Annotated in this window: 97 protein-coding genes and 2 pseudogenes (1 of these 99 running past the window's edge); 48 read left to right on the top strand and 51 right to left on the bottom strand. The window is 60.6% G+C overall.

What is annotated here, in order from left to right; genetic code table 11:
- Nucleotides 1-1,316 carry the 5' portion of a thiamine pyrophosphate-binding protein gene (locus P775_RS01200; protein WP_218967599.1) on the bottom strand. Its footprint begins 388 nt before the window's first position, so only the first 1,316 of its 1,704 coding nucleotides appear in the window; the start codon lies at nt 1,314-1,316; the stop codon falls past the left edge of the window.
- A 999-nt stretch (nt 1,317-2,315) separates the two neighbouring features.
- Between P775_RS01200 and P775_RS01195 the strand changes: the two genes are divergently transcribed.
- The 8 genes from P775_RS01195 (at nt 2,316) to P775_RS01160 (ending at nt 11,435) form a co-directional block, all read left to right on the top strand.
- Complete coding sequence (locus tag P775_RS01195) at nt 2,316-3,164, top strand: PAS domain-containing protein (RefSeq protein WP_099909244.1); 849 nt, start codon at nt 2,316-2,318, stop codon at nt 3,162-3,164.
- The gene (locus P775_RS01190) at nt 3,161-4,591 is read left to right on the top strand and encodes a sigma 54-interacting transcriptional regulator (protein ID WP_180287273.1); all 1,431 of its coding nucleotides are present in this window, start codon (nt 3,161-3,163) and stop codon (nt 4,589-4,591) included. Before P775_RS01195 ends, P775_RS01190 begins: the two co-directional genes overlap by 4 nt.
- A complete protein-coding gene (locus P775_RS01185; RefSeq protein ID WP_099909242.1) occupies nt 4,588-5,643 on the top strand; it encodes an ABC transporter substrate-binding protein in 1,056 nt (351 codons plus the stop codon). The genes P775_RS01190 and P775_RS01185 overlap by 4 nt, the downstream gene beginning before the upstream one ends.
- Before the next feature lie 70 nt (nt 5,644-5,713).
- Nucleotides 5,714-6,790, top strand: a complete 1,077-nt coding sequence (locus tag P775_RS01180; protein WP_099909241.1) for an ABC transporter ATP-binding protein — start codon at nt 5,714-5,716, stop codon at nt 6,788-6,790.
- Nucleotides 6,787-7,650: an ABC transporter permease gene (locus tag P775_RS01175; protein ID WP_099909240.1), complete on the top strand. Its 864-nt coding sequence runs from the start codon at nt 6,787-6,789 to the stop codon at nt 7,648-7,650. The genes P775_RS01180 and P775_RS01175 overlap by 4 nt, the downstream gene beginning before the upstream one ends.
- The gene (locus P775_RS01170) at nt 7,647-8,435 is read left to right on the top strand and encodes an ABC transporter permease (RefSeq protein ID WP_099909239.1); all 789 of its coding nucleotides are present in this window, start codon (nt 7,647-7,649) and stop codon (nt 8,433-8,435) included. The genes P775_RS01175 and P775_RS01170 overlap by 4 nt, the downstream gene beginning before the upstream one ends.
- A 28-nt stretch (nt 8,436-8,463) precedes the next feature.
- The gene (locus tag P775_RS01165) at nt 8,464-9,951 is read left to right on the top strand and encodes an aldehyde dehydrogenase family protein (RefSeq protein ID WP_099909238.1); all 1,488 of its coding nucleotides are present in this window, start codon (nt 8,464-8,466) and stop codon (nt 9,949-9,951) included.
- 62 nt (nt 9,952-10,013) lie between these two features.
- Nucleotides 10,014-11,435 carry a gamma-aminobutyraldehyde dehydrogenase gene (locus P775_RS01160; protein WP_099909237.1) on the top strand — a complete coding sequence of 474 codons (1,422 nt, stop codon included), beginning with the start codon at nt 10,014-10,016 and terminating at the stop codon, nt 11,433-11,435.
- A 230-nt stretch (nt 11,436-11,665) separates the two neighbouring features.
- On the opposite strand, the gene P775_RS01155 is transcribed toward P775_RS01160, so the two are convergent.
- Nucleotides 11,666-12,877, bottom strand: coding sequence for a polyhydroxyalkanoate depolymerase (locus tag P775_RS01155; protein ID WP_180287272.1), 1,212 nt, complete (start codon nt 12,875-12,877; stop codon nt 11,666-11,668).
- Between the two features lie 104 nt (nt 12,878-12,981).
- Between P775_RS01155 and P775_RS01150 the strand changes: the two genes are divergently transcribed.
- Nucleotides 12,982-13,638 (top strand): glutathione S-transferase family protein, encoded by a 657-nt coding sequence (locus P775_RS01150; protein ID WP_099909236.1) that lies wholly within the window; start codon nt 12,982-12,984, stop codon nt 13,636-13,638.
- Between the two features lie 188 nt (nt 13,639-13,826).
- Here P775_RS01150 and P775_RS01145 read toward each other — a convergent pair whose 3' ends face one another.
- Genes P775_RS01145 through P775_RS01120 form a run of 6 tightly spaced genes read right to left on the bottom strand, consistent with a single transcriptional unit; the run spans nt 13,827 to nt 20,984 of the window.
- Nucleotides 13,827-15,191: an FAD-dependent oxidoreductase gene (locus tag P775_RS01145; protein ID WP_099909235.1), complete on the bottom strand. Its 1,365-nt coding sequence runs from the start codon at nt 15,189-15,191 to the stop codon at nt 13,827-13,829.
- Nucleotides 15,184-16,050, bottom strand: a complete 867-nt coding sequence (locus P775_RS01140) for an isocitrate lyase/PEP mutase family protein (RefSeq protein ID WP_099909234.1) — start codon at nt 16,048-16,050, stop codon at nt 15,184-15,186. Before P775_RS01140 ends, P775_RS01145 begins: the two co-directional genes overlap by 8 nt.
- Nucleotides 16,047-16,664 (bottom strand): cysteine hydrolase family protein, encoded by a 618-nt coding sequence (locus tag P775_RS01135; protein ID WP_180287271.1) that lies wholly within the window; start codon nt 16,662-16,664, stop codon nt 16,047-16,049. Before P775_RS01135 ends, P775_RS01140 begins: the two co-directional genes overlap by 4 nt.
- Nucleotides 16,664-18,727, bottom strand: coding sequence for a hydantoinase/oxoprolinase family protein (locus tag P775_RS01130; protein WP_099909233.1), 2,064 nt, complete (start codon nt 18,725-18,727; stop codon nt 16,664-16,666). The genes P775_RS01135 and P775_RS01130 overlap by 1 nt, the downstream gene beginning before the upstream one ends.
- Nucleotides 18,724-20,373: a hydantoinase B/oxoprolinase family protein gene (locus tag P775_RS01125; protein WP_099909263.1), complete on the bottom strand. Its 1,650-nt coding sequence runs from the start codon at nt 20,371-20,373 to the stop codon at nt 18,724-18,726. The genes P775_RS01130 and P775_RS01125 overlap by 4 nt, the downstream gene beginning before the upstream one ends.
- Nucleotides 20,374-20,423: 50 nt before the next feature.
- Nucleotides 20,424-20,984, bottom strand: coding sequence for a nuclear transport factor 2 family protein (locus P775_RS01120; protein ID WP_099909262.1), 561 nt, complete (start codon nt 20,982-20,984; stop codon nt 20,424-20,426).
- A gap of 127 nt (nt 20,985-21,111) precedes the next feature.
- On the opposite strand from P775_RS01120, the gene P775_RS01115 reads away from it, so the two are divergent.
- From P775_RS01115 to P775_RS01090, 6 genes are all read left to right on the top strand, one after another.
- On the top strand, nt 21,112-21,924 hold the full coding sequence (locus tag P775_RS01115; RefSeq protein WP_245875515.1) for a GntR family transcriptional regulator: 813 nt from the start codon (nt 21,112-21,114) through the stop codon (nt 21,922-21,924).
- Nucleotides 21,921-23,318, top strand: a complete 1,398-nt coding sequence (leuC, locus tag P775_RS01110) for a 3-isopropylmalate dehydratase large subunit (protein ID WP_099909232.1) — start codon at nt 21,921-21,923, stop codon at nt 23,316-23,318. The genes P775_RS01115 and leuC overlap by 4 nt, the downstream gene beginning before the upstream one ends.
- Complete coding sequence (gene leuD / locus P775_RS01105; RefSeq protein ID WP_099909231.1) at nt 23,318-23,917, top strand: 3-isopropylmalate dehydratase small subunit; 600 nt, start codon at nt 23,318-23,320, stop codon at nt 23,915-23,917. Before leuC ends, leuD begins: the two co-directional genes overlap by 1 nt.
- A gap of 85 nt (nt 23,918-24,002) precedes the next feature.
- Nucleotides 24,003-25,031: a TRAP transporter substrate-binding protein DctP gene (gene dctP / locus P775_RS01100; protein WP_099909230.1), complete on the top strand. Its 1,029-nt coding sequence runs from the start codon at nt 24,003-24,005 to the stop codon at nt 25,029-25,031.
- A 59-nt stretch (nt 25,032-25,090) separates the two neighbouring features.
- A complete protein-coding gene (locus P775_RS01095) occupies nt 25,091-25,597 on the top strand; it encodes a TRAP transporter small permease (RefSeq protein ID WP_099909229.1) in 507 nt (168 codons plus the stop codon).
- A complete protein-coding gene (locus P775_RS01090; protein WP_099909228.1) occupies nt 25,597-26,901 on the top strand; it encodes a TRAP transporter large permease in 1,305 nt (434 codons plus the stop codon). The genes P775_RS01095 and P775_RS01090 overlap by 1 nt, the downstream gene beginning before the upstream one ends.
- Before the next feature lie 256 nt (nt 26,902-27,157).
- Here P775_RS01090 and P775_RS01085 read toward each other — a convergent pair whose 3' ends face one another.
- The 6 genes from P775_RS01085 to P775_RS01060 all read right to left on the bottom strand — a co-directional run bounded on the left by P775_RS01085 (nt 27,158) and on the right by P775_RS01060 (nt 33,341).
- Nucleotides 27,158-28,135 carry an endonuclease/exonuclease/phosphatase family protein gene (locus tag P775_RS01085; protein WP_099909227.1) on the bottom strand — a complete coding sequence of 326 codons (978 nt, stop codon included), beginning with the start codon at nt 28,133-28,135 and terminating at the stop codon, nt 27,158-27,160.
- On the bottom strand, nt 28,132-29,205 hold the full coding sequence (ugpC, locus tag P775_RS01080; RefSeq protein ID WP_099909226.1) for a sn-glycerol-3-phosphate ABC transporter ATP-binding protein UgpC: 1,074 nt from the start codon (nt 29,203-29,205) through the stop codon (nt 28,132-28,134). The genes P775_RS01085 and ugpC overlap by 4 nt, the downstream gene beginning before the upstream one ends.
- Entirely contained in the window at nt 29,205-30,047 is an 843-nt protein-coding gene (gene ugpE, locus P775_RS01075) for a sn-glycerol-3-phosphate ABC transporter permease UgpE (protein WP_099909260.1), read from the bottom strand. The genes ugpC and ugpE overlap by 1 nt, the downstream gene beginning before the upstream one ends.
- A gap of 4 nt (nt 30,048-30,051) precedes the next feature.
- Entirely contained in the window at nt 30,052-30,969 is a 918-nt protein-coding gene (locus P775_RS01070) for an ABC transporter permease subunit (RefSeq protein WP_425439869.1), read from the bottom strand.
- Nucleotides 30,970-31,153: 184 nt separating this feature from the next.
- Complete coding sequence (locus P775_RS01065) at nt 31,154-32,449, bottom strand: extracellular solute-binding protein (protein ID WP_099909224.1); 1,296 nt, start codon at nt 32,447-32,449, stop codon at nt 31,154-31,156.
- Between the two features lie 316 nt (nt 32,450-32,765).
- Nucleotides 32,766-33,341, bottom strand: coding sequence for a GNAT family N-acetyltransferase (locus P775_RS01060; RefSeq protein WP_180287270.1), 576 nt, complete (start codon nt 33,339-33,341; stop codon nt 32,766-32,768).
- A gap of 229 nt (nt 33,342-33,570) precedes the next feature.
- On the opposite strand from P775_RS01060, the gene P775_RS01055 reads away from it, so the two are divergent.
- From P775_RS01055 to P775_RS01040, 4 genes are all read left to right on the top strand, one after another.
- Entirely contained in the window at nt 33,571-33,924 is a 354-nt protein-coding gene (locus tag P775_RS01055) for a cupin domain-containing protein (protein ID WP_099909222.1), read from the top strand.
- Between the two features lie 643 nt (nt 33,925-34,567).
- Nucleotides 34,568-36,181, top strand: a complete 1,614-nt coding sequence (locus P775_RS01050; RefSeq protein WP_099909221.1) for a hypothetical protein — start codon at nt 34,568-34,570, stop codon at nt 36,179-36,181.
- A gap of 4 nt (nt 36,182-36,185) precedes the next feature.
- On the top strand, nt 36,186-37,655 hold the full coding sequence (locus P775_RS01045; protein WP_099909220.1) for a hypothetical protein: 1,470 nt from the start codon (nt 36,186-36,188) through the stop codon (nt 37,653-37,655).
- Nucleotides 37,656-37,678: 23 nt separating this feature from the next.
- Nucleotides 37,679-39,034: a caspase family protein gene (locus tag P775_RS01040; protein ID WP_099909219.1), complete on the top strand. Its 1,356-nt coding sequence runs from the start codon at nt 37,679-37,681 to the stop codon at nt 39,032-39,034.
- A gap of 174 nt (nt 39,035-39,208) precedes the next feature.
- Here the strand turns inward: P775_RS01040 and P775_RS01035 are convergent, their stop codons facing one another.
- Genes P775_RS01035 through P775_RS01025 form a run of 3 tightly spaced genes read right to left on the bottom strand, consistent with a single transcriptional unit; the run spans nt 39,209 to nt 43,980 of the window.
- Nucleotides 39,209-41,191, bottom strand: coding sequence for a S8/S53 family peptidase (locus tag P775_RS01035; RefSeq protein ID WP_099909218.1), 1,983 nt, complete (start codon nt 41,189-41,191; stop codon nt 39,209-39,211).
- Nucleotides 41,191-42,312, bottom strand: a complete 1,122-nt coding sequence (locus P775_RS01030) for a phosphatase PAP2 family protein (RefSeq protein WP_218967598.1) — start codon at nt 42,310-42,312, stop codon at nt 41,191-41,193. The genes P775_RS01035 and P775_RS01030 overlap by 1 nt, the downstream gene beginning before the upstream one ends.
- Nucleotides 42,313-42,339: 27 nt before the next feature.
- Nucleotides 42,340-43,980, bottom strand: coding sequence for a hypothetical protein (locus tag P775_RS01025; RefSeq protein WP_143520756.1), 1,641 nt, complete (start codon nt 43,978-43,980; stop codon nt 42,340-42,342).
- 138 nt (nt 43,981-44,118) lie between these two features.
- On the opposite strand from P775_RS01025, the gene P775_RS01020 reads away from it, so the two are divergent.
- The 4 genes from P775_RS01020 to P775_RS01005 all read left to right on the top strand — a co-directional run bounded on the left by P775_RS01020 (nt 44,119) and on the right by P775_RS01005 (nt 48,450).
- Nucleotides 44,119-44,304, top strand: a complete 186-nt coding sequence (locus tag P775_RS01020) for a hypothetical protein (protein WP_099909216.1) — start codon at nt 44,119-44,121, stop codon at nt 44,302-44,304.
- A gap of 207 nt (nt 44,305-44,511) precedes the next feature.
- Nucleotides 44,512-46,815: an FdhF/YdeP family oxidoreductase gene (locus P775_RS01015; protein WP_099909215.1), complete on the top strand. Its 2,304-nt coding sequence runs from the start codon at nt 44,512-44,514 to the stop codon at nt 46,813-46,815.
- 390 nt (nt 46,816-47,205) lie between these two features.
- Nucleotides 47,206-47,928 carry a sensor histidine kinase gene (locus tag P775_RS01010; protein WP_099909214.1) on the top strand — a complete coding sequence of 241 codons (723 nt, stop codon included), beginning with the start codon at nt 47,206-47,208 and terminating at the stop codon, nt 47,926-47,928.
- A gap of 93 nt (nt 47,929-48,021) precedes the next feature.
- Nucleotides 48,022-48,450: a thioredoxin family protein gene (locus tag P775_RS01005; RefSeq protein WP_099909213.1), complete on the top strand. Its 429-nt coding sequence runs from the start codon at nt 48,022-48,024 to the stop codon at nt 48,448-48,450.
- A gap of 100 nt (nt 48,451-48,550) precedes the next feature.
- Here P775_RS01005 and P775_RS01000 read toward each other — a convergent pair whose 3' ends face one another.
- From P775_RS01000 to P775_RS00945, 12 genes are all read right to left on the bottom strand, one after another.
- Nucleotides 48,551-49,939: a GntP family permease gene (locus tag P775_RS01000; protein ID WP_099909212.1), complete on the bottom strand. Its 1,389-nt coding sequence runs from the start codon at nt 49,937-49,939 to the stop codon at nt 48,551-48,553.
- 119 nt (nt 49,940-50,058) lie between these two features.
- Entirely contained in the window at nt 50,059-51,000 is a 942-nt protein-coding gene (gene denD / locus P775_RS00995; RefSeq protein WP_099909211.1) for a D-erythronate dehydrogenase, read from the bottom strand.
- An 11-nt stretch (nt 51,001-51,011) separates the two neighbouring features.
- Nucleotides 51,012-51,794 carry a DeoR/GlpR family DNA-binding transcription regulator gene (locus tag P775_RS00990; protein ID WP_099909210.1) on the bottom strand — a complete coding sequence of 261 codons (783 nt, stop codon included), beginning with the start codon at nt 51,792-51,794 and terminating at the stop codon, nt 51,012-51,014.
- Nucleotides 51,791-52,588: a 2-oxo-tetronate isomerase gene (otnI, locus tag P775_RS00985; RefSeq protein WP_099909209.1), complete on the bottom strand. Its 798-nt coding sequence runs from the start codon at nt 52,586-52,588 to the stop codon at nt 51,791-51,793. Before otnI ends, P775_RS00990 begins: the two co-directional genes overlap by 4 nt.
- A 1-nt stretch (nt 52,589) precedes the next feature.
- A complete protein-coding gene (gene otnC, locus P775_RS00980; RefSeq protein ID WP_099909208.1) occupies nt 52,590-53,225 on the bottom strand; it encodes a 3-oxo-tetronate 4-phosphate decarboxylase in 636 nt (211 codons plus the stop codon).
- Nucleotides 53,222-54,496 carry a 3-oxo-tetronate kinase gene (otnK, locus tag P775_RS00975; RefSeq protein ID WP_099909207.1) on the bottom strand — a complete coding sequence of 425 codons (1,275 nt, stop codon included), beginning with the start codon at nt 54,494-54,496 and terminating at the stop codon, nt 53,222-53,224. Before otnK ends, otnC begins: the two co-directional genes overlap by 4 nt.
- Nucleotides 54,493-55,407, bottom strand: coding sequence for an L-threonate dehydrogenase (ltnD, locus tag P775_RS00970; RefSeq protein ID WP_099909258.1), 915 nt, complete (start codon nt 55,405-55,407; stop codon nt 54,493-54,495). The genes otnK and ltnD overlap by 4 nt, the downstream gene beginning before the upstream one ends.
- A gap of 214 nt (nt 55,408-55,621) precedes the next feature.
- Nucleotides 55,622-57,457 (bottom strand): type II toxin-antitoxin system HipA family toxin, encoded by a 1,836-nt coding sequence (locus P775_RS00965; protein WP_218967597.1) that lies wholly within the window; start codon nt 57,455-57,457, stop codon nt 55,622-55,624.
- 141 nt (nt 57,458-57,598) lie between these two features.
- Nucleotides 57,599-58,189 (bottom strand): SMC-Scp complex subunit ScpB, encoded by a 591-nt coding sequence (scpB, locus tag P775_RS00960; protein ID WP_099909206.1) that lies wholly within the window; start codon nt 58,187-58,189, stop codon nt 57,599-57,601.
- Between the two features lie 2 nt (nt 58,190-58,191).
- Nucleotides 58,192-59,082 carry a DUF1403 family protein gene (locus tag P775_RS00955; RefSeq protein WP_245875514.1) on the bottom strand — a complete coding sequence of 297 codons (891 nt, stop codon included), beginning with the start codon at nt 59,080-59,082 and terminating at the stop codon, nt 58,192-58,194.
- A 338-nt stretch (nt 59,083-59,420) separates the two neighbouring features.
- Nucleotides 59,421-60,509 carry a ParB/RepB/Spo0J family partition protein gene (locus P775_RS00950; protein ID WP_099909204.1) on the bottom strand — a complete coding sequence of 363 codons (1,089 nt, stop codon included), beginning with the start codon at nt 60,507-60,509 and terminating at the stop codon, nt 59,421-59,423.
- Nucleotides 60,496-61,890, bottom strand: coding sequence for an AAA family ATPase (locus tag P775_RS00945; RefSeq protein WP_099909256.1), 1,395 nt, complete (start codon nt 61,888-61,890; stop codon nt 60,496-60,498). Before P775_RS00945 ends, P775_RS00950 begins: the two co-directional genes overlap by 14 nt.
- 593 nt (nt 61,891-62,483) lie before the next feature.
- Between P775_RS00945 and P775_RS00940 the strand changes: the two genes are divergently transcribed.
- Entirely contained in the window at nt 62,484-63,710 is a 1,227-nt protein-coding gene (locus tag P775_RS00940; RefSeq protein ID WP_099909203.1) for a replication initiation protein, read from the top strand.
- A gap of 129 nt (nt 63,711-63,839) precedes the next feature.
- On the opposite strand, the gene cynS is transcribed toward P775_RS00940, so the two are convergent.
- The 4 genes from cynS to P775_RS00920 are packed head-to-tail and all read right to left on the bottom strand — an operon-like array spanning nt 63,840 to nt 67,486.
- On the bottom strand, nt 63,840-64,310 hold the full coding sequence (cynS, locus tag P775_RS00935; protein ID WP_245875513.1) for a cyanase: 471 nt from the start codon (nt 64,308-64,310) through the stop codon (nt 63,840-63,842).
- A 36-nt stretch (nt 64,311-64,346) separates the two neighbouring features.
- On the bottom strand, nt 64,347-65,255 hold the full coding sequence (locus P775_RS00930) for an ABC transporter ATP-binding protein (protein ID WP_099909202.1): 909 nt from the start codon (nt 65,253-65,255) through the stop codon (nt 64,347-64,349).
- A gap of 11 nt (nt 65,256-65,266) precedes the next feature.
- The gene (ntrB, locus tag P775_RS00925; RefSeq protein WP_099909201.1) at nt 65,267-66,100 is read right to left on the bottom strand and encodes a nitrate ABC transporter permease; all 834 of its coding nucleotides are present in this window, start codon (nt 66,098-66,100) and stop codon (nt 65,267-65,269) included.
- A gap of 3 nt (nt 66,101-66,103) precedes the next feature.
- The gene (locus P775_RS00920) at nt 66,104-67,486 is read right to left on the bottom strand and encodes a CmpA/NrtA family ABC transporter substrate-binding protein (protein WP_099909200.1); all 1,383 of its coding nucleotides are present in this window, start codon (nt 67,484-67,486) and stop codon (nt 66,104-66,106) included.
- Between the two features lie 234 nt (nt 67,487-67,720).
- On the opposite strand from P775_RS00920, the gene P775_RS00915 reads away from it, so the two are divergent.
- From P775_RS00915 to P775_RS00860, 13 genes are all read left to right on the top strand, one after another.
- On the top strand, nt 67,721-69,544 hold the full coding sequence (locus tag P775_RS00915; RefSeq protein ID WP_245875512.1) for a sigma-54 interaction domain-containing protein: 1,824 nt from the start codon (nt 67,721-67,723) through the stop codon (nt 69,542-69,544).
- Between the two features lie 353 nt (nt 69,545-69,897).
- A complete protein-coding gene (locus tag P775_RS27435) occupies nt 69,898-70,098 on the top strand; it encodes a hypothetical protein (RefSeq protein ID WP_143520754.1) in 201 nt (66 codons plus the stop codon).
- Between the two features lie 49 nt (nt 70,099-70,147).
- Nucleotides 70,148-70,657, top strand: a complete 510-nt coding sequence (locus P775_RS00910; RefSeq protein ID WP_099909198.1) for a DedA family protein — start codon at nt 70,148-70,150, stop codon at nt 70,655-70,657.
- 518 nt (nt 70,658-71,175) lie between these two features.
- Nucleotides 71,176-71,625, top strand: coding sequence for a hypothetical protein (locus P775_RS00905; protein ID WP_143520753.1), 450 nt, complete (start codon nt 71,176-71,178; stop codon nt 71,623-71,625).
- 2 nt (nt 71,626-71,627) lie between these two features.
- Nucleotides 71,628-72,011: a hypothetical protein gene (locus tag P775_RS00900; protein ID WP_099909196.1), complete on the top strand. Its 384-nt coding sequence runs from the start codon at nt 71,628-71,630 to the stop codon at nt 72,009-72,011.
- A 43-nt stretch (nt 72,012-72,054) separates the two neighbouring features.
- Nucleotides 72,055-72,426, top strand: a complete 372-nt coding sequence (locus P775_RS00895; RefSeq protein WP_099909195.1) for a hypothetical protein — start codon at nt 72,055-72,057, stop codon at nt 72,424-72,426.
- A 67-nt stretch (nt 72,427-72,493) separates the two neighbouring features.
- Nucleotides 72,494-76,207: a hypothetical protein gene (locus tag P775_RS00890; protein WP_099909194.1), complete on the top strand. Its 3,714-nt coding sequence runs from the start codon at nt 72,494-72,496 to the stop codon at nt 76,205-76,207.
- The gene (locus tag P775_RS00885; RefSeq protein WP_099909193.1) at nt 76,191-76,475 is read left to right on the top strand and encodes a hypothetical protein; all 285 of its coding nucleotides are present in this window, start codon (nt 76,191-76,193) and stop codon (nt 76,473-76,475) included. Before P775_RS00890 ends, P775_RS00885 begins: the two co-directional genes overlap by 17 nt.
- A 15-nt stretch (nt 76,476-76,490) precedes the next feature.
- Nucleotides 76,491-76,952: a hypothetical protein gene (locus P775_RS00880; RefSeq protein WP_099909192.1), complete on the top strand. Its 462-nt coding sequence runs from the start codon at nt 76,491-76,493 to the stop codon at nt 76,950-76,952.
- Between the two features lie 42 nt (nt 76,953-76,994).
- Nucleotides 76,995-84,179 carry a hypothetical protein gene (locus tag P775_RS00875; RefSeq protein ID WP_099909191.1) on the top strand — a complete coding sequence of 2,395 codons (7,185 nt, stop codon included), beginning with the start codon at nt 76,995-76,997 and terminating at the stop codon, nt 84,177-84,179.
- Nucleotides 84,180-84,725: 546 nt separating this feature from the next.
- On the top strand, nt 84,726-85,589 hold the full coding sequence (locus tag P775_RS00870) for an ABC transporter permease (protein WP_099909190.1): 864 nt from the start codon (nt 84,726-84,728) through the stop codon (nt 85,587-85,589).
- Between the two features lie 25 nt (nt 85,590-85,614).
- Nucleotides 85,615-86,640 (top strand): ABC transporter substrate-binding protein, encoded by a 1,026-nt coding sequence (locus P775_RS00865; protein WP_099909189.1) that lies wholly within the window; start codon nt 85,615-85,617, stop codon nt 86,638-86,640.
- Nucleotides 86,637-87,383: an ABC transporter ATP-binding protein gene (locus tag P775_RS00860; RefSeq protein ID WP_180287269.1), complete on the top strand. Its 747-nt coding sequence runs from the start codon at nt 86,637-86,639 to the stop codon at nt 87,381-87,383. The genes P775_RS00865 and P775_RS00860 overlap by 4 nt, the downstream gene beginning before the upstream one ends.
- Nucleotides 87,384-87,463: 80 nt before the next feature.
- Here P775_RS00860 and P775_RS00855 read toward each other — a convergent pair whose 3' ends face one another.
- From P775_RS00855 to P775_RS00830, 6 genes are all read right to left on the bottom strand, one after another.
- Nucleotides 87,464-89,896, bottom strand: a complete 2,433-nt coding sequence (locus P775_RS00855) for a membrane-bound PQQ-dependent dehydrogenase, glucose/quinate/shikimate family (RefSeq protein WP_099909187.1) — start codon at nt 89,894-89,896, stop codon at nt 87,464-87,466.
- 471 nt (nt 89,897-90,367) lie between these two features.
- A complete protein-coding gene (locus P775_RS00850) occupies nt 90,368-91,117 on the bottom strand; it encodes an SDR family oxidoreductase (RefSeq protein ID WP_099909186.1) in 750 nt (249 codons plus the stop codon).
- Nucleotides 91,117-92,043 carry a dihydrodipicolinate synthase family protein gene (locus P775_RS00845; protein ID WP_099909185.1) on the bottom strand — a complete coding sequence of 309 codons (927 nt, stop codon included), beginning with the start codon at nt 92,041-92,043 and terminating at the stop codon, nt 91,117-91,119. The genes P775_RS00850 and P775_RS00845 overlap by 1 nt, the downstream gene beginning before the upstream one ends.
- A gap of 93 nt (nt 92,044-92,136) precedes the next feature.
- Nucleotides 92,137-93,351, bottom strand: coding sequence for a pyridoxal phosphate-dependent aminotransferase (locus tag P775_RS00840; protein ID WP_099909184.1), 1,215 nt, complete (start codon nt 93,349-93,351; stop codon nt 92,137-92,139).
- A 19-nt stretch (nt 93,352-93,370) separates the two neighbouring features.
- Entirely contained in the window at nt 93,371-94,237 is an 867-nt protein-coding gene (locus P775_RS00835; protein WP_099909183.1) for a D-amino-acid transaminase, read from the bottom strand.
- 3 nt (nt 94,238-94,240) lie between these two features.
- Nucleotides 94,241-95,020, bottom strand: a complete 780-nt coding sequence (locus tag P775_RS00830; RefSeq protein WP_099909182.1) for a LamB/YcsF family protein — start codon at nt 95,018-95,020, stop codon at nt 94,241-94,243.
- A gap of 128 nt (nt 95,021-95,148) precedes the next feature.
- Between P775_RS00830 and pxpB the strand changes: the two genes are divergently transcribed.
- Genes pxpB through P775_RS00790 form a run of 8 tightly spaced genes read left to right on the top strand, consistent with a single transcriptional unit; the run spans nt 95,149 to nt 102,120 of the window.
- Complete coding sequence (pxpB, locus tag P775_RS00825) at nt 95,149-95,907, top strand: 5-oxoprolinase subunit PxpB (RefSeq protein ID WP_099909181.1); 759 nt, start codon at nt 95,149-95,151, stop codon at nt 95,905-95,907.
- Complete coding sequence (locus P775_RS00820; protein ID WP_099909180.1) at nt 95,904-96,968, top strand: 5-oxoprolinase subunit C family protein; 1,065 nt, start codon at nt 95,904-95,906, stop codon at nt 96,966-96,968. The genes pxpB and P775_RS00820 overlap by 4 nt, the downstream gene beginning before the upstream one ends.
- Entirely contained in the window at nt 96,965-97,630 is a 666-nt protein-coding gene (locus tag P775_RS00815; protein WP_099909179.1) for a GntR family transcriptional regulator, read from the top strand. The genes P775_RS00820 and P775_RS00815 overlap by 4 nt, the downstream gene beginning before the upstream one ends.
- On the top strand, nt 97,627-98,589 hold the full coding sequence (locus P775_RS00810) for an NAD(P)-dependent oxidoreductase (RefSeq protein WP_099909178.1): 963 nt from the start codon (nt 97,627-97,629) through the stop codon (nt 98,587-98,589). Before P775_RS00815 ends, P775_RS00810 begins: the two co-directional genes overlap by 4 nt.
- Nucleotides 98,586-99,863 (top strand): hydantoinase/carbamoylase family amidase, encoded by a 1,278-nt coding sequence (locus tag P775_RS00805; RefSeq protein WP_099909177.1) that lies wholly within the window; start codon nt 98,586-98,588, stop codon nt 99,861-99,863. Before P775_RS00810 ends, P775_RS00805 begins: the two co-directional genes overlap by 4 nt.
- On the top strand, nt 99,860-100,495 hold the full coding sequence (locus tag P775_RS00800) for a GntR family transcriptional regulator (RefSeq protein ID WP_099909176.1): 636 nt from the start codon (nt 99,860-99,862) through the stop codon (nt 100,493-100,495). Before P775_RS00805 ends, P775_RS00800 begins: the two co-directional genes overlap by 4 nt.
- A gap of 8 nt (nt 100,496-100,503) precedes the next feature.
- Nucleotides 100,504-101,682, top strand: coding sequence for a M24 family metallopeptidase (locus P775_RS00795; RefSeq protein WP_099909175.1), 1,179 nt, complete (start codon nt 100,504-100,506; stop codon nt 101,680-101,682).
- Between the two features lie 24 nt (nt 101,683-101,706).
- Nucleotides 101,707-102,120: a VOC family protein gene (locus tag P775_RS00790; protein ID WP_099909174.1), complete on the top strand. Its 414-nt coding sequence runs from the start codon at nt 101,707-101,709 to the stop codon at nt 102,118-102,120.
- An 82-nt stretch (nt 102,121-102,202) separates the two neighbouring features.
- On the opposite strand, the gene P775_RS00785 is transcribed toward P775_RS00790, so the two are convergent.
- From P775_RS00785 to P775_RS00775, 3 genes are all read right to left on the bottom strand, one after another.
- Nucleotides 102,203-103,501, bottom strand: coding sequence for a TRAP transporter large permease (locus tag P775_RS00785; RefSeq protein WP_099909173.1), 1,299 nt, complete (start codon nt 103,499-103,501; stop codon nt 102,203-102,205).
- Nucleotides 103,502-103,541: 40 nt separating this feature from the next.
- A complete protein-coding gene (locus tag P775_RS00780; RefSeq protein WP_099909172.1) occupies nt 103,542-104,099 on the bottom strand; it encodes a TRAP transporter small permease subunit in 558 nt (185 codons plus the stop codon).
- Between the two features lie 68 nt (nt 104,100-104,167).
- Nucleotides 104,168-105,151 carry a TRAP transporter substrate-binding protein gene (locus P775_RS00775; RefSeq protein ID WP_099909171.1) on the bottom strand — a complete coding sequence of 328 codons (984 nt, stop codon included), beginning with the start codon at nt 105,149-105,151 and terminating at the stop codon, nt 104,168-104,170.
- Nucleotides 105,152-105,462: 311 nt separating this feature from the next.
- Between P775_RS00775 and P775_RS28690 the strand changes: the two are divergent.
- Nucleotides 105,463-105,743: pseudogene (locus tag P775_RS28690) on the top strand (IS3 family transposase); the annotation flags it as partial.
- 69 nt (nt 105,744-105,812) lie between these two features.
- Here the strand turns inward: P775_RS28690 and P775_RS00765 are convergent.
- From P775_RS00765 to P775_RS00725, 9 genes are all read right to left on the bottom strand, one after another.
- Nucleotides 105,813-106,574 (bottom strand): SDR family NAD(P)-dependent oxidoreductase, encoded by a 762-nt coding sequence (locus P775_RS00765; RefSeq protein WP_099909169.1) that lies wholly within the window; start codon nt 106,572-106,574, stop codon nt 105,813-105,815.
- An 18-nt stretch (nt 106,575-106,592) separates the two neighbouring features.
- Nucleotides 106,593-107,579: an acetamidase/formamidase family protein gene (locus P775_RS00760; protein ID WP_099909168.1), complete on the bottom strand. Its 987-nt coding sequence runs from the start codon at nt 107,577-107,579 to the stop codon at nt 106,593-106,595.
- 44 nt (nt 107,580-107,623) lie between these two features.
- Nucleotides 107,624-108,337: an ABC transporter ATP-binding protein gene (locus tag P775_RS00755; RefSeq protein ID WP_099909167.1), complete on the bottom strand. Its 714-nt coding sequence runs from the start codon at nt 108,335-108,337 to the stop codon at nt 107,624-107,626.
- Nucleotides 108,330-109,049 (bottom strand): ABC transporter ATP-binding protein, encoded by a 720-nt coding sequence (locus P775_RS00750; RefSeq protein WP_099909166.1) that lies wholly within the window; start codon nt 109,047-109,049, stop codon nt 108,330-108,332. Before P775_RS00750 ends, P775_RS00755 begins: the two co-directional genes overlap by 8 nt.
- Complete coding sequence (locus tag P775_RS00745) at nt 109,046-110,131, bottom strand: ABC transporter permease subunit (protein ID WP_099909165.1); 1,086 nt, start codon at nt 110,129-110,131, stop codon at nt 109,046-109,048. The genes P775_RS00750 and P775_RS00745 overlap by 4 nt, the downstream gene beginning before the upstream one ends.
- Nucleotides 110,128-111,000 (bottom strand): ABC transporter permease subunit, encoded by an 873-nt coding sequence (locus tag P775_RS00740; protein WP_099909164.1) that lies wholly within the window; start codon nt 110,998-111,000, stop codon nt 110,128-110,130. The genes P775_RS00745 and P775_RS00740 overlap by 4 nt, the downstream gene beginning before the upstream one ends.
- 75 nt (nt 111,001-111,075) lie before the next feature.
- The gene (locus P775_RS00735; RefSeq protein WP_099909163.1) at nt 111,076-112,317 is read right to left on the bottom strand and encodes an urea ABC transporter substrate-binding protein; all 1,242 of its coding nucleotides are present in this window, start codon (nt 112,315-112,317) and stop codon (nt 111,076-111,078) included.
- A gap of 49 nt (nt 112,318-112,366) precedes the next feature.
- Nucleotides 112,367-112,981, bottom strand: coding sequence for an ANTAR domain-containing response regulator (locus tag P775_RS00730; RefSeq protein WP_099909162.1), 615 nt, complete (start codon nt 112,979-112,981; stop codon nt 112,367-112,369).
- Nucleotides 112,978-114,132, bottom strand: a complete 1,155-nt coding sequence (locus P775_RS00725) for a transporter substrate-binding domain-containing protein (protein ID WP_099909254.1) — start codon at nt 114,130-114,132, stop codon at nt 112,978-112,980. Before P775_RS00725 ends, P775_RS00730 begins: the two co-directional genes overlap by 4 nt.
- A 466-nt stretch (nt 114,133-114,598) precedes the next feature.
- Here P775_RS00725 and P775_RS29655 point away from each other — a divergent pair, with 466 nt between their 5' ends.
- The gene (locus P775_RS29655) at nt 114,599-114,925 is read left to right on the top strand and encodes a transposase (protein WP_143520752.1); all 327 of its coding nucleotides are present in this window, start codon (nt 114,599-114,601) and stop codon (nt 114,923-114,925) included.
- A 153-nt stretch (nt 114,926-115,078) separates the two neighbouring features.
- A pseudogene (locus P775_RS00720) lies at nt 115,079-115,343 on the top strand (transposase); the annotation flags it as partial.

Here is a 115,343-nt window from a genome sequence, read left to right as displayed (position 1 = left end):
GAGGCTGACATTGAATATCCCAACGCGCCATGCGCTCGGTTGGTGATGAAATGCCGACCCGCCTTCGGCAGAGTGTAATACGCCGAAAAGTATGGGCAGGATGTACCGGGATCGGACACGACCGTTGCATCCTCGGGCAGCACCTTCTGCAGCGTGGCGATGATGCGTTCGGGACGAATGGGCGCCTCGTTGCTGTCTGCCAGTTCCGCGAAACGGTCGAACTTGCGCTTGCGAATATCGGCCACAGCTGCCGCCCCGCCAAAACTTTCTTTCCCCTGTCCACGCCGGTCCAGCTCGGCATTCAGCGCCGCCAAGGACAGTTTCAGATCACCCGGAACGCCAACTTCGATCTGATAGACAGCGCCCAAAACCATGGGATCCACGTCGAACTGCACAACGCGCGTGCCCGCCGTTGGCGCCTCCCATCGTGACGTTGTCGTGGACCCGGCACGGCACCCCATGAAGATCACGAGGTCAGCGTTCGCCATCGCCTCCCACGTCTCGTCCGTACCACCGTTAGAGCCTACGACACCGACGCAGTTTGGATGGGTTTCCGCCAAGGACCCCTGGCCTGAAATAGAGGTCGCGACCGGAATATCAAGCCGTGTCGCCAGCCGGTCAAGTTCGTCCATCGCGCAGGAAATGACCACACCGCCACCGCAGACGATGATCGCCTGTTTGGCCGACAGGATGGCATCCGCCGCCGCACGGATCGCGCTATCATCCGGTCCCATACGATAGGCAGGGTAACTTGAGAAAGAGGGATCAGCCCAGATATCGGCCTCGGGTACCGCGTCATACTGAATGTCGTAGGGCAGCCCCAGGTGCGCCGCCCCCGAGCGACCGGTTGTCATGGCGCGGAACGCCTGCCGCACCATGCGAGGAATGTGATCGGCACGGCGGATCACGGTGTTCCACTTGGTCAGGGGCCGCATCAGCGCCTCCTGATCCACCTCAGTCAGCGGGTAACGCCCATAGGAGGCAACAGAGACATCTGTCGTGATGCCCAGCACGGCATAAGAGCTTTCCGAAGCCTCAATCAGTCCCGGCAGGATATAGGTGGCACCGCCCCCCGACGGCCCTTCGGCCACGCCGACGCGGCCGGTGACACGGGAATAACCATCGGCCATATAGGTGGCGCTGCGTTCATCGCGGGTCAGCACATGGGTCATGCCGTGGTTCAGCTCCCGCATGGCATCGTAGAACGGCAACGTCGTGTCACCGCATAGGCCAAAGATGTGCTTCACGCCATGCGCCTCCAGCATGCGCACCATTGCCTGTGCACCGTTCTGTGCGTTCCCCGTCTGCTCGTTCATCTTCTGTCTATCCCTGCGGCTGTCGCCCCGAACGGAGACGATCCGATCGATACGCAATACTGTGTTTTATTCTGTATACAGAGCATCATTCAAAATTATGCGCAATGCATTTTCTGTTTCGTCAAAATAGATACAGGAACAAAAGGTCTTCGCGCGCCCGTCGGTTTTTTTTCAAGGCGCTATAAAAATGACGAAAAAATCAGCCGTTCAGACAGGATCTATCGCGAGGTCAAGGAGATGGCCGCCCACTTCGATTTCAACCCGATACGCGCATCAATGAAAGCGAACTTCCGCTTCGCCTCAACGTCTCTCGCCCCCCCGGAGCTAGGTCACAAACAACGTCAAACGCGCCTTCTCCCTCATCTACCTCCCACAAGCGTCTTGAGACAGGTAGACGCGATCTTAAGGTCTTTCATCTCTCCCGTTTGGCCGGGTCATTCCCTGAGGTTAGAATCGACATAACGTGCACGTTCAGTCCCTGCCGCACAGACATTTCTGCTCACCGGGCTGTGCTTAACTTCACTCTCACTTTGGTTGTGTCGCGGTCCGACTTGGAAACAATCGGCTCTGAGCGCGTCCGCGCTTTTCAGAGAGGCGGCGCGCAAATCTTTCGGCTCGTCTCCAAAACCCGTGACACGCCAGCCGCGTATGGATGCGCTGCTGCCATCGGGCCAATCAAGCTGCTGGTACTTAATATTGTAAGCCTGGCCCAATGCCTGGCCAACCCAGCATCGTGCAGCTGCTTTCGGTCTAGAAAATCACTCACACCTAATGAAGACCCAAAGGGGCGACCCGGTGGGTTTGACGCGTGGATGGTTGACGTGGGATCACCTCTTGAGTCCGTTCGTCGACTGCACCGCTTCCGAACTTCAATCATTTCCGTCACAGCGTGATGCAAATGCACATTGCTTGGGCGCCGCATACCCTCAATAAACGTGTACTATGCGTGCAGCATAGTTAATTATTGCATCATGCGATGCGGAATATCAGCATTCGATCATGACTGAAACATTGCCCCCTCTTTCAAACCTTCAACCAAGCGATGGCGATGCCCGCAGGTTTTCGGATGTCGACGTTCTGCACGGGATGCTGGGCGCGTCAAACGATGCCTGTTGGTGCATGGAGTTCAGGACGCCAGTCGATCTTACGGCGTCCGATGAAGCGGTGATGCGCCAGATATTTGACAACGATCCGGTCTGGCGGCTCTGCAATCCCGCAATGGAGCGGTTGTATCATCTGCCTGCAGGGCAGAGCATGAATGATCGTCCCGTGAACGAGATCTTTCCAGAAAACGCCAGCAATCGGGATTTCGTGCGCACCCTTATTGCCAATGGATTCGAGGTCGATGCGGCCCCGGCGCTGGACCGGGGTTATGACGGGGTCGAGATCTATGTCGAAAATGACGTCCGCGCGCATATCGCCGAAGGAACGCTTTACCGGATGTTTGGAACGGTGCGCAATGTTGCCAAACACCGGCGTCGCGAGCTGGCGTTAGAAATGCAGCTGGTAGCCCTCACGTGCATGATTTCAGCCATTCCGACCCCCTTTATCGCCGTCGATGCTGTCGGCGTGATTGAGACAGTAAATGACGCCGGAGCAGCCTGGCTGCGCGGTAACGCAGAGGCATTTGTCGGGCAGTCGCTCGAGTCAGTGCTTCAAAACGATGCACTGCAGGCCGATGTGCTGCGGGCCATGCGCAAGGTGCGGGCTTTGGCCATCCCGATCACCGAACGGCTTTACAACGCAGAAGTGTCGAGCCTATGGCAGTTTGCCCCGCGCGAGACACCTGGTGGCACCGGCTGCATTGTCATGATCCTCCCGGACCCGATCAAAGCAGGCGCGTCATGAAGCACAGCATCTGGCCCGAACATCCGCTTTTTTCGGTAAAGGCCCGGCGGGACGCCGCAGCGCGCCTGGAACTCTTCGACGACGGCCTACTGCTGCTGTCTCCGGATGGACAGATAACGCAGATGACGTCGGAGGCAGAGCGCCAGCTTGGCCAGAGATTCGATCCGTCAAAGGCGGTGCAGCTGCCGGATCTTATCCCCGGAGTGAGCGGCTGGGAGGCGCTCTTGGCCGCAGTGGCCGATCAACGCAGCGCTGACTGTCTGTTGCAGCGTGACGATGGGCGCGAAATTCTTGCCGTGTTGCGGCAGATGCCGGGCCAGAGCGAAACCGCGCCGGTGCGCATGATCGTGCTGCGCGATCTGAGCGCGCTTGACTACCGCCGGGACCGTGCGGGCGGGCAAAGTCCGGCGCGCAGCCCCGTCATGGCGGAAAAGCGGACCAGACCCGACTTTGTCACCCAGCGGCGCCTTGCACCCGAATTGCACAAGGTTCTATCGCGCGGCGAGCGCGCGATGCAGCAGGGCGCGCGCATTTTGATCACCGGTGAATCCGGGGTTGGCAAGACCGAGATCGCCAAATTTCTGCACGGCACAGTGGCGGATGCCGACGCGCCTTTTGTCGTGGCAAACTGCGCCTCATCTTCTGACGCGCTGTTTGCAAAGGCCATGTTCGGCGGTGACGGCATGCCCGGGCTGATCGAACAATCCGAAGGCGGAACGCTGTTTCTGGACGAGGTGGCAGAGATTCCGCTGAGCGCGCAGGCGCTGCTTCTGCGCTTTCTCGAAGATGGGCTGGTCACCCGCCCGACGGGTGGGGCGCAGCGTGTGATGGATGTGCGGGTGATCGCTGCGACCAACCGCGATCTGCGCCAGATGATCCGCGAACGCGCCTTTCGCGCCGATCTCTATTACCGCCTGGCAGTGGTGCCTTTGCGCGTACCGCCGCTGCGCGACATGCCGACGCTGACCGATTACCTGATCAGCCGTTTTTTGCAGACCATCAACCAGCGCCGCAAGACACCTGTACTGATCTCGCTAGGGATGCGTGAGATTCTGGGCGATTACAGCTATCCGGGCAATATCCGCGAACTTCTGAACATCGTGCAAAAGCTTGCGATCTTTCTGGAGGAAGCTGACGACATGGCAGAATTGATGGAGGATCTGTTGTCCCCCATCGACATCCCGGACGTAGAACGCGCCGGGGCTGACACGGGACCCGTCTCAGCAACCTACGACCTCAAATCAGAAGTCCGCCGCTACGAGCGAACACTGATTGACCGCGCGATCCGCATCCACGGCAGCAAACGCAAGGCAGCGCAGGCGCTTGGCGTGGATATCGGAACCATCGTGCGGAAGACGGCCGATCCAGTGGCCGCCAATATAGATGACACCAACAGAACACCCAACAGCGGAGAAACAAAACAATGACAAACAGACTGACCTTGCTGGCGCGCACCAGCCTCACGGCCCTGTGCGCGACCTCCCTCGCCTCAAGCGCCCTTGCCGGTGAGCTGAATATCCTGACTTGGGAAGGGTATGCTGACCCCAGCGTGATCGCCCCTTTCACCGCCGCCACGGGCTGCGAAGTGTCGGCCACTTACGTTGGATCAAACGACGATTTCGCTCCCAAACTGGCGGCAGGCGGAGGGGTATTCGACATCGTGACGCCGTCGATCGACACCACCTATTCCCTGATCGAGGCAGGGTTCGTTGATCCCATCGACATCTCGCGTGTGCCTGCATTTAACGACATCTATGAACAGTTCCGCACCGCCGATGGCATTCTCAAGGATGGCGAGGTTTACGGCATTCCCTACGCTTGGGGTGCTGTGCCCTTCATGTATCGCAAGGACAAATTCGACACGCCGCCAACTTCAATCAACGCGCTGTGGGACCCTGCGCTGAAGGGGAGGATTTCTCTGTGGGATGACAAGAGCGCGCTCTATGTGGCTGCGCGTCTGAATGGTGACATGAACATCTACAGCCTCTCTGACGACGAACTTGCCGCCGCAGAGGAAAAGCTGATCGAGCAGCGCCCGCTGGTGCGCAAATACTGGGCCACGGCAGGCGAACTTGTAGATCTGTATAAATCTGATGAAGTCTGGATCTCGAACACATGGGGCGGCTATCAGTCCGGCCTGCTGGCGGCTGACGGCATCGAAGTGGTCGAGTTCATTCCAGATGAAGGCGCCGAGGGCTGGATGGACAGCAACATGATCGTCGCGGGCACCCCGAACGAGGAATGTGCCTATCAGTTCCTGAACATGGCAATCAGCGCCAAGGGGCAGGAAGGCGTTTTCAAGGTAAACGGCTATTCCTCTACTAATCCGGTCGCTGCAAAAGAGTTCATGACGGACGAGGAATTTTCCGCTCTGCATCAGGACGATCCCGACTATCTGAACAGCCTGCTACTTTGGGAAAACCTGGGCGCGCGTCTGCCTGTGTACACCAATGCCTGGAACGCAGTGAAGTCTCAGTAAGTCCTTCTTTTCGTGCAAAAGGGTCCGCAGGTCACGCTGCGGCCCCTCCTCTGACGGCGGAGTCGTGGAAATGCGCAATATTATCGAGATCGAAAACCTGACAAAGACCTTCGGTCACGTGACCGGAGTGGATGACATATCGCTGAACGTCAGGCAGGGCGAATTTGTGACCCTGCTGGGGCCGTCGGGCTGTGGCAAGTCAACGCTGCTGCGGATGATCGGCGGGTTCGAAGAGCCCACAAAGGGGCGCATCGTTCTGGACGGGCAGGATGTGACCCATGTGCCGCCCAACAAACGCGCGGTGAACATGGTGTTTCAGGACTATGCCCTCTTCCCGCATCTGTCGGTGGGCAAGAACGTTGGCTATGGCCTGCGCGTCGCCGGTCTGCCGCGCCTCAAGGTTCGCGAAAAAGCTCTGGAGGCTTTGGCGCTGGTCGGGCTTGAGGACCGGTTCGATGCCGCGCCGCATACCCTGTCTGGTGGTCAACGGCAGCGCGTCGCACTCGCCCGGGCCATCGTGCGCCGCCCCAAGGTGCTGCTGCTGGACGAACCTCTTTCGGCGCTGGATGCCAATCTGCGCGAACAGATGCAGATGGAACTGAAGGCGCTGCACACAAAAATGGGGCTGACATTTATCCTTGTCACCCATGATCAGACCGAGGCGCTGACCATGTCCGACCGTATCGTGGTGATGCGGGGGGGAAAGATCGTGCAAATGGGCAGCCCGGTCGACCTGTATGAACGCCCCGCAACAGGCTATGTCGCCGGTTTCATCGGCTCGACGAACCAGTTCCGTTCGAGCGTTTTGGCGGGTGTCACGGGGCCGGTGGTGCATTGCTTTGGCCAATCCCTCAGCGCGCCCGCAGGCGTGCGCCCGGGCCAGCAGGCGCTGTTCGGCTTTCGCCCCGAAAAGGCGCTGGTGCAGTTCGGGGAAGACGTTGGGGGACCTGATACGCTGCGCGGCAAGGTGGCCGACAGCCTGTATCACGGTCAAAGTGTTCGGCTGATGATCGACCTTGGCGCAGGGCAGGTCATGGTTGATCTGCCGATGTCGGGGACCGCGGCCCTGCCGCAGATCGGACAGGCGGTCAGCCTGCAGGTTGATTCGGACAAGATCATGATTCTGGCGGATGAGGTCGCGGCATGAGGCGGGCACTGCGCCTGAAACGCGCGCTGGTCCTCTCGCCGCCGTTGCTGTGGACCTTCCTTTTCATGTTCGTGCCTTATGCGATCCTGCTGGTCTATAGCTTCTGGAGCCAGAATTACCCAACCTTCGTGCCTGATTTCCAGCTCGGAAACTACGTGCTGATCTTCACCGATCCACAGTATTTCCGGGTCATCCTGCGCACCCTCAAGATCGCTTTCTTTGTCTCGCTCGGGGCGGCACTCATCGCCTATCCCTACGCCTATTTCCTTGTCTTCCGGGTACGCACTCCCAGCCTGCGGCTGGCGCTGTACATGGCCGTGGTCGCTCCGCTCTGGGTGTCCTATCTGCTACGCGCCTACACTTGGAAGACGATTCTGGGGACGACGGGGATTCTCAATTCCTTCCTGATGTCCACTGGCATCACGTCCGAACCGTCGTCGGTTTTCCTTTACAATCAGACAGCGATGATCGTGACGCTGATCTATGTGTTCATCCCTTTCATGGTGATGCCGATCTACGCCGTGCTGGAAAAGATCCCGCGCAGCCTGAAAGAAGCATCGTCGGATCTGGGAATCGGGCGCGTGCAAACCTTCCTGAACGTGACGCTGCCGCTTTCAATTCCCGGCATCGTTGCAGGGTTCACCATGACCTTCTGCCTGACCTTTGGGGATTTTATCGCGCCTTTCCTTGTGGGCGGACCGGACGGTCAGATGATTGCCAACGTCATCGCCTCGCAGTTCGGTGCATCACTCAACTGGCCGCTCGGTGCCGCGCTTGCGCTGATCATGCTGATGATCGTGCTGTCCATCATCACTGTCTCTGAGAGATTTGAGCGTCTTGGACAGGGGAAATTCGCATGAGCCGACCGCAGTACGAGCGCGCGGCATGGGTTGTCGGCATCACGCTGATCCTGCTTTTCCTTTATCTGCCCATTGCGGTGCTGGTCGCCTACAGCTTCAATGAGTCCCGCTCGCTCACCTGGCCGATGACCGGATTTACGATGCAGTGGTATCAGAAGTTGGCGGACAATAGCGCGCTGATCAAGGCGTTCTACAACAGCCTCTATGTCGCTGTCTGTGCTACGACCCTCACTCTGATGATCGGCATTCCCGCGGCCATCGCGCTTGACCGGATCGACTTTCCCGGCAAGGGGTTGTTTCGCAAGCTGATCCTGCTGCCCATCGCCCTGCCGGGGATCATCACCGGAATTTCCATGCTGATCCTGTTCCGCCAGCTTGGCTTTCGTCTTAGTCTGGAGACGGTGATCATCGGTCATGCCACGGCCTTGCTCGCCGTGGTGGTGACGCAGGTCTATGCCCGCTTGCAACGCCTGCCCGCCAGCCTGCAGGAGGCATCGGCGGATCTGGGCGCGTCAGGATTGCAGACATTTTTCCTGATCACCCTGCCCAATATCAGGACGGCGGTGATCGGCGCGGCCATGCTGGCCTTCACGCTGTCATTTGATGAAATCCCGGTGACTTTTTTCCTGACTGGCCGCGACAACACTTTGCCAATGTTCATCTGGTCGACCATGCGCCGGGGCCTCACACCCGAAATCAACGCCATCGGAAGCCTGATCGTGCTGATGTCCATCGTGCTGATCTTTATCTCGGTCCGTTTGCAGCGCGACACAAAGATAAAATGAAATCAATGAAATACGACGGGAGGCTGCTATGAACGCATATCCAAAGATCAAAACCGACGTGACAAAAGCCGCACTTATCGGCGGCGAATGGGTGGACGGGTCCGCCGGCACATTTGCGGTGCAGACACCCCATGACGGATCGATCCTGCACGAGGTCGGCAGATGCAGCGCAGCTGACGCCGCCCGCGCCGTTGCCGCGGCCCGTGCCGCACAGCCGGCCTGGGCCGCCTTGTCGGTGATCGAACGCGCGCAGATCATGCGGCGCATCCACGCTCTGTTTCTGGAACGGGCCGAACCCATCGCGCAGATGCTGAGCGCAGAGATAGGCAAGCCGATCACCGATGCCCGCGAAGAGGTGTTCGAATACTCGGTGCCGTCCTGGTCAAAATCAGCAGAAGAGATACTGCGCCACCGCGGGCTCTCCTTTCCATCGACGCAGGAACGCACCACAAATAAGCGGCTGGTGATGAACCACCGCCCCCTTGGCGTGGTGGCCGCGATCACGCCCTATAATTTTCCGACCGACATCTCCTCGATCGCGCTCGCGCATATCGTGGCAGCGGGCAACACGGTGATTTGGAAGCCATCAGAATATGCCGCCGTCTGCTGCGCCATGCTGGCCGATGTATTCAAGGATGCTGGCCTGCCCGACGGTGTGATAAACGTGGTGCAGGGCCATGGCGATGTCGGCGCGGCGCTGGTCGAAAGTAAAGGCGTGGACGGCGTGTTCTTTACCGGATCCACCGCGACGGGCCGAGGCATTGCCGAGAAATGCGCGCTGCGCCCGCATCTGCTGGAATTGGGTGGCGACGGGCCCTTCATCATCCTTGCGGATGCCAATATAGACGCTGCGGTCGATGGTGCGATGAACGGCTGTTTCTACTACGCGGGGCAGGTCTGCACCTCGGCCGAGCGCCTGTTGGTACATGAGGCGGTGTATGACGAATTCCTGGAAAAGTTTCGTGCCAAGGCGGCATTGCTGAAGATCGGCAATCCGGCGGATGAAGAGACCGAAATGGGACCGCTCTGCAATGCGGCCACGCTCAGCCGGGTCAAGGCACATGTGGAGGATGCGATAGCCAAGGGAGCACAGATCGAACAATTCGGCCGCGAAGAGGGGCTGTATTTCCCCGCCACCATTCTGACCGGTGTTACCACCGACATGCTGATCGCTCAGGAGGAAACCTTTGGCCCCGTCGCGCCGATCATCAAGATCTCGTCAGCGCAGGAAGCAATTAAGATCGCGCATCAGTCCGGCCTGGGCCTCATCGCTTCGCTCTGGACACAGGACCTTGCCACCGCCTGGCGAGTCGGCGAGGCGCTGCCGCATGGCACGGTGAACATCAACGAAACCTCGAACTACTGGGACCAGCTGGCACCTTTTGGCGGTGCGGGTCAGTCCGGTGTGGGCCGCGAGTTGTCACAATGGTTTCTGGAAACCTTCACCGAACGCAAGCTGCTGGTCTTCAACCTCAGCGGCGAAAAATACGACCGGCGTGCCGAGGGCGGCTGGTAGCCACTCTTTCCGGCGGGGGTGATGGCACCCCCGCTGAAACCATCCACAGGAAAGTCATCAACATGGATACACACCTCTTGATTGGCGACCGGTTAGAATCCGGCGCGGCCCCCGGCGACACAGTGCTCAATCCCCGCACCGGCCTGGTGATCCAGGACCAGCCCGAGGCATCGCCGCAACAGGTTGATGCAGCTGTCGCCGCAGCACAGGCCGCCTTTGCCACATGGTCACGCACAACCCCGGCTCAGCGGTCGGGCTATCTGCTCAGAATCGCTGATCGGATCGAAGCCGAGGCGGAGGACTTTGCAAAGCTTGAGGCGCTGAACTGCGGCAAGCCGATCAATTGCGCGCTGAACGACGAAATGCCTGCCATCGTGGACACTTACAGATTCTTTGCCGGGGCTGTGCGGACCATGACGGGGATGCTGGCGGGCGAATACCTCGAAGGCTATACTTCGATGGTGCGGCGCGATCCGGTCGGGGTCGTGGCGTCGATTGCGCCTTGGAACTACCCGCTGATGATGATGGCCTGGAAACTGGCCCCGGCGCTTGCGGGCGGCAACACCATTGTCTTCAAACCGTCCGAGATGACGCCGTTGAGCGCCCTCAAGATGGCAAAGATCCTTGCCGACGTCCTGCCGAGCGGCGTGGTCAATATAGTGACCGGTCGCGGTCAGACCGTGGGCAGCCATCTGGTGAACCATGCCGGGATCGACATGATCTCGCTGACCGGCGACATCGGAACCGGATCCAAGATGATCCAGGCGGCGGCCAGCAGCATCAAGCGCACCCATCTTGAGCTGGGCGGCAAGGCGCCGGTGATCGTGCTGGACGATGCCGATATCGCAGAGGTGGTCGAAGGGCTGGCAGCCTTCGGATTTTACAATTCAGGTCAGGATTGCACCGCCGCCTGTCGCGTCTATGCCAGCGATTCCGTCTATGAAAACCTTGTCGCGGATCTGTCGGGCGCAGTGGACGCGATCAAGTACGATCTGGCCGATGACACCGAAAACGAGATGGGACCACTGATTTCAGGCCGTCAGCTGGACCGCGTGTCAGGCTTTGTGGAACGCGCACGCGAGTGCGGCCATATCGAGATTGCCACGGGCGGAGCGGTCCATGGCACCGGATTCTATTACAAACCAACGGTGGTCGCGAACGCCGAGCAGAGCGATGAGATCGTGCAACGAGAGGTGTTCGGTCCCGTCGTGTCGGTGACCCGCTTCAACGATTTGGAACAGGCGGTTGGCTGGGCCAATGACAGCGGCTATGGCCTTGCCTCCTCGGTATGGACAAAGGATATCGGGCGCGGGATGCAGATCGCATCGCGCCTGCGCTATGGTTGCACCTGGGTGAACACACATTTCATGCTGACCAACGAGATGCCACATGGCGGGTTGAAACGGTCGGGTTATGGCAAGGATATGTCGATCTATTCCCTTGAGGATTACACCACCGTCCGGCATGTGATGGTAAAGAACTGAAGCGTTTCCGGTTTTACCCGGTACAAACAGCATCGGATTTCGCGCTCGACCAAACGGGAAGGCCGTGATTATCCGATGCAAGGTTGCCGCAAAATCCTTAAGGCTGCGCGGCGACAAACCCTTTGGCCGCTCAAAAAACCAGATATAGCTCAGGAGCAGTGGTCTTGGATCAATTCAGGAGGGACCTATGCCATTCGGTGGGGTCGATTGATGCCCGCATTTCGCAATCTCTATTCCATGGCAAGGATCATGTTGCGCACCACAGGATAGATCTCATTTTCCCACCTGCGTCCGTTGAAAACGCCGTAGTGCCCAACATTGGCTTGCAGATGATGCCGCTTCAGGTGGGGACGCAGTGATGTGCACAGATCATGGGCCGCAGCGGTCTGCCCCAAACCGCATATGTCGTCCCGCCCACCCTCGACGGTCAGAAGCGCTGTCTTGCGTATTGCTTCAGGGCGCACCTTTTCCCCGTGAAAATGGAAATCGCCGGTGGCCAGTTCAGCACGCTGGAATACCCTGTCGATGGTTTCGATGTAGAATTCCTCGGTCATGTCGAGCACCGCGAAATACTCGTCATAGAAATCCTTGATCTTTGCGGCTTCGCTCTCTTCGCCGGCCGCCAGATGTGCGTACATCTTGCTGTGCTGCGTCTTGTGACGATCCATGTTCATCATCAGGAAAGCCGTGAGCTGCAGGAAGCCCGGATAAACCCGACGCCCGCCCCCCGGATAGCGCCCCGGCACAGTGGCAATCACATTGCGCTTGAACCACTCCAGCGGCTTTTCATCGGCCAGTTCGTTCACCGCCGTCGGACTTTCGCGAACATCCACCGGGCCCGCCATCAGCACCATACTGCGCGGGGTTGCGGGGTTGTTCTGCTCGGACATGACGGCAACCGCTGCCAGTGCCTGAACACAGGGCTGGCACACCGCCAGCAGATGCGCCCCGGGGCCGATTTCTTCCAGGAAACGGATGATATAGCCCACATATTCATCGACGCCGAATACGCCGGCGTCTCGCGGCACATCCCGCGCGTTTTTCCAGTCGGTGATATAGACATCATGGTCGCGCAGCAGCGTCTTAACCGTTCCCACCAGCAAGGTGGCGAAATGACCCGAAAGCGGCGCACAGACCAGCACCCTTGGCTGCGGCGTATCAATGTCACGTTTGAAATGAACAAGCTGCCCGAACGGCAGATCGCAGACCACCTCTTCGGTCACCCGGACCTCGCGGTTTTCCACCTGCACCTTGCCAATGCCAAAAGCAGGGCGTGTATGGCTCAGCTTGAATCGGCTCAGCATCTCCAGCGCCGCCGCCTGTTTTCGCGCCACAGCCCCGAATGGACCGCTGCCAAGCGGGCTGAGCGCCAGCCCCAGGGCAGAGGCGCTTCTCAAAGGGGCGAAAAAATCATCAAGTCCTTGATACGCAGCATAAAGCACGGGTGTTAAACCTCCGGGTTGCTGGAAAACGCTAGTCACATCGCGACGCATCATGCGACAAGAATCCTAATGACCCCGCCGGTTCAAAGGACGGACAGGACAAGATGGCACAGGCAACGCTTACGATTTCATCGAAGAACTATTCCTCGTGGTCACTGCGCGGCTGGTTACTGTGCAAGTTGTCCGGTCTGAATTTCACCGAAGCGCCTGTTGATCCTGATGATGCCGACTACCGGCAAGAGCTTTTGCTGCTGTCACCATCCGTGCGCGTGCCGCGCCTGACCCATGGAACGGTCGCGGTCTGGGATACGCTCGCCATAGCCGAATATCTGAACGAGACCTTTCCCGATGCGGGGCTCTATCCAAGGGACGTGGCAAGACGGGCGCATTGCCGCGCGATCTCGGGCGAGATGCATTCCGGCTTTTACAATCTGCGCTCAGCGCTGCCAATGAACCTCAAGGCGCGCCACAAGAGTTTCAAGATGTTTTCTGGCGCCCGCCCCGATGTCGACCGTGTCCGCACAATCTGGCAAGAGTGCCTTGATGCCTACAAGGGGCCTTTCCTCATGGGCGACACACCTTCGGTCGCCGATGCCATGTTCGCCCCGGTCTGCACACGATTCCGCACCTATGCGGTGGACATGGGCCCACAGCTTGAGGTGTATATCGACCACATCCTCGCCTGGGCACCGATGCAGGAATGGACAGGGGGCGCGCTGGCCGAACCGGAAGAAATCCTCGAACTCGAAGTTGAATTCTGACGGCGGAAAGGCGGCTTTTTCCAATCGGTTTCAAGCGCTTGCAAATCCGTACACGGTGACGCAGATGGGTGATATCATCGGGTTGTTGGAAATGGCGTGGCAGCGCAACACTCGCAGTATGATTATTCAGACCAACATGCTGGGGCTCAACAGCTTACGTTTCCCCCGAGAGGTGGTCGCATTCTCGATCAAACCCCTCCACGGCCCGCGCTATATCCCAGAACCACTGCCGCAAGCAGCCCGTTGCCGGAGAGATAGCCACTGTCGCCCGTACCGGAGACACCACAGGCCGCACCGCCCGCAGCAAAGAGATTGGGAAACAGGCTCCCGTCCGTGCCGCGCACACGACCATCTGTATCTGTTTCCAGACCGCCCTGCGTGTGAAACAACGCGCCGCTCACCTGCACACCCATATAGGGAGGAACAAGCGGCTGCATGTCGAACTTTCGCTCGAAACGATCATTTCCACCGACAGGCCGCGCGGCAATCTCCTGCGCCAGCGCGGCTTCTGGCACACCAAGCAGCCGCGCAAGCGCTTCACCACTCTCCGCTGATTTTATGGCGCCCTGTGCCTCTGCCTGCTTGAAATCAGCGAACTGACGCGCGATCTCAGCAATGCGGTGATCAAAGATCGCAAAGGCCCGACCATCGGGCTGGGACAGCACGGCGCGGGCCGCTTCGGAATAACCCTGGCTTTCGTCCCAGAAACGCTGTCCGTAGCTGTTGATCTGAAACCCGCCTTGGGTGATCACCGCCCAGGTGATCAGAATGCCATGCGGATGCGCCACATTGCCATGCCCCTGATAGGCGCCCAGATTGCGCGTCGCCGCACCCAAAGCCTGCCCCCAGTGCACTGCCTCACCCCGGTTGCCATCGTGACCGAACCAGACAGCGTCTTCGATATCCGGCATATACCGCGCCACCATCGCACGATTGCCGCCAAAGCCGTTGCAGGCAAGGATCAGCTTGGCGCAGCCGATGGATTCTGCAGCACCATCGGGACGTTCCAATCGCACGCCGGTGATCTTGCGATCACTGTGATACAGGGTGACGGCGCGGCGTTCACAAATGATGTCGATACCCCGGTCCTCGGCCGCTGCGCGCAACCGGTCGATCAGTTCAGCCCCAGACCGCGTGGGCAGACCGTGCATCCTGCGGCGGCTGTGACCCGGGTAGTCGAAATCCGTCACCACCGAAAACGGCAAACCAATCTCATCCGTCAGCCAATCGATCACGGGCGCCGACCCGCAGGCGAGTGCATCGACCAGATCGGGGTCATTTTCCGACTTGGCCTTTTTCTGGATATCTGCGGCAAACAAAGCCGCGTCATCGGTGATCCCGACCACAGCCTGCAGACGGGTACCCGCAGCCGGGATCAGCCCCGCAGATAGCGCGGTTGATCCTTGCGGGACTGCATCAGCCTCGATCACCAGCACCTCCTCGCCCGCCTCTTGGGCGGCGAGAGCCGCGACAAGGCCGCAAGCCCCCGCGCCAATGATCAGCGTGCCGGTCTCAAAATCGAAACACTCGGGGGTTGGGGCGATGTCAGCCATCTGCGGGACCGTATTTGCGGCCGGTTTCAAGCAGGGCAGGCGTTCCGATCACCGCATTCAGCCCGTCGAAATCGAACATCCGGTCCGCAAAGCGCCGGTTCGATCCATTGGCCCGAAGGCTGGCATAATAATCCTGCGCCGTCCGCGCCAGCGCGCGCACGATTCCACCTGGAAAGATCACGATGGAAAACCCCATCTTCTCCAGATCCTCTGACGAGGAAATCGGCGTCGCACCCCCCTCGACCATATTGGCTAGAAGCGGGATGCGTCCGGCAAAGCGTTGCGTCGCAGCCTGCATTTCCTCGACCGACCGCAGCGCTTCGATGAACAGCACATCCGCCCCCGCCTCGACATAAAGCTCGGCACGGTCAAAGGCGGCGTCGATCCCTTCGACAGCCACCGCATCGGTGCGGGCAATGATCAGCGTCTCGTCAGAATGGCGCGCATCGGCCATCGCCGACAGCTTGCCCACCATTTCGGCGGCAGAGATCAGCGATTTGTCCGCCAGATGGCCGCAACGTTTGGGGTAGGTCTGATCTTCGACCTGCAGCGCCGAGGCGCCGGCGCGTTCATACTGGCGTATGGTCCGCTGCGCGTTCAGCGCGTTGCCAAAGCCGGTATCGGCGTCAATGATCACAGGCAGATCGGTCCTGTCCGCGATCAGTGCCATCGTATCGGCCATTTCAGATGCCGTGGACAGCCCGATATCGGGCCGCCCAAGCCGGGTATAGGCGACGGCAGCTCCGCTCAGATACAGCGCCTCGAACCCTGCCTCGGTGGCGATTGCAGCGGTAAGGCCATCATAGACACCGGGCGCGGTCAGGATGCGGCTCTCTTGCAACCTAGAGCGCAGGCTCATGCCGCCCCCTCCAGCCAATCGACAGCATCAGCGCAGGTCATTTGCGCGCCAAGCGAGCCGAGAGAGATCAGCGTCGCCTCATGCACTTCTGAGCGGAACGCAGCGCAGCCATCGCTCAGCAGGATGGTATCAACGTTGCGCAGATGGGCGTCACGCAGGGTCGATGCGACGCCGCCATTCGTCACGATCCCACCAATGATCAGCGTGTCGATGTCCAGAGCGCGCAGGATATATTCAAGACGGGACTGATAGAACGCGGAATAGGCAACCTTTTCGACGGTATAATCCGCCGGGGCCAGATCCCCGACAAGGGAATGGCCAAAACCGCCCGGTGCAAAATCGCCTTTGGTCAGAAAGGGACGCAGTTCTTTGAGATGCGGCGCAATCAGTGGTTCCCCCCCGGGTCCTGGCACCAGCGTGAACTGCGCCGACACATAGGTACCGCCCTTTGCCCGTAACGCATCGCGCACCGGCGCAATCCGCGACGGCAGCGCCTTGATGCTCTCCGCACCCTGTCCCGCGCGGCCATAGGCCCCTTCGGGATGCAAAAAGTCGTTTTGCAGATCAATTGTCAGCAGAGCAGTCCGTTTCGGGTCAATCTGAGAGATATCCATTATGCGTCCTCCCGCATGATGATGGTGTTTCCATAGCTGTCGACGCGCCCCATAAGCCCCGGTTCAATCAGCACTGTTGTATCTGGCTGCTCAAGAATGGCCGGGCCGTGGATTTCGGCGCCCACCGGCAGTGCCAGACGATCATAGATCGCCGTGCTGAACCATTGGGTGCCAAAATGCACGTCGCGATGTCCTTTGAGCGCGTCCCCGGTCCGTCCGCCCACCGGCGCCAGTGTTGAGAGATCGAATTTGGGGCGTTTCCCGGTCACGGCAGAGCGCAGGTTCATCACCCGGCGCACGCCTTTGTCCAGAAGGCGACCGTATGCGGCCATATAGGCGGCATCAAAGGCGGCAGCAATCTGCGCCAGCGTGGGCGCGACGACCGTCGTGTCGTTCACTTGGACCGTCAGCGGCACAGACACCGTGTGGGTCTGCCCCAGATAGGCCATATCCAGCTCAAAACTGATATCGCGGGATTCGAACGTGGTGCGTGACGCTGTCAGCATGGCCAGCCCCTGATCCACATGACTTTGCATAAATCGGCAGAGGCTGGTCGTGTCCAGAGTACCGGCAAGGCTGTTGATCGTCTGGACAAAATCCTGCCGCATATCAGCAATCACACAGCCCATGGCGCTGGTGACACCAGGATACCGCGGGACGATGGCCCGGCCAATGCCCACATCAGCCAGCATCGCGCCTGTGTGCAGTGCGCCGCCGCCACCAAAGGGCATGAAGGCAAAGCGTTTGGGATCAAAGCCGCGTTCGATGCTGACCAGCCGGATCGCCCCGGCCATGCGGCTGTTGGCGACGCGCAGAATGGCCTCGGCAGCCTCTAGCGTTGTCAGGTTCAGCGGCACGCCGACATGAATGTCGATTGCCTTTGACGCGGCTTCGACATCCAGCCGGGTCAGTTTCCCGCCAATCGGGTTGTCAGGGTCGATGCGCCCCAGAACCACGTTGGCATCCGTGACCGTCGGGCGCGTGTTGCCCAGCCCATAGGCCACAGGCCCGGGGTTGGAGCCGGCACTTTCCGGCCCGATGTTGAGCAACCCGCCCTTGTCCACCCAGGCGATGGACCCACCGCCGGCCCCGATTGTTGTGATCTCGATCATCGGGGTGCGCACCACCATGCCGAAATCAATCGAGGTCTGCGGCGACAGGATCGACTGCCCGCCTGAGATCAGCGACACATCAAACGATGTCCCGCCCATGTCGCCCGTGATCACATCGGGAAAACCCGCCGTGTCGGCAATATAGGCGGCCGCGATGACACCAGCGGCAGGGCCGGACAGGGCTGTGCGCACCGGCAGCTGACAGGCCGTGCCAACATCCATGACGCCGCCATTGGACTGCACGATCATGAATTCGCCCTCAAAACCGCCCCCTTTCAGCGCACTTTCAAGCCGGTCGAGGTAACCAGACACCTCGGGTTGCAGATAGGCATTCAGCGCCGTGGTGGAAAACCGTTCGAATTCACGGATCTCTGGCAGGATTTCATGAGAGGCCGACACATGCGGCGTCGGCCAGATCTCGCGCAGCGCGGCCACGGCAAGGGCTTCGTTTTCGGGGTTGGCGTAGGAATGGGCAAAGAGAACCGCAACCGCCAGACATCCCTGATCCAGCAGCTGCTGCGCAGCGTCACGCACGGCCTGCAGATCAACGGGCACGCGGATTGTGCCGTCTGCCAAGGTACGTTCTGGCACCTCAAGGCGCAGATCACGCGGCACGACGGGTTCGAAATCACCGCGCAAACCCCAGGTCCAGGGCCGGTCACGGCGGCGCATTTCCAGCACATCGCGCAGACCCTGCGTGGTGATGATGCCGATCTTTGCGCCCTTGCGTTCCAGCAGCGCATTGGTGCCGGCCGTCGTGCCATGCACAACCACCGCCACATCCGACAGATCACTGACGTGCCGGCCGATACCATCCAAGAAGCCGCCAGACTGGTCGGGCCGCGTGGTAGGCACCTTGGCAACACTGGCAGTGCCTGCAGCTTCGTCCAGAACGAACACATCCGTAAAGGTGCCACCGACGTCGACGCCGATCATCTTCTTGCCGCTCATGCCTGCTGCTCCTGCCATGCGGTTCCATAAAGCCGAACTGCCTCGGCTGTGCTCAGAAAGCCAAGCGCGACATCCCGCGCCACAGCGGCCGGATCACGGTCTGCGGCCGGCCCGTACCCCCCGCCACCCGGTGTCTCCAGACGCACCGCTTCGCCCGCTTTCAGCGGGATGCCGCGCATCTTGGATGTCATTGGCGGATAGGCCAGCGCGCCGTCCTGATCATAGGAAAACACGTTCATCGCTGCGGCCCCGCCACCCGCGACACCCTGCGGGGCAAAGCGGCCGCGTTCCCCGAACAGAAACGCTTCGGCACCGTTTTCTTCCAGCACTTCGATCTCATAGACCGCGCCCAGACCGCCACGGTGCTGACCTGCACCGGCGCTGTCGGGACGCAGGGCCCATTGCCGGAACATCACCGGATAGGCCGCTTCCAGAATCTCCATCGGCGGGATCGTCGCGGTCGAGATCGGCGCATTACCATGGTTCAAACCGTCCGACTCCAGCGATCCGCCATGCCCCCCGCCGTAGAAAGAAAACATGACCCAGGGTTGGCCATTGCTGCGCCGCCCGGCAATCGACAGCGCATTGATCGTCCCATAGGCATTGGCAACAACGCGGTCCGGCGCCGCCTGCGCCGCTGCAGAAAAGATCACGTCGATCATCCGCAGAATCGTTTCCGTATAACCCCCGACCGGCGCCGGGAATTCCGCGGCAAGCAGTGATCCTTCGGGGATTTTCACCTCGATCGGGCGCATCACGCCGGCGTTTGCGGGCAGGGCGGGAAAGATGTGCTTGATCGCGACGTAGGCCGTGGCCACCGCGGTCGGCAGCGCGATATTCACAGGTCCAGCGCAGCGTGGCGCCGTTCCCGCAAAGTCCAGCACCATGCGATCACCGCGGATTTCAAGCGCGACCGCAATAGGCAGCGCCTCATCCTTGATTCCGTCGTTGTCGAGGTAATCCAGCGCTTCCCAGCGACCATCGGGCAGGGCCGCTAGTTCGGCCCGCATCAGCGTTTCGGCGCGATGTCCCAAGGCCTCAAGCCCGGCACTGACGGTGTCCACACCGTATTCATCCAGCAGCTCATCCATGCGGCGCACGCCCAGATCAAGCGCACCAAGCTGCCCGTTCAGATCCCCCATTGCGGATTGCGGCAGCCGGGTGTTGCGCATCAGAATGTCGATAATGTCCTGATTTACCTCCCCCTTGCGGGCCAGACGGACGGGTGGCAGCACAAACGCCTCCTGAAAGACATCCGTGGCTGCAGGGTTGTAGTTGCCCGGAACACCGCCGCCCAGATCATGCCAGTGCCCGACCGAGGCAAGGTAGCAGAACAGCTCGCCATCGCGGAAATAGGGCCGCACAAGACGCATGTCATTCAGATGCGTGCCGCCCACATGCGCGTCGTTGAAGATCCAGATATCACCGTCTTCGGCCTGCCCGCTTGCGGCGGCCTTTTCGATCACCGCCTTTACCGCAAAGGACATGACCCCGACAAAGATCGGCAGACCGGATTTCCCCTGCACCAGCGTGTCGCCGGTGACAGCATGATAAAGCCCGTGAGACGCATCATGCGCCTCGGCAATGATCGGATTGAAGGCAGAGCGGAACAGGGTTGCGTCCATCTCGTCTGCAATCTGCTCCATCCGTCCGGCAAGAACTGCCAGCGTGATCGGGTCAATTTCTGTATGCTCGTTCACGCGCGCACCTCTGCCATATCGTTCCAGACCTCTTGTTTGATGATTTTTCCGCCCGCGACCTCGAACCGGTCAATGAAACGGATTGCGTGGAATGCGGTGCCATCCAACCAGACACCCGACAGCGTACCGCGCATGTAAACCGTCGCAGCCTCAGCCGCGCCCTGGAATGCTTCGGCCGCCTCATAGGTCTTGCGCACCTCACGGTAGCGCGGCGCGGACCAGTCGATGAGTTGCTGCAGATCGTGCATCGCGGGCGCCCCGGGAAAGTGCATCACAAAACCCCGCCCCAGAAACGTGCGGGCCGCGTCAAGGTCACGCGCCTCCATCGCATCCAGATAGCCACGCACGATCAGGGCCGGATCAGGCAGCGCGGGCGCAGGATTTCGTGGGATGCGACCCCGCATGTACTGCGCCGGGCTGCGCTCATGGATCATGACTGTGATCGCCTCGGGGGTCGCGGGCACAACCAGACGCACCGCATCTGTCAGCGCCTCCCCCAGACGGGTCTTGTCCGCATCCTCATAGCCCTTCAGCAGATGCAGTTCGACAATCGGCATGGCGTCGCTCCCCGGCAAGTTGTATTTTTTGTAATACATCTTAATGTTTATTCAAAGCATATTTTTAACGACACTTCTGATACAAATTTCTTGCGTTTCAAAAAACAACCGATACCCTGAGACGCGAATGACGGGGAATCTGCCGATGCGCGATCACGTAAAGTCCAGCCTTCCCGAAGGCGGAAAGGCCCGCCGGGTCTACCTTTTGCTGCGCGACGAAATTCTCAACGGTGCCTATATGGCCGGTGGCATGCTGCCCGGTGAACAACGGCTGGCGCAACAGTTTGATGTCAGCCGGGTCACCATACGGCGCGCGCTGGACGCGCTTGAAGCCGACGGGATGATCGACCGCCGCGCGGGCAGTGGCACCACCGTTCTGCCCGCGAAAGAGGCCGGGACAATTGCCGCCGACATGACCACGCTCATTCCTCAGCTGGTCGAGCTGGGCCAGCATTCCGCCCGGCTGCTGTCGTTTTCCTATGGCCCAGCCCCCGAGGTTGTTGCCCGGGACATGGGACTTATGCCGCAGGAGCGGGTTCAGCGCGCGGTCCGGGTGCGGATCGCCGATGGCAGCCCGTTTTCGCACTTGACCACCTATGTCCCCGAAGACATCGCCGCGAATTATTCCGAGTCAGATCTTGCGGCGACGCCGCTCTTCCGACTGCTCGAACGGTCCGGCGTACAAGTTGAGGCTGCACACCAGACCGTCAGCGCAGCACTGGCCACCCCGGACGTCGGCGAAGCGCTGGAAGTTGCGGTCGGCTCTGCCCTCTTGTCGCTCAGACGGATCGTGCGCGACATCAACGGGCGCGGCGTTGAATATCTGTCGGCCCTTTATCGCCCTGATCGGTTCCAATTGGAAATGACGCTCAGCCGGGTCGGCAAAGGCGGCGCGCGCCATTGGGAGCCGGTGATTGGCGGCAAAGGCGACAGCGCGTGAGTCTGACGCTGCTGGACAAACTCTGGGCCGCCCATGAAGTGCGCCGCAATGAGGACGGGCAGTCCCTGCTCTGGGTGGATCGCCATCTGGTGCACGAAGGGTCCCACCACGCCTTTGGCAAGCTTGCCGCCCGCGGCCTGCCAGTCGCTCAACCGGATTTGACGTTCGGCGTCGCGGATCACTACGCACCCACGGGGAATCGCAACAGGATCACCGACCCGGCCATTGCAAAGATGCTGGAACGGCTGGATACACATGCAAAGCAACATGGCATCACGCTATTCGGGCTGGATGATCCGCGTCAGGGCATCGTGCATGTCATCGGCCCGGAACAGGGTCTGACCCTGCCGGGGTTGCAGATCAACTGCGGCGACAGCCATACCTCGACTCACGGCGCGTTTGGTGCGCTTGCCTTTGGCATCGGCGCGACCGAGGTTGCGCATGTGCTGGCCACACAGACCGTCTGGCAGACCAAGCCGCGTGCGATGCGGATCACCATTGACGGACGCCTTGATCCGATGATCAGCGCCAAGGACATCGCGCTGCACTGGATCGCGTTGCTGGGCACAGACGGCGCTCGGGGCCACGCCATCGAATATGCGGGCGAGGCTGTGCGCGCCCTGTCCATGGAGGGGCGGATGACCCTGTGCAACCTGTCGATCGAAGGGGGTGCACGGCTTGGCATGATCGCGCCGGACGAGGTGACATATGCCTATATCAAGGGCCGCCCCTTTGCGCCCGAAGGGGCCAGTTGGGACGCGGCCCTGATGGAATGGGCGCTGCTGCACAGCGACGAAGCAGCCATTTTTGACCGCGAAGTCAGCATTGACGCCGCCGAAATTGCGCCAACCCTGACCTGGGGCACGACGCCGGAACAGGCGCTGCCCATTACCGGAACACTTCCCGATCCCGCCGATCTGCCCGAGGGCAAGGCGCGCGCGGCCTCCGAAGCGCTTGACTACATGGGGCTGCACGCCGGGCAGGCGCTGGACGGGGTGCCGGTGGATCAGGTGTTCCTCGGGTCCTGCACCAATGCACGGATCGAAGATTTGCGCATCGCCGCTGCCGTTCTGCGCGGGCGCACGGCGAGAGTTCCGGGCATCGTCTCGCCCGGCTCCATGCTGATCCGCGCGCAGGCCGAACGCGAAGGGCTGGACAGGGTGTTCATTGATGCAGGGCTGGACTGGGTGGCGTCCGGCTGTTCCATGTGCGTCGGCATGAACGGCGATCTGGTTGGCGCGGGCAAGCGCTGTGCATCGTCAACCAACCGCAATTTCCGGGGACGACAGGGTAAGGGCGCACGCACACATCTGATGTCCCCCGCCATGGTGGCCGCGGCGGCCGTCACCGGCACACTCACCGATCCGCGCCCGCTGATGAAAGGGCGGCTGTGATGGCGGGATGGAGCAGACATGACGGCACCGCCGTCGCCTTGCCGCGCGACAACATCGATACGGACCAGCTGATCCCGGCACGGTTTATGTCCGCCTCGCGCGCAGAAGGATACGGGCAATTCCTGCTGCGCGATCTGCGCGAGGGCGATCCGGACTTTCCGCTCGACCGTTTCCCGCAGGCCAGCATATTGCTCGCGGGGCGCAACTTTGGCTGTGGCTCGTCACGCGAAGCAGCGGTCTATGCGTTGGTCGATGCCGGGATCCGCTGCGTCATTGCGACAGGTTTTGGCGACATTTTTGCAGCCAATGCCGTCAACAACGGGCTCTTGCCCGCCCGGCTGGCAGAAACTCCGGCGTTGATGCAGGCGCTGGCGGGCCGCACAACCAGTGCCTCCATCGATCTCGAAACCAGCCAGATCGCACTCAACGGCGCGACCCTGCAGTTTGATCTCGCTCCGGTCTGGCGGACAAAGCTGATCAATGGCTGGGACGACATCGACCTGACCCGCGCCCATCTGGACGACATCCGCACCTTCCGCGACCAGCGCCACAAACGGCATCGCTGGAGCTGGCCCGCATCACAAAATCCTCAGGACTGACAGGTTCAGTCCTGAGGAGGAAGCGGGCCTGCGCCCATCCAAAAGCAACGTCGGCTTTGAACCGGCTTACAACAAGGAGACCCAAATGAAATACACAGTCATCAAAGGCCTGGCAGCTGCGTCCATCGCGCTCGGCAGCCTCACTGCAGCAGGCGCCGCTCAGGCCGAAGATACGATCTCTGCCGTTCACGCCTTCCCCGAGACGCTGATTTACACCAAGAGCTTTCTTAAGTTCGTCGATGAGGTGAACGAGGCCGGCCAAGGTGTTGTGCGCATCGACGTGCGCGGCGGACCCGAAGCGATCGGCATGTTCCAGCAAGCTGATGCCGTGCGCGACGGTATTGTCGACATGGTCTACACGGCCAGCTCCTTCTATGGCGGCACCGTGCCTGAAAAGGACGCTCTTGTGGCGTCCAACATCACCGCCGTCGAGGCCCGCGCCAATGGCGGGATCGCGCTGATCGACCAGATCCATCAGGAAAAGATGGGCGTGAAGTATCTTGGCTGGTTTGATTCCGGTGTCTGCTACAACCTCTGGACCAAGGACGCGCCGAAGCTGGATGCAGAGGGCAATCTGGACATCAGCGGGCTGAAGCTGCGCGGCAATGCGGTCTACAACGCCTTTTTCAAGGACTACCTGGGCGCGCAGGTCATCGATCTGTCGACCACGGACGTGTTTGCTGGCCTCGAGCGTGGCGTGGTAGATGCCACCGGCTGGACCCAGATCGGCCTGATCGATCTGAAATGGAACGAGTTCCTGAACTACCGGATCGAGCCCTGCTTCTTCTCCACCGATCTGGGCGTGATCGTGAATCTTGAAAAATGGGACTCCCTGTCCGACGAATCCAAGAAAATCCTTCAGGATGTCGCCATCGCCCATGAAAAATCCAGCGTCGAAGAAATGCGTGCAAAACGTGACGAGGACTTTGCAGCGCTCGAAGCTGGCGGCATGCAGGTGATCACCCTCGAAGGCGCCGCCGCGACAAACTACCTCGCCGCGGCGCGCGAAAAGACCTGGGATCGCATGAAGGGCCTGATGGCTGAAGCCCCTCAGGGTGATGGCAATTACGACACGCTGATCAGCCATTTCTACGACGCCGACGCCGACAAGTAATCCGATGATGTGCGGCCCAGTGGGGCCGCACGCCCGTCTGCACCCGGAAAGGAGTGGTCATGCGCCTGCTGACCCGAGCCTACGATACGGTTCTCTATGCGATGGCATCCGTGGCCGCTGCCATGCTGATATGGCTGATGGTCTCGATCGTCATCTCTGTGTTGATGCGCAATGCGGGGTTCCAGCCCTATGCATGGCTGTTCACATCTTCTGAATATGCGGTGCTTTATCTCACCATGCTGGGGGCGCCCTGGCTGGTCCGTGAAAAGGGCCACGTTCATATCGAATTGGTCACAGCGACCCTGCCAGCTGCGATGCAACGCCTCGTCTCGCGTGGTGTAGCACTTGCCTGTGTGGGGGTTTCGCTGATCCTCGCCTGGAAAGGGCTGGAGCTGGTTCTGACCAATATCGCGCGCAATGACTATGACGTGCGGGCCTACTACTTTCCGCGCTGGATGCTCACGATCTCATTTCCCATCTGTTTCAGCCTGATGGCTGTTGAATTTGCACGCTTCGTCTTTGGCAAGGAATTGCTGCATTCGGGCCAGGCCGGAGTACACGAATAATGGACTGGTACGAAGCATTGGGGCTGCTCCTCGGCTCCATCATGTTCCTGATGGCCCTTGGGATGCCCGTGGCATTGGCCTTTCTTGCCGCCAACATCCTCGGTGCCTGGATCTTTATGGGGGGCGAGCGGGGCATCAGCCAGCTGCTCAACAATGGGCTTGGATCGCTGACGAGTTTTGCGCTGGTGCCGATCCCGCTTTTCCTGCTGATGGGCGAGATCTTTTTCTACACCGGCCTTGGCGAACGCATGTTCAATGCCATAGACCGTCTGCTGGGCAAGCTTCCCGGCCGACTGAGCTATGTCACCGTGATCGGCGGCACCGGATTTTCGACGCTTTCTGGGTCTTCGATGGGCTCGACCGCGCTGCTCGGCAGCCTCATGGTCCCCGAGATGAACAAGCGCGGCTACAAGAAACACATGAGCATCGGCCCGATCCTCGGCACCGGCGGCCTTGCCATCATTATCCCGCCCTCGGCGCTGGCCGTGCTGCTGGCGACGCTGGCACAGATTGATGTAGGCGCATTGCTGATTGCAGGGATCATTCCGGGCCTGATCCTTGCCTGTTTGTACATTGGGCTGATCTATGTCCAGACCAAGATCGATCCCGACGCCGCCCCGGCTTATGAGGTGTCGCCGATGCCGATATCGGCCAAGCTGATGCTGGTCCTGCGCGATGTGGTGCCTATGATGGGCGTGATGGTGCTGACGGTGATCGGGATGATCAGCGGTTTCTTCACACCGTCCGAGGCTGCGGCCTTCGGCGCGCTGGGTGTGCTGATCCTTGCTGCGGTCTTTCGCTGCCTGACCGTCGAGGCGATCAAGAATTCCGTGATCGGCGCGCTTAAAGTCACGCTGATGGCCTATCTGATCGTTTTCGGATCCGCGACCTTCAGCCAGCTTCTGGCGTTTTCCGGCGCCTCTTCCGGGTTAATCCACTGGGCCACATCCTTTGATCTGGCACCGATTTCCATGTTGCTGGTGATGTTCGGGGTGCTGCTGATCCTGGGCATGTTCATGGAGCAGATTTCAATGATGCTGCTGACCGTGCCGATCTTCTTTCCGCTGGCCGCCTCGCTCGGGTTTGACCCTGTCTGGTTCGGCCTGATCATGCTGCTGGCACTTGAAATCAGCTTTACCACACCGCCTTTCGGCCTGCTTCTGTTCGTGATGAAGGGGGTCTCGCCGCCTGAAACCACCATGCGCGAAATCTACACGGCCGCATTCCCCTTTATCGGTTGCTCGTTGCTGTTGGTTGTACTGCTGATACTCTTCCCGCAATTGGCGCTCTGGTTGCCCGGCTGATCCTCAAGAGCGTTCCCGCTCAGCGGCTGGATCTGCTGAGCGGGATTTATCACATACGTTCCAGGGTGTTGTCCTGTCGACCCGCCAGGCAGCACGGCCACACTCCGACAGCGGCGGGCGTCAGCCACGTAGGTGCGGCGCACTGACGGCAACTTCTGAACTCAGGGTGAACGCATCTACAGCCAAGAGTAATTGGCAACGCGAACGCTCTCGGGGGCGTCAGCGTGACAAAAGGATCCTCTCGATCAGGCTCTGCCTAAATCAAGCCCAGAACTTGTGTCACGATCACATCGTGATCTGAAAGCGGGCGGCCGGTTTCATCCAGAGAGGAGCGGATCTCGGTGTCGCCGATCCGCAGCCCGCGGGCCAGAAACCAGTCCAGCTTCATCGCCCGGTCTGGCCATCGCGTGATCAGGCTGGGCCGTGTCGTGGCCTGATCTTCCGCCCCGCCATGGGCTGTGAAACCGGCGGCGCGGGCAAGGTCGAACAGACCTTCGGCGCGCCAGTCGCCGTCATTGTGATTTCCCGTATTCAGATCGCCGCCGATAAGACAGGGCAGCCCCGCAAACTCGGCATCAATCACTGCCAGAAGGCCCTGAACCTGCGCCGCGCGATGGTCGGGTCCGCATGCGCTTTCAAGATGGGTCGAGACGGCAAGGAACGGCCCGGCTTCGGTGGGTATGATCGCACCGACAGCGATGCGTTCTCCAAGACGCGGTTGTTCGGCATCGGAAAACCACTGACGTTTGCCGTATAGCCTGACGGCAAACGGCGAGCGCAGCCCGGTTTTCGCCATGAGGCCATTGCCGTGATAGCCGCGCGCATTGTGGTCATCGACGCAGAATTCACGCTCCGTGGAAGAACCAAGGCCAAGCTCCAGAAACTCCACGCCGTAGGCATAGCCCATGCCAAGTGTCGCAGCGACGTCGCGGGTCGTATTGCGCTGTGCGGTGCGGGCCATGCCGTGGTCCATCTCCGAGACCAGCAGCACGTTACAATCTGCAACCTGGCGCGCCGACGCCTCGGGAAACAGGCAGCGCTCCAGATTCCAAGCTCCAACCGTGATCGGAAGCGCCAGCGATGCAACGCCGGGCCTCCCCCCCACCTCGATCAAATTCATCCCGGGCACGCCAGCCATATGCGCATCGTGGGTGTCGACATCCCGCGAAAGGCCGTGCAGCGCCAGCTCTGCCGCCCCAGGAACCGGCAGGTCGGACACAGTGTCCCGTATCATAGCGCAAGCTCACGCGCGGTTTGACGTTTGCTCTCGATCCGCTGGCCCGTCGTCGTATCGAAGAGATGCAACCTGTCCGGGTCGATGGCCACGCGGACCGCGCCCTGCACCGCCGCCTCGCCCGTATCGATCACCGCCAGCGTCTGCGCGCCGATGGTGCCGTGAACAATGCGCTGCGCGCCCAGCTCCTCGACATGCTCGACCATCATCGGCAAACCCTCCTTTGCGATGCGCAGATCCTCGGCGCGCAGGCCCAGAGTGACCGGACCGGCCATGTTGCCGATCTGGGCGAGGACATGCCCTTCCAGCGTGATCGCGCCATTCTCGATAAAGGCGTCAAGCAGGCTCATCGCCGGCGCCCCGATGAACGACGCGACAAACGTGGATGCAGGTTTGCGATAAATCTCAAGCGGGGCGCCGATCTGTTCGATCTTCCCCTGGTTCAGAACCACAAGACGGTCTGCCAGCGTCATCGCCTCAAGCTGGTCATGCGTCACGTAAAGCGAGGTCGTGCCAAGCCGTTTCTGCAGCTTGCGGATCTCCATCCGCATCGAGACACGCAATTTGGCGTCAAGGTTAGACAGCGGCTCGTCGAACAGAAAGGCCGCAGGCTGGCGCACGATGGCACGGCCCATGGCAACGCGCTGGCGCTGGCCACCCGACAGGGCACGGGGTTTTCGGTCAAGGTATGGCCCCAGCTCAAGCATGCGCGAGGCTTCGTTCACCCGCTCGGTGATGGTGGCCTTGGACGCGCCACGGTTCTTCAGCCCGTAGGCCATGTTGTCGCGCACCGTCATATGCGGGTAAAGCGCATAGTTCTGGAACACCATTGCGATGTCGCGTTCGGCCGGGTCAAGCGTGTTGACCACCCTCTCGCCGATGCGGATTTCGCCGTCAGTGGTCGTCTCAAGCCCGGCGACCATCCGCAAAAGCGTTGATTTTCCACAGCCAGACGGGCCGACGAGAACGATGAATTCCCCATCCGCGATCTCGATGTTGATCCCGCAGACTGCCGGCTGGTTCCCGCCCGCATAGGTCTTGCCGACGTTCCTGAGTGAGAGATGTGCCATTATTTGTCGCTTTCGGTCAGGCCCTTGATGAACATGCGCTGGAAGATCACCACCACCGCAACCGGGGGGATCATCGCCAGCACCGCCAGGGCAAAGGCTTCGTTGTAATCGGGGATCTGACTGCCGATCCAGACTTGCAGGATCGACTTGATCCCCCGCATCAGGGTGTAGAAACTCTCATCCGTGGTCATCAGCAGCGGCCACAAGTACTGGTTCCAGCCGTAGATGAACATGATGATGAAGATCGCCGCCATCATCGTGCGCGACAGCGGGACCAGAATGTCGATGAAGAACTTGTATGGGCCCGCGCCGTCGATCCGTGCCGCTTCCAGCATCTCGTCCGGGATCGAACGGAAAAACTGGCGGAAAAAAAACGTTCCCGTGGCCGAGGCCAGCAATGGCACAATCAGGCCGGTATAGCTGTTGAGCAGACCAAGCGTCGACATCACCTGATAGGACGGCATGATGCGCACTTCCAGCGGCAGCAGCAGCGTGGTGAAAATCATCCAGAACAGCAATGTTGCAAAGCGGAACCGGAAATAGACCAGCGCATAGGCTGCCATCATCGACAGCACGATCTTGCCCACCGCAAAGCCGAGACCCATGATCATCGAGTTCATCAGCATCCGCATCCCGGTGACATCTCCGGTGAATCCGCCCCGGTGGGTCAGGACCTTGCCATAGGTTCCGACGGCATCACTCCCCGGCGTGAAATAGAGCCCGTTGGAATGGATATCTATCGCACTGTGCGTCGAGGACATGAACGCCATCACGACCGGCGCAATCAGGAAAAGCGCGCCGATGATCAGGATCAGGTGGTCGAAAGGTTTTATTCTCTGCATCATGTCACCCGTAATGGACGCGGCGTTCAAGAAAGCGGAATTGCAGCACCGTCAGCGCCGCCACCACCACCATCAGGATCACGGACTGCGCCGAAGACCCGCCGATGTCGTTGCCTTTGAACCCGTCCAGATAGACCTTGTAGACCAGCGTGATCGGGTTGTTCGCCGGCTTGTCCTTCACCACCACGTCGATGATCGGAAAGGTGTCGAACATCGCGTAGGTGATGTTGATCACCAGCAGGAAAAAGGCCGTAGGCGCCAGCAGCGGCAGGGTCACGTCGCAGAACCGCCGCCATCCGGATTGCGCATCGATCAGCGCGGCCTCCCGCACCGAAACCGGCACGGATTGCAGGCCCGACAGGAAAAAGATGAAGTTATAGGGGATCTGCTTCCAGACAGAGATGGTGATCAGCGCAAAAGCAGTATCCCAGTAATTTATGCCAACCCGCAGGTCGTGGCCGAAAAAGGCGGCCAGATCGGTCAGCGGGCCGATGTGCATGTCAAAGAACATCATCCCGATCAGACCGGCCACCGGTGGTGCGATCGCATAGACCGAAATCAGCAGGGTCTTGTAGGTGGCCGCGCCGCGGATCACCTTGTCAGCCTTGACCGCCAGCAAAAGCCCGATCCCCAGCGACAGCCCTGTCACCATCACACAGAAGAACGCTGTGAACATGGCGGTGCTGGCGTACTGACTGGATGTCAGCGCATCGGTGTAGTTTTCGGTGCCCACAAAAGTAGAGCCAAAACCAAAGGGATCTTCGATATAGAAGGACGATGTGACAGCCTGCACCGAGGGCCAGTAGAAAAAGATCACTACGACGGCAAGTTGTGGCAGCAGGAAAAGCCAGGGCGTTAGCGGGCGGTCGAACTGAACGCGCTTTGCCGGGTTCGGCGTATCGGCGCTATACCACGCGCGCAGGCGCGACAGAAGCGCGCCATTCGGAAGTGTGGTGCGGAGGGGGGAGTCGGTCACTTGGCAAGCCGATCTTGAGGTAAGGGGCGGAGGATTGGCAGGGCGGCGCTGACCCGCCACGCGCAGGTCCAAATACGAAGCGGGGCCCCGGGCGTCTGCCCGGATCCCCGCCGTTAAAGCAGGCCGTGTTTCAGCCAGATGTCTTTGCAAAGCGCGCCAGAAGCTGGTTGCCTTCGTCCTCGATGATCTGGAAGCCGTCCTTGACACTCACTTCACCCGAGAAGATGCGGTTGAACTCGCGCTCCATCACCGTGCGGATCTGCGGGTAGAACCCCATACGGTACCCCTTGGACCATTCGCCACCCTTCAGCATCAACTGCTGGATGCCGACTTCGGCCACCGGCTGCTCGTCGTAATAGCCTTGGCTCTTGGCCAGCTCATAAGCGGCTTCGGTGATCGGCACATATCCGGTGGCCTTGTGATAGAACACCTGGGTCTCGGGCGAGGTCAGGAAGGTGAAGAACTGCGCGGTGCAGGTGTTCTCTTCCTCGGACTTGCCCGACATCGCGAACAGGGCTGCCCCGCCGATAAAGCTTTGCGTGCCCGCACCTTCGATCGCATCCCAATACGGCATGGGAACCGCCGAGAATTCGAAACCGGTCGATTTCTGCAATCCACCGAAAGACCCGGACGACCCGATCCACATGGCGGACTGGCCTTCCTCGAACGGCTTGAGGTTGTCAGCCCAGCCCGCGCCGTAGAACCCGAACAGACCTTTGTCGGCCCAATCCTTCAGCTTTTCGAACATCATCACCTGATTTTCGTCGGTGACGATGATCTCGGTGCCTTCGATCGCATCATAACCGTTGTTGTTCGTCGCGAACTGCTGGTTGTTGCGCGATTTGAAATTCTCGACCATCATCCAGGTCAGCTGCGACGCTGTCATGGGCGTATAGCCCGCCTCTTTCAGAGCCGGCGCAATCGCTTCGAACTCTTCCCAGGTCTTCGGCGGCGCGACACCGGCCTTCTCGAAGGCTTCGGTGTTGTAGTACATGATCGGCGCAGACGAGTTGAACGGCATGCCGACGAACTTGCCGTCGCTGTCGGCATAGAAATTGCGCACGCCTGCGATGAACGCGTCGCGGTTGAACTCTTCGCCAGCACCGGTGATCAGATCCTCTGCCGGGATCGTAGCACCTTTGGCGGCGATGATTGTCGCGGCACCTGCGTCGAACACCTGCAGGATGTTGGGCTGTTCGCCCGAGCGGAAGGCGGCGATACCAGAGGACAGGGCCTCTTCATAGGTTCCGCGCGATACCGGCGTCAGCACGCATTCAGACTGCGCTTCGTTGAACATTTGCGAGATTTCGTTGATCACCTCGCCGTTGCGGCCGCCCATGCCGTGCCACCAGCTGATATTGGTCTGAGCCATGACCGAAGAAGCGGTCAGGGTAAGTGCGATCGTTGTGGCCGCGGTCTTCATCATATCGATTGTCCCTTTGACAATATATTATTGTTTGCTGGGCGACCCTTATGCGCGACCTTTGACAGTTTCGTTTCGCTTTCATGACAGTTTGGTAACCGGGCGATATTGCGCTACTGGCACGCACGGCCCTCTGGACAGAGCAGCTGAGGCCACATTGAAGCCCCTTAGAGTGTTCGGGTCATCCTTCAGCTGTAACTGACTGCGGACATGCGACGTCAGGAACGCTGGGGCCGACAGCGCCTGTTCTGACTACATGCCCTGACCGGTCAACGTGACAGCACCACGATCTGATCGCGTCCACAAACCCTGCGCTGGCTCAACCGACAGATTTCGCAAACAGGATCCATTCCTTTGCATCGACGTGCCAATCGCCCTTTACAACCGGACGTCGGGCAATCTCGCGATAGCCCTTGGCCGCATAAAGGCGCAGTGCGTCCGGATGCGTGTCCTCGGCAATCAGGCTGATTGTCCCGCATCCTGTGCGTCGCGCCACCTCTTCAGCATAGACCAGAAGGGCGCTGCCCAACCCCTTGCCGCGAAACGGTTCATAAGTCGCAAGCACGTTCAGATACCAAGACCCTGGCGCAAGCGCTTCGAGTTCAAGCAGAGGGACGAAGATCGCAGGCGTGTCCGGATCAATCGGCCCCGGCTCACCCTCGGCGGGATAACCCAGAAGGCAGGCCGCAACCTTGCCGTCCACTTCGGCAAGCGATGCGTTGCGATACGAAAAACTGCCGGTTTCCCGCGTGGCCCGCTCCCGGCCATAGGCCCAGGCATCCCCATCAGCGCCGACCGATTTCTGCCAGAAATGCAGCGGGAGATCATCCGCCGCCATATTGATGAAGCGCACCAGATGCTCGGCGTCTGATGGCTCTGCTTCGCGGATCAACATGCTCGTCCCCTCTCCACTATTTCCTGCATCCTGGCCATGCCGGTTACAGTCATCAGTCATTCATTGCGTCTTTTCCAGCCGTTTCAGCTGGCAGGCCGACGTGTCACAGGCGGGCTTTCCCGCCGCCAATTTCCGCAAGAAAAGCAAGCCGCATCGTTGTCCCTTGCCAGCTTACCGCAAGCACCCTACGACGAATCCACGACCAAAGCGCAATCTTAAAGGGACTGACATGAGCGATATGGTTTTCCGTTTTCCCGCACCGGGCCCCGACCCAATGATGACCGATCTTGAAGGTTGGACTAAGATCGAGGGCAACCCGACCATGAAGACATGGGTCCAGCATACCTCCATCGACGGCAGCGTGATCAGCGGGACTTGGGAAGCAACCCTTGGTACCTGGCACACGAGCTACAAGTTTTACGAGTTCGTGCATTTGATCGAAGGTCAGATCACCATCACGCCCGAAGGCGGCGCCCCGGTGACCCTGCAGCCGGGCGATGCGTTCACCGTCGAACCCGGTTTCAAGGGCACATGGACGATCGAAAAGCCAGTCAGGAAGCATTTCTGCATCAAGCTGAGCTGATGCAGAACAGCCTTCTCTGACTTAAAGCGTCCCGCCTTTAACCTGAAACACACTCATCGCATTTCGCGTTAGAGGCGCAGCCGACAGACAGCGAAAAAGGGATTCAAGTTTCAGGCGGGATGCTCTAGGCGCAGCGGAATGATCCCGCCGCTGCGTACACGCTTGCACGTCGTTCGGCAGTTGTGCCTTTCGCCAAAATCACAATCGTGACGCTCTTTCGGGAAGCGACGACCGGCGGACGACCAAATCCCGCCACCAATGCCGGGTCAGTTCTCGCGGCAATCAGCACATTCGAACCCCGTACCACGGACAGGGCATATCGACCGTCGCGCAAGGACAAAGCCTGCGCGCCAAGGCGATGCGCGCTGCACTCTGTCTGAATTTGCGGGGGAATCTCTGTTCGCTGTTGAGCCTCCTTTGGCGCAGGATTCGCTCTTAACTATCAAAAATTAAATAGAAATATCCATACAGGTCAAAATGGCCTGTCAGCATCTTCCGGGACCCAAATCGGGATACCGCGGACAGATTGAGAAGGTGTGAATTTCAAGTTCACATTTAACTCACGCGCATTCACGGTCGTTCGCGGGCATCGTCCTTCCAGACAGAACCGCCGTGTCGGCGGCAGATGCCAGGAGGGGAAACAATGAAACTCGAAGACCTGATGGGATACGTCATCAACAAGCTTTACGAAGGGCTGACAGGTGGCACCGCGGACCTGCCGTTGCCCGCCAACATGAAGCTCAACTTTCTCTCCCCCGGGATGCCGATCGACGAGAGCTTCTTTGATTTTGCCATCGCTGGCCCCTATGCCGGGCCGACGCAATTAAACCTCGAGGATTTCCGCGAATTGGTGGAAACGCTCAGCGGCCCGAAAGAGAACGATGACCCTGACGCGGGCGACGCCGAGGCGCGCCCGATGGGCATGAGCCCCCAGGACGCCCTCGAAGAGGCCAAGCGCATGTATCAGCAGCACCTTCTGGGGTGCTGGGAACAGTGGTCGCGGCTGGTGGATTTCATCCCCGTTTCCGAACCAGCGCCCTCCGACACCGGCTGGGCGGCCGACCAGAGCGCGGGCAAGCACAAGCATATCTCGGTCGTCTATGGCCAGTCCAACCGCAAGCTCAGCACCGTTTACAAGGACACGCTAAAGCTGTGCAAAGTGGCCGACGATGCGCTGACCCCTCAGGAAAAGGCGCTGCTGGAACGAATGCAGGCCCTTCTGACCATCCAGGTAGAGGTCGAGGATTTCCTGACTGGCAAAAAAACCATGGAACCGCGGCCAAGCCCGGCCATGGAAGCCTACATGAAATACAAGCAGGCCTACGAGGAGGCGGCGATCGACTACGCTTCGCGTCTGGCGCGGGCCAGTAGCGGCACCGCCGCCGATGCTATCGAATGGCAGAGATCGGGTGGCATCTATCGCCAGCGCGCGCTTCAGGCCCAGAGCGCCTGGACCGCACGCGGTTACAAGAACGATATAGAGCGGGCTCAGGCAGCCATCAGCCACATCACCGGTCAGTCCATGGTCCTGTGGAAGGACATGCTTCTGCAGACCGTTCTGGATCTGGAAAATTCCACGACCGGCGCTTACGGCTACTCCTTCTCCCCCGCAAGCATCATTCCCGGCGCATTTGCCCGCTCCTCCGGCTGGTCGCACTTTTCCGAACGCTCGCTGAAACGCACGGTCGAGCGCAGCAGCAGCAGCAGTTCGGGTGGGGGCCAGTTTGGTCTGTCTCTGGGCGCCTTCACCATCGGCGGTGGCGGCGGCGGCGGCAAAACCACCAAAACCTTCAATTTCGACAGTTCCGATTTCGGTATCGAATTCGAATACACCACCGTTGAAATCGCGCGGTTCGCCTTTGAGCCCAGCTTCTTCATGTCGCGTGGCTGGAAGCCGAATGATACGTTTGTCCGCGACTACAAGACCGACAAGCATTCGGACGGCACCAGCAATCCGAATGGCGCGCTGATCGGCTATCCGACCAAGGCGCTCTTTTTGCGCAACCTGCGGATCTATTCCAGCGATATCGTGAAGTACATGAAATCGCAGGAAAGTACGGCGCAGGGCGGCGGATTGGTCGGCATCGGCCCCTTCGTGATCGGTGGCCGCTACCAGCAGGCCAACCGCAGCTCAAAAAGCAATTACGAATATGACGGCGCGTCGATCAAGGTGAACGGGATGCAACTGCTGGGTTTCATGTCCGCGCTTTTCCCCAAGACCGCCGATCCTTCGCCCGACATCAAGAACTGGATCTGATGTCATGCAGACAGGTCTCCACATAGGTCTCGCGGCGTGGCTTCATGCCAACTGCGACGGTGCGGGGTTTGCATCATGGCCCTCGGCACCCCATCAGACGGCGCTGGCCCGCTTGGAATCGGCGCAGGACGGGGCCGATATGGCCCGGGTCGCAGAGTTTTCCCGCATGGTGAATTTTGCGGCGCAAAAGGACCAGCCGGCTGAACCTTTCGCTGCAACCGCACTATGGCATGTCCACGCCCAAATCATTCGGCGCATGATCTTCGCCGAGCGGGCCTGGACCGAGTGGGAGACCCGCGAATTCGACGCGGCCCGCGCAATGCTCTACACCGAAGGTCCGCTCGGACTTCCCCAGATGACTGCGCGCTACAGTCTCTATCAAGAGCATTCCAATGGCTACACGGACCTCGTGCTAACCGACGCCTCTGATCTTGAGATCTCGGCGGCAATGACGGCCTGGATCGTAGAGGGCTCGAAACTTGATATCGAGGCGGCGCAGGCGACCATCACGCGGCTGGCAGGCCGGTCGACCCTGCCGCTGGCTGATGCGGACAGGCTGCGGGTCGATGGGGTCCTGCCTGTGGATCCCGCAGGTCTGCCCTATGCGATGACGGGCTTTTCACCGATATCAGCCGTGTATGAGGCCGGATGGCTCAACGCCGAGGTCGATCTGCAGGACCTGCAGCGTGCGCTTGACCACAGTCCCGCCGGTCTGCGCGCCTGGCAAAGCTGGGTCGGCACGCGCATGGGCAGCGTTCGCTTTCGCTACGCGGTGCTGTCGCTGCATCGTGACTGGCTGACCGAAGCGATCTATGCCGCCGATGACTGGACCCTCAGCGGCTCCGGCGTTTCGGACGGCACCGGCGCGAAGGGCGTGCTGCCAGCCATTCCCAATCGTGTCTACCTTGTCAGAGAGGCAGAGTTGCGGCTCGAAAACCCGCGGCCAGCACCCGCGCCACGCCCCGCCAACCCCCTTCAGCCCGGGCGCGCAGTGGTCTTGCGCACCTCAGTCCCGCTTGTGATGGGTCAGATCGCAAAGCCGGCCGCGGGGGTCGTCACCATGCAACCGCGCTCCCCCGTCGTCACCGCCGCCGTGCTGAGCAAAGACGTCCTTGCAAGCGCGACAATCAAACCTCTCCCCTCCAGGGCCTCGGTCAGACCCGCAATCGCCGCATCCCTCAGCACCGTAAAACCGGCGGCCCGCGCGCCGGTCGTCAGCAGCCCGCTAAGGACAGGCAAAATCGTCCAGCTCCACAACCCCCTCCTGCAAAAGATCGACGGGGCGCAGATCCAGACGCGTCTGACACTGGCCCGCAGCCTCATCGCTGCACGCGCAACCAATGCACCACCGGCCAACCCGCCCCCTACACCGCGCGATCAGACCATATGGGTCGTCGGCTTCGGGTGTGACCCGCTGCCCCAAGCCCCAAATGCCAACCCCAGCTACCGCTGGCCCGCCAACACTCCCGTTTGACAGCCCCAGAAGGAGGAACAACCATGCTCCGTGCCAACCGTTTCACCACCGTCGTCACCGACTCCGCCGCGAAACGCCTCGAACGGGCGTCCAACAACGAAGCCCCGATCGCAAGGCGCGAACGGGAACGCGGCGCCATCGTCGCGATCCAGACGGCCCTTGCAGAGCTCAACAACGGCTACATGGCCGGTGCCGAAATCGACGGCGCCTTTGGCCGCCGCACCGAAGCCGCCGTCGAGGCGTTTCAACGCGATTACGGGCTGATCGCCGACGGGGTTGTCGGGCGCCAAGTGCTGACCCAGCTCGACGACATCTTCGCAGGCGAAACCGCCCGCAAGCCCCAGGGCGTCAGCCTGCATGTGGGCGTAGATAAGGTCGATCCCAACCATTACGGCGGTGATCTGGCGCTGCCCTCCTGTGTCAACGATGCCCGCGAGATGGAGCGGATCGCCCAGCGGCTGCAGTACGAAACGACCCGGCTTGAGAATGAAATGGCGACCACGGCCAATTTCGCATCCTTCATGCGCAATGCGGCGGCCAACCTCTTTGCCGGCGACGTGGCTTTCATCACCTTTTCAGGTCATGGCAGTCAGGTCGCCAATCTGTCCTCGGACGACGAAGGCGACGGGCGTGACGAGACGCTGTGTTTTCATGACCGCATGCTCATCGACGACGAACTCCATGCCCTCCTGACCGAATTCAAGGAAGGCGTGCGCATACATCTGGTCTTTGACAGCTGCCATTCCGGAACAGCATTCAAGATGGTTGCCGCCGATCCCGCAGACATGGCGGATGTCGAACGGATCGCCCAACGCACCAAATCCATCGAAATGCTGAAGGCCCCTCTTGCTCTGACCTTGCCCGGTGTTGATCCCGTGGAAGCGGCAAAGGCGTTCATCCCCATCACCTCGAAATCGCTTGAGGCAGCTCTTGATGGGGAAGATCCCGAACTTGTCAAACTCCCCACCCACTCCGATGAGCTGATCGAGAAGACAGCGGATGTTTTTGCCGATCTTATCGCGCGCAGCACCGTTGGCGGGCCCAAATTCGTCGAAGGCTCGCAGTTCTACGAGCGCAACAAGCAGGTCTACGATTCAGTCCGCACCGCAGTCGGCAACAAGGAGCGCGAAGAACTGGCCTGCACCCTCACCGCCTTTGCCGCCGCGATGGATCATCAGACCACCCCGGCGGGCAATCCCCTCTCGCTCTTCACCTTCAACATTTCGCAGACCTGGAACAGCGGCGGGTTCACCGGAAGCTACAGCCAGTTCCACCGCGCGGTTCTCAGCCGTTCGCGCCCCGATGCCACGCCGCAGCTTTCGCCCGACGGTTCGATGGGTGCTGCTGCAAGGCTCTGCGAAAGGCCCTTCGCCCTGTGATGCACTCGGGTCAACCTGCTCCTCTCCCGGTCGGTTGACGAACCCTCCAGTGCCCCAGGCGGGCGTATCTGCGGCGTTCGGAAACGAGCGCCGCAGAGCGTTTTGAAGCGCCCCAGCTATCCCGGCGATCAAAATGTCCCGGTGCCTCTCAGGCCTGCCGTACAGCCCCTATATTCAGCCTTCGAAACGTCTGCCACAAACCGCAGGGGCCAGGGCAGACCCCTGCCGCGCGGTGCGCCGGGCATCTGTCTCACTCTGCGGAATGGGCGTCATCGCATCAAAGAGCGCACCGCCAGATGCGACACTCGCGGCCATCAGCCGGGTGACGGATGCGGCGGCGGCACTTGTGCCTTGCAACCGCGCGCCTGATCCTGACAGAACGCCGATGGACGGCAGACCCGGGCGTGCCGGACCCTGATCCGATACGGCACTCAGCGTCGGAACCACTCCCCTCGTAACAACGCCGTCGGACGTAAATCCCAACCTCCCCGCACCCGAATAGGCTGCGGGGCTGCCGCTGGTGCCGCAATGACCCGCGACGCGGGTCACCGATGGCGCTGAGCCTATGCCGTTGTAGCACCCGAAGCCCGTCACCACGCTCGGGGTAGCGCCCTCTGCCGCCATATCCACAAGCCTGCTCTGTCGTCCGAACGTGTGCAGCGCCACGGGATCGTCATCGCGCTGGACCCAGATCTCGACAGGGTCCTGCGGCACATTGCTGCCGGGCCAAAGCGTCACCGTCCAGCGTCCGGCAGGCGCACGCCGCGGATCGCCGCTGACCGTCACCGTAGGGATCAGCGCCAGCATCACCCGCCAGCGCCGCCCAAGATGCCGATCCGCCGAGATCTGCCCGATGTTCTGCCCGCCCTGCTCGATCTCGTCGAACCGCCGGGGATCGCCTCCAGCAAGTGCTGGATCAGCCGTGACAGACAGCAATGCTGGCCGGTCCAGCCCATGCCCCTCTGGCGGGGCAATCTCGACCCGCCAGCCCTTGGCATCAAAACCCTCGGGCCACCAGATTTCGAGGTAAGAGGAGGTCCGGTCATCCGGCAGGATCTGCCATCCGACACGGAATGGCCCACCAAGCCGCTCAGGCGGGATCGCGGCGTGCATATCCTGCGCAAAGTTGTTGCCCGTCGGCATGACGATGGCGGTTTGAGACTGACGCGCACGCCTGGCCGTCAAAAGATCCTCCATCGCCCGCTCGATACCTGTCTGGCCATCATGGCCGTTGGCCGACCAGCCATAGCTGAAATTCACGACAAGCGGCAGCATCCCGACACCGAAACCCTCGGCGATCCGGTCAGCACGATCAAAGATGTAATGTAGCGCTGCCAGCATATACGCCTCCTTGCCAAATCCCGAAGTGTCCCAAGCCACCGTGTTGGGCAGCTGTACCCCGACGATCCAGGCCCCGTCCGGCAGCGGCGACGCGCCGACAAAGGGATCGTTGCCCGCCGCGATTCCGGCCATGTGTCCACCATGGGTGCCGTGGTGGCGCAGGGCCCCGCCAAGTTCGGGCAGACCGGCATCTACGGCGCCGGCCGCGCGGTAAATCGCCCGCTCATGGGGCAGATGCGCGGTGCGCAGCGCGTCGATCTGCCCGTTCGTCAGCTCGCGACCAAACGGCACGGCGGCGCTTGGCTCTGCCCGGGCCGCCTGCAGCCAGACGTTGCTGACGCGTGTCTGTCCCTGTCCGTTCAGAAACGCCCGGTGCGCGAACGGCAGGCCATCATCGATGACACCGATCACGACCGAAGGCACGGGGCGGTCATGCGTCCAGCCTTGTGATGCTGCCCCCGCGTCATACTCTGCGGTCCAGGCCGCAGGATCGACGGGAAAATTCATCCTCACGCGCGGCCCGCCAAGGCGCGACATCGCGCGGGACAGCCCGACATCATCGGGCGCCGTGTCAACGCGAAAGGCAAAGGGCACAACCTCGGGCTTTGGCAGTCCCGCCCAAAGCGGCGGGATCCGAAGATCGCTCAGTTCACAATTCGACAGGGTGCCGCCCCGCTCCATCAGCGCGGTCATGTAGCGCAACTCGCCATCGCGGATCGCCGGAAAGGCAAAAGACCGCCCAAGTTCCTGCGAAAACACCCAGCGTTCATAAGGTCCGGTATAGCGGTCTATCCGGGTTTCCCGCGGCCCGTACACTAAAGCCCCCTCTCGCTCACGGCCTTCTGCCAGAGCCAGGAAAAGCCCGGACGATGCGCCGGGGCAATCGTGCCCGTCTCTTCAATCCCAAATGTTGCGGCCGTCTGTGGTAGCGCAAAATCAACATCGGCAAAATCAACCGCCCCCGGGGTCAGGGTCGCAGTGGCCGCCTCGGGGTCATACCGGAATGCCGTCACGCCTCCGCATCCCGCATTCGCCCGCGCAAGCACGGTCTGCCCGACCACCCGCCCCAGCGCCGCCCCAGCCCAGCTGTCGATCGGGTAATGCACCCCGGCGACGGTGCGGTTGACGGCAATGCGCTCGGCCAGACCCGTCAGGACCCTATCCCGGGCGTCCCCATCCGACAGATGCCCCCATTCGCGCAGCAGCGCCCGCAGCACGGTTGCCACGGCATAAGCCTCGGTCGCATGGGCGGACGGGAAACTCGCATGGCCCGGCGTCGGAATCATTGGCAGGATTCCCGCATCCATCTGGTCGGGGCGGCGCACGGCAAGGGCATGCTTGATGATCATCGCGGTATGGGCAGCGGCGACTTGGGTCGCTGTGATCAGCTCGTAGGTCTTGTTGTGCCGTGCCACGTTCAGCCCAAGCAACATTGAAAAATAGGCGGTGGGAAACCCCAGTTGCGATCCGATCTCGGCGCTGCGGTCCGCGCGCAGCGCGGCATAATCCGCAACGATCCTGCCTTGTGCGCGCAGTGTGTCCGGCTGCGGTTTCACGAAATGCGCCACCATCGCGCCATCGACGCTCAGCGCGGCTGTGCGCGCCGCCTTGTCGACTTGGTACGACAGCCCCGACACGAACTCCGACACATAAAGACTGCCGCGCACCCAGGCGGCCCAGGTGTCGAAATTATCCGTATCGTTCATGGGCATCTCGTCCACGGCCGGCTGGTCCACCCCCAGTGTCAGATGGTGCAGACCTTCTGCCGTGATCTGCAGACCCGCTGTCGTCATCGGATCGTGTCCGCCCGTATCCCCAGAACCCAGAAACCCGCCAAGCCCGGTGAACATGCCCGCGCCGCCAACCCCCCCAAACCCCCCGAAGCCGCCAAATCCTCCAAAACCCCCGAACCCTCCAAAACCACCGTTCTGTGCCATCACCTGCTCCCTTTCATGAATGTGGCGTCAAGAAATGCCGGATGCCGACAGCGCATCAATCACGATGCGCCCGGTCCGATTGTGCGCCGACGGGTGCATGCGTCTGTACTCGTCGAGCGTGAAGTTGGGAAACCGCCGCTTCAGATCCTCTGCGGCGACGCGTGCGTCCTCACCCCGGTCCAACTGGTGCAGCGCGGTGATCCGCGAACGCAGCGTCGAGATATGGCGGTCATTGGACTTCATCGACGTCTCAGCCAGATCCAGCGCGGTCTGCCAGTTGCCCGCAGCCAGATGCGCGGTCGCCGCGATGCTGTCGAAGTAATAGCCGAACGGGTCGATGGGCGACAAAAGCCGCGCCCGGCGTGTCGCCTCGATCGCGGCCTGACCGTCGTCGCGAAAGGCCATCAGCGCACCGCGCAGCAGCCACGACAGGCTTTCATTGGGATTGATTTCCTGCGCGGCGCCATATCGGACCTCGGCAATATCCATTCGCGCCATCACGTTGCCATGGATGAACCCGTCCACGGTCAGTCCAAAGCTCGATTCAGGGTCCAGGTCCAGCGCGCGCGCCGTGCAGGCCAGCGCTGCAGCCGTGTCCCCTGCCCTGTCGGTTGTGTAACCCTTGAAGACGTTCAGCGCATGCCATTTCCCAAGCCAGGCATGCACATCTGCCGCGTCCGGCGCACGCAGGGCAGCCTCTGACAGATAGCCGCGCGCGGCCATGAAATCGCGCAGCGTAGGGCGGTGCATCAGGGCCACCCCGGTCAGCACCAGCCTGTGATCAGGCATGTGCGGCAAGGCCGTCTGGCGCGCCAGCCCCACCGTGGCCTCCGCGATGCTCCGACCAATACTGCGCACCGTATGCTCGATCCGCGCGGGCAGCTCTCTCAGGAACGCACCCTCAGGACAGCTGAGGTTGCGGTTCCACATAAAGACACCTGTCTCTGCATCGACAAAGTCGAAATCGCAGATGATCTCGCCGCCCGCGCGCCGCAAGGTTCCGGCACACAGATAGTCGATATCCAGCGTGGCGCGGATCTCGACCACATCAAGCAGACGCTTGGCCATAGCGCGGCACGACAGATGCGAAATGACCGACAGGATCGAAGACCGCGACAGCATCCGCGTCATCTCTTCGGCAACCCAGTCAGCAAGAACCCTCAGCTCCGGGTCACCATCCGGCACGAACAGCGGCAGCGCAGCGATACGTGGCAGGAAACGCCCGCGGGGTCGCGGGCGCACCGCCCCGCACAGGCTGGCCACAGCCCCGGGATCAGCACGGATCCCATCGCGCCAAGCAAGGAAGGCCGGTGTGCGGATGTTCAGATCGTCAAGAAACGGGCCATCCGGTGGTACGCTTTGAAACTGCAGGCGGTCGCGATTAAGTTCGATATCCGTCGTGCTGACCGAAAACAACTGCTCAAAAGCGGGGCCAAGCAGCTTGCGCAGATCTGTCAGCGCGCGCCGCAGATTCTGATGACCGGCGTCATAATCCGCCGCCCCCCAAAGTGTCTCCTGTAGAAAGCTTCGGGTCCGGCGCCCCATCGGTGCCGTTGCCAGAAGGGCAAACAACGCCCTGTGCTTGACTCCCTTGACCTCAAACGGTGCAGGGCTTGTCACACGAACGGTGCAGGTTCCAAAGAATGAGATTTCCAGCATACAGGACATGACCCAAGAAGTTCCCTTACGTCAACTATCGCCCGAATAGCATATTAAACAAGCGGCTCACACCATTTTCACACCCCTCAAAGTGTCCCAGACACTATCGTCACAGTGGACGGGCGACGAAAGGAAAGGACGCGGATCATGGCGACAGACGACCGGGGCAAAATCGTCGATTTGTTCGATTTCTTCCAAAGATGGCCGTCTCTCCGGCACGCAATGATCGAAGTCTGCTCTGGATCAGAAATTTCACCCCATGACAGCGCCACCCTGCGCTGGATGATCGAGGTCGTTGATCGCGTGGGGCCAAGGGATCTTGATGGAACATGAAGGGCCTTGTCAGAGTCCCGTGCCGCTGCCCTGATATCTTGCTGAGGTGACGAGGATCAGCAAAAAGCTCAGAGGAGTGTTTGTCCAACCTGCATTGTCCGTTTTCCAACGAACCCTGTTAGGATCCGATCAGACTCGCCCCTGCCCGGAACCATCCAGAAGACGATACGTTGACTTGTCGATTCCCTTGCACCCAGGAGCGATCACATGGACAACATCAATCCCCCGGACGACCATCCCGCCACCACACAGGATCCGGACACCCCATATGACCATCACCCTGCTGGTGGCTGGGGTTCACTGCAGGGGATTGCCCGCATCGCCGCAGACTCCCACACCTCTGCGGTTGCAGCCAAGATCCTTGCAACGCTGAACAAACCCGGTGGGGTCATGTGTTCCTCATGCGCCTGGGCAAAGCCGAAAGACCCCGGCACCTTTGAGTTCTGCGAGAACGGCGCAAAAGCCACGATGTGGGAACTTGACCGCAACCGCGCCGGGGCCAAATTCTTTGCCGATCATTCCGTCACAGAGCTGCAAGGCTGGCATGACCACGATCTTGAGAAATCCGGACGGCTGAGCGAACCCCTGCGCTATGATCGCGATCAGGACCGTTACCTCCCGGTCAGCTGGGATGACGCCTTTGCCGAAATCGGCAAAGAGTTGGCCGCGATGGCACCCCAAAAGGCCGTCTTCTATGCATCTGGGCACGCAGGCCTTGAAGCGTCCTACCTTTACGCCCTGTTCGCGCGCGCCATGGGGCATCAGAACCTGCCGCAAAGTTCGAACATGTGTCACGAAACGACCAGCGTGAATCTGCAGACCTTTATCGGCACACCCGTCGGCACCTGCACGCTGGAGGATTTCGAACACTGCGATACAATCTTCTTCTTCGGACAAAACACCGGCTCAAACAGCCCGCGATTTCTGCATATCTTGAAAGCCGCCGTTGAACGTGGCTGCCGCATCGTGACCTTCAACCCGGTGCGCGAGCGTGGCCTGATCGAATTCGCCGATCCACAAAGCCCCGGACAGATGACCATCACAAAACCGACGCAGATTTCGGAAAAATACTATCAGGTGCGCCCCGGAGGCGACATTGCCGTGATGACAGGCCTGATGAAATGCGTCCTCGAAGCCGAGGATGCCGCACCGGGCACAGTGCTGGATCAGACGTTCATCGCGCAGGAAACCACCGGCTTTGACGAAACCGTTGCTCTGGTGCGCAACGCAAGCTGGACCGAGATCGAGGCACATTCCGGCCTGACAGAGGGGATGATCCGCGAGGCGGCAGAAATCTACCTCTCCGCAGATAACGCCATCGGGATCTACGGCATGGGGCTGACGCAGCATGTCAACGGCTGGCTCAATCTGGGGATGCTGTGCAATCTGCTGCTCATGCGCGGCAATATCGGCAAGCTGGGCGCCGGGATTTCCCCTGTGCGCGGTCATTCTAACGTGCAGGGTCAGCGCACGGTCGGCGTGGGCGAAAAATCCGCCCAGATGCCTGCGGATAAATTGAAGGACCTGTTCGGAATAGATGCCCCGACGCAAGAGGGGCTGAACGCTGTACATGCCTGCGAGGGCATTCTGGACGGCCGGGTCGAGGCGATGATTTCCCTTGGCGGCAACCTTGTGCGCGCCCTGCCAGACAGCGCCCGGATGGAAGCGGCCTGGCCCCGGCTGCGCCTGACGGTACATGTGGCAACCAAACTCAACCGCTCACACCTCGCCCCCGGGCAGGTGTCGTACATTCTGCCCTGCCTTGGCCGCACCGACCGCGACGTTCAGGCCTCAGGACCGCAGGCTGTTTCGATGGAAGACACCTTTTCGCACATCTACGCCTCTCTGGGCGGTGCTGAACCCCCGTCGCCGGATGTGCTCTCCGAACTCGCCATCGTGGCGGGACTTGCCAAGGCCACGCTGCCCGCAAATCCCCGGCTGGATTGGGACGGCTGGGTTGCCAACTATGACCAGGTCCGCGACCTGATTGCACAGACCTACCCCGACGACTTCGCGGATTTCAACGGCCGGATGATGCAACCGGGCGGTTTTTATCGCGGCAATCCGGCGCGCGAGCGCAACTGGAAAACCGAAAGCGGCAAGGCCCAGTTCACCCCGCCAACAACGCTTTCGGCACTGGGAGAGGACCCCGGCGGCGATCCGGTGCTGACGCTGATCACTCTGCGCTCCAACGATCAGTTCAACACCACCATCTACGGCTTTTCCGACCGGCTGCGCGGGCTCAAGGGCAGCCGCGAGGTCGTGCTGATAAACAGGGCCGAAATGGCGCGGCTGGGCCTGAGCGAAGGACAAAAGGTCAGCCTGATCACGGCGATAGAACCAGACGTCGTGCGCCGCGTCATGGATTTTTCCGTGACGCCCTATGATCTGCCGGATGGCTGCGTTGCCGGCTATTATCCGGAACTCAACCCGCTGGTGCCCTTGTCCTATCATGAAAAGAACTCGCAAACGCCCGCCTACAAAGGCACACCTGTCAGGATCGTGGCATGACGCTGTATCTGCTCCTGCACGACAACACTGCGACACAACCACCGCTGATCTAAGAGGGGCCGGTCGCGCTGACCTGAAACGGCGCGACCCTTGCGGTAACAATGGCGACGACCAAGGATCTTGACAACTTCGCGCTTGGCCTCGCGCTGATAAGGCGCAGTCCGCACCCCTGACAAAGACCTGCGGGAGCGTGAATTCCGTCGGCATCGCAGCGCAGCGCGTCATGTCCCGGTCGCGCGCACTGCCTGTTCTGCCGCCATGACCCGGTATGACATGGATGACCTGTGTGGGGGCGCGGATCGTCTGCGGTCCGCTCGGTGGGACTGATCTGGATCAATATGCATTGCGGGGATCTTCCTATCATTTGCAAAAACAAAGGGACCCGAAGCCATGTTTGCCAAAACGACCACGATGCTCCCGCAGTGTGATGGCTGCAGCCGGCTCGACGAAGCGGACCACCGGATCGCAAATCATCTCGCAATGCTGGGAAGCTATGTGCGATTGAAAAGCGCCAAACTGATACGGCAGGGCGCAACAGCCCCGGTAGGCGAAGCCGTTCTTGTGCTCAAGGCGATCGGGGTCCAGATCGATGCGATTTCTCAGCTTCATCGGTTTCTGGCAGTGCAAACCACGCCCCGCAACCTGGATTTGCAAAACTATTTGGTCAACATCTGTGCGGCTCTGCGCTCGGCCGTCGCTGAAGATGTCCAGATCATCGAGGATTTTGGCGCCGGTTGCGCCCTGTCACCACAAGACATGCTTCCCGTCGCCCAGATCGTGACCGAAGTGATGACCAATGCGATAAAACACGGTCAATCGGGGGCTGGCGGCGCCATCATTCGGGTGTCCTGCCAGAATGATAACCTTGGGTCGATCCTGATCGAGGTTTGCGACAATGGCCCCGGCCTGCCGGCGCCCGCAATGACCAAGACCCCCCCCGGACTGGGATTGCGGATCATCGAGACTTTGGCCGACCAGGTGGGTGGCAGAATCGAATATCTTTCGGGGCATCAGGGGCTGACAGTTCGGCTCACCCTTCCCGACCTCGCTCTACCGGCATCTTTGGAAGGTGCCAGTGTGCTCTCCTCTGACATGCCCGCGCCACGGCCATGACCTGCACCCCGCGAAGATCGATGATACAGCTCAATGCAGCGTCGGCGCGAGCATGGTACGCAAACAACCAGATCAGAATGTTTGGAGCAATGAATGAGCGTGACACTTGCTTGCCTCACCTGCGGACAGGGCAACCGGATACCAAAAGCGAAACTTGATGCAGCTCCCATATGCGGGACCTGCGGTGCCGGTCTGCTTGCGGACAAACCCACTGAAATTGCCTTCGATGTTCTTGAGAAAGCAGCGCGGATCGACACTCTGCCGCTTGTCGTGGACTTTTGGGCGGCCTGGTGCGGCCCGTGCAAGATGATGGCGCCCGAATTTGCCAAAGCCGCCAAAACGCTGAAGGGGCGCGCGCGCTTCGCCAAGCTGAACACCGAAACCTATCCGCAGGCAGGTGGTCGATACGCGATACGCGGCATCCCACTGCTGATCGCGTTTCGGGGCGGACGTGAAATCAAACGGCAGGCCGGGTCGGTCGCGTCGGCGCAAATCGTCGAATGGGCCTCTGCTTTGGGCTGAGAGTAAGCCAGAGCCAGCTCTTCAGTCAGCGCGCCGCGGCAGTCTGTGCAAAGGTGATGGTCCCGTGGAGCGCGGTGTCGCCGCGCTCCACGGTCTGCGCTCAGCCAAAGAGCGCGTTGCAGATCAGCAGCATGATCAGGGCAGTGGCCCAGGCCAGCGTTGTCGGTACCGACCAGAGCAGCATCTGATGCTTTGCGTTCTTGACGCCCAGCATCCGGTTGATGACCCAGAAGTAACTGTCGTTGAAATAGCCAAAGACCATGGACCCGATTGCCGCCGCTTGCGCCGCGAAGACCATGTTGACGTCCGGGATGTTCATCAGGATCGGCGCCGAAATCGAGGCCCCCGTGATCATCGCCACCGTTCCGGAGCCTTGGATCAAACGAACAATCGAAGAGATCAGGAACGGGATCAGAATCGCCGGGATTGGCAGCCCTGCGATGGATTGCCCGATGACATCTCCCGCACCGGAATCCCGCAGAACGGCGCCAAGCGCGCCACCTGCACCGGTGACCAGCAGAATGATGCCCGCGCTTTCGACACCCTCTTCCATATAGCGCAACACTTCTTCACGCGGCCTGCCGGGCAGCAGCGTGTAGGCCGCAACCATCAGCCCAAGTGCGACGGCAATCACCGGGTTCCCGAAAAATGCGGTTGCCTGAGCAAAGAAGCCAGTCTCCGCGCCGGTGCCTTTGACCATGGCCGAGGTGATGGTGTTCAGAAAGATCAGGACAATCGGCAGCATGATCGGAAGAACCGACAAGCCAAGCGAGGGCAGTGTCTTCTGGCGCTCTCCGGCAGCCTTTTCGAACTGCTTGTAGGGGGCCGCGATATCCTCGCCGGTGTCCTGCAGGATCATCGCCTCTAGACGCGGACCCATCATGCGAGCGTATAGAACCAGCACTGCCATGCCCGGGATCGTAAAGATGACACCCCAAAAGATCATCAGGCCAAGGTCGACATTGTAGATCCCGGCAACACCAAGCGGGCCAGGCGTCGGCGGAACCGCGTGGTGGGTCAGCATCAGACCCCCGGCAAGGCTGATCCCCAGCGTCAGGATCGAAATCCCCGACGAACGGGCAAGCCCCTTGATCAGCGGCGTGAGGATGACAAAGGCGCTGTCGCAAAAGATGGGAATCGAGACGAGATAGCCGGTCAGAACCATCGCCCAGTCTTCGCGTTTCTTTCCGACCCAGCGGATCAGCGAATAGGCCATTTGTTCGGCCGCGCCCGACACTTCCAGGATCCGCCCCATCATCACGCCGAAACCGATGACAAGACCGATGGTGGACAGGGTTTTCCCAAAGCCGGTGGTGATCGACGTGATCACATCGGCGGGCAGCATTCCGCCAAAAATCCCGGCAATGGACGCCGCAGCAACCAGTGCCACGACGGCATGCACCCGCGTTTTGACGACAAAGAAGATCAGCAGGAAAATGGCAATCACCAATCCTGCAATCAACTGAAACTCGGAACCTGTTTCTGACATGAAAATACTCCTCCTCTGCGCCCATGGCGCTCTTTGAAAAATAGCCGTCCGCGCCATGCGCCTGTTGGGGTCGCATCTCTCTCGAAGCTGACGGGCTGGTGAAATCTAACGGGGCCGTGTCAGGCCGGGCGAACCTCCGCGAGGTACTGCCGGACCACCTCGTCAAAATCGGAATCAGAACCAAAGCCCAGCGAACGCGCGCGCGCATCATCAAAAGCTCCGGGCCAGCTGCAGACGATGTCCGCGACCCGCTTCTCGGATGTCACGGCGACAAGTCTCCGTGCCTCTGCACCGACAAGACGCTCAAGGCTGTCCAGCATCGCGGCGGGCGTGACCGTGATCCCCGGCATGTCCAGAACGCGGTCCGCGCCCAGATCGTCTGCTGTCAGATCCGCGGCCAGCGCAAGGTTGCGCACGGCTGTGTCCGGCGATGAAATCCAGAGCCGCGTCTCCAGCGGAACCGGACATTCCGAAGCTTCGCCCGCGACAGGTTCACGAATGATCCCCGAAACAAAGGACGACGCCGCCGAATTGGGTTTGCCCGCGCGCACGCAGATGGTCGGAAGGCGGCAGGTCAGCCCGTCGATAAACCCCTTGCGCGTGTATTCCGACACCAGCAATTCGCCGATCGCCTTGCCGCACCCATAAGAAGAACCCGGTCGTGTCGCCATACCTTCGGGCACGATCTCGGGCATCACTCCACCAAACACGGCCAGAGAGCTGGTAAAGACGACGCGCGGCACATGATCAAGACTGCGGCAGCGTTCCAGGATCAGCCGTGTCGCATCGATATTGATGTGCAGACCGACGTCAAATTCCTGCTCGGACTGCCCAGAAAGCACCGCCGCGAGGTGATACACGATGTCGGTGTCATCTTCGATGGCCTGTGCGACCGCCGCTGCATCGTCAATGGACCCTTCGATGCTGGTCACGCGATCATGCACGACAGGGCATTTCGCCCGGTCCAGGGAGACGATCGAGACGTCCTCTTTTGCGGCCAGCAATGCCTCGATAAGGCGGCTTCCCAAAAAGCCGGCGCCACCCGTAACGGTGATTTTCATGACAGATCTCCCTAGGTTTCTTTCAGTTCGGCGTCATCTGCGACAACAACGTCGATATTCGTGTCCCGCAGGCTCGCCACGACCTCCGGGTCCATTCCTGAGTCGGTCACCACTGTGTCGAAGACGCTGAGCGGCAGGATGTTCAGGGCGGCGACCATGCCGTATTTCGTCGAATCCGACACCAGAACCGACCGGTTTGCCTGCGCAATGACGGCCGCCTTGACCGGCCCCTTCAGCTCGGACGGCGAACTGAGACCGGAAATCGTCCAGCAGGATGTCGAGATGAAGGCGATGTCATAGTTGAACCGGGTCAGGGCCTGCGCCGTCGCGCCGCCGACGCAAGACTGGTTGGCCCGCTCGACCATCCCGCCGCTGTGATAAAGCGCACAGCTGGAATGGGTCGACAGATAGGCGCAAATAACAAAATCATTGGTCACCACGGTCAGATCCGACCGCTCTGCGATACGGCGCGCAATCTCCAGCCCCGTGGTCCCGGCGTCGAGATAGACAACCATGCCGTTGCGCACCATGGACGCCGCCGCAGCGCCGATGGCTCTTTTCTGCGCCGCGTTGATCGCAGCCTTTTCCAGATGCGGCAGCTCCTGATTGAGCTTGCGCGACAGGCGCACTCCGCCCGTGACCGACGCGACGCGCCGTGTCTCTTCCAGAACCTGAATGTCGCGCCGGATGGTCATGTGAGACACCCCCAGCAGCTCGGTCAGCTGCTGGATGCTGAGGACGTCGCGTTCGGCAAGCTGGGACAGAATGAACTGCTGGCGCTCGGCGGGGATCACTTGGAACCTGCTCCGCGTGGCAGATAGGGCGCGGCCCAGCCCAGACCGTCTTCCGTCCCGGCGCGCGGGTTGTATTCGCAGCCCAGCGGCGCGTCGAAACCGACGCTGTCGAACGCCTTGAAGATCTCGGTATAGTTCAGCTCGCCGCTATCAGGCTCGTGCCGGTCGGGGACACCGGCGATCTGCACATGGCCATAGGCACCCTTCAGCCGCTCGATCCGCCGGATGATGTCGCCATCCATGATCTGCGCATGGTAAACGTCGAACTGCAGGAACACGTTGCGCCGCTCAAGCCGCTGGATCAGCTCCAGCGTCGGATCCTGATGTGACAGGAAATAGCCCGGAACGTCCCGGTTGTTCAGCGGCTCGATCGACACCGCAAGGTTCGCCGCCCCAGCCCGGTCCGCCGCAAGGCGCATGTTCTCGACCCAGACCGCCTCGCAGGCGGCGCGGTCATGGTCATCGCCGGTGATCCCCGACATGACGTGAATGCGCGGGCATCCCAGCGCGGCGGCATAGTCGACGGCCAGACCAACGCTTGCCTCGTGTTCGGCACTCTTGCCCGGGCGCGCGGCAAACCCGCGTTCCCCTCCGGCCCAGTTCCCGGCAGGCGCATTGATCAGCGTCAGGCTCAGCGCGTTGCGCTCCAGCCGCTCCTTCACCTCTTCAATCGTGTGATCATAGGGAAACAGGAACTCGACAGCATCGAAACCGGCGTTTGCGGCCCGGTCAAAGCGATCCAGAAACGGCGCGTCCGTGAAAAGCATGGACAGGTTTGCAGCAAGTTTTGTCATCTCAGTATCCTCCGCCCAGTTCCGATATTTCGGCCTCTGTCAGGTAATGAACTTTCTCCTGACGCAGGACGAACAGCAGTTTTGCCGTCTCTTCGAGCTCTTCTGCGTTGTTCACCGCATCGTCGATGTCGCGCCCCAGAACCACAACGCCGTGCGATGCCAGAAGAAAAGCCTGCGCTTTGCTCTGTTCGGCAGCCTGTGCCAGGTCCCGGCCAATCTCGGACGCGCCGGGACGGTAGTAGGGAATGACCGGCATGTGACCGATGCGCATCACGTAATAGGGTGTGAAGGGACGGATCGCGTTGTCGCGCGGCAGATCCTCAAGACAGGACAGCGCCGTCAGATAGGTCGAATGCAGGTGAACAATCGCTTTTGCCTCGGGGCGCACCTCGTACAGCGCGCGGTGAAACGAAAATTCCTTGGACGGTTTCGGGCCGGGCGTTGGGGTGCCATCGGCCCCCACAACGGCCAGATCGTCAACCGACAGCCGCCCAAGGCTGCTGCCCGTGGGGGTCACGATAAACCCGCCCTCGTCACGACGGACGGACACATTGCCCGCGCCGCCGACCGAATAGCCCCGATCAAAAAGGCTTTTGCACAGGAACACCATGCGCTCTGCCCGGGAGTGGTCATTCATGACTGAACTTCCTTGCGAATGGACTCTGGCTGGCAGTCGAGGAAGAAATCTTCAGCCCCAAAATTTCCCGACTTCAGCGCGAGCGAGATTGGCCTGTTGACGGCGCGCACCCACGGAACGCCCGGGGCGATCTGGGGGCCGATGGCAAAGCCGCTGACGCCAAGGCCCTGCGTGACCGATCCGGATGTTTCGCCACCCGCGACCACAAAGCGGCGGATGCCGCCCTCGGCAAGGCGTGCCGCCGCCACAAAGAATGTCCGCTCGACAGCCTCGGATGCGGCGCTGCCGTGGCGCGCCTGAATCTCGCGCAGGCGCGCGGGATCCGCCGTCGCCGTGATCATCGGTGCTGCTCGGCCGTCCTGCGGTTGCGCCAGGACCCAGTCGGCAAGTTCGATGCCATAAGCCTCGGCATCGGCAAGGCAGCGTTCCACATCCACGTCATGGGTCGCGGCCAGCTTGCGATAGGCCGCAACCTGCGTGTTTGTCATCTGCGAACAGGACCCTGAAATGACCACACCCGGCCCATCCAGGGGGGCGCCGGCATCAGCGGCTTCCTGTGCCTGCGTCCCGACATTCAGCGCCCGCGCAATACCTGCGGCAAGCCCGGACCCACCCGTGACCAGCGGCATGTCACAAATCGCCTGGCCCAGAACATCCAGGTGCGCGTCCGAAATCGCATCCAGCACGACGTAACTGCAGCCGTCGGCCTTTAACGCCGCGATGCGCTGACGCACGGCCTCTGCGCCCTGATCGACGACAGTTGCCTTAACCAGACCGCACCGACCACTGGATTGCGCCTCCATCAGACGGATCAGGCTGGAATCGCGCATCGGCGTGATCGGATGATCGCGCATGCCGGAATTCTGCAAAAGCTCTTCTGCGACAAAGAGGTGCCCCATGTAGACAGAGCGACCGTTCACCGGAAGTGCGGGACAGATCACCGTCACCGTTTCCCCCAGCGCCGCCATCAGCGCGTCCGTGACAGGTCCGATATTGCCCTTTGCGGTCGAATCGAAGGTGGAACAGTATTTCTGAAAGATCTGCGTGCAGCCCTGCGCGCGCAACCAGTCCAGCGCGGCCAGGCTTTGCGCCACCGCCTGCTCGGCCGGGTTGGAACGCGACTTCAGGGAGACCACGATGGCTTCGGCCTGCACGGCGTCATCGTTTTCGGGAACGCCGATCATCTGAACACAGCTCAGCCCCCCAGAGACAAGGAAACCGGCAATGTCCGTGGCACCGGTAAAGTCATCCGCGATGACGCCGATCTTCACGACTTGTCTCCAGCGGTCGGCAGGTCGATCCCCGCAAAGGTCTTGATCACCGCGCTGTCATCTTCCTTGCCGTATCCCATGTTCGACGCCTGCTGAAACATCGCAAACGCAGCCGAGGCAAGCGGCAGCGGAAAGGCATGTGACCGCCCGGTTTCCGTCACAAGGCCAAGATCCTTGACAAAGATATCGACCGCAGAATTCGGGGTGTAATCCCCGTCAACCACGTGGCGCATGCGGTTCTCGAACATCCAGGAATTTCCGGCGGCGTTGGTCACCACCTCATACATCGTCTCAAGCGGAATGCCGGCACGGGCGGCCAGCGCCATCGCCTCGGCCCCGACGGCAATGTGCACACCGGCCAGCAGTTGGTGGATGACCTTGACCGTTGCGCCCTGACCGATGTCCGGGCCAATCTCATAAACCTTCGCCGCCACAGCGTCGAGCACGGGCGCCAGCGCATCAAAGGCCGCTCTCGGGCCCGATGCCATCACCGTCATGTCGCCGCTCGCCGCTTTCGCGGCACCGCCGGAAACCGGGGCATCCAGCATCAAAAGACCGCGGGCGGTGATATCGAGGCCAAGCGACTGCGCATCCGCGGCAGACTGCGTGCAGCTCACCATGATCGTACCACCCGGCCGCATCCGGGAGGCAATGCCCGTATCACCAAGGATGGCATCCCGCGCCTGCGCCGCGTTGACGACAAGAACAATCGCGGCGTCGAATTCCGTCGTCAGCTCTGATGCGGAAACGGCGACAGCTTCACCACCGGCCTTTGCAAATGCGTCAAGGCGGTCGCGGCTGAGGTCAACGCCACTTGTCGCCAGACCAGCGCGCAGGCACGACAGAGCGGCCCCCATGCCCATCGAGCCAAGTCCGATAACGCAAACCCGGAATGTGTCTGTATTGCTCATTTTCGCCTCCCTCTTCGAATATTTTCCCGCAAAAATCACAGAAATGCGCATGTCGCAACACGGGTTTATAAATTCGTAACATATAGTGATCATATATTCACACGTTTAAATCATATCTGCACACGCCCTCCGAAAGCGACGTTTACAGCTGGATCGCGGCATACGTGGACACGCCGCACAGCCGGTTCCATCGCGACGTGACGGCAGCCAACCCTTAGGCAAAGGCCGCGGCACGCCCCCGGCTCAGGGCAATCATCGCCGCCGCTCTTTCCCGAATGTCGGCGTCCAGTCCGGGCAGCTCCGGCAGGACAATGTCCTCCACCGCTTGCACAAAGCGCTGCACCAACCCGTCGATCACAGCGCCGGCACGGCCCGCAGGCAGTCCGGCAGTCGCGGCCACCTGCAGGAAATCACTGCGGCGCAGGCGGTCATCCTTACCGTTCAATTTCAGCGCCATGCGATCATGTTCAAGGTTGGGAAACACTCTGGTCGTGACCGCATCATAGAGCGGCGCCAGACGAATGCTGCTGAACCGGTCCGCCGCCGGTTCGGCCACCTTCAAAAGCGCCATGTTCTTCAGATGCATATCCCCGTCGCCGATCAGCCAGGCAAACACCGCCCGCTGGATTACCAGAACCAGATCCTCCTCAGGGGATGTGGACAGCGGCCGCACGGCACGCGCAATCCGCTCGATGGTTCCGTCATATTTGGCCTCCGGCGGCAGATCGAGCACTGAACACAAATCCTCCAGCGCAAGGCGACGCCCATCCCCGGGCGCGGTGCGGATGTCAAACCGTTCGACCAGCAAGGCCGGGGGCATCCCATCCGGCATGGGTACCAGCGCAGTCTCCGGCGCCTCCAGCCCCGAGGCGCGCCCAAGCGCCATGGCCAGATATTCGATGACCGGCAGCGCCTGAAAACCGCTTGTGCCCGCAGGCTTCAGGATATGCGTGAACGGCAGGCCACTGCTGGGGGACAGTGCCCCGTCCTCATCCAGAAACATCGGGGCCTTGATCTGGACACCGGACAGGCGCGGCGTATCGGCCCGCGCATAAAGACGTGCCAGCCCTGCTTCGAAATCCGCCTCGAACCTGCCACGCCCCGGACCGGCATAGCGACCTGTGAACACGCCGTCTTGCGTAAATCCGGTCAGCCGCCCTGCCAGTATGTCGGCGGGAAGCGTGACAAAATCAGCCTCACTTTCGCTGACCATGATATTGGACATATACCGTTTTCCCGAACGCAACACGCCCCGCTCATCGCTGTCGTTCAGGACCCGTTCCAGCCAGCCCTCGGGCAGCAGCGACAGGATAAAGGGCGGCAGCTTGCCGGGAATGCGCTGCTGCACAAGCGGCAGATCGAATTCTGCCCTTGGCTGCCAGCGCCATTCAAAACCGTCATGGCGCAACTGCCCGATCGGCTGGCCATGCCAGGCCACGGCAAAGGTGATCGCGGCTTCGTTGCGCACTTGTACTGGAACGGCGGTGCGCAGAAGATAGCGTTCCGCCTGCTCGCCTTCGCGATACCACTGGTTTTCACGGGCCAGCGCCCAAACCGCATCGGCGGCCTGCATGGGTGTGCCGTATTCCTCGCTCAGCCGTGCCGCGACGCCCATGCGCATCACATCGTCCAGCGACGCTGCATGTTCACTACGCTGGCGAAAGCCCTCAAGAAACCGCTGTCGCAGCGCAGAGACAGGCATCCGGAATTCCCCCGCGCCGTCGTCAACGATGGCCGTCGCGGTCGCCGGATGCTCCGGGGCGATGTTCTGGATGATCTCCAGCGCCCGGATCCTGGTACGCTGGTTGCGCTTACCGCTCAGGAACAGACGCCCATCGCGCGCGGGAGCAAGCAGCGCGGAACTGGCACCTGAAAGATAGGCCTGCGGATAGAGGTAATGCGCAATCCTCACCGCATGACGCAGGACCGTCCCGTCGATATCATCATCAGAATCGACATAAACGCCGCGCATAAGCTGCACGATCCTGCCCGTCTGCGCCTGATAATGCGCGCGGGTCTTGTCAAGGTTTTCACCGATGAGATAGAGCAAAATTATAACTTTCACGTATGTGGAATGCGCGAAAGTTATAATTGACCACGGCATCCGTCAAGTGGATCAAACCTTCACGCATCTCACATGCGCGAAGGTCAGAAAATGAGCCCCGCAAAACCACAGCTCAGACCGCCCATCTTATGACTCGGCCAGCACCCCGTCATCGACCAGCTGATCCCGATCCGGCAGATCGCGCAGGGACTCCATCCCGAACACCACCAGAAACTGGTCGGTCGTCACAAACGTATAGGGCGCGCCGCGCTGCGGGCTGCGCGGGCCGGTGCCAATCAGTCCCTGGGCATGCAGCCGCCCGATCAGATCGCGGCTGATCTCCTTGCCAAAGATATCCTTCAGCCCGTCGCGGGTGATCGGCTGGTGATAGGCAACGGCCGCCAGCACGGCAGTGTCAAAGGTGCTCAGGTCCAGATCCTGCCCAGCCACATCCGCCGCCGCCCGGATCGCGTGCGCATAGGCGGGGCGCGTGCGCAGCATCCAGCCGCCCGCCACCTGCGCCACCTCAAAAGACCGCCCCTCAAGATCCGCCGCCAGATCCGCAATCAGCAGATCAACCGACGCCCCCTGCCCCACCACCCGGGCCAGAGCGTCGCGTGAAACGGGCGAGGCGCTGGCAAACAGCACTGCCTCGATCCGGCGCATCCAGTCACGCCAGCGCAGCTCTGCCGGCAACTCTTCCAGTTCACGGTCTATCTCTGATTTTTCCCGCGCCATGCTCAGACCCCGTACAGGCGAAAGGTGTCGCGCCCGGTCAACTCGCGCACCACGCCCAGCTCCACCAGCCGGTCACACAGCCGTCGCGCGGCGCGGTCGGACATGAAGGATCTGAGGTCCGAAGGTGCCACCGCATCGCGGCTCAGGAACATCTCGACCGCCCGCGCAGCACCCTTCGCGCGCAACTTTGGTGCCACGGCGTTCAGCCGCGCGGCCCGGCGCGCCAGATCCGTCGCCAGCTGGATAGCCTCTGCACAGCTGGTGCGCACAACACGATGGCAGGCCTGCCGCAACTCTTCTCCAGTTTTGCGCAGATCCCGTGATTTGATGTTCGGGCTCAGCAGCGGCACCACATGGGTCCAGCCCATCCTGCGCGCCAGGGCGGCATCAGCCAGGATCAGTGCCGCAAGGTCTGCGCGTGGATTCTGGGCCAGCACCGCCTGCAGAACCTCGGCCGACCGACCGACCGGCGCACCCGGCCCCGCGCCCAGCCATCCGGCGATATCGTCCACATCCACTTCCGGCAGGGCCTTCTGCACAGCCCCCGCCGAAATCCGCCGCGCCCCTGCACTCCGCCATTGCTGATACACCGCGCCCGCCGGACCGGGCAGATCACCGGCGCGCATCAGATGCACGGCGTCACGCAGCTCCCCGGCCCGTTCGCGCCGACCGCTCAGCCCAACGCAGGTCTCTGCTGCGCGCAAGGCCATACGCGCACGCAGCAAGGCTTGCGGCACCTCCGCACGCACCAGCACAAGGTGCAGCGCACTCAGCGCGGCACCTGACAAAAATGCTAAATCCTCGGGGGTTTCGTCGCGCGCCCCGGTGACCCAAGGCGGCATGCGGGGCAAAGTGTTGAGGGGATCCTCGATAGGAGTCTGAACAGGTTTCATGGGACGACCCTATCCAACAGCGGCGCTTGTTACCAGATAATATCAAGCCTAAACGCCGTAGAGCTTATGATCATTTAACGTCCAATAACCTTCATTTATCGGACATGTTAATAAGGTTTGTTTAAAACCCCATTACAGCCGCTGAAATTCAAAACAAGGCAGCAAAAATCAGGATATCAGCCGTGTGGTGCGCTTGATCAAACTCACTGATGCTCCCAGCGCGCCGGGGGATCGGAGGCACGCATCCCGCCTGTCCAACCGGCCAAGGATCAGCGGGGCGCTGGTTGGGTAACGGCCGAAGCCGCAAACCCAGGGGCTGAGGTTTCGCGCGCGAAACCTCAGAGTTTTTCCAGCAGGTGGCGGATGTGATCCATCACCGCATCAACCATATCGGAATCCACCGCACGGCCATGAAACCGGATGGCATAGCCTTCGGGGCCGCTGACCTTTTCGATGGAAACGCCGTTCGCCAGCGACACCACCGGACCTGCCTTGGGCTTGCGCGCAACCTTGGGCCGTCCGCCACGCGACGGGTCGGGCGCTGCCCCTTCCGCGCTTTCAACAAAGGGCAGCAGGACACTCCATTCTGCCTCTGGCCCGTCCACCTCTGCCTCGTCAAGGGCGTCACGCATGGCGTCCCCCTGCCCTGCCCGCAGCGCCGTGGCGATGCGCAGACACTGGCGTTCCGTCAGCGCTGTCGCGTAGCGCAACATGTCACCCAGTTCATCGTGGATCAGCGCAAAGCTGCGGATCTTGGATCTTTTGGTCTTTGACCCGCTCTGGAACAGCGTCGTGACGGCCTCATCAATGCTCGCGAACACGCCGTCATGCACCGACACAGCGGCGGCTCTGCCACGTTCATACTGGCTCAGACCGACGCGGATTTCATTCTCTTCAATCATCGCGACCAGCGTTGCGGCAATAGAGTCCGGGGCACGTACAAAGGCGGCGATCGTGCGGTACTTCTCTCCGCCCGTCATGGCATTCAGCTGGCGATAGGCCGCCAGCCGGCGAAAGCCCGAGATCAGCGCATAGCGCCCGGCGGCCTCTGGGTTGGAGGGTTCAAACACCTCGATCGGGAGGCGCAGACCATTGCGCGTGATCGAATCGATCAGCTCTCGCATCTCTTCTTCGTCAAGGTTCATCCGATCGCGGGTCAGCGCATCTGCGGTCACCTCATGGATCGGGATCTCGCGCGCGACCAGCCCCTTTTCCATCGCCAACCGCATCGCCTGGGCATCGACCTTGTCGCGCGCCACGGCCTCTCGGGCCAAGGGGGGCAGCGGATCGGAATTGAGTGCGGCATCCGCAACCACATCCGCGATCGGAGGCCGGGTGCTGGGGCGCGAGGTTTCGCGCGCGAAACCATCTTCAATTTCCCTCAACGCCTCAGCAGAGGGAATTTCCAGCTGTCTACGCTTTGCCATTCTGCGCCTCCTTCATCATCTTTTCATCACGCCACCATGCGCCGATCAACAGCTCCTTGAATTCGGCGTAGGTCCGGTCAAACGCCTCGCGGCCCCGGGTATAGGTCTCTCGGTTGTAGTTGCGGTAATCGGCCTCGTAGATGCCGGACACGCTTTCGCCGGCCTGCCCGACCATGGCGGTGTATTCCTGCCGGTAGGCGTTCATCATGTCGCCGAAATAAGCCTGAATTACATTGGCCATATCGGTCTGCTGGCTGGCGTCGAACCGTGTGATCAAGGCACGCACCGCATCCCATTCAAACTTCATTTCGGGCAGGCCCGCCCGTTTGCGACCCGCGTTCTCGCCATCCTCGATCGACGCGAAGGTCGAATAAAGCATGTCAAAGAACCGCCCGGTGGAATCGAATTCAAGGAAGGAAGCCCCCAGAGGCACCAGCAGGATATCCGCCGCGGCCAGTGCGTTGATGGTGAGATAGCCAAGCGCAGGGGGGGTATCCAGCAGGATGATATCGTAATCCTCCAGCGCGCCACCCTGATCAAGCGCAGAGGTCAGCGCATCCCAAAGCGGCCAGCTGCGCAGCGCCATGCGCCAGACCGGGATCTGGAATTCCGCCCAGTAAAGGTTGAGCTGCGCGCCGACAAGGTCGATATTGGGCCAGTGGGTTTTCTGCACCACGTCGCGCAGCGAAACGTTCAGCGCCTCTGTCAGGGTTTCGTCCAGAGGGTAGGGAGCATCACCCGCCGCCTCGCGCACCCGGTTTTCCGCCACAAGCTGGGTGGCGTAATCCTTGGCCAGCAAGGGGAAAACCGTCTGCCATTCATCGGCCACCTGACCGCCCATGATCGACGTCATGGAACCTTGGGAGTCGAGATCGATCACCAGCACCTTGTAGCCATCCAGCGCGGCGGACATGGCAAGGTGTGCGGCAGTCGAGGTCTTGCCCACGCCGCCCTTGAAGTTCGCAACGGCCACCACCTTGGCGGGCAGGCCTTCGGGACGGTAGGGGCGGTATTCCTTGGTGCTGACACCCTCTTCGGCAAAGTGGTCACGCAGCTTGAGCACATCTTCAAGCGTGAACCAGCGCGCGTTGCCGGCGCCTTCGCCCTGGGGCAGGTCGGGGTATTTGTTCAGCACCCGGCGCAGATGGGCGGGGGCGACGGGAATGAGGTAGCGACAGATTTCCCAAGTCGAGAATTTTCGCAAGCGCTTGCGCCCGTCGGGGGCATAGCCACGCTTGGCCAGATCATCGCGTCCGCGCGCGGCAAAGGCGGCTGCCTTGGCGAATCGGGCGGTATCCACGGGGTCGCCAAGACGGGTCGACGCGCGTTCCGGATCGAGGTTAAAGTAAGGGGGCAGGGGAATGTCGGGTTTGCGTACCATATGTTCGGGTGCCTGTATCAGATCGCGCGATTTGCGCTCTATCGTGCAAATCATCGCACATCTTGGATGTGATGTGAAACAGCATCTGTACCCGCACATAAATGAGTCCTGACGCTGGTTTCGCGCGCGAAACCCCCCTTCATCTGGTTAATCCCTCAAAAAGAACGACACATAAAGCTTGTTAATCTTTAGATGTCTTTACAGACTTTGAGGGATAAGTCCTGTTCGTTATCAAGATGTTAAGAGTGTCTAGGGACCCGTCCACGGGAAGATGGGCACCCGTTTGCGGGGGCATGGGGACCCGTCTGCAGGACAAGGGACTCCGATTCTCGGGAAGAGGGGGGCCAGCTTGCGGGGCAGGGGGGCCAAGTGCATCAAACAGAGTCTGTTTCGGCCTGTTGCATGAGTCCGGCAGCCTAAAATCCCGCTTGCAAGCACGCATTTCAACCATAGGAACCCGTTTGCGGGATGATGCCCTACCGTAAACGGGTCCCCAAAGAGGAATTGTCGTCAGGTGCCTATTGAGGCATGATAGAAGCGAGCAGAAGACCGTGACAGATCCGGATCAGCGGACACGGCAAGAGGGCAGAGCGATGGCGCAGAAGACAGTCCCGCAGGACAGGCTGACCGGACCGCTGCGGCGGCAATCGGTGAAAAAGAATGTGGCCGCGATCCACGTCTCGGGCAAGCTCACACTGCTGCAGCGCAAGCTGTCCAATGTGCTGTTGCTGAATGCCTATGACTCTTTGATCACGAAGCCCAAACATCAGATCGATGCGCGTACGCTGTGCCTGATGGTGGGCTACAATTCCAACGACATGGACACGCTGAAACAATCCCTGCGCAGTCTGGCCGAGACGACGGCGGAATGGGACATGCTCGACACTGAGGGGCGGCAGGAGTGGGGCGTGAGTTCGCTGCTGTCCTATGCGAAGCTCAAGGCCGGGATTTGTGAATATGCCTATTCGCCCGCGCTGGCCGAAAAACTGCACGACCCGAAGGTATTCGCGCTGATCAACCTCAACATCCAGCGGCGCTTCACCAGCGGGCATGCGCTGGCGCTGTATGAGAACTGCTATCGCTTCGTGCGCACGGGGAGCACGGGCTGGTGGCCGATTGATCTGTTCCGTCGACTGATGGGCGTCGATGGCAGCGAATATTACGAGAGCTTCAAACATCTGAATGCCAAGGTGATCAAGCCGGCGGTGAACGAGGTCAACAAGACGTCGAACATCCTGCTGGTGCCCGAGTTTCGCAAGATGGGCCGACAGGTGACCGAAGTGCGGTTCCGCATTCGCGAGAACCCGCAGCTGGCGATGCTGGATATTGATGATGGCGAAGGTGTGCGGCAGGGCGTGGTCTATCACCGGCTGGTTGCGGTTGGGGTCAGTGACCGCCTGGCGCGGCAGTGGATCGCCGAACATGACGAAGACTATGTGCGCGAAAAGCTGGACTATCTTGACGGGCGCAGCGGCGTGGAAAGCCCGGTGCGCTATCTGACGGCTGCGTTGAAGGGCGATTACCGCGACGCGCCAAAGGCTGAGCCGGTTGCGGAGCCGGGGCCGCAAGGACCGGAGCGGGACGCCGAACTGAGCCGCAGGCGGCAAGCGCGCGCGGCGCAGATGGCGCGGGTGCAAACTCTGGTTGCAGGACGCAGCCCCACGCAGCGCGATGCCGACAAGCGGCTGTTTGTGGCGCGGGTGCGCGACGCCGGGGACCGTGCGGATTTCGCCCGCAACGGCTGGAGTTCGGCGGCGAACCTAAAGGCCATCGTCGCCTTCTGGGAAGAGATGGAGCCGGGGGCGTTTGACGGGGTGTGATGGGTTTCGCAGCGGTGCCGCGATGCTGACAGGTCTGTGCTTTGGAAGCTCTTGATGGCGCGAACGGTGCTTGCAGGGCCTGTCTGAACCTCGCGCGCCGTCGGGGGCAGCCGAAGCTGCCCCGCAGTTTTACCAGCTGTTGTAGCCGAGGTATTTGCCGGACATCTCGACCTTGACCCGGTCGCCCTTTGGGTGTTCGACGCGGGTGACGGACATGTCGAAGTCGATTGCGGACATGATGCCGTCGCCGAACTTTTCCTGAATCAGCGCCTTGAGGGTCGGGCCGTAGACCCCGACGATTTCGTAAAAACGATAGATGCAGGGATCGGTCGGCACCGCCTGTGTCCAGATCTTGGTCGGGCTTTCGGCCAGCAGGGCCTCTGCCCCTTGGGGCAGGCCCATGACGCTGACCATCAGTTTGGCCTTTTCGGGGGGAAAGGCGTTCATGCCCATTGCCGCGGAATGGGTCCAGACCGGGGACATCCCGATTTTTTCTGCAATGCTTTCCCAGGTCATGCCGGCCTGCTTCTTGGCCGACAGGATCATGGCGGTGACATCTTCCTTGGTCATCGTGTCAGTCATGGCATATTGGTCTTTCATGGTGGTTTCTCTTGTCGTGGTGAAAAGGGGCGATGCTCAGGTGATCACGGCGCGCAGCCGACGCGGCGCATCGCCGGGCCCGTCGGCCGCGGGACCGGTCCTGTCGATCCGCACCGTTTCGGGCCGGTTGGTCGCAGACCCTTTGGCCTTGCCGGAAATCTCTTTCGAGCGCTGGCCGAGGAAGTGCACGAGGTGGTTGCGGATGGCGTAGTAGTTGGCATGTTCGACGATATCGGTGCGGTTGCGCGGCCTGGGGATCGTGATTTCGACCGATTCCGCCACGCGTGCAAAGGGGCCGTTGGACATCAGAAGGATGCGGTCGGCGAGCAGGATCGCCTCGTCGATATCATGCGTGATCATGAACACCGTCTGTTCGGTGCCGCCCCAGATCTTGAGCAGCTCGTCCTGAATGGTGCCCCGGGTCAGCGCATCAAGCGCGCCGAAGGGTTCATCGAGAAGCAAAAGCTTGGGGTGGTTGGCAAAGGCCCGCGCGATGGACACCCGCTGGCGCATCCCACCCGACAGTTGCGAGGGTTTGCGGTGAATCACGTCGCCTTCGAGCCCGACCATGGCGAGGTAGTTCTTTGAATGGTCGATGACCTGCTGTCTGGACCATTCAGGATGGCGGGCGGCGACGCCGAAGGTCACGTTCTTGAGCGTGCTGAGCCAGGGCAGCAGAGAATAGTTCTGGAACACCACGCCGCGATCCAGCGAGGGGCCCGACACTTCGAACCCGTCCATCTTGACCACACCGCTGGATGGTTCGGCCAGACCCGCGAGGATGTTCATAATCGTCGATTTTCCACAGCCGGAATGGCCCAGAATGACGACGAATTCGCCCTTTTCGACGCCGAAGGTGGCATCCTCGAACACAGTCAGATCGCCGCCCTGACCGTCAGGATAGATCTGCGTCAGGTTTTCAACGCTTAGAAACGGTTTGGACATCCGCACATTCCTTATTCCACATAGGCCACGGCGCGCTGCACGACGCCAAAGGCACAATCCAGCAGCATGCCGACGATACCGATCATCAGGATCGAAAAGACCACAGAGGTGAGGTCGAGGTTGTTCCATTCGTTCCAGACGTAGTAGCCGATGCCTGTTCCCCCAACGAGCATCTCTGCCGCGACGATCACCAGCCAGGCGATGCCGATGGAGATGCGCATGCCGGTCACGATGGTCGGCGCGGCGGCCGGCAGGATGACGGTGAAGGCGGTGCGCAGATGCCCGAGTTCATGGGTGCGCGCCACGTTCACCCAGTCCTGACGGACCCCTGCCACGCCAAAGGCGGTGTTGATCAGCATGGGCCAGATCGAACAGATGAAGATCACAAAGATCGCCGAGGCCTCTGAATCCTGGATGATGAACAGGGCCAGCGGCATCCATGCCAGCGGAGAGATCGGCCGCAGCACCTGAATGAACGGGTTCAGTGCCTTGAAGGCCACTTGGCTCATCCCGATGAGGAATCCCAGAGGAATGGCGACCAGCGCCGCCAGCAGATACCCCGTCAGAACCCGGTAGAGCGAATACCCGATCTGGATGCCGATCCCCTTGTCGTTGGGGCCTGCATCGTAGAACGGATTGCTCAGCTCTTCCCATGCTTTGACGATCACCTGACTGGGGGCGGGAACGCCCGCCCTGGGTGCGCCGCCGCCGGTCAGGCGTTCGTATTCGGTCAGTTCACCCACGGCCTGCTGTGCCGGAATGGCGGCCTCCCAGATCAGGATGGTGACCACCAGCAGGATGACAGACAGAAGGGCCGCGCGTTGGTTCAGGCTCAGCTTGGCCATACCTTAGCCCTTCTTGATCGCGAAGCTGTCGACATAGGCCTCGGGCGTGGCGGGATCGAAGGTCTTGCCCATGATCATGTGCGACTTGTAGGTGACGTCAGGCGCCTCGTAGCCCAGATCGTTCATCACCTTCTTGCAATCGGCGGCTAGGTAGACCTGTTCGGCCACGGCCTTGTAGTCGATCTCGTTCTCGATATAGCCCCAGCGCTTCATCTGCGTGAGGATCCAGACGCCCATCGAATGCCAGGGGAAGGGGTCGAAGTCGATTCTGTCTGGCACCTGCTTTACCTCGCCCAGCCCGTCGGCATAGGTGCCGGTCAGCACCTGTTCGATCACCGTCACAGGCTGGTTGAGGTAGTTGGTCGGTGCGATGGCCGCCGAGATTTCCTTGCGGTTTTCTGGCTTGCTCGCGTATTGGGTCGCGTCGATGATAGACTTCAGCAGCGCGCCATAGGTGTTGGGCAATTCCGTTGCAAACGACAGCGGTGCTGCAAAGGCACAGCAAGGGTGGCCTTCCCATATTTCCTTGGTCAGCAGGTGGATGAATCCGATGCCTTCGTAGACCGCGCGCTGGTTGAACGGATCCGGCGAGAGATAACCATCAAGGTTTCCGGCGCGCAGGTTCGCCACCATTTCGGGAGGTGGGACGACGCGGATCTGAATGTCGACATCCGGGTCGAGGCCGAATTCGGCCACGTAGTAGCGCAGCAGGAAATTGTGCATCGAATATTCGAAAGGCACGCCAAAGGTGAAACCCTTCCACTGGGCAGGATCGCGCTTGTCCAGGTGCTGGTTCGACAGCACGATGGCCTGCCCGTTGATGTTTTCCACGGCGGGCATGATGTAGGGTTCAGCCACCGACCCGGCCCCCAGCGTCATCGCCAGTGGCATGGGTGTCAGCATGTGGCTGGCGTCGTATTCGCCTGCCAAAGACTTGTCCCGTGCGACCGCCCAGCCTGCGGTCTTGATCACCCGCGCGTTCAGGCCGTAGCGTTCATAAAAGCCCAGAGGTTCCGCCATGATGATCGGAGTGGCGCAGGTGATCGGCACAAACCCGATGTTCAGGTCGGTCTTTTCCGGCGTGCCGAGATTGTCGAGGATCGCGGCCTTTGCCGCGTTCATCGGAAATACCGAAGCCAGCGCCGCCGCCATCGTGGAGCCGCCCATCATCCCCATGAAGGACCGACGCCCAATATCGCTTTGGCCAAAGACAGAGCGCACAATCGCGCTTTCGACAGCGCGTTCCAGCATGCCTTCAGAGGTCGAAAGGTCGATGGGGTCTGTGCCTGCAACTGCGGTGGTGACGCAGCTGCTGCAACCGCAGTCGGCGCCGTGCCGCAGATCGGTCTTCGACGAGAACGGATTTCCGAGGCTTTTGATGGTCATCGCACACTCCAATGCATGGTTTGGTTAATGTTGGCGGACGGGCCAAGCTTTCAGAAGGGAGTGGACGGGAAAAGGTGAAATCAATATTCATGAATTATTTCAGTATCCTAGGTCATGTTAACGCTATCGACGCTTTACGAAATTCCGTAATTTACGATTTTTCGTATTGCTCTGCCTGCCGTGTCCGGGTTCAGTTCGCGGATGAGCGAAACGCCAAGACAGCACGATTCCCTGATGAGCGCCGCCTTTGGGCCGACGCTGCTTGTCGATCTGGGTGCAGATACCATCCTTGCCGCAACACCAGAGGCTGTGGATCTGTTTCAGGATGCCGCTCTGGTGGGGTCGCGGCTGTCGCCACGTGTTGCTGCGGATTTCACCCAGCTGATCGTTTTTATCGATGAGGTGTTTCACCGCAAGGAGGCCTGGACCCGCCGGGTTGAACTGCAAACCGCGCAGTCCCGTCGCCTGAACTGCGAGCTGCACGGGCGACCCTTTCCTGATGCAGGGGCAGAGGTGCTGTTGCTCAATATCATCGACCTCGACGCGCTGGACCACCGCACCGAACTGGATGAGGCGGCCAAGATGTATGGCGGCGGCCTGCTGGAATGGCAGCGCGCGCAGGCGTTCTTTTCCGAACTGGAACGTCAGAACCAGCTGATCCTCAACGCGGCTGGCGAAGGAATCTATGGCGTCAATGCGGATGGCAAGACAACCTTTGTGAATCGCGCTGCGCAGGAAATGCTGGGCTGGACGACGGATGATCTGTTGGGTCGCGACATCCACAACATGATCCACCATCACCACCTGAATGGGGCGGTCTATCCATCGCAGCATTGCCCGATCTATCGGTCTTTCCGGTTCGAGCAGGTCAACCGCATCGGCGACGAAGTCTTTTGGCGCAAGGACGGCCGACCGATCCGCGTGGAATACGTGTCGACCCCGATCTACGAAGGTCAGGTTCTGGTGGGGGCGGTGGTGATCTTTCGCGACATCACGGAGCGGTGGGAGAGTGAACGCAAGCTGCGTGATGCCATGGAAGAGGTCGGCGCCTTGCGCGACAGCCTTATGCAGGAAAATGCCTATCTGCAGGAGGCGATCAACATCGAGCGCGCGCACCACGACATCATCGGGCATTCGGCGGCCATCCGTCAGGTCATTGCCCAGATCGAACTGGTGGCGCGCACCGACACGAATGTCCTGATCACCGGAGAGAGCGGAACCGGCAAATCGCTGGTCGCCTCGGCCATTCACAACGATAGCAGTCGCAGCCGCCGCCCGATGATCCACTTCAAAGGCGGTGCCGTGGCGGGGGACATGATCGAGAGCGAATTGTTTGGCCATGTGCGCGGGGCCTTCAGCGGGGCGGTACGTGACAAGCCGGGCAAGCTGGAACTGGCGCATGGCGGCACGCTCTACATTGATGAGATCGCGGACATTCCGCTGCATCAGCAGGGGCAGATTCTGGAAACGCTGCAACGGCGGGCGGTCACCCGGCTGGGCGATGACCGCGAGCGCGCGATTGATCTGCGTGTCATCGCGTCGACAAATCGGAATCTGGAAAGAGAAGTGCAGGCCGGGCGGTTGCGGCATGACCTTGTCCTGTTTCTGAACGTCTTTCCCATACAATGCACGCCTCTGCGTGAACGCAGTGCAGACATTCCGCCGCTGGTGTCACATCTTTTAACACTGGCCTGCAAAAAGCTGGGGCGCCCGCAACCGATTGTCACCGAAGGCATCATGCGTAAGATGCAGCAGTATGACTGGCCCGGGAATGTCCGGGAACTGGCCAATGTCATTGAACGCAGCGCTATCGTGTCCCATGGGGGCAAGCTGGTGGTCGATATTCAGAACCCGTCCGCCCCCAGCCTGCGCAGTGCGTCGACACTTTTGACCGAGGCCGATATCGAACAGATCCGTATCGCCAACATGATCGCCTGCCTGAAAGAGACGGGTGGCCGCGTCTCTGGCGCCGATGGTGCCGCAGCGTTGATGGGGATACGCCCCACCACCCTTTATTCACGCATCCATAAACTTGGGCTGTCGTCCGAGGATTGGTAGAAATTCAGGGGGGTATTTCGTGGCGTTTTCGGGCTTTGTTTGTCGCTGGACAGCCCTTGCGGTCGCGTGCGCCAGATCCTGCGGAATGGCGCGGCAAATGGGTCGCATTCTTGAAGCGCCCCGCCTTGAACTTGACCCGCTTGTGCGCTGTCTGCCAGCTGCGCCTGCGACGCGAAAAGCGATGAGTGTGTTTCAGGTTCAAGGCGGGACGCTCTAAGCCTCGAAAGCCAGTCAGTTCGTCGCTAGATCAGTGGAACTGGCTCTGACGCATCTGCCGAGTCTATGGCAAGATGCAGGGGACATTTGCGGTGCCGCTCAGCAAAAGCGCGCCATGCAGAAATGGAGGTTGTCACATGCCAGATCAGCAAGAGCGTGATATCACGGCAACGAGCCTGATCGGTGTTCTGTCCGAAGGGTCTGCGCTATCAGAGGTCAGGATCATCGCGATTGCAGGACGGCGCAGTCATGACATGGTTCTGGCGCGCGGACCTTGGTGGTTGTCTGGCCAGCACAGGTGTACACATGAAGCGATCCTGCAACGACGGGGGCCCTGAGAGATGTACGCAGCGATACACCCCTTGCATCCGACTGGGCGCATGACGGATGAGTAGTCTGCTGCCAAGCATCGGGTCGATGGGGATCTGGGGGTACTGGGTCATTGGTCTGATGACGTTTTTCGAGGCGCTTGTCCTGACCAGTGTGTTTTCACCGGGGACCGTTGTGGTCGTCCTGGGTGGGGCGCTTGCGGCGCGGGGCATTTTCGACATCGGCGACATGATCTGGTTTGTCGGGATAGGCACCATTTGCGGCTCACAAGCCAGTTTCTGGATCGGCACCAAGGGCGAGACGCTTTTTGGTGAAGGGCGCGCGGTTCTGTCGGTTGCGAACCTCGCGCGGGGCAGGCGTTTCTTTGCAAAATACGGTGCTGCAAGCATCGTGATTGGGCATTTTCTTGGTCCGTTGCGGCCCATCGTACCGGTTGTCGCCGGCCTTTCGGATATGGGGTTGCGCCAGTTCACGCGCTGGAATGTCATAGGCGGCACGGCCTACGCAATCACGATGGTCAGCGTCGGCTATTTCTTTGGAACGGCGATCGGTCTCTTTGGCGGCTGAGCGGCTGCATCGAGGTTTCTCCATTAAATCACCCCCCTTCCGCCGAGACCAGCCAGAGGTTTGGCGCAGGTGCTGGATCCATATCACGCAAGCAATGGTATCGCAGGGAGAGCAGACGCCTTTCGGGCGCTGCATATTGGTTGAGGCGTTCGTAAGGAGCGGATCGCCAATCCAACATTTCTGAACAAGATGGCAATGCCATTCAATCGCTGTAAGCCCCCGGATTCCAAAAATGGAATCACGAAGCATTGCAGATAGCACAGAATATCAATCACCTGTCCAATGTTAAATTTGATTTAAAATAAAATGCGCGCTAGACAAAAAAACAAACACGGTGCTACGATAATTTAAGTTGCAAAGGTATGAAACACAATCGTGCAGGTTGCGGTTTGACGGCTTCGCCGAAAAGTCAGGACTTTTGAAATTTTACGGCGTCCGGTGCATGTTGTGGTATTGGAAATTTGCCAATTTTTTGGTTGTTGATGGTTTGCGTGCGCCCATAAAAGGGACCGAGTGATTTGAGTTTTTTGAATACATCTGCCAATATTAGCGGAAGCGAAACGTCAATCGCGATTGCGCCGCGCCCGGATGATATGACGCCGAGCAGACCTGGGGGCGTGTCGAATCCGGATGTGCATATGGTTAACGCGACACCGGTCAGGATCACGTCCGTTCAGTTCGAATATCAGGGAAAAAAGGCTGATCTTCTTGAGAATATTGCGCCCTACGAGGTCGCAGCGCCCCCTGACTATATCATGGGTCTTTATCAATCGGCGAAACAGCTGAGTGCCAGCAGCGTTATGGCTTATGCTTTGACAGTCAATTTCGAAACGGGACCAAGTTTCACGCTCACGCTGAATTTGAGCACCGCATCGCAAGGGTCAGAATATCTGACATTTTATCTAATGGCGCGCGGAATTTTTGTTGTCAACGATGTCGGTGATCCACGCGCCGTGAGTTGGGTGTAGCCATGGCTGGCACGAATACAGTTCTTGGGGCTGTTTCCGTTTTCAATTCAACGGCAACACAGATCTATATCACCGTGAATAACGGGGCAGACAGGTTTCTGATATTTCCGGCAGCGACGGCGACCGACTGGATGCCCTCTGCTGTGCGTCCGCCGCTGAGCCTGTGCAGTTATCCCGCGCCCGGAGTGATCGGAGTGGGACCAAATTACGTCTCGATCACACCTGCAACCGCACCGGGGATCGCGAATGCGACAATCGTCGTGCCGACAAGCGTGCAAACGGGCGATGCGTTGCAGCTCTACCTGGCTGCGGAATCGAGCGACGCCAACATGTGGATGTTGCTGTGCAACGGCGAGCCAGTGGCAGGGAGTGTCCATATCGAATGATCCAACCCTGAAACAATGACCAAGACCCAACGAGGAGAAACCAATGTCCAAAGTCTATATCTTCAACGCGGCGCCGATCAGTCTTTACATGACGGTCAACAACGGCCCGAAACGGTTCACCGTCGCGGAATGTGATTCCACCTCCTGGGCGCCAGGTGTGCCCGCAGCCGCTGACCTGCCAGTTTTCACCGGCAGCGCGTCCGGTGCCCCCGGTGAGTTCAAAGTGGGCGTCAACAGCGTCGAGATCACTCCGACCAGCGGGGGCGGCCAGTCGAGCGTGAGCATCACGATACCGACGTCCGTAAACCCCCGCGATGAGCTTCAGATTTACATCTTCTGGGCCAGCACCACGAGCGTTTCCTGGATGCTGCTTTCTGATGGCGCGCCAATTCAGGGATCGTTTGTCATTCCCTGATCTGCCGGTTCTTCCCTGCGCCGTGAGGATGCGGCGCAGGTATCAGTCCCACAAGAGGTGTCGGGTTGTGACATATGCGACGGGCAGCGACGGACTTTCTTTCCTTGATCCGATGAAGGATCTGGGGGACGGTCTTTATGCTTTCAGCATTGCCGGACCGATGTGGCTTTACGTGCTGACAATGGCCCCGCCGCAAGCCGGGGCTGCACTGACCTTTGACAGGTTTTGGCAGACGGGGGTGGGGTGGTGCCTGTTTACGCCGGTTGATCTTGCCCAGGTCGATATCCCCGCATTTGCCACCGAAGCGCGCAGGAAATTGCCGCCCATCGTCCCGCAAACGGGCAATGCCAACGCTTTTGTCTGGCTGCGTGCCGCGGGTGATTTCGACAACAAGATGTTCATGCAGTGGATCCCGGGTTCGAAGCCGCGGGAGGGGACCGGCGGGTGCAGTGCGTCATTCGACTGCGACAGGTTCAGCATTGCCCTCAATGCGCAGATCGGCGCGAGTGGCGCCCTGTCCTTCCTGCTCAACGACAAGGGCGGCGGCGCACCGGCATCGATGACGCTGCTGTGTGACACGGCAAACGTGTCCGTCACCGTGGATGGTTTGGTGCAGACCGCCGGGTATCCGGTGAATCCGCGCAAGTGGGATGACACCGCCTGGGTTTGCCAGATTGCGTTTGATGGTCCGCAGACGGGCAGTCTGGCAATGCCTCTGGCGCTGGATCTGGGCACGCTGGCCGATCAGTTCGGTCTAGAGACCGTCTATCAGTACAATTCAGCCCATATTGCCGATGGTGCGCCGCGCAGCGATGATCTGCACATTCTGCGGATGCCCCTGTTTGCGCCGAAGGCACCGGCCCCGACGGATCAGAAGGGGCTTTGCGCCTTCAACGTCTTGCTGAACCCCTACCGGCCCCACAGGCCTGAAGCTGCCGGTCTGCGCATCGACCGAGCGGGCCGGATGCTGGGCGGGACAGAAGCTGCGGGCCCTTCAAACCAAGCCAGTCAGGTTGCCAATGCCCGTGCGTTGGTGTCGCCCTATGGGGCTGCGGTGAATGGGGCGGTTGTTGCGCTGACACCTGCCGATCCGCTGGAAGAGGGTCTACCCTTTGATGCCTATATCGGTGGTGGCTTTGCCTACTCCCCACCTCTTGCAGCGGTGCCGGGTGACGCCGCGCCCACCCCGATGAGCCCCGCCGGGGTGTTCCTGCCGTCCATGGAGACGCCGGGGGAGCAGCGCACCCGTGCGACGGCCCAGGCACCGCTGGCGCGCCCCATCGATATGATGCCGGGATTGTTTGCGTTGGATTTCGTCCGGCTTGCGGAAGGGGACCGGATCAATTTCGAACCTCAGCATCCGGCCTACATCCCCCCGCCGGACAGCGCCCCCGTGCAAGGTGGCCTGACGACTTCCTATGTGTCGGTGCGCAAGGGCCCTGCCACCACGGGCCGCGCCTATTTTGGGCAATCGCGCACCGCCAATCTGTTCTTGCCAGACGAGACCGCTGCAGAAGGGTTTTTGTTCGCCGCGCTTGCCCAGCTGTCTCCGCTTGAAAAAACGCCTGCCTTTCCGATGCTCTTTGTCGGCGCCGTTTTTCTGGAACACCCCGGACGCGGCCCGATCAACCCGGATGTGACAGCCGCGCTGATTGGCCGTCTGGATCAAAAGGCGCTTGGCCCGAAACGACACAGCAGGTTGCTGGATGCCCCGAACGGCGCGAAGGTGATATTGCCAACAGCCCTCAGCGTGCGTGAGCGCATGAACGGGTCCGACACCCATCCGGTGATCACGCCACAGGGATATATCGTCAATGTAAATGCGAACGGCATCTTTACCGATGTGACGCTGGGAGTCGGCACCGGCACGGCGATATCACCTAACGCCTTGCGCTTTGATGGCACGGGGGATCCAAAGAAGGTCGCCCCGGCGGTTTCAACGCTGCTGACCCGCGAGAACCTGTTTCTTGTGGCGAGCAAGGTGGATCCCGCCTGGAATTTTCAAAACCGGATTGAGGTGGCGGGATTTGAATTTGCAGTGGCCCTTGATGGTGTGTGCGGCGGGATCGAAACAGGGTCCCGGCCCTCTATCCTGATCATCAAGCTTGATCCGGTCCGGACCCTGCGTGAAATGGCGCTGGACCCGACATCCTGGACCGATGGCGGCGCCTATGTCGATGATGTGGACGGGATCGTTGCGCGTCTGGCGGCATTGTTTGCAGCCGCCGATCCCGAAAAGGCCGTTGTGGGCGAAGATCCGTTCACGGCCTTTCGCGGCTTGCTAGACAACGCCGCGTGGACAGGGGTCATCGCATTTGACACACCGATAGATGGCAACGGGATGCCGCCGGATCTGCAAATGCTTCTGGGGGGGATCCCCGGGCAGCTGGTGGCGCATCATGTCGGTATCCAGACCAGCAAGGTCACTGCCGCGAAGGTTGCGCAATCGTCGGTCTTTGGGGTGATCAACTATCACCGTGACGCCAGTTCTGACACTGATGGCCCGCCACCCGAGGACCCGCAGTATGAGGTGGCGGAGCTGGTCGCGCAGATCGGAAATTCAGCCATTGTGCAACTGCATGTCACTGTGGATCTGATTGTCAAAACGCTGCTGGGCCGCGACGTCGTCCTTCCCGTCACGCAAGAGAATCCAAAGGGCGACACGCTCAGCATCAAGGGCCGGTATCAGGTGCACGGAGATATCGGCAGGGTGATCTTTGTCAGCGAGAACGCCTTTGTCTTTTCCCCGGTTGTTTCCGGCGACGGGACGGTTCGCATCGTCGAAAGCATCCGGATCACCCATGCCAGCCTTGTGCCCGTCACTGCCGGCGAGGCTGGTCAAAGTCGTGTCGAGGATGCGGATGTGACCCATGTTGCGGCGAATTTCACGCTGGATGGAGAGTTGTTTTTCGATGCGGATCCATTTGCAGGCTCTGGCGGGCTGGACCTGTTTTCCTATGGCACGCCGCTGCCCGTAGCAGGCGGAAAAGAGCATGGGTTGGCATTTTCAGGACTGACGGTTTCGATTGATTTCGACCTTGATGCGCAGGGGGCGATGATCGCCAGCAGCAAACAGGTGCTGTTGCATGAAACGACGCTGACGCCAAAGGCGACACCCACGGCGGTGCGCCCGCACAGCCTGCTGGGCAGTTTGCCGATGCAGCTTACCGCTTTTGAAGTGGCTGATCCTGCGACCAAAACCAGGGTTGCAGGCCGCGCAAAGGCGGTGAATGTGCTGGAGTTGATGGCCCCGAGGCCTGCCGATGATGGACCTAGCGGCGACGGTGATGCCCGCTCAGCTGCGTCGCCTTTTACGACGAACACGCCGACTTATGGACTGACCTACAACATCTCTTTGGGATCATTGGGGTCGTTGTCGGATGCACACGCAGGCATGTCGGCTGCGCTGACCATTGCATGGGGCCCGTCGCCCACCGTGCCGGATAGTGACGCCGCCTGCGTCATGGTCGCTTTGCCGTCCCTGTCTGCGGGGTATCAGGGGTTCGATCTTCAGGGGTTCATCTCAACCAAGTTCCAGACAGCGAACTTGCTCAAGGTGGCCATGGACGATGGCCGCAACGTCTATGCGATGTCGTTTGACAACGTCCAGCTGGCGGTCTTCGGCTTTGGCCTTCCGCCCGGCGTGATGATCGATTTTGTGCTGTTCTCAGGAAATTCCGCAGATGCGCAGGCAAAGGTCACGGATGCCAGCAGCATCGGCTGGATGCTTTCTGCCACGACAGACAAAGGCACGGAGGCGCAGGATGAGCACGGTCAATGACCTGATGACGTATCTCAACAAGAGTCTTGCGCTGGTGCTGCCCGTCCTGCCGCTCGGCCGCTGGACGGCGGCGTTGACGAGCTTGTGGTCGGCGCCGGTCGAAAATTGGGCCGATGGGGAGCCTGTGCCCGCCATCGTAGACGTTGTTCTGCCCGTACCCATCACCATGCCTATAGCGGGTGGCAAGCTGCAGATGTCCGAAGCGCATATTTCAATTGCAAAATCCGCCTCTTTCAAGGGGGCGGGCAATCTTCCACCGCAATCGTAAACAAGGAGATTTACCATGCTAGATGACCCAGTCCCGAGCACAACCGCATCTACAGCCGTTTCCGTCAGTGCAAGTTTCATTATCGGTGGCCAGAACGTCAAGGTCACGAGTCAGGACATCACCAAGATCGCGGAACAGGGGTTCAAGTTTTCGCTTGCAGCCCCGATCACCTTTGGCACACCGCCGGACCTGCTGAAATGGATCAACACCGAATTTGGCGCCAAGATTGATGTTGATGCTATCCAGAAGGCGATCTCGGAAATCCCGTTCAAATCGATCAGCAGTATCCTTGATACATTCTGGAACATGTCGCTGATTGTCGAAGTGCTGAACATCGACACCAAGGCGGGCCTGTTCGAGATTGCCATCCTGCTGCAGGCCAGCGACCCCAAGCCCGATCCGATCTTCGGGATCTTGCAGATCGACTCCCTTGGCTTTGGCGTGACCCGCATCGGCGCGCCCGACCCTGGCAGCTGACAGACGTAAACCAACACGGTCTTGCACAATGGGAGAAGAGAATTGGCAAACGACGAAGGCAAGATACGCGTCACTGCTAAGGTCAATCTGACCCTGGGCGACCCCAATGACGGGTTTCACCTGCAGGCGCAGCTGCAGGCCTTTGGTGGGCCGATGTCTTTTTCCATCGCGTCACGCGACAGTTTCTCGTTCAAGCAGATGTGGGACCTTGCGGGGAGTGCACTGGACGACACGTTTGACGTTTCGCTGCCCACGATTCCCGAAGGGCCGTGGGACGTCTTTACCAACGCGCAGCTTTACCCCTCGTTTTGGTTCGAACCCGGCGGTGACAAGCCGAACATGCAGTTCATGCTGACCTTCAAGAACGAGATCAAGGTCGGCGGCCCTTCGAAGATCGGGCCTGTCGATATTCTGATCGAACCCAGTTTCACCGTCAAGGCGCTGATGGTCGGCTATAGCCCGCAGGGTGGTCTGGGGGTTTCCGCTTCTGTCGAAATTCCTACAACCACCAAGGATGGTGCCGGCGGCACGGTCACAAAAGTTGTGGATTACCCCTTTCCGGTGCCGGCGCAGAAAAGCAGCCCAACCTTGAAGGTGCATTACCTTGGGCTGGGTCAGCGCATCGGGCCAAAACCGGTCCTGAACACAAACAGCGAAAGCCCGCTGACGGAGATCTTTGACAAGATCGAAAAGACCTTTACCGTCAACGACCCAAAATCCGTGCTGACCGATCTGGCGGAGAACTATTATGACACCAGTCTGGGCTGGTTCATCGCCGCCGACATCGAAATCAAGGCGTTTCGTATCAAGGTGCTGTTCAATGATCCCGCGATGTATGGGCTTGAGATCACCGTTGCGGATGATCCGCCCACCTTCCTGTCGGGGCTGAGGTTCGAAATCCTTTACCAGCGTATTGGCCCCAACCTTGGGGTCTACTATGCGGCCGTCGAATTGCCGACCGCCATGCGGCGCATCCCGATGGCCGGGTTTGTTCTGGTGCTGCCGGGTTTTGCGCTTTGGATTTACACCAATGGTGATTTTCGGATCAATGTCGGCTGGCCGGTGGGACAGAATTCGATCGGGATCAGTTGGCAAATCCTGACCGGCTGGGTCGGTTTTTACTTTGCCAAGCTGCGCAGTGGCAACAATCCCGGCGCCAACCCGACTGTGCAGTTCAATCCAATCCTGGCACTGGGGATCGGATTCCGGCTTGAAGCGGGGATCAGCATCGACGCTGGCGTGTTCTCTGCGTCGCTGTCGATTTCGGTCACCGTCACCATGCAGGGGCTTTTGGCCTGGCGCGAGGGGCATTCGGTCGCGAGCGCACCCGAGGCCTACTGGTTTGCCGGCACTTTCGAAGTGCAGGTGCTGATCAAAGGTGCCGTTGATTTCAAGGTGATCAAGGCCTCGGTCACGATCAGTTTCTCGTTCAAGGCCGAGATCGCCTTGGAAAACGGCTATGGCACGGAACTGTTGATCAATGCACAAGTCACGGCACGCGCCAGCGTCAAAATCGTGTTCTTTACGGTTCATTTCTCTTTCCACACATCCATCACGCACAAGGTGACGCTGACCTCTGGGGCGGCGGGGATTGCCTCTGTCAAAGGGCCGCAGCAGGCGGGGTTGAACGGGCTGTTGAGCGCGGCCGAGAATCGGGTGTTGGAACAGGTCGCTCGCAGCGGGGCCAAAGCGCAACCGGCATTGCGTACAGAGCTGCCGCCGCTTTTCCCGCCACCTCGGTTGGCACCAGAAATCCGCAGCATGGATGCGAGCATGTTGGCGCGGACAACCGTTTCGGACCGCGTGACGGTGCATGCGAAATTCGCGCTTCAGGGTACGGCGCTATACGGTGCAACGCCCGCCGACGATACATTTGGCGCTGTCGGTCTGTTGCTGTTGGGGGGGCGCGATCCGGGCAGCACCGCACAAGCCGAGACACGCACCGATTTCGAAGATATGGTTGCGCGGATGGTGTGCTGGTTGCTTGGCGATCAGGACGAGACATTCACGGTCGATGACAGGTTGTCTGACCGTCTGCGGGCCTTGCTGAGCACGTTGAAATCCACCGATGCGATGGATTTTGCGGTCACCATAAAGCAGTTCTTCATCGACAAGGTGACGTTCAGCATCACCGGGGTCGATGGCGCGGTGATGCCGAGCGAAGAGGATGTCACAAAAAGCTGGACCGCACTTCCGATGTTCGATGTGCTGACCCTGACCACAAACGGCATCCCGCGTGATTTCAACAGCTATCAGCCGATCCCGGACAACTATGAAAAAGCGGTCGATCTTTATTTCGAAGGATTGAGCCTTTTTGGCGATCAGGCCGATGATGGTTTTGCGGCCCGGGCCGTGCAGCCCGAGGCTGTCAAGACCATGGCCGGGTTCCTGTTAGCTGACTATTATCTGATGCTGGCGCAGCATGCGATCACCGATCTGCATGATGCCGCGCTTGCCTATGAAAAGAAGACCGCGCCCCAACCGCCAGAAGAGTCTGATATCCAAGTGCCCGACCCCGAGCAGGTTGAGCTGGACGCCTTGCTGGAGGCGTTCGATTATGCATCCTGTGCGGGCTTTGTGTCGCGCGCCCTGTTAGGGGGGCAGCAATTGCCCGATCCCGCGCAGGTGCCCGATACGGTCACACCCGAAAACATCCACAACGTTCCGACGGGCGCAATTTTTGCCCTTTCAGGTCAGCAAAGTGCGGTTGTGGCGACCGGCGCTGCACAGACCGTGACAGCAACCCTGACGATCAGCGAAGGGGTGAATGCGCCCGCCTGGCTTGAGCTGATTGGTGGCGTGGACGCTGCCCCTTTGACCGCCACCCTGCCGCTGCCCGAAAGTGTTCCTGCAAAACCTGTGCCGGACTGGACTGGCACAGGGCTGGTCACGATTCCTGACGGTCTGCTGCCCGCAGGCGATGCCGGCGCAATCGCGTATTCTCAGCTGTCCCCGCTGGCTGAAGTGGCCATGCGCCTGACGACCCGCAATCAGACCGTCTGGACGGCGAAGGGTGGGACGCCGAAAGCCATCGTGCAGCTGCCGACCCCGCTTCTGGCCCTTGCAAACACCCAGGAGGCCCTGTCCGCCACCTTGGAAATTGCTCAGGATCCCGGCAGTGCGACGCCCGCAGTTGCAGCACCGGGTATGGGTGGGCTGATGTTCGATTTCCCTGTTGCTCAGGTGAATACAGGTCAGCCGTCCGCGAGCGATGACATGGCCGAGTCCGGCGTTGCACCCAACCTCTATCAGATCTGGGCGACTGATGATGTGTCGCGCAAACGTATCCAGCAGGTGATCGAGGCACAGCTTTCGGTCAAAATCACGCTCTTGTATGTGGATGCGGACGGCGAGGGCGTGCAAAGCGATGATCTGGATGCGGGCGTGCTGTTGTCGCGCGCGAACCTGTCCACCGAAAATCAGGCCAAGGCGGTCTCGAAAATGCTGATTGCACGCAGCGGGGCAGAGGGTAGTGACCCGTCGTTCGCGCTGCTGGCGGAGGATCCGCTGGGTTTCCTGCGTCTGATCTGGGAAGTGTCGGTGGTGAACGCCACAGGCTTTTACTTGTTCTACCGCACCAAAAACGGAGATGGCCTGCCGTCGCGATTGTTTGCGCAGTCGGGCACAACTCAGGACAGCCCCGGTCCGGCCCCGATAGATGGAACCAACGGTCAGACCGCCAGTTTGCGCGTTCTGGTCGAATTTCAGAGCACAGCCACAGCCAGCGTTCCGCTGCCCGCCCCTAGCAATTGCATCATCTCGGAGGCGCTGGTGGAAAAACCCGCCGCGATGAACCTCTTTGCAGCGGGAACTGCGCTGAATTCCTGGCATTCGCGCCTGAGTGCTGGCGAATTGGGTTTTGAGCTGGAGTGGGACGGCCAGAACGCGGCAGAGCCTGTCATAGGCCAGATCAACCCTGCGGCGCTTTATCAACTGATCCAGTTCAATGTTCAGGGCCAATCGGGCAAGGCGGGCGAAATCTGGAGCTTGCCGCTTTCGCCTGTGCAGGACACCAGTGCTGATGATCCTGACACGACCCCCGATCTGGCGGCGCCTGCAGGAACGCAGCTTTATCGTCAGGCGTTCGAAGCATACCGTTTCTTGAATGAGGCCCTTGTCGCCGCCGATGCCGAAAACGTCTATGCTCTGGCCGGAGCGGAGGTGGGATTACAATATCGACTGACCGATATCTTCGGCAACGCCCTGCCTGCCCAGGCGCGGGCAACGGAAACCGGCGTCTATCACGATCCGCTTTTCAACGTGACGCAATGGCCGATGGTGCAGGCATCGCATTACTTCACCACTCCGATTGATGGCAGCACGGATCACGCACTGATGGTGCTGTGTATGGCCTTTGATACCAAAGGGCTTGACGCACTGGTTGACACTGCGCTGGAACAGGCGGCCCTGAGCGGCGGTGACAGTTCTGTTCAGCTTGTATCGCTGGCGCGGAAATACGCGCTGATTCTGGATCAGCTTACGGATCCGGGGACCACGCATCTGTTGAGCTCGTCCCTGCTGGACGACGCTGATGGTATGGACGTGGCGCCGCAGCTTATTGATTTTGCGCGGAAGATCCTGGATCTGATTAATGCGCATCTGAGCGGTGCCGTGCCGGTGAACGCCCGGCAAGAGGTTGATCCGCTGGGTATTTCGCTGCAAACGCGGGTGCCCTTTTCCACCGTTGCTGGCCTGCCGGACAATATCCTGCCCGTCACTGTCGGCATCACTGCCCGGCGTCATGCGAACCTTGCGCCAGATCTGGAAGAGAGATTGCCCGAAGCGGTCGTGAGCACCGCCGACATTGTCCCACGCCGGGGTGAAAGTTTCCCGGACATGACCAAGCCACGCACGGACGGGATGCTGTGTCCGCCAACCTCGGATGAGCAGAAAGGCACGTCATCGCTGATTGTTTATGCGCGCAATTTCGAGTCTGGGTTCAAGGGGTTCAATGGTCAGGGCGGCATGCTCAAACTTGCAGAGCGCGCCGGTTTGGTCGCTGATACGGATAGCGATGAGGTCCAGACACTTTGGGCGGTACGCTTTGCCGACAGTTCGGAAAAAGATGCGCCGCCTGCCGCTGGAATCCGCGCAGAGTTTGACCCGGAGCAGATCACATATTTCGCCTTGCCGCCGCTGAATATCGAACCGATCAGCCGGGCGGTGGATCATGTCACCTATAATGCGATCGACATGGACCAATGGTCGCGCCAGACCTTTAGCGCGATCGACAGCCTGTTTGAGCCCGCCCTGAACGTTGCCATCGCCCAGCTTGCCGCCTTTTCGCCGCTGGTGCCCGATGTCGAGGGCGCGGGCGAACATGTGCCTTCTGATGTGCTGAGCTCTGCCAAACGCGTGATTTCCAAGGCCATGTCGCAAACGCTGGAGCCGATTCTTGTGGACGCGCCTGTGGGCGAACAGAGCCGCGCGGCAGAGCAATTGGAACAGGCAATGCTGACGCGCCTGTCGGCGGCTTATGCCGTGTCCACGGTGTTGCAGGTGCCCGCAGTTGTCTCCGTGCGCAATTCCGCTGGTGCTCTTGATTCCGGGGCGCAGCGTCCGCCAGAGCTTTTTGGTCGGGTGGGGCCGCCGCTGACAGATGGCAAAAGTGGCGCCACTGCAAAGGTCTATGATCTGAGCGGCGGACGGCTGGATGTGTCGAATGGCACGCAATGGGCGACCGTGATGGTCAGCGTGACAGATCAGGGTGCGCAGCGTTCGCTTGAACTGCCATTGGAATATAGCATCAGCGCCTTGCAGCACGACTTTGAATCCGGGGATGCATTCGAGGGCTACATGCCGTCGGCATGGCTGAGTTTCGTGCTTCCGGGCGATGTGCTCAATATTGCGATCACGGGCCAGATGCCTGTTTCGATCCCGATCCCGCTGCCATTCGAGCCGTCTGCCCCCAGCCTCACCACTCAGGCGGCTGCGGGTACGGACATGAGCTGGAAACCGGGGGATGGGCTGAGCGCGCTGATCGAGGACGCCCTGAAGTGGCGCTATCAGGTGGGCATGCAGGCGCCGATTGTGGCGCAGGATCAGCTGTATCTGGATGCGATCTTTGGCACCGGCCAGGTGGCGCCGCATGTCAATGGCGCGGGGAATGTCAATCCTGTCAACTTGCCGCTCTTTGATGCGATGGCGCGTTTCCTTGCGGGCTGGGCGGAGTTCGCAAAGAACATCCCGTCAATCCTTGCGGCGGCAAGCACCAATCCGCCAGACGAAGCAGCGCAAAAGGCTGCCGGGGCGCAAATTTCGCAGATCACGACATTGATCCGCGATATTGCCGTTGCCTGGAATACGCGGGTGATCGAAACGCGCAGTGTTGAGGCCGAACCCGAAGTGATTCACTATCGCCTGCGGATTGAGCGTGACAAGGACACTCCGGATGATCTGAGGATGACCTTTGCGGGCTGGACGCTTGTCACTGGGGAGGTTGTCAAACCGGGGCGGTGGCCGGTTATCAGCTTTGTCCCGCAGTCGGGCGGCAACAGCCTTGATTCCTGGAAGGTTGATGGCGACACCGCCCAACGCATCGACGAAAACGGGCAGCCGTGGTGGGTCGTGAGCCAGACCGTACCGGCACACGTCTTTCCTGAATATTTCCTTTTCGACTGGGACGGTCTGGATTTGAGCAAGCGTCAGTTGGGCCGTGTGCAGACATGGGTCCGCCGGAATGCGGAACTGGTCGCAGATCACGAAACCTCTGCGGCCTTTGTCTACGAGACGGACGCCGTGAGCTTTGCCAGCCCGGGGATACCGCTGATCGACCGCAGCAACCTGCCCGACGTGCCTGTAGACCCCGACAGCACGCTTGTGTCAGTCTTGACGTCGCTCCTGGAACCGCTTGATTTCGGCGATCCAGCGCAGGAGCCGTTCATTCGCTTTCATGCGGAGCTTCGATATGATCTGAGCACGCCGCCGGGGGGTAGTGGAAAACCGTTGCAGGCGACCTATCCGCTTCTCCTGCTTCCCAATCTGGTCTTGGGCGACGATGTTTCCGAAAATAATACGGTCACTCCGCAGATTGCTGCCCAGCAGATCGCCGCTGCGCTTGCAGTTCGTTATGCGATGTTTGCAGGCCGTGACATGCAGGTGTATCTGGTGCTGTCGCTGACGCTATTCGGCTCTGAACAAGGTCAGCAGGTGCCCCTGATCAATATCGCGGGGCTGCCGCTTGACGTGACCAAGGTGCCAATGACGTGGTGGACGGCGCAAAGCTAGACCCGACACAGCGGAGGATGATGTCGGAAACGTTCATCTGATCACCACCAGTGGCATAGGTCGGGGTGCGCACGACAATGCCGAACCTTGATCCGTCCTTGCGCCGCTGCAGAATGGATGGCGCGTTTTGCGCATCACGATGGCAGCCTGCCAAGGCGTGTCGCTGATGTCGTTGAGGGTCGTGCCACCCATGCTTTTGGAATGGGCGTTCAGGGTGCCCAGAGGCAAAGCCATTCTGCCAGTTCAAGGACGCACGAGCAGCCAGAGCGGCCCCGGCTGCCAGCGCACTCGCCGCGGGGACCGGTCTGCGATATGCACCGTCACCGAACCCGCCAGCTGCCTCGCGTGAAAAAGACGGGCAATCACTAGGATCGCGCGCGTCTTCGTCGTTTGTCTTCAAATCAGACGATTCATCGATCCAGGTTGAGATCTCTGTCCTTCCCGCCTAAAAGTCGCCATCTGAAATCTGGGTGGCTGTTCGCTCTGGGCTCAGTCATGCGATTGGGATGTTCCTGATTTGCTATCGTGTAGGATTCGCCCCTGATCATGTCGCGTCTGAACCGCAGAAATATCGGGGCTGTCTGGCTGCATCGCACCAGACGTGAAGCCCGGCAGGCAGTGTCAGACCTTGGCTGGCTGGCGGACATTCCTTTTTACATCTGGCTTAGGCTATTGCTGATTCCGGCGCTCATAACCCTGTGGTCGATACTCGCACATATGGCGCCTGATGGGTTTCTGGCGGGACCAGAGCTGACAGTCAGGGCCTTTTTTTTGTTGCTAATGGATGATCGGCGCGACTTTCTGGTGGCGCTTGGTTCGACGCTGATGACCTACTTTGGCGGCATCGCACTGGCAGCTCTTGTAGGCATCCCGCTCGGCTATGTTCTGGGCGCGTTCCGAACACTGGGGCGGAGCAGTGCGCCCTATCTGCATGGGATGGCGGCAACACCCGTTGTGGCGCTGGTGCCACTCATCATTCTGCTTCTCGGCCTCGACTGGCAGGCCAAGGTCCTGATCGTGTTTCTGTCTGCGGTGATGCCGATCCTGATCAACACCCAAGCCGGTGTCCAGCGAACGGATCCGGAGTTGCTGGAAATGGCGCAGGCATATGGACTTTCTCCGTTCGGGCGGTTGCGCCATGTCTATATGCCGTCTGCTTTTCCGTCGGTCATGGCCGGGATGAGGCTGGCGGCTGTGGTCGGGTTGTCAGCTTCGGCTATTGCAGATCTTTATACGGCCATGACCGGCCTCGGTGCGCTGCTTCAGGGGTATGGTAACAGCTATCGCATGGACCGCTACTTTGCAGTTGTCCTGACCTATTTCATGATAGGCGCGGTCACGACCGGTCTGCTGACCTGGATTGAACGACGCCTCACGCCTCCGGGGGCACGACAACGGCTGACCCATTAGCCGCACTGAACTGAAAAGGACTTCCATGTACGCGCTTCTCAAGAAACTGGCTCTGTGTTCGGGCTTCTGCCTTGTTGCATCCGCAGGGATCGCCGAACCCTTCCGCATCATCGTGACGGGGACCGAGACGCCGCTTGTTCCAAACTCGATCCTGTTTCTGAGCAAGAGCGAGGGCTACTTTGACCGGGCAGGAGTGGATGTGGAGCTTGTCGCGGCCGCGCAGACACCCATGGCTGTCGCAGCGCTGCGCGCAGGGCAAGGCGAAATGGCCAATATCTCGCTCGACAGTGTGATCTCGTTGCACCGTGAAGGGGTGGAGGACGTGATCGCAGTACATTCGTCGGACAAGGCAATCCCCTTCGTGATCGCGGCGAAAAAGGATGTGACTCTCGCGGATATGGCCGGCGCGGTCTATGGGATCGGGCGCATGCGCAGCCTTGATCACGAGATGTCGAGCCGGGTGCTGGAAGCATCCGGCGTGAACGTGGATACGCTGAAACTGGTACCACTGGGGAACCCGCAGACACGGGCTCAGGCGCTTCTCGCCGGGCGCATCGACGCAACGACGTTGTCCATCGGCAGTTTCCTCGCCATGCCCGGACATGAGAACTTCAAGCTGCTGGTCGATGCCGATGCGTTCTTTGCGCTCGTGCCGATGGTGAGCAAGGTGAATGTGGTCAGCACGGAAACACTGGCAACACATGGCGACCAGGTGACAAAGGTGCTGGAGGCACTGACGTTGGCAGCGCGGGATTATGCGCAGGATCCGGAAAAATGGGTTGCGGCCATGCTCAAGGCGCGTCCGGATGTTTCGCGCGACACGCTTGAAGCGCTGGCGCAGACGTACAAAGCCAGCTGGACGGTCAACGGTGGTTTTCAGTTCGATGAGCTGCTGTTCTCTGCGCGCAATACACAACATACGTTCAAGCGCGAAAATGGAGAGGATACGCCGTTCCGTGTCGAGCTTGAGAACTGGGCAGATTTCAGGCCCATGGATGCGGTGCTGGAAAAGATCGGCACATCCACACTGGGCGACAGGGTCAGCCGGTGAGTGAGCGCCTTGTCACTCTGAGTGGTCTTGGACACAGCATTGAGGGGCAAAAGGTGCTCGATAGCATCTCTTTCAGTCTGGATCGCGGCGAACATGTCGCGATCCTTGGCCCGTCTGGTTGTGGAAAGACAACGCTGCTGCGGCTGATTGCGGGTCTCGTTCCCATACAACAGGGTCAAATCGAGATGCAGGGACAAGTGCCCCGTGCTGGCCGGGACAACGTCGTGATCTTTCAGACGCCGCGCCTTTTGCCGTGGCGCACCGTGTACGACAACATTGCGATCGCGCTGGGACAGCTTCCCCCGGCTGAGCGGAGGCAACGGGTGTCCGGACTCTTGGCGCGGCTGGGGCTTTCCTCACGTGGCGACACCTGGCCGGAACAACTTTCTGGGGGGATGCGTCAGCGTCTCGCACTGGCGCGGGCACTGGCGATGAAGGTTCCACTTTTGCTGCTGGATGAGCCCTTTGCGAACCTCGACCCCTTGGCCCGCGAGCAGATGCAGGAAGAGTTGCTGAGCCAGGCGGACGCAGAAGGCAGGGCTTTCATCACCGTCACCCATTCGGTAGACGAAGCTTTGGCGCTTGGTGATCGCATTCTGCTTATGCAGGCCAAGCCGGGCCGGATCCTGCGGGAGTTCACGCCAGGACTGCCGGGCAGGGGTGGCGCGCGTCGTAAGGCTGCAGACTTTTATCCCACGCTCGCAAGGATTTCGGACGCATTGCGCGCCGCTGCCGCAGCGTAGTCGCATCCCTCTGGCACAAATGAGAAACGGCACGCAATTTTGCGTGCCGTTTGCCGTCTTGCTTGCTTTTTGGCGCGGGGTCAGTCGAGCGTATAGGCGATGACGGAATCCCCAGGCGTGGTGCCCAGCGATCCGTGACCCCCTGCAGCGATGACGATGTACTGTTTTCCGTCCTCACCGCGATAGGTCATTGGCGTCGCCTGGCCACCGGCGGGCAGATGCATTTTCCACAGCGTTTTGCCGGTCTGCATGTCATAGCCCCGGATGATGTCATCCAGCGCTGCACCCGTGAAGGCGACGCCGCCCGCAGTGGTCAACGTGCCGCCATGGGCCAGCATTCCCATCTCGAACGGGATGGGGAACTTGATGCCAGCGATCTTCTGTCCTGCGACGGTCCCGTTGCGATACTTCCACGCGGTGGAGCCATCGGTCAGGTCGACGCCGACACGTACGCCCCAAGGCGGCGTGTTGCAGGGAACACCCAGCCCCGAGCGCAAGTGCTTGATCGACACGGCATAAGGCCCGCCGAGGTTTTCGTTGCCGGGCTTGGATTCACCTGCCGCACCACCGTTGGAGAACATGCGCTTGTCATAGTCGCCTTCGGGACGCGGGAACAGCTGATAGCGATAGCCGAGGTATTGCGGAGTCGCGATCATCCAGTGATTGACCGGGTCAACCGCAACAGAACCCCAGTTGAATACCCCGATATTACCGGGCCAGACCAGCGAGCCGGTCTTTGTTGGCGGCGTGAACGGATTGCCATCGTAGCGAATAGAGCGATAGTCGAGACGGCACTGGATCTGATCGAACGGCGTGGTCCCCCACATGTCGGCCTCGGTCAGCGGGGCGGGCGTGAAGGTCAGGGATGACATGGGCTGAACCGGGGAAAGCTGCTCACCCTCGATATCAGTCTCGGTCGAAACCTTCATCTCTTTCATCGGCAGGATGGGATCGCCGGTGCGGCGGTCCAGAACCCAGATGTTGCCAATCTTGGTGGGCACCAGAATGGCGGGAACATCTTCGCCGTTGTGGGGCAGGCTTAGCAGAACCGGCTGCGAAGGGATGTCGCGATCCCAGAGATCATGTTTGGCGGTCTGGAAATGCCAGACCATCTGCCCCGTCTTCAGGTCCAGCGCGGCGAGCGCATCGACCATCTGTTCTTCAACTTCCGAACGGCTGATGCCGACCTGGTCAGGTGACGCATTGCCAAAGGGAATATAGACCAGCCCGAGGCCCTCGTCGGCCGAAAACTGCGTCCATGCAACGGCCGAGTTCGGTTCGTACATCTCGCCCGGTTGCAGCGGAGCGGTTTCGTCCGGCTTCTTCGCGTCGAATTTCCAGATGATCTGGCCGGTGCGCACGTCATAGGCACGGATCACGCCCGACGGGTTGTTTTCATAGTAGTTGTCGGCAATCGCACTGCCAAGGACGATCAGATCGTCGGTCACAAGCGGAGCCGAGGTTTGCTGGTATGTCGCGCGTTCAAGATTGGGCATCTGTGCCTTCAGATCGACGTATCCGTTGTCCCCGAAGGTGGAGCAAAGTGCGCCGGTGTCGGCATTGACAGCGTAGAGCCGCGCATCCACAGACGATGCAACGATCCGGCGCGGACATTCAGCGATTGAGGCCTCTATCGCCTGAACTTTGGCGGGATCGGCATCGGCGGGGGCCGCATAGCCGGTCGAGTCATTATAAGACACGCCACGGCATGTCTGGTGCTGATATTGCGGATCACGCTCCATTTGCGGATCAAAGGACCATGCAAGATCACCAGTGACCGGATCAAGGGCCTGGATTATGTTGTGCGGCGTGCAGAAATAGAGCAGGCCATTGACCTTGATCGGTGTCGCCTCGAAGGTATATTCGCCCGAATCCTCATCTGCCTTGCGCAGATCGCCGGTGTGGTGTTCCCACGCAACTTTCAGACCCGATACGTTGCTGGTGTTGATGTCCGACAGGGCGGAATAGCGCTGGCCCAGGTTGGTGCCGCCGTAGGCGACCCAGTCTTCGGCCGGGTATGCGACGCCGCTGGGGTCGACCGCGGTGTCCGAGGCATCGGCGACCGGTGTCAGAGTGCCCTGCTTTACGACTGGGTCTACAAACCAGGAAACAAGACCCAGAACAATGATGGCCGCTACGACGGCGCGCAAAGCGAAGGGGCCGCTCGTGAGCGCAGGCTTCCAGCTGCGCAGAGGTGCATCGCGCAGGCTCTTGACCACGGGCGGCAGGCAAAGAAGCAGGCCGAGAAAGACGATCAGCGCGCCGCGCGGGATCCACTGCCATTTGTCAAAGCCGACCTCGTAGAGCGTCCAGATGAAGGACACCACGAGTGTCAGCGCATAGATCCAGAGGCCGTTCTGGCGGCGCCGCATCATCTGCAGCCCCGCGATCAGCAGACCTAAGGCCATGATGACGTAGAAGGGGCTTCCGCCGACCAGGGCGAGTCGTCCGCCATAGTAGAGGATTGCGGCCCCCAGCAGTGCGGAAAGCAATCCGCCAAACTGTGCTAACATTCCGTTATACTCCGTTGTTTTCAAAGGATGGGGACTGGCCGGCGGAAAAAACATTCTGCAACACCTAGTCGCGGTCGCCCTTGCCCCGCGTATACGTCCACCCCTTGGTATATGACAGTATGCCGCACTCAATTCATGCCGGACATGCGCTGAGCGACTAGCTGCCCCCGGCTGCCGGATGATCTTGTCCGGTGCCGTCAGTCTGCGGGGCATTTCGCTTGCCGGTATTTGGCAGCGGTGGATTCAAAGGCATTGGAAAAATCAGTTTTCCGTCAAGGGCGCCCGCGACAGTTACGGGGAAAAGCAGTGCGTCACTGCCTGAGCAGGTCAAATTGTGAACAGATCGCTTCTGAACCCGCCTTGGCACTACCTTGGGGTATTCCGGTTACGGCAAAATGCATCATCACAGTGACTGCCCTTGCAAGTTTCAAGGGCAGTCCAAAAGTGGCAGTATGGTCTAGAGACCTCTTGTCAGAGGCCCTTGATCATGCCCCCATCCACCCGCAGCATTGCGCCGGTGACATAGGCCGCCTGTTGTGAACACAGAAAGCCGACCAACGCGCCAAATTCCTCGGGCTTGCCATAGCGGCCCAGAGGAATGGTCTTGCGGCTTGCCTCCTGCACGGCAGTGAGCGATGCGCCGGTTTTGTTGGCCTTGATCCCATCCAGCTGGGCCAGTCGGTCGGTGGAGATACGGCCAGGCAGCACCATGTTGACGGTGATGCCCTGCGGCGCGACCTCTTCGGCCAGAGTCTTGGACCAGCCGGCAATGGCACCGCGCACACCGTTCGACAGGGCGAGGTTGGGAATGGGCTGAACGATGCCCGAAGATCCTATGGTGACGATCCGGCCCCAGCCTTTGGCAATCATTCCGGGCAGAACAGCGTCGGTGATGGCAAAAATGGGTGTTGCCATCGTCTCGAACGCGATCTGCCAGGCGGCGATGCTTTGGCCCTGTGCGGGACCCGCGGCGGGACCACCACAATTGTTCACGAGGATGTCGACCGGCTTTTCTTCAAGGCGCTGGACAAGTGCGCTGACGCTGGCGGGGTCAGACAGATCCAGCACCAGTCTTTCCATGTTTTCCCCAAGCGCTTCGCCACTGCGAGAGGCGGCGATCACATGCGTGCCTTCGGCCGCCAAGATCGCCGCAGTTGCGGCGCCAAGTCCACGGCTCGCGCCCAGGACCAGCGCTGTCTTTCCAGTGAGACCAAAATCCATCAGTTCAGTTCCTTCAGTCGTTTTTCTTGCCGGGCAAGCAGGCGCTCGATCTCGGCGGTGGCTTCGGGGGCCAGACTCGCGCCCGGCGCGCGCAGCGCCGCAGAGGTGATCGCACCGCGCTTGGCCAGCACATATTTGCGCACGGCAAGGCCCGCGCCCGGTTGCTGCTCGTAACGCACCAGCGGCAGATGAGCGTCAAAGATATCCTGCGCGCGGTCCATGTCGCCAACACTACTCAGCCGTACGACATCTGCCAGCATTTCGGGGTAGCCAAAACCGGTCATCGCGCCATCTGCGCCACGCGCCATTTCTTCGGGCAGGAACACCCCGCCATTGCCGCATAGGATCGAGATGCGTCGCCGTCCGTCAGCTTCGGCCTTGCGCAGTCTGGTGATCTTGGCAAGGCCCGGCCAATCCTCATGCTTGAGCATGACCACCTGTGGAATATCGTCGATGATCCGGCCCAGTACCTCGTCTGAGATATGGATGCCGGTTGAGAGTGGGAAATCCTGAAGCACAATTGGAACATCCGCGCCCAGAGTATGTGCGACCTGCGCGAAATAGGTGTGAATCTGCGGATCGGTCCTGAGCGACCCCGGCGTTGTGACCATGCATCCCGCCGCGCCCATGTCCATCACGGCGCGTCCCAACTCGCCAATAGCAGCAAGGCCTGGGGCTGAGACACCAACAACGACGGGCTTGCCTGAGGCCCGTTTGATCACCCGCTCGGCGACGGCGCGGCTTTCGGCCTGAGTGAGTTTTTGCGCCTCGCCCATCATGCCAAGAATGGTCAGCCCGTCGGCGCCCTTGTCAAAGTAGAAATCCACCACCCGGTCGAGACTGTCGAAATCGATAGCACCGCTGTCGGCAAAGGGGGTCACAGAGATTACATAGACGCCCTTGGCGTCTGAGGTGAGCAGTGTCATTTCCTGTATCCTTGTTTTAAAATCACGGTGTAGCGTCCGGATGTGTAAACGGTGAAACTGCTGCCCGACGGGCACGCAGACAGGCGGGAGGGATTAGGCCGGAACCGGCATCTCAAGCCTGCTCAGGGCGTCGCTTGCCCGGTTCATGGCCTCTTTCAGACGCGCATCGTCCAGCGCATAGGCAAGTCGAAGATGGCCAGGCATGCCAAAAGCGGAGCCTGGCACCACGCCGATCTGGCCCTGCACCAGCAGAAAGTCAGCCACATCCATGTCGGTTTTAAGCACATGGCCGTCCGGCGTGCGCGCGCCGAAAAGACCGCTGCAATCGACAAAGACATAGAAACCGGCAGGCGGAGTCGGGGCGGTGAGGCCGGGCATGTCCGCAATTGCCGAGATGACGATATCGCGGCGGGCTTTGAGCCGGGCGTTGCGCTCGGGCAGAAAATCCGGTGCCTCGTTCAGCGCGGCCACGGTTGCGGCCTGCGAGATCGCAGATGCGTTGGAGGTGCTTTGGGATTGCAGGATGTCCATGGCGCGCACCAGCCATTCCGGCCCGGCGGCATAGCCAAGGCGCCATCCTGTCATGGCATAGCCCTTGGACACACCATTGACGGTCAGAATCCGGTGGGCCAGTGCGGGTGCGACCTTTGCCGGGGTGGCAAAGGTGCCCTCATGGACGATCAATTCGTAAATGTCATCGGCCATGATCAGCGTGTCATGACTGGACAGCACCTCGCAGAGCGCGGCGATATCGTTTTCCGAGTACAGCGCGCCGGTGGGGTTGTTGGGCGAATTGAGGATCACCCATTTGGTTTTGGCGCTCAGCGCTGCGGACAGCACCTCTGGCGTCAGCTTCCAGCCCTCTGCCAGTGTCGTGGGTGCGATGACCGGCGTGCCACCCGCGAGGCTGACCATGTCTGGATAGCTGACCCAATAAGGCGCGGGGATGATCACTTCGTCGCCCGCATCAAGCGTCGCGAACAGGGCGTTGAACACCAGCTGTTTTGCGCCATTGCCCGCGATGATCTGTGACGGGTTGAAACGCAGACCATTTTCCCGCTCGAACTTTAGGGCGATGGCGGCTTTCAACTCGGGCGTGCCAGAGCTGGCGGTGTATTTGGTCTGCCCGTTGCGGATCGCGGCGATGCCCGCCTCTGCGATGTGGTCGGGTGTTGCAAAATCAAGTTCGCCCTGTCCGAGGCTGATGATATCATGCCCTTCGGCCTTCATATGCTGAAGTTTCAGGGCAAGCTCAATGGTGGGTGAGGGGTGGACGGCAGACATCCGACTGGCAAGATAACGTGTCATGGGTGGGATCCTTGGAAGGTCAGGCGGGGGCAAGCGCGGTGGCCCGCTGCGTTGCGATATATTGCTGGCGCAGCTGCTGGGTGAGCGCGCCGGGATGACCGTCGCCGATCACCACATCGTCAACACGTACCACCGGGACGACAAAATTGGTGGCCGAGGTGATAAAGGCTTCGCGGGCGGCGCGCGCCTCGTCCGGGGTAAAGGCGCGCTCTTCGATTTCGATGCCGTGGCTCTGGGCCAATTCGAGCACAGAGGCCCGTGTCACGCCAGCCAGCAGCGCATGTGACAGATCCCGCGTCACGAGCCGACCGTCGGTCGTGATGATATGGGCGGTGGCAGAACTGGCCTCGGTCACAAATCCGTCTTCGTGCAGCCAAGCGTCATCTGCGCCACGGGACCTGGCCTCCATCTTTGCCATCGAGGGATAGAGCAACTGCACAGTCTTGATATCGCGGCGTCCCCAGCGCAGATCTGGCAGCAGAGCGACAGAAATGCCTGTCTCGGCCGCGCGGTTGTTCAGCACATCTTTGGCTTGGGTGAACATTACCAGCGTCGGCGGCGTATCCTTGGGTGGGAAGACAAAATCGCGCTCGGCGACACCACGGCTGAGCTGAAGATAGATCAGACCGCTTTGCATCTGGTTGCGGGCAACGATTTCATGGTGCGCCTTCAGCAGGGCGTCATCATCCAGCGGCAGGGTCAATCCCAGTTCTGACGCCGAACGCCGCAGCCGGGCAGCATGTCCTGCGTAGTCAAGCAGCATGCCGTCAAGCACGCAGGTCACCTCATAGATCGCGTCGCCCATGAGGAAGGCGCGGTCAAATATCGACACTTTTGCAGCGTCTTCGGGAAGCCATTTGCCGTTCAGATAGACAGTTCTGGACATGGCTCAGCTCCGTCCAGGGGTAGCAAAGGGCGCGATGGTCACGCCGTTGTCTTCCAATGCGTTGCGCAGTGCGGCAGCGATCTCGGGGGCGCCCTGTGTATCACCGTGAATGCACAACGTCGCAGGTTCGACCGGCAGACGCTTGCCGCCAGTCGTAGGAATGCGCTTGTTCAGTACCATTTCAAGAACCTGATCGATGCTTTGCTGGATGTCGTGGATCACTGCGCCGGGTTGGCTGCGCGGCGTCAACTCGCCGGTGTTGGTGTAACTGCGGTCGGCGTAAATCTCGCAGGCGACCGTCAGTCCGGCCTTTTCGGCGGCGCTGTAGGTTTCGGAATAGGGCAGAGAGACATAGACAAGAGAGCGGTCCAGCGAAGCCACGGCGCGTGCGCAGATGGCGGCAAGCTCCGGGTCGATGGCGGCCATGTTTCCCAGAGCGCCGTGAGTCTTCACATGGGTCATGGGGTGGCCCTCGGCGGCGGCCATACCCTGCATTGCGGCAATCTGATAGATCAGCTGCGCTTCAAGGTCCTCCGGCCGTTCGCCCGAGATTCGGCGGCGCCCAAAGCCATAAAGGTCCATGAAGGACGGATGCGCCCCAACGGCGACGCCTGCCTCCTTGGCAAGCTGGATGGTGCGGCGCATGACCACCGGATCACCCGCATGAAAACCGCAGGCCACATTCGCCGTTGTCACGGTTTTCATCATTTTGGCATCGTCGCCGATGGAATAGGCGCCGAAACTCTCGCCCATATCGCAGTTGAGGTCCATGATGACCGTCATTCGCTCGCTCCCGGTGTTGGATCGTCCAGCTCTATCAGAGTGCTGGAGTGGGTCAGATGTTTGCTTGGATTGCATATCGGATACAAGTGGTATACTGAAATTGCAAGCAAGGCAGGAAAGGTTTTTGAATGGGCACCCTCGCGCATGAGAAAAGCGGTGGAACCGCTGCGGTACCGGTCTTTCTGGCCGTTGGCGACTCTGCGCTTGCCGTCCAGTTTGGCGAGGCTGTCGATCCCGAGGCGAATCGCAAAGTGATCGCGCTCGCAAAGGCTCTCGATCTGCATCCGATCACCGGAGTGGTCGACTCTGTGCCGACCTACCGGTCGTTGCTGATCTATTACGATCCCGCTTGTCTGCGCGGCGCCGCGCTTGAACAAGCCCTGAAGGTGCGCCTTGCGCAGCTTGAGTGTTCGGCTGAGGTGGCGCGCCTGTGGCAGGTGCCGGTTGTTTACGGCGGGGCAGTCGGAATGGACCTTGCTGTGCTTTCTGAGGAAAAGGGGATGAGCGCTGAGGCGTTGATTGCCCTGCATGCCAGCGCCGAATATCGCGTCTATATGATCGGCTTTGCGCCGGGGTTTGCCTACCTTGGCGGGTTGCCCGATGCATTGCACACCCCGCGCCTGCACATCCCGCGCCAGTCGATCCCGGCGGGTGCTATTGGTATTGGTGGCCAGCAGGGCAGTATCAATTCGATCGCTGGCCCCTCTGGTTGGCGCTTTGTCGGCTGGACGCCCTGGCGCGCCTTTGATCCTGAGCGCGCAGCGCCCTTCCTGTTTGCGGCGGGGGACCGGCTGCGCTTTGTTCCTGTCTCCGCGTCAGAGGGGGCGCGCATCGCCGAAGACATTGCTGCCGGGCGCAGGAGTGCGACACCTGAGGTGGCACAATGAGCCTTGAAATCCTTTCGGTCGGGCCGATGCTGTCCGTGCAGGATCACGGGCGCCACGGACACATGCGGTTTGGTGTGCCCCGTTCTGGTGCGATGGATCGCCCCGCCATGGATCTTGCCAACGCACTTTGCGGAAATCCGCTTCACAGGGCTGCGCTTGAATTCACCGCGCTCGGGGGCAATTTTCGCGCGGGGCGTACCATGCGCATTGCGGTGACGGGCGGTGATTGCGAAATACGGATCGGCCAGCGGGTGCTGGCGGCGGGCCAGAGCCATTCCGTATCGGTGGGTGACGTCGTGAAGATCGGTGCGCTGAAAGGGGCCACTTGGGGGTATCTGGCCGTATCCGGGGGAGTCGCCGTGCCCGAGGTACTTGGTGCGCGGGCAACGCATCTTCGCTTTGCGCTTGGCGGTGTTGAGGGGCGCGCCCTGAAGGTGGGCGATGTGCTGCCCCTGGGCGAGGATGACGGCAGCACTCTTTGCTTACGCCTGCGCGATCCCATGCCACGTCCGGGCCCACTGTCGCCCGAACGCCCGATCCGCGTGGTGCTTGGCCCGCAGGATGATCATTTTGCCGCCGAGGTGCTTGCCCGGCTTGGCAGCGCCCGTTTCACCGTCACGCCAAAGCGCGACCGTATGGCGATGGTTCTGGGCGGCGCCACACTGCCTGCCGCACGGGGGCATGACATCGTGTCGGACGGGATCGTTGCGGGGGCGATTCAGGTGCCGGCATCAGGGCAGCCCATGGTGCTGATGGCCGATTCACAGACCACCGGAGGATACCCAAAGATTGCCACGGTCATCTCTGCCGATCTGCCGCGGCTGGCCCAGATGCCGGTTGGCGCAGAGCTGCGCTTTGAGGTTGTCACGCGCGACATTGCCGAGGATATCTTGCTGGCAGAGCGCGCCCGCATCCGCGACTGTCTTGCCGGACTGGTGCCCGCCAGCGGCGCGCTGCTTGGATCGGGTTTTCTGCTGTCGTGCGATCTTGTGGGGGGTATCGTTGATCCCGAGGCTGTGATGGGGCGGGATCTGGAGAGATTGGAGGGGGAGCAGACATGAGTGGGATGAACCTTGCGGCGACCGCCTATCGGGAGCTTATCAGAAGGATCTTTGAAGGCGAGTTGAAGCCCGGGGATACACTGCAGGAATCCCTGCTCTGCACGCAGCTTGCCATGTCTCGTACCCCGATGCGTGAGGCCATCGCGCGGATCCGCAGCGAAGGTTTGGCCGAGCAATCCGGCCGGTTCCTGCGCGTGCGCCGCATCAGCGCGGAAGAGATCGATGAGATTTTTTTCCTGCGCCGGACACTGGAGCCTGCCGCCGTGCGCGCCGCCACCGGACGGCTTCTGCCCGAGCAGATCGACGGGCTGGAGCGTGAGGTGCGCGCGCTCATCGACGGGGATGCGGCCAGAGACGATATGCAATGGGAGGTAGATCGCGCCTTTCACGGCACAATTGCGGCGGCTGCCGGCAATCCCACAGCCGCCAAGGTCATCCGAGATCTTCAGAGGCGCACCTGCATTTTTGATCACCGGATCTTGCCGGAGCGCTTTCTGCGGGGGTGCGAAGAACATATGGGCCTGCTTGACGCCATTCGGCGGGGTGCCCGGGATGAGGCTGCGGCCCTGATGGCTGCGCATCTCGATCATGCCCGCGACGCAATCTTTGATCGTCTGGACAAGGCCCAGATCGCTCTCTCTCACAAGGGTATCCGAACATGAAATGTCTTATCGTTCAGCCTGTCCACGAAGACGGGCTCGCGCTTTTGCGGCGCAGTGGCATCGAGCCGGTTGCCTGCAACGGCACGGATCCGGCCAGCATTGCCCGGGACGTGCTGGGCTGCGATGCGGCGATCACACGTGATGCGGGCTTTCCGCGTGAGGCGTTCGAGGCCGCAGACCGGTTGCGTGCCGTGGTGGTGCATGGCACCGGGCACAACGCGGTCGACAAGGAAGCAGCGCTCGCGCGAGGTGTTCTGGTTGCAAATACACCTGGAGCCAATGCTCAGTCGGTTGCGGAACTAACGCTTGGTCTGGCTCTGGCCCTTGCACGCGGCCTGCACGTGGCAAATCAATGGGAGCGCGATGGCAGGGCGGGCTTTCGCGAATCCACGCAGTTTGCAGAACTCTCGGGCAAGACGGCGCTTGTGGTGGGCTGGGGCAGCATCGGCAGCCGCTTTGGCCAGATGGTGGCCAGTGCATTCGGGATGCGGGTGCTGGTGCATTCCCCCCGTGCCCGCGACACCGGCAGTTTTGTCCGTGTCGATCACCTGGAGGATGGGTTGGCAGAGGCAGATCTGGTGACGCTGCACACGCCGTTGCGCCCCGAGACGCATCACATGATGAGCGCCGCGCGCCTGGCCGCGATGAAGCCCGGAGCGCTTCTGGTCAACGTGGCGCGCGCCGAGCTTGTGGATGAGGCGGCTCTTGCCGCAGCGCTGGAGTGCGGTCAGATCGGTGGCGCCGCGCTTGACGTCTACAGCCTCGGTGCACCACGCGGGCCGCTGGCCGAATTTCCGAACGTCATCTTCACGCCCCATCTTGGCGGCACCACCGAAGAAGCGCTGCGCCGTGTGGCCCTGGGCGCGGCAGGTCACGTGATAACCGCACTGACTGGGGGTATCCCGGACACCGCTCTTACCCCGCTCGCCGCACCAGCCTCACAGGAGGCAAGCGCATGAGGGACGTTCCAACCGTTACGCCGCCACGCGAGGTCATTGCCAGAACGATTTCGCGCGTTCTGGCACGGGTCAATGCGATCTCGGCAGCTGGGCCGGGCTGGACGCGGCCCGCCTACAGCCCGCTGGAGAGTCAGGCCCATGCGGTCATCGAGGATGAAGTCAGGGCGCTTGGCTGTAGCGTCCGGCGCGACGCGGCGGGGAACCTTTTTGCCACTCTGCCGGGGCAGGATCGCATCGCACGACCACTTTATATAGGCTCGCATCTCGACACAGTCAGCCAAGGCGGCGCCTATGACGGGCAGGCGGGGGTTGTTGGCGCATTGGCAGTGCTGGCGGCGTTCCGTGCGGCAGACATCATTCCGCCAACGGATATTATCCTGATCATCACCCGCGCCGAGGAAAGCGTCTGGTTTCCAGTGTCCTACGCAGGATCGCGCGCTGCTCTGGGGCGGCTGTCGCCCGAAGATTTCGAGGCGCCGCGGTCGGATACTGGGTTTTCGTTGTCCGAACATATGGCCATGGAAGGGTACGACTCCGGGGCGGCGCGCGCACTTACCCCGCCAGCACCGGCGCGATTTCTGGAATTCCATATAGAGCAGGGTCCGGTGTTGCATGACGCGGGCGAACCCTATGCAATTGTCGATACGGTACGCGGCGGATTGCGCTATCGCACTGCGCAGGTGCATGGCACCTGGGCCCATTCCGGCGGCGCCCCACGCGGTAGCCGCGCCGATGCAGTGGTTGCGCTGGCCGAGCTGATCCTGCGGATGGATGCGGTGTGGGAGAAAATGCTGGGCGAAGGCCACGATCTGACCGTCACCTTTGGCAAGGTCGATGCAGCTTCACCGCAACATGCGATGGCGAAGGTTGCGGGTCAGGCGGCGTTCTGTCTGGATCTGAGATCGGATATCACCGCCACGCTTGAGGCTGCGAACGCGGCTTTGCTGGAGCAAATCATGAAGATCGAAAGTATGCGCCCCGGTATCCGCTTTGATCTTGGCGTGCAGAGCCGCTCGGCCCCGGCGCGGCTGTCGTCCGCTATGGCCGCGTTTGTGGCTGTGGGCGCTGCAGCGCAAGGGGACAGCCCAAGATACATGCTGTCGGGTGGAGGACATGACGCCGCGGCCTTTGGCGCTGCGGGCTGGGACAGCGTGATGGTCTTTATCCGCAACTGGAACGGCAGCCATTGCCCGGAAGAAGCCATGGACGAGGAGGATCTGGCCCGCGCCGTGGCTGCGGTCTTTCTTGCCATTGTGCAGGAGGGCGCGGGGTGAGCGGGGCAACACTGGCAGAAACGGCATATGAACAGATCCGCGATGACATCGTCGCCGGGCGTATCCCGGGCGAAACGGTGCTGTCCGAGCGCGCGCTGACCGAGACACTTGGCGTTTCGCGCACACCATTGCGCGCGGCGATTCAGCGGCTGGAGAACGAGGGCATCGTGGACCGGCTGAACAACGGCGTCGTGCTTGTACGCTCTGTCACGGTCGAGCAGCTTTTGCAGATCGTGCAGTTGCGTCAGGCGCTGGAACGGGCCGCCGCAGGGCGCGCGGCGCGGCATGGCACCACCAAGGCGCTGACGCAGATCCGCGCCCAGATGCAAGAGATCGTTGAGGGCACAGTGACCACTTTTGATACCTTTTGGGAAGCCGATGGCGCCTTTCACCGCGCTGTGGCCGAGGCGGCGCATCTTGTGATCCTCCCCTCTATTCTGGAGGAGCAGCGCGCAATTGCGCGGCGCTGCTCGCTGACGCGAACCTATGACACTTTCGTGGACCAAGCGCGCGAACATGTGCAGATCGCAGATGCCATCGCCGAGCATGATTCCGAGGCAGCAGAAGCCCTGATGGCGGCGCATTTCGACCATGTGCGTACGCGCTTTCTTGGTACGTTTTCCACAAGCTGAGGACCAATATGGACCAGATCACAGAGCCCCCGGCGTCCTTCGCAGGCAGTGCCGCTGTTTTTCCGCCTGCGGAATTCAGGGTCCGGGCCGCCACCCTTCAGGCGCGCATCCGCGCCGAGGGCGCCGATGCGCTGCTGCTGACCGGGCCGGAGAATATCTTCTGGACCTCCGGTCGGCAAACGGCCGGCTATTTTGCCTTTCAGGCGCTCCTGTTGCCAGCCGAGGGCGCGCCGGTGCTGCTGGTGCGCCAGCTTGAAGAGACCGGTGCGCGGAGCGACATCTGGTTTCCGGACATCCGCATCTGGCAGGATGGACAGGATCCGGTGGCAGAACTGGCGCGCCTTGTGCTGGGGCAGGGTGTTCGGCGCCTCGCGGTTGAGCGTTCGGGCTGGTTTGTCAGCCCGCAGATGATGGTCAGTATCGAGACGGCGCTGTCTGATGTTGTGTTGCTGGACGGTTCGGGCTGGACCGAGCGCTTGCGGGTGGTGAAATCCGCGCGGGAGCAGGACGCAATCCGCCAAGCGGCACGCTATGCCGAAGCCGGTATGGCGGCGGCGCTGGAGGCGTGCCGCGCCGGGGCCAGTGAAAACGAGGTTGCCGCTGCGATGACCGGCGCTGCGATCCTTGCCGGGTCCGAGGCGATGGCCATGGAGCCGCTTGTCAGCTCTGGCCCGCGTTCGGGCATTCCCCATGCAACCTGGCGGCGGCGGCGCATAGAACCCGGTGACGGTGTGTTTCTTGAACTCGCCGCCAGCCATGATCGCTATCATGCTGCGCTGATGCGCGCCGTGTGGATCGGCACGCCGCCGGAAGAGGCGCAGCGGATGATGGACACCAGCCTCAGCGCGCTTGATGCGGCCCTTGGCGCGATGCGGCCGGGTCAGCCCTGCGCCGCCGCGCATGCGGCCGCACAAAAGATCATTGACGCGGCAGGCTTTACCACGGCGTTCCGCAAGCGGGCCGGATATTCGATGGGGGTGGCCTTTGCCCCGGACTGGGGCGAGGGAGCGATCCTGTCGATTTTCACCGGCATCGAGACGTTACTTGAACCCGGCATGGTATTTCACCTGCCGATCACCCTGCGCGATTATGGCCGGTTCACCGTTGGTGTTTCGGAAACTGTGATCGTAACTGAAGCCGGGGCGCAGCCGCTCTCCACCCTGCCGCGCCAGATCACTATACGCTGACAGACAACCAGAAAGGACACGACCATGAAATCCCTCTTTCACCTCGCCATACATGTCACCGACCTTGACGAGACACGCGCCTTTTACGGCGATGTGCTTGGCTGCAAGGAAGGCCGCTCGACCGACACATGGGTCGATTTCGACTTTTTTGGGCATCAGCTGTCGATGCACTTGGGCGAGCCGTTCAAGACAACCCGCACGGGCAAGGTCGGCGATCACATGGTAATGATGCCGCATATGGGCGCTGTGCTGAGGCTGGACGATTGGAAGGCGCTGGCCGAACGTCTTGAGAAGAAGGGCGTCACATTTGATATCCCACCTGTTATCCGCTTTGAGGGTGAACCGGGCGAGCAGCGCACCATGTTTTTCTTTGATCCCTCGGGCAACCCGATCGAGTTCAAGGGATTTGCAGATTTCGACGGCCTGTTCGCAGTCTGAGCAAAAATTTCGCGTCTAAGCAGAAAGCCCCCGGGGATGTATCCGCCGGGGGCTTTTGTGTATTTTCTGCTGATGTCCGGGGTCAGCGGCGCATCATATCCGGGACAAGGCTGACGATCTGCGGAAATACCGCGATCAGGAAGACAAAAGCTGCCATGATCAGGAAGAATGGCATGGTCGCACGCGTCACCTTGCCGATACTGTCGCCCGTCAACCTCTGTATCACGGTCAGGTTGAAACCCACAGGTGGCGAGATCTGCGCCATTTCCACGACGATCACGATGAACACGCCAAACCAGATCTTGTCATAGCCTGCCGCTTCGACCAGCGGCAGGGTGATCGGTAGGGTCATTACGATAATCGCCATGCCCTCCATCACCATACCCAGCAGGATATAGAACACGAGCAGCACCGCAATCAGCATGAGCGGCGACAAGCCCCAGCCATTGATCACCCCTGCGATATAACGCGGCAGGCCCAGATAGCCGATCGCGGTGGACAGGAACATGGCGCCGATCATGATCAGTCCAATCATGGCGGTGTTTTCGGCAGCCTGACGCGATGCGCTGAGCAGCCCCCTGAGGTCAAGTTTGCGTTGCGCAAAGCCGATCACCATAGAGCCGATCACACCTGCTGCGGCGGCCTCGGTCGGGGAGGCTATGCCACCATACATGGAGCCTATCACGAAGAAGATCAGCAACAGAAGTGGGCCCAGATCAACAAGGGCGCGCAGTTTTTCGAGAAAGCTGGTCGGGGGAGGGGCGGCACCAACCTTCTCGGGCGACAGAACAGCCTGCAAACCGATATAGCCCATATAGGCGGCGGCCAGAAGGATGCCGGGCAGGATTCCCGCCATGAACAGGCGCAGGATCGATTCCTCGGCCATGACCCCGTAAATGATCATGATCGTCGAGGGAGGGATAAGAAACCCCAGTGTTCCGGCCCCAGCCAGCGAGCCGATTACCAGATTGCGGTCATAACCGCGCTTGAGCAACTCGCCGGCAGTGATCCGGCCCACGGTCACTGTGGTTGCAGCGGAAGAGCCGCAAACAGACGCGAACAGCGTACAGCCCAGCACATTGATATGCGCCAGCCGTCCCGGTACGCGCCGCAGCCATGGTGTCAGCCCGGTGAACAGCGACGCAGAAATGTTGGTGCGAAACAGAACCTCGGCCATCAGGATGAACAGCGGCAGCGCCAAAAGTTCGGGCGAGGACAGAACATTCCAGGATTGCTGCGCGAGCAGCTTCACAAAGGGCATCTGCGGACGGAACAGTTCGAGGATCACCGCCCCCGTCGCGATCAGGCCGAGGCCGATCCACAGGCCGGATCCAAGCAGCAGGATCATGATGCCCGCCAGGCTGGTTGCAATTTGCGTCATCGCAGATCCTTTCAGAAGGGGTCTCTGCCCGCTTCGGTCTTCATTCTATCGCGGCGCCTTCGGCGAGACGTTCGCCGCGCGCCAGTCGAAGCAGTTGCGCCAGACACTGCAGGGTCAGGATGATGGCTCCCATGGCAACAAGGCTCTGTGGCCAGGCAAGCGGTGTGCGCATGACAGTGGCAGAGGTCGACCCACGCTGAAACGACAGCAGGGCCATTTCGCTCAGTGCCCAGGCCAGTGCCGCGCAGGTTGCCAGTCCGGCGAGACAGGCGCCGAATTCAAGAACCCGTGACGCTGTGTGGGGCACCGTTTCCAGCAGGGCAGTGACGCGGACATGCGCACCGTTGCGCAACGCATCCGCAGAGCCCATCATAAATGCGGCGCCCATGGCATAGGCTGCATAATCCCACGAAAAGGCTAGCGAGCTGCCCAGCAGATTGCGCGAGATTATTTCCGCCGTGATCAGCCCGAGGATCATCAGTAGGGCAAGACCTGCGACAAGATTGGCAAACCGGGTCAGCGCATCAATAGGGACGATGATGGCGTCAAAGGGTTGGCGTGGCAGCGTATCAGAGCTTTGGTCCGTGACGTTCGCCATCGTTGAGGGCCTTTTCAAGCTTTGAGAAAGGAGTGGCCGCGCCAGATGTCCGGGCACGGCCTGCTGGATCACTCTCCGCGTACGGCGAGATAGTCGTCAATCACCGGCGCCGCCTCTGGAACGCGCTCCTTGAACGCCTCCCACAGCGGACGTGCCGCGTCCATCAGTTCGGCCTTGAGGGCCGGGGAGGGGGAGGAGACGGTCATGCCGTTCTCTTTCAGCGTTGCGATCTTGGCGACGTCTTCGCGGGCGGAGTTCAGCCAGAAATCACCCTCAAGCGCGGCGGCGGTGGTTTCGATGGCGGTCTGATCTTCGGGGTTCAGGGCGTTCCATGCGTCAAGGTTGACCGTGACAATGTTGGACGAGGCTTGCCAGTTGAAAGTGCTCATGTTGTCCAGGAATTCCCAGAACGCACCATCCACTCCGGACGAGGACGAGGTTGTCACGCCCTTGATGGTTCCGGCCGCCAATGACGGTACAACCTCGCCCCAAGGCATTTGCAGCGGCGCCGCACTGAGTGCCTTGAAGAAAGCGTCGCCATTGGCGTCGACAACGCGGATGGTCAGACCCTGAAGGTCGGCAAGTGTGTCGATCTTTTGGGGGGAGTAGACCGCCTGACCCGGCCAGGGTACCATATAAAGCAGCTTTTGGTTCATGTCCTCTGCGATCTTTTCGACCATCGGGCGGTAGAATTTGTGCAGCAGGGCGAGGTCGGGCAGAGTGGGCGCAAGGAAGGGCAGGGTTTCGACCCCAAGCGCCGGATTTTCGCCAACCTGCTGGCTCATCAGTATATCTGCAATCGGAACCAGACCGTCGCGCACGGCGGCCATGCCCTCGGGTCCCTTTATTCCCAGCGCGCCGCCAGAGTGAACTGTGATCTGCACCTCGCCATCGGTGGCTTCCTTGACCTGCTCGGCAAAGGCAATTGCGTTCTGGGTATGAAAGTTCCCTTCGGGCCAGACGACGGACATATCCCAGTTTGTTTCTGCGGTGGCGGCCGTGCCCAGCAGGAGGCTGACAGCTGCGGCGCTGAGCCCGATTGCATATTTCATTTCTCAAACCCTCTTTGATATCCCGGAAGCGACCCCTCTGAGAGCGGCCCATGATGCTTTCAGTATACCACATGTATCCACAGTGAAGTGTTGGGATAGGGCAATGCTGCGCCGTACAATGAAAGACCATATTTTGAGCTAATTTAAGCTCCACATGTGTTAAAATAGGCGAAAAAGACACAAATGGATTTCCTGTGTCTTGTCCGCTTAAGATCGCGAACAGCTCAGTGAATTACTCATTGCTCGCCAAAGAAACCTCTGGCGGCTGCACGCGGCGCAGACTCAGCGAAAAAGATTGAGACTTTGAGTGGAAATACATCAGCGAACAGTTCCAGCGCCTGTTGGCTGACAAGGGAATCGCCGACTCAATGAGCCGGGTCGGGCAAGTCTGGGGCAATTCAATTCGGCGATGGAGGGTTTCTACAGTTCGTTGAAGGTCGAGTGGGCGGCCCGCAATGTCACTCACATCCGGGATGCAGCCCGTGCTGACGAGTGCAACCACGTGAAGCGCTTCTACAATGCGAGGAGACGCCATTCGAAGATGGGGTATCTAAGCCCGATGGCGTTCGAGAAGCGAGCTATGCAAACCTAACCCGGTGGCCATAGAACCGGCAGCAGCTCGGCCGGACCAACTGTAGAACAGAGCGGTCCGGCACTGTGATCAGAGTTGCACGCCTTTGGTAAGTGCCCCGTCAATGACGAGGTTGGTACCTGTGGTAAAGCTGGACGCCGGGCTGGCGAGGAAGACGACGCCGCGCGCAACTTCTTCAGGCTTGGCCATGCGGCCTGTGGGGTTCAGGGACAGCGCCTCGGCATAGAGGTCCGGCATGTTCTTTTCGATGTTCTGCCAGATCCCGCCGTCGAAATAGGTGTTCCCCGGCGAGACGGTGTTGGCGCGGATGCCCTTGCCCGCAAGCTTGAAGGCCAGCCCCTGGGCGTAATGGGTGATCGCTGCCTTAAACGCGCCATAGGCCGGGCCGGTGAAGTCGATTTCGCGCCCGGACACCGAGGAGATCAGCGTGATCGAGGCGGCGTCGCTTTTTTCAAGCCAGGGCATGGCGGCATTCACCAGACGCACGGAATGCATCATGTCGGTGTCGAAACCGGCCTTCCAGGCGTCTTCGTCATCTGCCACAGCGAGGGCCGAGACATTGCCAATCACTATGTCGATCCCGCCGAGAGTCTCAGCGGACTGGGCGACCCATGCTTCGAGGGCTGCCTTGTCCGAAACGTCTACGGCGGTTCCCATGGCTGTCGCGCCAGTGGCCGAGAGCTTGCCCACCGCTGCATCGACATCTGCGCCGGTACGGGCGCAGATCGACACTGCGGCGCCTTCGGCAATCAGGATTTCGGCGCAGCGCAGGCCAATGCCCTTGCTGCCACCGGTGATGAGGGCACGCAGCCCCTTCAGACCCAGATCCATCTGTTCAGCTCCTTGCGTTTATTTCAGGTATTTCTTTTCGATGCCGGCGGCGAGGCTGTATTTCGGGTCAACCATATTGCCCAGCCGCACCTTGCCGCACATCGTCAGCAACATGTAGGCGTCAGATTCCGATTGTCCTGTTTCGGCAGCGACCCAGCGCACCAGTTCGCGGTAGGCGATGCGGGCGGCGTCTTCCATCGGGCGGGCGGAGCCGATGAACATCATCTTGTCCTCGGTCTCAAGCTGCGGCCAGGAGTTTCCGTGTCCTTTGATCAGGTCGATGTGGATTTCCACGGTGGCCGGGATTTCGAGGGCGACACCGCAAAGTTCGCCGTCCCCCTGAATGGCGTGGCAGTCGCCAAGGTAAAGATAGCCGCCCTCGGTGTTGACCGGCAGGTAGATGATCGAGCCGGGTGCCACATCCGGCACATCCATGTTGCCGCCGTAATAGTCAGGCTGCAGAGACGATATCGCCTCGATCTGGGGCGAGGTGCCGATGGTGCCGATGAAAGGCTCGTAGGGCAGGGTGAGGGTGTCGGACCAGTGAACGCCGTCTTCGTCCACGACGACCTTTTTCACCTTTTCGGGCAGGGGCGCATTGAGCAGGGCCGTATCACCCGTGGCGACGAGACCGCCGAATTCGCTCAGCATGCAGGTGGTGCCGACGGGCTGTGCCCCGCGCGGGGTGATCGAAATGATGCGCACGGCAAGCGCATCGCCCTTTTCCGCGCCCTTGACATAGATCGGTCCGGTCTGCGGGTTCAGGAATGGAAAGTTCAGCAGAGACGAGGGGTTGTCCACGACTTCGGTGATTGCGCCCTCAAACGCGTCGTGGGTTTCGACGGTGACCACGGCGCCCGGTTCAACCTCAAGCACCGGTGTTGCGTAGGGGCCGTAGACGTAGTGGAATTTGCCCTGATCTTCGATGGTGATCTTGTGGCGGGCGCCTTCGACGCCTTTTGCGACGCCTTTTTGCGCCATGATGGATGTGCTGAGCCAGGACATTTTATGTTCCCTTTGTTTAGGTGTTGTGTGGTGGTCGTCGGGTTTCAGATGGTCAGATATTTGCGCACTTCGCTGCGGGATCGGATTTCGTCGGGGCCGAGATCCGCGACGATGCGGCCCTTTTCCATGACGTGGCCACGGTCGGCGAGCGACACGATCAGGTCAAGGTTCTGTTCGACCAACAGCACGGCCACGCCGGTTTCTGCGTTCAGAGTGCGCATGTTGCGCGCGATATCCTTGATGATCGACGGCTGGATGCCTTCGGACGGTTCGTCCAGCAGCATCAGGGCCGGATTGCCGATCATGGCGCGGGCGATGGCGAGTTGTTGCTGTTGTCCCCCTGAAAGCGTGCCGGCGCGCTGTCGGCTGCGTTCCTTGAGGATGGGAAAAAAGCGGTAGACCGTGTCGTAATCGGGTGTACCGCGCCCCTTGCCGGCCACTTCGCCCACGATCAGGTTTTCGCGGATCGTGAGTTCGGGAAACACCTCGCGCCCTTGCGGGATATAGCCGATGCCGTTGCAGGCGCGGGTGTCCGCGCCATCTGCCGTCGCATCGCGCCCCTGAAACTGGATCGTGCCAGCGCTGGGTTTCAGCAACCCTGTCAGCGTGCGCATCAGGGTGCTTTTGCCCACGCCGTTGCGGCCGACCACGGCCACAATCTCGCCCTTGGCGATGGCCAGATCGACCCCTTGCAGGACGGTTTCGCCGCCATAGCCCGAGCGGAGACCGGAGATTTTCAGAAGCGGCTGATCAGACATCGGCAGTCCCCAGATAGATTTCCTGCACGCCGGGGTGATCAATGATTTCGGTGATCGTGCCCTCGGCAAAGATCGACCCGAAATGCAGTACCGTTACCCGTTTCGCGATTTGTTCGACAAAGGCCATGTCATGTTCAACGGCCAGAATGGTGATGCCACGCCCGTTGAGCTCGTGCAGCATCTCGCCGGTCTTGCGCGTCTCGTCCGGGGACATGCCTGCGGTCGGCTCGTCGAGAAGCAGAAGCTTGGGTTCGACCCCGACGGCCATGGCGATTTCAAGCCATTGCTGCTGGCCGTGGGACAGGATGCCTGCGGGGGTCATCTCTTCTGCGCGCAGGTCGGTGAAATCGAGCATTTCGCGGATGGTGGCCGAGAGGCTGTGACCGTGTAGGTGATCCTGAAACGCGACTTCGAGGTTCTGACGCACTGACAGTGCCTTGAAGATACCGGGCACCTGAAATTTGACCGAGATGCCGCGACGGATGCGCTGGAAGGATCGCAGGCCGGTGATGTCGCTGCCATCAAAGGTGATGGTGCCAGCATCGGGGGCGTGTTCGCCCAGCAGCAGGCGGAAAAAGCTGGACTTGCCCGCGCCGTTCGGGCCGATCAGGCAGTGCATCGCGCCTTTGGACAGGGAAAAATCGATGCCATTGGCCACGACGACCCCGCCAAAGGCCTTGCGCAGGCCCTGAACCTTGAGGATCTCAGTCATGTCTTGCTCCTCTGGAAAAGGCGGCCCAGAAGGGTCATGGCGCCGACGATCAGCCCCTGAGGTGCGGCGAGAACGGTGACCAGCAGCAGCGCACCCATCACGACCAGCGCATACTGGCTGCCATAGATGGTCAGGGTCTGGAAACCTGCCAGCACGACCAGCGTGCCGATCAGTGTCGCGGTGATGTCGCGCCGCCCGCCGACAGCGACCCAGACGATGGGCAGTGCGGCGGATGTCAGCCCCATGCTGGAGGGGGTGATATACTGACCCCAGGCGGTGTAGAGCGCGCCGGACAGGGCGGCAAAGGCACCGCCGATGCCAAAGGCCAGCATCTGATAGAGCCGCACGTCATAGCCAAGCATCCCCACGCGGTGCGGATTTTCGCGGATCGCCACCAGCACATTGCCAAAGGGTGAATTCAGCAGGATGCGCAGGCCGAGATAGCAGATGACGACCAACCCGAGCAGCAGGTAATAAAGCGGTGGGCCGGGATAAAGCACGATGTCACCGCCAAACCACGGCAGGGTGAGGGGCGGCATGCCGGACATGCCGTTGAAGCCGTTCAGGCGCGCCTCTCCGATGCGCCACTGGGGGCCGGCGGTCTGGGCCATGAAGGTTTCCAGCACCAGCGTCACCGAAAGGGTCACGATGCCGATGAACACGCCCTGAATGCGCCCGTAGAACATGAAATAGCCGATCACCAGCGCGAACAACCCGCCAATGGCCACCGACAGCAGCAGCGCCACGATGGTCAGCCCGTAGGCGGTGCCAAGGTTTATGGTGATCACGCCGTAAGCATACCCGGCGAGGCCAAAAAAGGCGGTTTGCCCAAAGCTGAGCGCGCCGGCATAGCCCCAGACGACGCCCAGCCCCATGGCCATGAAGGTCCAGATCAGAAAGTAGGCGGCGTTGCCGACGGTCCAGGCGTCGGCGATCAGCGGATAGGCGGCAGCGACGCCCAGAACCAGCGCGGCGACGGTCCAGAAGGCGGGTCCGCTGCCCATGGTTTGCGGCCCCTCAAGGCGGGAAAACAGTCTGCGAGCGCGGCTGCGCGGTACAGTGTCGGTCGTATTCAGGGTCATCTGGTGGTTCCCTTGAGCCAGCCGGAGAGACCTCCGGGCAGGATGCGGATGACAAGGATGACGGTGACCAGCAGGCCGATCTGACCGAAGAGCTGGCCATACCAGGCCGTCAGCCCCGCCTTGATCAGGGCAAGAATTGCGGCGGCAGGGGCCGCGCCCACAAAGATATCGGCGCCGCCGACAACCACGGTCACAAAGCTTTCGACCATGAAGGTGGAGCCCATGGTCGGCACCATGGTCATGGTCGGCGCATAAAGACCCCCGGCGAGCCCGGCGAGTGCCGCGCCCAGACCAAAGGTCAGCCCGTACATGCGCCCGGTGTTGACGCCGAGGGCATGGGCCATCTGCGGTTTCTGGATCGTCGCGCGGGCGATCACGCCAAAGCGGCTGTGGTAGAAGAGGACGTAAAGCCCGCCGAGCAGGCCGAGCGCGCATGCCATGAGCACGAGGCGGTAAAGCGAATAAGAGCGTCCGCCGACGTCAATACTGCCCAAGGGTGTGCCGACGCCCTGCATGGTGGAGCCAAGCACGATCAGAACGCCCTGCGTTGCAATCAGGCTGATGCCCCAGGTTGCGATGATCGAATCCAGCGGACGGTGATAGAGGTGGCGGATCACCAGCCGTTCGACCAGCATTCCGACCAGACCGGCCACAAGCGCACCCGTGAGGATCGCCAGCGGAAGGGGCAGACCGGCGCGCGCCGCACTGGCCGTCACATAGGCGCCGCACATGATGAATTCGCCATGAGCGAGGTTGATTACCCCCATCATGCCAAAGATCACCGCCAGTCCGGCGCAGGAAATCACCAGAAAGGCAAAGGTGTCTCCGAATTGATAGAGCATGCCAAAGACGCTCTGGAACAGGGCCATCCGCTCGGACTCCTTTTTTTGAAAAATGCGGGTGTGCCGGACAGGGGGACCCGCCCGGCAGGTCTGGTCAGAGGATCACTGCGCCGGGGGCGGCGAGGACGGGGTATACTGCGCGCTTGGATCGTTTTTCGTCAGATCGCAGCCCGCATCGCCCAGCCAGTAGGGTTCGATATCTTCCCAGACCTTGGGGAAGGTGATCGAATGGTCGTCGTTGACCTTGGCCAGATAGATCGTGTGGGACATGTGCTGGCTCTTGGGATCCAGGCAGACATTGCCCGAGGGGCCGTCAAAGCAGACATCGCCTTCGGCCAGAACCGCGCGGACGGCGTCGTGATCGGTGGTGCCCGCCCGTTCGACCATCTGCTTGTAGAGGTTCATCGCGATGTAGGAGTTTGCGGCTTCCTGGTTGATATAGGGCTCATCCGGGAACATCGCGTGAAAGCGTTCAACGAAATCTTTGGATGCGGGTGTGTCGATCTCTTCGATGTAGTTCGTGGTGACATACATGTTGGCGAGGCTCGGCGGGGTAAAGCGCTTGTGCTCGTAGCCCTGACCGACGTTCACCGAAGAGGCCATCGGCAGGCCGACATTGGCCGAAGACGCCTGTTCGTAATAGGAGGCCTGCGCCGCGCCGACCAGCAGGGTCACGACAAAATCCGCATCAGACGACTGGATGTTCTGGATCGTCTGGCCGAACTGAGACACCCCGAGCGGGATGAATTCTTCTCCCGCCATGGTGCCGCCGTTCTCTTCAACGATATTGCGCACCCATTCAGCGGAGATCTGACCAAAGTTGTAATCCGCAGCAAGCGTGTAGACGTTGGGGCCGTATTCTTCCATCATCCACGGGATCAGGGTCGAGAATTGCTGTTCCGGCACGGCGCCGGTGACGATCATGTTGTTGTCGCAGACACCGCCTTCGTACTGGTTGTTGTAAAAGGCGAGGCCGTCAAACTGGTTGACGATGGGCCGGTACGCTTCGCGCGAGGCCGAGGAAAAGCCCGCAAAGACCACATCCACCTTGTCGGACTGCAGCACCCGGCGCATGAATTCCTGATAGCGGCGGTTGTCGGACTGGGTGTCGTAGATCACCAGTTCGACGGGGCGGCCATTGATGCCGCCGGCGTCGTTGATTTCCTTGGCGGCGAGCTGGATGGCATGCACCTTGACCGTGGTGGCAGCGGCAAAGTCGCCGGACTGGTCTTCGAGAACGCCGATCTTGATCGGGCCGTCCTGAGCGAAACCGGGCGCTGCGGCGGCAAGCGCCAGGGCAGCACCGGCCATCAGGCTGGCAAGGTTGGGGCGTGTGCGTGTCATGTGTGTTTCTCCACTGTTGCGTGATTGGTCTGGTCGGGTCGTGCGCCGGTTATTCCGGTCTTGATGCGCGAGTTTTTTGCGGCCCGGGGTGAGGGCCGTCTCCGAGGGCATGTCGCGCCATGTCCTCCATCGGAATTCTGCGTTCCATCGCCTCGCGGCGGAGCCATTCGTAGGCGTCCTCTTCGGACAGACCGCAGAGGGTCATCAGCTGCAGGACAGCTTTCATCACCACACGGCGCCCCGCTAGGCGGCGGCGTAAGGCCAGCATTTCCTGTTCATGGCGCATGCGGGCAGCGTGTTCGTTTACCGCCAAAAGGAGGGCCGTGAAAATGCCGGCACTGCGCACCGGCTTCAGAATGTGGCTCGCGGCTCGGTGGCGGATCACCCGCGCCAACCGGCTGGGGGCCTCGCTTCCGATGATGGCGATCAGCGGCCGCTCGCGCATGACGTGTGCATCCATACAGGTGTCCGCGCCATCATCTGCATCGAATAACACCACATCGAATATGTCGGTGCTGTCGGTGGGCAAGGCCGGACTCTCGGCGATGATGACCTCAAGCCCCAGCTTGCCCAAGGTGCGTTCCAGCGTGTCGCGGCCTGCGTCGGGTGCCATGATCACCAGAGCGCGCAGCCCGCGAAAGTTCTTGAGGATTGAGCGGCTCATTTGATCAGCCTGAGATCGGGGCCGTACTTGTCGTCGGCCTCGTTGACCCAGATCAGATAGGGGTCGGGGCGGACAGCAACGGGATGCTCCATCAGGATGTCAAAGGCGCCGTCGGTTCGTGACCGGCCGATGCGTGGCCGCATCCAGCAATGCAGGTTGTCAGGATCTACCGTAACCCGGCCTTGCGGGGCGTTGAAAGTCAGGCCCCTGACGGCCTCGCGGACCTCCTCGAACCCGTCACTGCCTGCGCGCGCGACGGCGCGGGCCAGAAGATGCACTGCCACATAGGCCGCTTCCGCATCTGCAGACGGTTGCCCCAGATGCCCGAAACGCGGGGTCCAAAGCGCGGCAAATTTTCGATTTTCGGGTGAGGAGATAGTGGAAAAATAGACAGAGGAGGACAGGTGCCCGGACGCAGCGTCGCCTATCAGCGGCAGTTCGGCCTCGGACAGGCTGCAGCTTGCGGCCGGCATTTCGCGAGGCTGGTCGATCCCTGCAGCACTTGCCGCCGCGCGCAGCATGTTCAGAAACACGAATCCCGACTGGCCTATCAGGGTCGTGAACACGAAATCGGGACGGTCGGCGACGATCTGACGGACGATATCTGCCAGATCGGTTTCTCCCACGGGAAAATACCGCTCACCGAGGACTGAACCGCCCGCAGCGTTGATCGCGTCGCGCAGGATTCTGTTGTTTTCCCAAGCCCAGATATAATTCGACCCGACCATCCAGCCGCGTACCCCGAAATTCTTCAGTAAATGGCGTGACAGTGGTATGATGTGTTGGCTTGGCGCCGCACCACTGTAGACGATGTTTTCCGAGGTCTCGAAGCCTTCGTAGTGGGAGGGATACCAGAGCATCGCATCCGACTTTTCGAAAAGCGGTAGCACTTCTTTGCGGCTGGAAGATGTATAGCACCCGATCACGTGACGCAGGCTCTGGTCCTGCAAAAGTGTGCGTGCACCTTCGACATAGCCCGCGAGGTCTCCGGCAGGGTCTACTTCCGCCGGTTTTATGAACACTGGCGCATCTTTGTCAGCGTTGATCTCTTCAATCGCAAGGATCGCTCCTGCGCGCATGGCCATGCTCACAGCCTGATAGGACCCGCTTTGGGAAAAGAGCAGGCCGATTGAAAGGTCGAGACGCCGCATCATTGATCACCAAAAAAGAAAAGCCCCTGCCAGCGGTAATCGCTGCAGAGGCCATGTTGCCTTTCCGCATGATGCGGAAATGTGATTCTAAAATTACGGCGGTCTCGTCATTGAGCCCTTGGCCGAGTGATTAAGACCGTATTAAGAAGTCACAGCATTTGGCAAGAGAATTGACTTGAATGACGTGTTTCTGTCGTCCCATCTGCTTACTTTATGGGCAGATGGCATGGCTGAACATCTTATGTATCTTTTTCCTGCTATAGTTTGACCGTCGCAGCTCTCGGCCAGAACTGGCGACCAGTTGGAATACAGCGCTAAACGCCTTGTGGCACTACCATGTTCTCTGAACCGGGCTGTTCCCGTCTATCTTGGCCTTCCGGCGTCAAGTTTTGCGCGACAGCAAAGCATAAGAAAGAGAAAGTGAGATGATGGTTAAGATCACACTTTTTGGGTTACCCGACCGAACATGTATTTAGCTGCGATTAAGATCGCCGATCAGCAGGCTATTCTGATGTTACATCCAGCCCGGGGTCTTCTGGTGCAGCAACGCACCGTGCTGATCAATGCGCTGCACGCTCATATGGCAGAGTTTGGCAGCGTTGCAGCCAGAGGTCAGAGCAAGATTCGTGAACTCATCGTTGATCTGCGGGATGACCTTCACACCATCCAAGAGATCGCCAGAGCGATTCTTTTTATTCTGTTCCTGTCCGTCGGATCTTTTCGCGCGGCCCCTAGTGTGGGTCCTCGGGGTAGATTCTTCGGCCCGTGGTCAGCGCGCTGGCTGCCAACATGATGCTGGTTCGAGGCGTTTCCGATGTGCCTATCTCATAGGCGTTCTTGCCTTTGCTGGCGCGCGAGGAGTGCAGAGATCTGCTGCAGCAGATTGAGGAAAAAACAGTGCGCATTGACGCGAGGACCAAGAAGGCACATCAGCTTGCTGAAGACGGCGAAACGCCTGCAAACCCTACCAGGCGTCGGCCCTATCACGGCCTTGGCTTTCGAAGCCTTTTCACCGGACATGAAAACCTTCCGGCGTGGAGGGGACTTCTCTGCATGGCTGGGGCTCGTGCCACGGCAGCATTCCTCAGGTGGCAAAGAGCGATTGGGGCGGATCACGAAAGCAGGTCAGGCGGATATCAGGCGCCTGCTCATCATCGGCGCAATGTCACGGCTTAATCGATTGGGTCGATCACGCATCGCGCAAGGGTCGT

Origin of the sequence: Puniceibacterium antarcticum (assembly GCF_002760615.1) — a bacterium.
In the GTDB taxonomy this organism is placed as follows: Bacteria; Pseudomonadota; Alphaproteobacteria; order Rhodobacterales; family Rhodobacteraceae; genus Puniceibacterium; species Puniceibacterium antarcticum.
This window is presented reverse-complemented; position numbering and strand designations above follow the sequence as displayed.

Bases quoted from the DNA above. Each gene is read 5' to 3' on its own strand.
- P775_RS01195 (WP_099909244.1), top strand. From the start codon at position 2,316: ATGACTGAAACATTGCCCCCTCTTTCAAACCTTCAACCAAGCGATGGC.
- P775_RS01190 (WP_180287273.1), top strand. From the start codon at position 3,161: ATGAAGCACAGCATCTGGCCCGAACATCCGCTTTTTTCGGTAAAGGCC.
- P775_RS01185 (WP_099909242.1), top strand. From the start codon at position 4,588: ATGACAAACAGACTGACCTTGCTGGCGCGCACCAGCCTCACGGCCCTG.
- P775_RS01180 (WP_099909241.1), top strand. From the start codon at position 5,714: ATGCGCAATATTATCGAGATCGAAAACCTGACAAAGACCTTCGGTCAC.
- P775_RS01175 (WP_099909240.1), top strand. From the start codon at position 6,787: ATGAGGCGGGCACTGCGCCTGAAACGCGCGCTGGTCCTCTCGCCGCCG.
- P775_RS01170 (WP_099909239.1), top strand. From the start codon at position 7,647: ATGAGCCGACCGCAGTACGAGCGCGCGGCATGGGTTGTCGGCATCACG.
- P775_RS01165 (WP_099909238.1), top strand. From the start codon at position 8,464: ATGAACGCATATCCAAAGATCAAAACCGACGTGACAAAAGCCGCACTT.
- P775_RS01160 (WP_099909237.1), top strand. From the start codon at position 10,014: ATGGATACACACCTCTTGATTGGCGACCGGTTAGAATCCGGCGCGGCC.
- P775_RS01150 (WP_099909236.1), top strand. From the start codon at position 12,982: ATGGCACAGGCAACGCTTACGATTTCATCGAAGAACTATTCCTCGTGG.
- P775_RS01145 (WP_099909235.1), bottom strand. From the start codon at position 15,191: ATGGCTGACATCGCCCCAACCCCCGAGTGTTTCGATTTTGAGACCGGC.
- P775_RS01140 (WP_099909234.1), bottom strand. From the start codon at position 16,050: ATGAGCCTGCGCTCTAGGTTGCAAGAGAGCCGCATCCTGACCGCGCCC.
- P775_RS01135 (WP_180287271.1), bottom strand. From the start codon at position 16,664: ATGGATATCTCTCAGATTGACCCGAAACGGACTGCTCTGCTGACAATT.
- P775_RS01130 (WP_099909233.1), bottom strand. From the start codon at position 18,727: ATGAGCGGCAAGAAGATGATCGGCGTCGACGTCGGTGGCACCTTTACG.
- P775_RS01125 (WP_099909263.1), bottom strand. From the start codon at position 20,373: ATGGAGCAGATTGCAGACGAGATGGACGCAACCCTGTTCCGCTCTGCC.
- P775_RS01120 (WP_099909262.1), bottom strand. From the start codon at position 20,984: ATGCCGATTGTCGAACTGCATCTGCTGAAGGGCTATGAGGATGCGGAC.
- P775_RS01115 (WP_245875515.1), top strand. From the start codon at position 21,112: ATGACGGGGAATCTGCCGATGCGCGATCACGTAAAGTCCAGCCTTCCC.
- leuD (WP_099909231.1), top strand. From the start codon at position 23,318: ATGGCGGGATGGAGCAGACATGACGGCACCGCCGTCGCCTTGCCGCGC.
- dctP (WP_099909230.1), top strand. From the start codon at position 24,003: ATGAAATACACAGTCATCAAAGGCCTGGCAGCTGCGTCCATCGCGCTC.
- P775_RS01095 (WP_099909229.1), top strand. From the start codon at position 25,091: ATGCGCCTGCTGACCCGAGCCTACGATACGGTTCTCTATGCGATGGCA.
- P775_RS01090 (WP_099909228.1), top strand. From the start codon at position 25,597: ATGGACTGGTACGAAGCATTGGGGCTGCTCCTCGGCTCCATCATGTTC.
- P775_RS01085 (WP_099909227.1), bottom strand. From the start codon at position 28,135: ATGATACGGGACACTGTGTCCGACCTGCCGGTTCCTGGGGCGGCAGAG.
- ugpC (WP_099909226.1), bottom strand. From the start codon at position 29,205: ATGGCACATCTCTCACTCAGGAACGTCGGCAAGACCTATGCGGGCGGG.
- ugpE (WP_099909260.1), bottom strand. From the start codon at position 30,047: ATGCAGAGAATAAAACCTTTCGACCACCTGATCCTGATCATCGGCGCG.
- P775_RS01065 (WP_099909224.1), bottom strand. From the start codon at position 32,449: ATGATGAAGACCGCGGCCACAACGATCGCACTTACCCTGACCGCTTCT.
- P775_RS01060 (WP_180287270.1), bottom strand. From the start codon at position 33,341: ATGTTGATCCGCGAAGCAGAGCCATCAGACGCCGAGCATCTGGTGCGC.
- P775_RS01055 (WP_099909222.1), top strand. From the start codon at position 33,571: ATGAGCGATATGGTTTTCCGTTTTCCCGCACCGGGCCCCGACCCAATG.
- P775_RS01050 (WP_099909221.1), top strand. From the start codon at position 34,568: ATGAAACTCGAAGACCTGATGGGATACGTCATCAACAAGCTTTACGAA.
- P775_RS01045 (WP_099909220.1), top strand. From the start codon at position 36,186: ATGCAGACAGGTCTCCACATAGGTCTCGCGGCGTGGCTTCATGCCAAC.
- P775_RS01040 (WP_099909219.1), top strand. From the start codon at position 37,679: ATGCTCCGTGCCAACCGTTTCACCACCGTCGTCACCGACTCCGCCGCG.
- P775_RS01030 (WP_218967598.1), bottom strand. From the start codon at position 42,312: ATGGCACAGAACGGTGGTTTTGGAGGGTTCGGGGGTTTTGGAGGATTT.
- P775_RS01025 (WP_143520756.1), bottom strand. From the start codon at position 43,980: ATGTCCTGTATGCTGGAAATCTCATTCTTTGGAACCTGCACCGTTCGT.
- P775_RS01020 (WP_099909216.1), top strand. From the start codon at position 44,119: ATGGCGACAGACGACCGGGGCAAAATCGTCGATTTGTTCGATTTCTTC.
- P775_RS01015 (WP_099909215.1), top strand. From the start codon at position 44,512: ATGGACAACATCAATCCCCCGGACGACCATCCCGCCACCACACAGGAT.
- P775_RS01010 (WP_099909214.1), top strand. From the start codon at position 47,206: ATGTTTGCCAAAACGACCACGATGCTCCCGCAGTGTGATGGCTGCAGC.
- P775_RS01005 (WP_099909213.1), top strand. From the start codon at position 48,022: ATGAGCGTGACACTTGCTTGCCTCACCTGCGGACAGGGCAACCGGATA.
- P775_RS01000 (WP_099909212.1), bottom strand. From the start codon at position 49,939: ATGTCAGAAACAGGTTCCGAGTTTCAGTTGATTGCAGGATTGGTGATT.
- denD (WP_099909211.1), bottom strand. From the start codon at position 51,000: ATGAAAATCACCGTTACGGGTGGCGCCGGCTTTTTGGGAAGCCGCCTT.
- otnI (WP_099909209.1), bottom strand. From the start codon at position 52,588: ATGACAAAACTTGCTGCAAACCTGTCCATGCTTTTCACGGACGCGCCG.
- otnC (WP_099909208.1), bottom strand. From the start codon at position 53,225: ATGAATGACCACTCCCGGGCAGAGCGCATGGTGTTCCTGTGCAAAAGC.
- ltnD (WP_099909258.1), bottom strand. From the start codon at position 55,407: ATGAGCAATACAGACACATTCCGGGTTTGCGTTATCGGACTTGGCTCG.
- scpB (WP_099909206.1), bottom strand. From the start codon at position 58,189: ATGGCGCGGGAAAAATCAGAGATAGACCGTGAACTGGAAGAGTTGCCG.
- P775_RS00955 (WP_245875514.1), bottom strand. From the start codon at position 59,082: ATGAAACCTGTTCAGACTCCTATCGAGGATCCCCTCAACACTTTGCCC.
- P775_RS00950 (WP_099909204.1), bottom strand. From the start codon at position 60,509: ATGGCAAAGCGTAGACAGCTGGAAATTCCCTCTGCTGAGGCGTTGAGG.
- P775_RS00945 (WP_099909256.1), bottom strand. From the start codon at position 61,890: ATGGTACGCAAACCCGACATTCCCCTGCCCCCTTACTTTAACCTCGAT.
- P775_RS00940 (WP_099909203.1), top strand. From the start codon at position 62,484: ATGGCGCAGAAGACAGTCCCGCAGGACAGGCTGACCGGACCGCTGCGG.
- cynS (WP_245875513.1), bottom strand. From the start codon at position 64,310: ATGAAAGACCAATATGCCATGACTGACACGATGACCAAGGAAGATGTC.
- P775_RS00930 (WP_099909202.1), bottom strand. From the start codon at position 65,255: ATGTCCAAACCGTTTCTAAGCGTTGAAAACCTGACGCAGATCTATCCT.
- ntrB (WP_099909201.1), bottom strand. From the start codon at position 66,100: ATGGCCAAGCTGAGCCTGAACCAACGCGCGGCCCTTCTGTCTGTCATC.
- P775_RS00920 (WP_099909200.1), bottom strand. From the start codon at position 67,486: ATGACCATCAAAAGCCTCGGAAATCCGTTCTCGTCGAAGACCGATCTG.
- P775_RS00915 (WP_245875512.1), top strand. From the start codon at position 67,721: ATGAGCGCCGCCTTTGGGCCGACGCTGCTTGTCGATCTGGGTGCAGAT.
- P775_RS27435 (WP_143520754.1), top strand. From the start codon at position 69,898: ATGCCAGATCAGCAAGAGCGTGATATCACGGCAACGAGCCTGATCGGT.
- P775_RS00910 (WP_099909198.1), top strand. From the start codon at position 70,148: ATGAGTAGTCTGCTGCCAAGCATCGGGTCGATGGGGATCTGGGGGTAC.
- P775_RS00900 (WP_099909196.1), top strand. From the start codon at position 71,628: ATGGCTGGCACGAATACAGTTCTTGGGGCTGTTTCCGTTTTCAATTCA.
- P775_RS00895 (WP_099909195.1), top strand. From the start codon at position 72,055: ATGTCCAAAGTCTATATCTTCAACGCGGCGCCGATCAGTCTTTACATG.
- P775_RS00885 (WP_099909193.1), top strand. From the start codon at position 76,191: ATGAGCACGGTCAATGACCTGATGACGTATCTCAACAAGAGTCTTGCG.
- P775_RS00880 (WP_099909192.1), top strand. From the start codon at position 76,491: ATGCTAGATGACCCAGTCCCGAGCACAACCGCATCTACAGCCGTTTCC.
- P775_RS00870 (WP_099909190.1), top strand. From the start codon at position 84,726: ATGTCGCGTCTGAACCGCAGAAATATCGGGGCTGTCTGGCTGCATCGC.
- P775_RS00865 (WP_099909189.1), top strand. From the start codon at position 85,615: ATGTACGCGCTTCTCAAGAAACTGGCTCTGTGTTCGGGCTTCTGCCTT.
- P775_RS00855 (WP_099909187.1), bottom strand. From the start codon at position 89,896: ATGTTAGCACAGTTTGGCGGATTGCTTTCCGCACTGCTGGGGGCCGCA.
- P775_RS00850 (WP_099909186.1), bottom strand. From the start codon at position 91,117: ATGGATTTTGGTCTCACTGGAAAGACAGCGCTGGTCCTGGGCGCGAGC.
- P775_RS00845 (WP_099909185.1), bottom strand. From the start codon at position 92,043: ATGACACTGCTCACCTCAGACGCCAAGGGCGTCTATGTAATCTCTGTG.
- P775_RS00840 (WP_099909184.1), bottom strand. From the start codon at position 93,351: ATGACACGTTATCTTGCCAGTCGGATGTCTGCCGTCCACCCCTCACCC.
- P775_RS00835 (WP_099909183.1), bottom strand. From the start codon at position 94,237: ATGTCCAGAACTGTCTATCTGAACGGCAAATGGCTTCCCGAAGACGCT.
- P775_RS00830 (WP_099909182.1), bottom strand. From the start codon at position 95,020: ATGACGGTCATCATGGACCTCAACTGCGATATGGGCGAGAGTTTCGGC.
- pxpB (WP_099909181.1), top strand. From the start codon at position 95,149: ATGGGCACCCTCGCGCATGAGAAAAGCGGTGGAACCGCTGCGGTACCG.
- P775_RS00820 (WP_099909180.1), top strand. From the start codon at position 95,904: ATGAGCCTTGAAATCCTTTCGGTCGGGCCGATGCTGTCCGTGCAGGAT.
- P775_RS00815 (WP_099909179.1), top strand. From the start codon at position 96,965: ATGAGTGGGATGAACCTTGCGGCGACCGCCTATCGGGAGCTTATCAGA.
- P775_RS00810 (WP_099909178.1), top strand. From the start codon at position 97,627: ATGAAATGTCTTATCGTTCAGCCTGTCCACGAAGACGGGCTCGCGCTT.
- P775_RS00805 (WP_099909177.1), top strand. From the start codon at position 98,586: ATGAGGGACGTTCCAACCGTTACGCCGCCACGCGAGGTCATTGCCAGA.
- P775_RS00795 (WP_099909175.1), top strand. From the start codon at position 100,504: ATGGACCAGATCACAGAGCCCCCGGCGTCCTTCGCAGGCAGTGCCGCT.
- P775_RS00790 (WP_099909174.1), top strand. From the start codon at position 101,707: ATGAAATCCCTCTTTCACCTCGCCATACATGTCACCGACCTTGACGAG.
- P775_RS00785 (WP_099909173.1), bottom strand. From the start codon at position 103,501: ATGACGCAAATTGCAACCAGCCTGGCGGGCATCATGATCCTGCTGCTT.
- P775_RS00780 (WP_099909172.1), bottom strand. From the start codon at position 104,099: ATGGCGAACGTCACGGACCAAAGCTCTGATACGCTGCCACGCCAACCC.
- P775_RS00775 (WP_099909171.1), bottom strand. From the start codon at position 105,151: ATGAAATATGCAATCGGGCTCAGCGCCGCAGCTGTCAGCCTCCTGCTG.
- P775_RS00765 (WP_099909169.1), bottom strand. From the start codon at position 106,574: ATGGATCTGGGTCTGAAGGGGCTGCGTGCCCTCATCACCGGTGGCAGC.
- P775_RS00760 (WP_099909168.1), bottom strand. From the start codon at position 107,579: ATGTCCTGGCTCAGCACATCCATCATGGCGCAAAAAGGCGTCGCAAAA.
- P775_RS00755 (WP_099909167.1), bottom strand. From the start codon at position 108,337: ATGTCTGATCAGCCGCTTCTGAAAATCTCCGGTCTCCGCTCGGGCTAT.
- P775_RS00750 (WP_099909166.1), bottom strand. From the start codon at position 109,049: ATGACTGAGATCCTCAAGGTTCAGGGCCTGCGCAAGGCCTTTGGCGGG.
- P775_RS00745 (WP_099909165.1), bottom strand. From the start codon at position 110,131: ATGACCCTGAATACGACCGACACTGTACCGCGCAGCCGCGCTCGCAGA.
- P775_RS00740 (WP_099909164.1), bottom strand. From the start codon at position 111,000: ATGGCCCTGTTCCAGAGCGTCTTTGGCATGCTCTATCAATTCGGAGAC.
- P775_RS00735 (WP_099909163.1), bottom strand. From the start codon at position 112,317: ATGACACGCACACGCCCCAACCTTGCCAGCCTGATGGCCGGTGCTGCC.
- P775_RS00730 (WP_099909162.1), bottom strand. From the start codon at position 112,981: ATGAGCCGCTCAATCCTCAAGAACTTTCGCGGGCTGCGCGCTCTGGTG.
- P775_RS00725 (WP_099909254.1), bottom strand. From the start codon at position 114,132: ATGCGGCGTCTCGACCTTTCAATCGGCCTGCTCTTTTCCCAAAGCGGG.
- P775_RS29655 (WP_143520752.1), top strand. From the start codon at position 114,599: ATGTATTTAGCTGCGATTAAGATCGCCGATCAGCAGGCTATTCTGATG.